A 115,343-nucleotide genomic window follows, 5' to 3' on the forward strand; every position below is an offset into this window, starting at 1 on the left:
GAACTTTGATAACTTCATCATCGGCAATGATAATGATCGAATCCCCGTTAACTGACAACGCTTTCCGGAATGCCTCATCATCAAATGCCACTCCTGCGTTCTCTCCAAGTTCACGATTAATGAAGAATTCCATATCATACAGGAATTCAATATCCTCCGTTTCCAATCTCGCCTGAGCAGACAATGGCATCTCCGGCGCTATCACCTGCTGTTGTGCAGGCTTCTTGATATCCACTTCTGCCGGTGCAGCCGGTTTCAAAGCAGATGCTGCCACGGATGGGGTTACTTCTTTGTTCAGCGAAGTACGATTCACACCGTCACTTTGCAGCAATACTTCCATAAAGCCCTCGTAGATATATACAAGCCCCTGACCACCTGAATCCACAACACCCACCTGTTTCAGTACAGGAAGCAATTCCGGAGTCATGGCCAGTGCTTCTTTTGCTTTTAACAAAACTTCATTCATTAATTCAGTAATATCATTCGTCCGTCTTGCGTAGTAGTTGGCATGTTTCGCCGCTTCCTTGGCTACGGTAAGAATGGTCCCTTCAACGGGTTTTACGACTGCTTTGTAAGCTGCGTCAACACCGTTCTGCAGGGCTGCTGCAAATTGGAGCGTATTCAGTTCCTCATAGGGAGCAGCTGAACGACTAAAACCACGGAACAATTGCGACAGAATAACTCCTGAATTCCCCCGTGCGCCCATAAGCAGGCCTTTCGATAGAATACCGGCAGCTTCGCCGATGGAGGCAGAACTTTTTCTTTTAATCTCTGCGACTCCTGCACTCATTGTCAAATTCATGTTCGTTCCCGTGTCACCATCCGGCACAGGGAAAACATTCAGGGAATTGACGTGCTCTGCATGCTGTCCAAGTTGTTCCGCTCCGGCAAGTACCATAGCGGTGAAATCTGTTCCATTTAAAGAACGTATACTCAAGTGAGAATTCCCCTTCCTAGCTTGATACACGAACACCTTGCACCAAGATGTGTCTGGTCTGTTCATGCGCTAACGCGGACTGCGTTATTCTTCGTCCATACCTTGTCCGGCACAGGCATACAATACAACATGTCAGCCGGATTAACGGTCTGGGCGGCCGGGCTACCAATATCCTGCACTCTCTGCACCCCTAACTTCGGGGCATACGGATATGCACCGGTATCAAGAGCCGGCATGAATGCCGCGTGGAGACTGGTGCCAATGATGGAATGCCGCAGCTCACAGCGTTGCCAAAAAGCAGACCACCGACCTCTAGGTACGGTGTATTCTCCGACTTCCTCGCGGCAACAGCCTGTTCACCACTGTATTATGGACTACTCAACATTGTACTATATTAGGCAGGAGAAATAAATAAAGTTTTTGGATCAGTTGACGAAGCTTTTTTGATTATGATATTATATTCAAGTATTGTTTTATGCAGGTTAAGTAATGGAAATGATCCGGTCATGCCGGCTTAAACAACGCCATTAGCTACTGAAGCCTGATCTTTATGATCAGGAAGAACAATTTAGTCCTTATGGAATGACTTTTCGTTTCTGAAGGCAACTGGTTATTTTAGGATAGGAGGTGTAATCTATGTCTCGCAAATGTTATGTGACAGGTAAGAAACCGGGCACCGGTAACCACGTATCCCACGCTAACAACCGTAACCGTCGTACTTGGGGCGTAAACGTTCAGAAGGTCCGCATTCTCGTTGACGGCAAACCAAAACGTGTATACGTAAGCACCCGTGCACTGAAAGCCGGTAAAGTGACTCGCGTATAATCACGCAAAGCTACTATAAATCGGGTAAGCAAAAAGCACCTTGTTCCTTGCAGGTGCTTTTTTGGTATTCAAAAAAGGGATTCTTGAATACACTCATGAACATGTGAATGGCCGCCGCATGGCGCTTCGCAGGTACGAATTCCAGATTAGCCTGAGCCAAAGCGGCGGTATTCCCTGTTACCTTATCAATCAGATCAGTTCTTTTGAAACGTATTAAGAATCGCCTTTACAAACCCTCCCAAAAACTTCGGCAGTTTGAATGTGTAAAATTTCATAATTCACCCTCCCCATCATGCTCATGCGTCCGCCGTATCCTATGCTTCAGGCCTTCTTTACCTCAAACACGACAAAAAAGGCTACATGAGAAACCTGCTCATGTAACCATATTTATGCGGAACCATCGATCCCTATTCCACAATGACAAGCCCGAAGATCAGGTCATTTACGTTTGGGTAGGAATATATTGATAGGCAGCGATCATGAAAACACTCATTAGATAATACAGTATGCCGAAGATAACAAAAGTAACCCGATGTCCCGTACGATCAAATTTGCGGAAATACATAATAACAACACCCACCCCGATCAATGACGTAATGGCATTATACGGGGACTGAATAACCGCAAACAGAGCAAGCACAAGTCCCGTTACGAGACTCGCAGCCATCGTCCACAGCGTCTCCTTAAGAGTCATCAATTAGCCTCCGTAGCTACGGCGAATTTCAGTAATCGCTGCAGCACGATCTTCACGTCCAAATACGGCACTACCGGCAACGAGTACATCTGCTCCAGCTTCCACCACAAGCGGGGCTGTGTCGGCAGCAATTCCGCCATCCACTTCGATATGTACATCATGACGTCCCTTTTCATTCAACCAGGTACGAATCTGCTTGATTTTGTTCATGGTACCTGAGATGAAAGCCTGTCCGCCAAATCCAGGATTGACCGTCATAACAAGAACCATGTCCACATCATCCAGTACTTCAAGAATAGCAGACGCTGGCGTTCCCGGATTAAGGGCAACTCCTGCTTTCACTCCCTGCTCCTTGATCAGATGAATAACGCGGTGCAGATGCACACAAGCCTCAGCATGCACGGTAATGACTGCTGCACCGGCTTTGGCAAATTCCTCAACATAACGTTCCGGATTCTCAATCATCAAGTGCACATCGAGCGGCAAGCTTGTATGCGGTGCGATCGCCTTTACAATCGCGGGTCCAAGCGTAATATTAGGGACAAAGTGACCGTCCATAACGTCAACATGGATCCAGTCTCCTCCTGCAGCTTGGGCTTCGGCAACTTCCGCACCAAGGCGGGCAAAATCAGCTGATAATATCGATGGGGCAATTTTAATCATGTTAATACCTCCGCTTCTTATCTTTCATTTCGGTAAGGAACTGCACATAGTGCTGATATCGGCTTTCGGAGATTAGACCTTCCTCCTTGGCCGCGAGCACACGACAACCTGGTTCATGGGTATGGGTACACCCCCGGAACTTGCACTGATCTGCAAACTGGGCGAATTCCCGGAAACACGTGGAGAGTTCCTCCACACCAATCTCCAGAAAGTCCAGTTGGCTGAACCCTGGCGTATCCGCCACAAATCCACCATTATCCAAGGGGATAAGTTCTACGTGCCTGGTGGTGTGTTTCCCTCGTCCAAGACGCATGCTGATCGCACTCGTCTCCAGCGTTAGGCCGGGCATCAATGCATTTAACATGGACGACTTGCCTACACCGGATTGACCAGAGAATACGCTAATCTTGCCAGCGAGGCGATCTCTGAGCAGTTCACTGCCTTCACCGGTACGTGAACTTGTGGAAATCACTTCGTAACCAACCTGTTCATACAATGCTTTCACTTCAGCAACAGTGTCTTTGGCTGGATCAGCCAAATCCTGTTTGGTCAGCACAATCAGAGCATCCAGACCAGCCTGCTCGATGTGAACAAGGAACTTGTCCAACAAATTCAGGTTCATATCCGGTTCTTTCACCGAGAATAACAGAACAGCCAAACTTACATTGGCCACTGGAGGACGGATGAGTTCCGTCTCACGCTTCCGGATTTCATCCACCGTTCCTTCACCGTTCTCCGTCAACATGTAGCTGACGCGGTCACCTACAAGCGGTGATGTTCCCCGTTTTCTGAAGATACCTCTGGCTCGACATTGAACGGCGGAACCTTCAACCGAAGGAACCCCGTTGTCTTCCACTGGCATGACATAATAGTAACCGCTTAGCGCTTTAACGATGATACCTTCTGGCATAGCTCCGTCGCCCTCCTTTTGATGGTGGTACATTTAATCCAGACGCCAGCATAAGCCGCCCTTATGGACGGCTTGATGCGTTAATGACTTCCTTTTTCTTCTTCTCTTTTTCCTTGCCGGGCTCCTTACCCTTATTCATGGCAGAAGTGTCTTCATCTACGCTGTCACCTTCACCGTCTGCTGGTGTGGACTCAGGCTCACCTTCCTGATTGGGGTCACCACTGCCCTCATCAACACTGCCTTGGCCTGGATCAGGCTCATTTTCTGGCGGCGTCTGCGTGTTTGGTTCCGGGTCAATGGAAGGTACGTTTACTGTTCCGTTTTTGGCTTCACTGTAGGAGACGAGATACGTATCCAGGAACTGTCCATCACGATATACAGACACAGCCCCATTTTCATTTGGAGCGAGCACAAGCGGAATGGTCAATGTCTGGGTTGAGTTCACGGTGCGTGTTCCCCATTCCTGATTCTTGCCGCGTGCGTCTTCATACGTGATACGAATTTTACTGTTTTTACCATCTTCTTTGGGTGATACATTGATATTAAACGGATATTTCAGCGCTTCAGGCGGATACCCTGTACTGATAAAGATTGTAATCTTATCGCCAGGATTAACCTCTGTGCCCGCTTCCACAGGCCATTGCTGCGTCACTTTCCCCTGATCCACCGTATAACTTGATTCTTCCTGCACCTGAGCAAGCACAAGTCCAGCAGATTTCAGTTTTTCTTCGGCTTCACTGCGGGTTAAATTTTTCAAATCAGGCATTTTGACCGTTTCAGTGCCTTTACTTACGGTTAGCTCAATCTGAACGGCCTCTGGATCGAATTCCTCATTGACACCCGGTGTCTGGGAAATAACAGAACCTGAAGGCACATCATTAGAGAATTCATCTTTCCGCTGAATCTGATCTTCCTTAATGCCAAGCGCAGTCAACTTCTTGACAGCCTCATCATAAGTTTCCTGTTTGACATCAATCATCTTCACCAGTTCTTTTTCTGCACCAACACTGAGTTGGACCTCAGAACCTTCTTTGACGACATCGCCTTCTTTTCTGCTCTGGTCAAAGACAATACCGGGTTCGACACCCTCTTGATAGAGACGGATGACCTCATCACTGACGACGAGTCCTTTCTCCTCAAGCATTTCGCGAGCCTTTTCTTCTGTCTGGGTGATCACGTTAGGCACGGTAACTTCAGGTACAACCAGCATACCCTTGACATACCATACAACGCCCACCATGGCGATTAGAATAAGAACGGTTAATGAAATGAGTAATGCTGGTTTTTTCCAGTTCTTAGCTTTCGCTTTACCCTTGCCAGTTTCTTCGTCAGACTCCATCACTGGCACCGCACCCGTCGACGTAACTCCGCGCGGTTCAGGCTTGATCGCTGGCATAACGCGGGTCTGGTCTATATCATCCTCATCTGGAAAATCAATCTTCGTTTCATTACGTCTCTCCGGCATCAGGCAAGTTTCCAGATCAGTCTGCATTTCCTTGGCCGACTGATAACGTTCCTGCGGATTTTTACGCATGGATTTCAAGATGACATTTTCCACACTTTGCGGAATCAATGGATTAAATTTGCGTGGTTCATCGAACTCTTCCTGCAAATGCTTCAATGCCACACTGATTGGACTTTCACCCAGAAACGGAAGTTGCCCAGTAAGCATTTGGTAAAGTACGATCCCAAGAGAATATAAGTCCGATTTTTCACCAGTAACGATGCCTTTGGCATGTTCCGGTGAGAAGTAATGTACAGAACCAACTACGGAACCCGTCTGCGTAATCGTTGTAGATGTAACTGCACGGGCGATCCCAAAGTCCGTTACCTTCACGCGGCCATTCCGGCCAATTAATATATTATGCGGTTTGATATCCCGATGAATGATTTGATTATGATGTGCATGATCAAGAGCATCTGCAATCTGTGATGCAATGCGGACCGATTCGTCCACTTGCAGAGGCGCACGCTCTTTAATAATTTCATTCAGGTTTTTGCCTTCCACATACTCCATGACAATATAATGAACGTCATCTTCCTGCCCCACGTCATAAATGCTAACTACATTCGGATGAGACAGTGATGCTGCCGATTGTGCTTCTCTGCGGAAACGGCGAATAAACTCTTCGTCATGCACAAACTGTTGTCTTAGAACTTTAATCGCTACATTCCGGTTCAACAGAAGATCCTGGGCTTTGTACACAAGAGCCATGCCGCCACCGCCGACACGCTCAATCACTTCATAGCGTCCGCCTAGCTGGTGCCCAATCATGACTCACACCCCGTTTCCGTATCCACGGAACCATCCTTCTGCAACTCGAACAAGGCAACCGTGATGTTGTCGTCTCCCCCAGCAAGTAAAGCCAACTGAAGCAGTCGGTCTGCACGATCTTCGAGTGCCAGTTCCAGATTGCCGGCAACCTGAATAATCTGCTCATTGCTGACCAGGTTACTGAGACCATCACTGCACAGGAGAAGAACTTCGCCTTCCTCCAGCTTGACGGTATCCAGGTCTACCTTCACCTCGGCATCGGTTCCAAGTGCACGAGTTAACACGTTGCGACGTGGATGATGGGACACATCCTCTTTGCTAATCTGACCGTTTTTGAACAATTCATTCACCAGTGTATGGTCCTCGGTTAGCTGGATCACAGCTTTGTTCGCAATTTTGTAGGCTCTGCTATCCCCGATGTGTCCAATAACACCTTCCGTATCGTTCAATAATGCCGCAACCACGGTTGTTCCCATGTTGTGATACTTGTCATCTGTGGATGCCGTGCGGAAGATAACTTCGTTGGCATGCAAAATAGCATCGCTTAGAGCTGCAGACAGAGACGCATGTGACAGACCTGGTTCCAGTGTTCCCAAATCTTGTACCAACGTCTCCACTGCCAAGCGGCTTGCCGTATCCCCTGCAAGATGTCCACCCATGCCATCGGCAACAATACCCAGAATATATCCTGTATCCAGATTACGAATCCAGGCTGAATCTTCATTCACCGAACGCACTCGTCCGATATGGCTCACATGAACTGTTTTGATCAAAACGTTCTCACCTCAACTCCATATGCTTTGCACGAAGCTGACCGCAAGCGGCAGCAATATCATGTCCCTGTTCACGACGAATGGTTACATTAACACCCTGTTCCGAGAGAATCTTCTGAAAATTGAAAATGTCGCTTCTCGATGTTCTTACGTACTTGCGTTCAGGTACATGGTTAACCGGAATAAGATTCACGTGGCATAACATGTTCTTAAGCACACTTGCCAGTTCCGCTGCATGCTCTGGCTGATCGTTTACGCCACCAATCAGTGCATACTCAAACGTAATTCTCCGACCTGTTTTGGCCAGATAATAACGAAGGGACTCCATTACGTCTTCAAAAGGAAAACGACGGTTAACCGGCATCAATTTCGAACGAAGTGCATCATTCGGTGCATGAATCGAAATGGCGAGGTTAATCTGTGTATCTTCATCTGCAAACTTGTAGATGTTCGGAACAATTCCGCTCGTTGATACCGTGATGTGACGCTGACCAATGTTCAATCCTTTTTCATGAATCATGATGCGCAGGAAAGTCATCGTTGCTTCATAGTTTTCGAAAGGTTCACCCGAACCCATGATTACAATGCTGCTGACACGTTCGCCGCGTTCATCCAGAATTTTCTGAGCCTGCACAACCTGGGCAACAATCTCTCCAGCCGTAAGATTACGCTTGAGTCCACCCAATGTAGATGCACAGAACGTACAACCAATACGACATCCAACCTGCGTGGTTACACAGATGCTGTTCCCGTAGTTATGCTTCATAATTACAGTCTCGATGGCATGATCATCATGAAGACCAAAGAGGAATTTAACCGTTCCATCCTTGGATTCAAACTTTGTAATTTCCTTAAGCGTTACGAATTCAAATTGCTCTGTCAGCTTCTCACGCAATGGCTTGGACAGATTCGTCATTTCACTGAAATCATTCACGCGTTTTACATAAATCCAGTCAAAGATTTGACCACCGCGAAACGCCGGCTCCCCATTCTCCACAGCCCATTGCTGCAATTGTTCCAGAGAATAATCATATATAAAAGGTTTCATTTTGTTGTCAACACCTATTCCTTCTTTTCTTTTCGTTTGGCTTCCTTCTTTTCGTTCCATTCGTCCTATTCTATCACAAAGACCACGTTACATCCATGTATACCCTTGATATCTGTACTTCATGCATTATAACACCTGAATGCCGCCATCGCACCCTGTCATCCCTTTTCTCTAACCATTATGCTGAAGTCCCATCACAAAGAAATCCGCCGAAGTTCCCCTCGGCGGCCGTGCTTCCGTGCTCTATTAAACTGTTATTCCACTGTTTTTGTCAACCGTGCGATGAAAAATCCGTCGCTGTGAGCGTATTGTGGCAAAATCTGAACGCCTCCGTTCACAACCTTCAATTTCGCTGTCTCCGATTCAGTCCAGACAGATGCTTCTGCTGGACGATATTCCAGATGTCGATTCAAGAAGTCTGCAACCATATCTTCATTCTCAGCAGGCTCAATTGTACATGTGCTGTACACCAAAATACCACCTGGTTTTAACAACGGCGCAACACGATCAAGCAGTTCACGCTGCAAGCTTGCGATATCTTCGATGTCTTCTTTCGATTTGGTCCATTTTACATCGGGCTTCCGTCGAATAACACCCAGGCCGGAACATGGCGCATCCAGCAAAATGCGGTCAAACGATGCTTCCGGATACCTCTCGTTCAGATCAAGAGCATCTCCAGTTACAGCATCGATGCAGCTCAGACCGAGACGCTCCGCCTGATCCAGGATCAACTGGCGCTTATGAGCATGTACATCGTTCGCGATAATACGACCACGATCGTGCATTTTCTCCGCCATGTGAGCTGTTTTACCACCCGGAGCTGCGCAGCAATCCAATACAAGCTGTTCTTCTTCAGGCGCAACTGCTTCAGCTACGAGCATGGAACTTTCGTCCTGTACAGAGAACAAGCCGTCCCGATACCAGGACGTTAGTGCCATATTCCCACCACTGCGTACAAGAATTCCATCCGAACTCAACTGAGAAGCTTCAACGACTGCACCTGTGCTTGCCATCTCATGCATCAGTTTCTCCCGTGTGGTCATTGTTGTATTAACTCGGACACTCACTGCTGGAGGCTCATTATTCGCACGGCAGATGGCTTCCGCTGTCTCCGCGCCATAATAGGCGATCCAGCGTTCAACCATCCATAACGGGTGGGAATGTTCCAGTGAAATACGTTCGGCAACCGGCAGATTCTCTGGAATACGAAGTTCATCCCGATTGCGAATCATATTGCGCAGTACACCATTCACCATTCCCGAGATTCCCTGATGGCCCAGTTTCTTCGCCAGATTAACCGCTTCGCTCACCACGGCATGCTCCGGAATACGATCCAGATATATCATCTGATATACGCTGATCCGCAGCAGACTGCGAACCCAAGGTTGCAGTTTGGATACTCCTTTGGCGACGTACCGTTCCAGATAATAATCAAGTGTATTCAATCTGGCGATTGTTCCATACACCAATTCGGTAGCTAGTCCAGCATCCGCAGGGCTCAGTTCAGCCTCTTTCAGACGACGATTCAACTCCAGATTACTGTATGCTCCATCTTGCTCAACAGCACTCAAAACCTTGACTGCCAATGCACGAGCAGATGTTTTGGGTTTCTGGGGGCGAGATGCACCACTTGTAGCTTTATGACCTTTTCCCGACGAACGACCTGGTGTGTTACCACTCATCGTAGCACCGTTCCAGATTTCAATGTACCGCCACGGGCAAAGTCAGCCGCCTTCATCACTTTTTTGCCTGCAGGCTGCACCTCAGTCAACCACAGAGATCCATTACCTGTACGAACTTCAATCCCTGTCTTGTTCAATTGCAGCACTGTTCCTGGCTCTGCTTGTCCAGCATCCGAAGAGGTTTCCAGATCCACCTGATCGGGGTTAGCCGCAGCCCATACTTTGAAGACCTGATCATCCCACATCGTAAATGCACCCGAAAACGGCACAAGGCCGCGGATCTGATTGAACAATTCACGTGAAGTACGACTCCATTTCATCTTCTCGTCATCCCGAGTCAGATTGCGAGCATACGAAGCCTCGGCATCATCCTGAGGGACTGCCGTGGTCTCGCCTGCAATCAATCGCGGCATTTCTGCCTGAAGCAGTTTGGAACCAGCCTCACTTAATTTATCAAACATCGATCCTGATGTATCTTCGTCCGTAATTGGCAGTTCCACACGCGAGATCATATCTCCGGTATCCAGGCCTTCAGCCATATACATCAATGTGACTCCTGTCACGGATTCCCCGTTAATAATGGAACGTTGGATTGGAGCTCCTCCCCGATATTTCGGCAAAAGAGAGCCATGCACGTTCACACAACCGCGAACAGGCATATCCAGCACGGCTTTGGGCAGAATCTGGCCAAAAGCCGCAGTCACGATCAGGTCCGGCTTCCATTCAGCCAAGCGGGCTACCGCTTCCGGATCACGCAGTTTAACGGGTTGAAACACAGGCAGACCGTGGCGTTCTGCCGCGGCCTTAACCGGTGTTGGCGTAAGTACTTTTTTGCGTCCCTGTGGTTTATCAGGCTGAGTCACCACACCCACCACATGGTACCCCTCTGCAATCAGCATATCGAGAGAAGGAACTGCAAATTCAGGTGTTCCCATAAAAACAATATTCAAATCGATCACTCCTTAATTACGACGCGGTCCCGTTTGATCGGCTGCAATTTCGTACACTTTCTCGGCGACATCCGTAAAGAGTACGCCATCCAGATGATCAATTTCATGCTGGAATGCACGGGACAGCAAGCCACTACCCGTAATAATCAACTCTTTGCCTTCACGATCCAGACCTTTAACCGTAACGGTCTCAAAACGGCGAACATCGCCATTAATTCCAGGGATACTCAGACATCCTTCCGGTCCGAACTGTTCTCCCTCACTTGCAATGATCTCCGGGTTAATCATCTTGATCAGTCCTTGCTCATCACCTGCGTCGATAACAATCAGACGTTTCAAAATACCAACTTGCGGCGCAGCTAGACCTACACCCTCCGCATCGTACATGGTATCCGCCATATCATCCAGCAATTTTTGTACATTTGGTGTAATTTTGGTTACTTCTTTAGCTCTCTTGTGGAGCACCTCATCTGGTTCTTGCACGATAATGCGAATCGACATGTTGTAAGCACCTTCCTAATCCTCATCATAATTTCAGGACGATATTCTGTATTTTTGGGGTATTCATTTTAATCTATGTTTATACCGCTTGTTTACATCCGCATTGCTGCAAAATGCTTACATTAACATTTGCGGGTCTACATCCAGACTAATAAGCAATTTTTGCGCCTGAACATCATCGTCCATGCGTCGGGCTGTTGCCAGAGCGAGTCCTATGGCGTCTACATCCCCCCGCCATTTTATCATACATTGGAATCTGTATCTATTCTTGATCCGGGGAATCGGGGACGCTACCGGCCCTAATACATCAAAGGCCTCATTACTGAATCGATCCAGACTGCCGAGCCATCCGGCCGCATTTGCCTTCTCTTTCAGTATCCGCGTGTAGTTCTCGGCAAGACGAATCAACACCGGAAGTTGCTCATGCGAAAAGGTCACCAGAATCAGGCGACAGTATGGCGGATATTGCAAATTACGACGATGCAGCAGTTCCTCACGTACAAACGATACATAGTCATGCTTACTCGCATGGCCAATAGAGTAGTGCTCCGGCGTATAGGACTGAACAAACACCTCACCAGGCAATTGGTGCCGACCAGCTCGGCCAGCTACCTGTGTTAATAACTGAAACGTTTTTTCGGCAGCACGAAAATCAGGCAAATTCAATGCTGAATCCGCTGTTATCACGCCAACCAGAGTCACATCAGGGAAATCGAGCCCCTTCGCAACCATCTGGGTGCCAAGCAATACGTCAGCCTTTTTCTCACGAAACTGTTTCAGTAGCTTCTCGTGAGCCCCTTTTTCCGTTGTTGTATCCACATCCATCCGTATGACCCGAATACCCGGAAAGAGCTTCGCAAGCTCTTCCTCGACCCGTTGTGTACCTGTACCAAAGTATCGAATATGCTCACTTCCACAATCCGGGCACACTTCCGGAGCGGCTTCCGCATACCCACAGTAATGACAACGGAGATTATTGGAGCGCTGATGGTACGTCAGTGAAATATCGCATTCGGGACAACCTGCTACATATCCACAACTGCGGCACATGACAAAGGTCGAATATCCCCGGCGATTCAGCAGAAGCACCGTCTGTTCACCACGCTCCAAGCGCTCCTCCAGCCCTTTGTGCAAAGCCCTGCTGAACATGGAGCGGTTACCATCCTTCAACTCCTCGCGCATGTCAACAATTCGCACCTCGGGCAGCTTGTTACCCAGTGCACGTGTTGGCATCTCCAGCAAGAGTGGTGCAAAATCATCGTTACTCTGCGAGCGTGCCGCATAGTAACTTTCCAGCGAAGGTGTCGCTGAACCCAGAACAACCACGGCCTGATGCTGCTGTGCTCTTTTAACCGCCACATCCCGGGCATGATATTTCGGCGTTTCCTCCTGTTTGTAGGAAGTCTCGTGCTCCTCATCCATAATGATCAACCCAAGCCGACTGAATGGAGCAAATACGGCTGAACGCGCCCCAATCGCAACCTTCACCTGGCCCTCACGAATTTTGCGCCATTCATCATAACGTTCACCGCCGGACAGACGACTGTGCATGACCGCAACCTGGTCGCCGAATCGCCCTTTAAAACGTTCCACCATTTGTGGTGTCAATGCAATCTCGGGTACCAGTACGATGGCCTGCCGATCCTGCTCGATGCATTGTTGAATGGTTTGAAGGTAGACTTCCGTCTTGCCGCTGCCTGTGACACCATGTAGCAAAAATACCCCGTGGCGTTGTTCCTGCAATCGGCCATTGATATTGTTGTAGACATGCTTTTGCTCATCGGTCAGAACCAGCGGCTCCGTTGCTTGGAACTTCCTGCCCTGATAAGGGTCACGAAAGACCTCTACGTCCTCGGTGACGATTAATCCCTTTTCCTCAAGTCCCTTCATCGTCGCCGCCGATACCTGCAGGGTGGATAACACTTCTTTCATCGGCATGGGCAGCAGCTCTTTCATTTCCAGCAAAAAAGCCAGAATCTCCTTCTGCCGCTGTGCTTTCGCCGGGAATGAAGCAAGTGCTTCCTGAGCAGCAGCAATATCTACAGCCAGATCAACGGATTTCATCGTTTTTTTATTCAGCTTATCCTTGATCGCCTGACTCTCCAGCAGCACACCACCAAGTAATAGTTTCTTAATTAGCGCAGCATGATTGGGATATTTTCGACTCAATTGTTGCAGCGGTACCTGACCCCGACTTTTGACAAAACGGATGATATCCTGCTGCACTTTCTCGTTCGTAGACTCTTCTCCCCAAACAAATAACACCTCATCATCCGGTTGTGCACCCGCCATCTGTCCATCAAGTGCATCTCCCAGCGAGATGTATCGCTCTGCTTTTCCTTTCAATGCGGTCGGTACCATGACCTGCAAAGACAGAATCCGGTTACTGGCATAACGCCCACTCATCCATTCAGCCAACTCCACCAAATCCTTTGACAATGGGGGGACAATGTCCAGTAACTCCTGAATCTGCTTGAGCTTGAATGTTTCCTCTCCGGTACGCGGCACAAGATCAATCACGAATCCCTGCACCGTCCGATGTCCAAAAGGTACACCCACCCGGCTGCCAATCTCGATCCATTCCCTCATCGATTCAGGTACCAGGTAATCAAACGGCCGGTCTGTATCCTTCACGGGAACATCGACAATGACCTTGGCAATCTCCATATCCTAATTCCTCCCGGCAATGCGCTCCGCCGCAATCCGGAGCAACCGATGAGCCACATCGTCCTTGGCCATCACTGGTAGCTCCTCCACCAAACCTTCCCGGTCATAGATATGTACCGCGTTGGTGTCTGTTCCAAATCCTGCACCCGTGTGGGTTACGTCATTGGCTACGATCAGATCACAGTTTTTCCGTTCCAATTTCTCACGTGCATACATCTCAACGGACTGAGTCTCCGCAGCAAAACCAATCAAAAACTGATGGGTTTTCTGTTTGCCCAGCGTTTCAAGAATATCTATATTTTTAACAAGTTCGAGCGACAACGTGTCGCCTTTCTTCTTGATCTTCTCGGTGTAAACTTCCTTAGGGCGATAATCGGCAACAGCCGCCGCCTTAACCACGATATCAGCATCGTCCCACTCGCGTGTTACGGCTTCATACATATCCTGTGCTGACTGCACAGGGATCAACTCTACGTTCTCTGGCGGCTTGGCTTGTGTATTGCCCATGACCAATTTCACGTTGGCCCCCAGATCACGCGCAGCTGCAGCGATGGCAAATCCCATTTTGCCAGACGAATCATTCGTAATGTATCGTACGGGGTCAATTCGCTCAATTGTACCTCCAGCCGTAACAACTACCTTCTTGCCTTGTAATAGTGAAGCTTGTTCTTTCCTTGTGCGGTCTGCGAACTCGCGCTGTTCAAAGAAACGTTCCACCACATTCACAATGCTCTCCGGTTCTTCCAGACGGCCCTTGCCTACATAACCACACGCAAGCAGGCCTTCGCCCGGCTCAATCATCATGGCACCCCGTTCAACAAGCAGGTTCATATTATGCTTTACCGCTGGATGATCATACATATGTACATTCATCGCTGGAGCAATCATGACAGGCGCTGTCGTGGCAAGAAGAGTCGTTGAGAGCATATCATCTGCCATCCCATGTGCCATCTTGGCAATCACATTCGCTGTAGCCGGGGCAACCAGAACCAGATCAGCCAGATCAGCCAGATGAATATGAGATACGACTGCTGGCTCACGCTCATCAAATGTATCGGTATATACGGTGTTTCGGGTTAACGTTTGCAGCGTTAATTCGGTAATAAACTGTGTAGCGGAAGCTGTCATAATGACATGAACATCCGCTCCCTTTTGCACCAGTCTGCTGCATAATGTTGCTGCTTTGTAAGCGGCAATGCCGCCTGTTACACCAAGCACGATTTTTTTACCGTTCAACATGTTTATTTCCCCCGATATTTATACGACGTCTAAACAATGAGTTCATTGAAATATACTTATTCGTAAAAAAATAACAACCTCGCGGTTGTCAATTAATCCGGCTTTCGCCGTATGCAGTTGAAGAGCAGCCGCAGGCGGCTTACTCTTCTTCTTCGTCCTGTCCTTTGATGACAACGAGCAGGTCTCCATAGATTTCTTCCAGTGCAACGCCAACTTGTTTATGGGATCTCGCACCTCTTAAATCCGTTTTTTCACCTTCACGTAGCTGTCTAGCCCGGCGGGAAGCAGCAACAACAAGGGAATACTTGCTGTCGACTTTGTTCATCATTTCATCAATAGAAGGATACAGCATATTAACAAACACCTCTTCGCATTAGTATAATCGCAAGTTGCCGCCTAACAGAACGGATGTGGCATGTCTTCTCATCCAGGCATTCCCCGAAGGGAGTGCTTCAGTACATGATATGACAACTGCCCCACTTATATCGCATTCTGCAGCGGCAAAAGGGATTATTTATTGATCTTACAATGTTCGGCGATTATGATGCTTTCTATTCTCTTGCACGCCAAATCAATTTCATCATTAACAACAGCGTAATCATACTGCTCCAGCAGACTGATCTCATCGACCGCCACGGACATCCGGTGATCAATGGTCGCTTGGCTCTCGGTACCACGGCCCTGAATGCGATCTTTCAGCTCGTCCAATGAAGGAGGAAGCAGGAAAACAAAGATGCCTTCCGGGAATTTCTCTTTCACTTTTAACGCGCCTTGAACCTCAATCTCCAGAATGATGTCACGGCCTTCGTTAATCGTTTTCTCTACAAAATCACGCGGTGTTCCGTAATAATTACCGACATACTCCGCATGTTCCAACAATTGATCTTCAGCAATCATGTTCTGGAACTCTTCATGACTTCTGAAGAAATAGTTCACACCATGTTCTTCACCCAGACGAGGCTGACGGGTTGTCGCCGATACGGAATAGATCAATTCCGGCACCCGTTTGCGCAAAGCGCTGCATACCGTACCCTTCCCGACCCCAGATGGGCCGGACAACACTACCAGTAATCCTTTAGACATATTACACTCCATTTTATTCGTCGTTATCATCATCTTTCGAAGAAAGACGATGGGCGACCGTCTCAGGCTGAACTGCAGACAAAATGACATGATCGCTATCCGTAATAATTACGGCACGAGTACGTCTTCCGTACGTTGCATCAATCAGCATGTGACGATCTCTTGCCTCTTGTATAATTCTCTTGATCGGCGCCGATTCCGGACTCACGATGGATATAATCCGGTTCGCCGATACGATGTTACCGAATCCAATGTTAATGAGTTTGATTGCCATAATCAGGTTCTTCCCCCTATACATGCGACTCTTTTGCCGAAATTTGGCTGTTCATTCGATATTCGCAGCTTGCTCACGAATCTTCTCCAGTTCTGCCTTCATTTCGACAACACGATTCACCAGAGCCAAATGGTTGGCTTTTGATCCAATCGTATTGACTTCCCGATTCATCTCTTGAATTAGAAAGTCCAACTTACGACCTACGGGCTCATCACTTTTCAGCAGTTCCCTGCTCTGTCCAAAGTGACTCTGTAGACGCGTAAGCTCCTCTTCTATGTTAGAACGATCGGCAAACATTGCAATTTCCATACCCAATTTATGCTCATCAAAAGGGAAAGAGCCTTCTTCCTGCATTTCCGTAAGCCTCTGTCTTAGCTTGTTGCGATAATCACTTACCACAGTCGGTGCAAGATCAAGCATCTCGGTATGCAGTGACTCCAGACGGGTAATACGCCGTTCCAGATCACTGGCCAGATGAAGACCCTCGCGAGCGCGCATCTGTTCAAGGCTGGACAGTGCCTCTTTCAATCCTTCCTGCAAAACTCGCTCCCATTCGTCCTTCTGCTCTTCGGGAATGGAACTTGTCCCATCCGAATGAACCATAACGTCCGGCAGCCCAAGCATATCCACAATACTTGGTTTGCCCTGCATTCCATATTGGGTCTCCAGTTGCTCTGCAGCCTGCAGATAGGCCCTGACCGTCTGTTCATTCAGAACAGCGGGAAGAGCCTGGTCTTCCTCTTTTTCTTTCATTACATAAACATCAATCCGCCCACGTTTCAAACGACTCTGTACGATTTTCCTCAAACCGTCTTCATAATACGTCCACTCTCTTGGCAGACGCATCATCACTTCGCAATAACGATGATTAACAGATTTGATCTCTAATTGTACCTTATAGCCGCCAAAATGAAAGGCGGATTGACCGTATCCGGTCATACTGAATGACATCGGCATCACATCCGTTTTACTATTGTAATTGATTATTAGGGTTGAAACAAGTAGGACATTGATGCTCCGACTTCTCCCATACGTATTGAGTCAGTTCGGCCGTCATGCCGTAGAACATAAACGGTGTCATAAGATAGATGCCTTTGAAATGTGCTGTTGCTACGTCCAGCAGTTCCTTGGCAATTTTTACCCCCGTCGCACGGCCCTCTTCGCCTTCCAGACCTGCCATACGGGAACGCACTTCATCCGAAAGCTGAATTCCGGGAACTTCGTTGTGCAGATATTCTGCATTCCGTCCACTTGCCAGTGGCATTACACCTACAAAAATAGGCACATCCAGGTGTTTGGTCGCTTCGTGCATTGCCACAATCAACTCCGGATCATAGACAGGCTGAGTCATGATGTAATCTGCACCAGAGGCAATTTTCTTCTCCAGACGTTGTACAGCTTTATCCAAATATTTCACATTGGGATTAAATGCGGCTCCGATAACAAAGCCAGCTTTCTGCTTCAGCGGTTTACCCGAGAAGGCCACCCCGTCGTTCAACTGTTTAATCATGCGTATGATTTCAAAAGAGGTCAGATCGTATACCGAGCTTGAACCCGGCAGATCGCCAAATCTTGCAGGATCACCTGTCACAGCCAGTACGTGATTAATGCCCAGAGCATCAAACCCCATCATGTGGGACTGCGTTCCAATCAGATTCCGGTCACGGCAGGCAATATGCACCAATGGACGGAGACCCGTGCGATCCTGAACGAGGTGACCCAGCGCCATGTTGCTCATTCGTGTAACCGCTAATGAATTATCGGCCAGTGTCAGAGCGTCTGCTCCTGCTGCTTTTAGGGTCTCGGCACCTTTCATGAACTTGGCAATGTCCAAATCACGCGGCGGATCAAGTTCAACAATGACCGTGTGACGCTGCTTGACCAGATCAACAATCGTAGGCTGGCCTCCACGTCCGGAGCGCTCATCCACATGCTCATGCAGTACAATACGCGGTTTGGATTCTGATGGATCAGGCTCCAAAATAGGCGAAGGTACGTAATCTGCGAGCGCCTCTTTCATGGCTGTAATATGATCGGGCGTTGTACCACAGCATCCGCCAATAATTCGGGCACCGAGTTCCGCAAATTGCACTGCAGTCTGACCAAAGTACTCCGGAGTCGCACCATAACGGAACTGACCATCCACATAATCTGCTGCACCCGCGTTCGGATAAACAGACATTGGAATACCAATACGTCCGGAGACGGTTTCCATGGCACGCATAATTCCATTTGGACCTGAGCGACAGTTAAAACCAATCACGTCCGCACCCTGCTCCCGCATGATCCGGAATGCTTCGGGCATTGTGTATCCGTCCAGTGTGTGTCCTACATCCTCTACCGCGAACTGTCCAATCACGGGTAGATCACTTAGCTTGCGCGCTTGCAAAAGGGCAATATCCATTTCCTCGATATCATAGAAGGTCTCAAGCAGAATACCATCCACGCCTTCATCAAGCAGTGCAAAGATCTGTTGTTGATAAAAGCGTTTCAGTTCACTTGTGGAGACGTTTGTCCGTTTGCCTCCGCGAATAGAGCCTACTGCACCAAGAACATAACCGTTAGCTCCAGCCACCTCTTTGGCAATACGAACGCCGGTCCGGTTCACATCCTCCACTTTGGACTCCAAGCCGAACTTGGACAACTTGTCATAGTTGGCAGAGTACGTATTCGTTTCAAATATCTCTGTACCTGCGTCCCGATAACGGCGATGTACTTCTGCCACTACTTCAGGTGAAATCAAGTTTAACTCTTCATATGAAATCCCTACCGGGAATCCCATTTGGTACAGATAGGTTCCCATGGCCCCATCTCCAATGAGAACTCGTTCCTGCATAACTTTGCGCAAATCCGCCTTCATCCCTTTTCCCCCCGCCTAGCTGTGATCATTTTCATACTAATGTAACACAAAAAACGCTAAAAAACGAAGAAAAACACAGGTTTTTGTTGAATATCCAGCTCATATGGACTTTCTTTCCACATAACACCCAATATGTCTCTGTACAGGAGACACGCACTGTCCTTTAACAAAAAAAGAGGCCCGCAGGCCTCTTGGGTTACACCGTTTTCTTATTATGAAGTGATTCCCTTGAAAACAACTTCAGCCGGTCCAGTCATGTACACATGATTGTCAGCTTCATTCCACTCAATGTGGAGATCCCCACCCTTGAGGCTAATGACTGCTGTACGATCTGTATGTCCATTCAGGACAGAGGATACCAGTGTTGCACAAGCTCCGGTTCCACAAGCCAGTGTTGGGCCAGCTCCACGTTCCCATACACGCATGTCCACATATCCACGGTCACGAACTGTTGCGAATTCCACATTGATTTTTTTCGGGAACATGGGATGTACTTCAAGAAGCGGGCCCCACGTCGTGAGATCAAAATTAACAGCATCATCAACATAGATAACGGCATGCGGGTTACCCATGGATACGGCAGTGAATTTGAACGCATGTCCGTTCGCTTCAATGTAGTGATCAACCACCGGATTGGCATCCACTGTTGTAGGCACTTGAAGACCGTTCAGGATCGGCTCACCCATATCCACACGAACCGTTTCCACTTTACCATCACGAATGTTGAGACTCACAGGCTGTACCCCTGCACCAATCGTTTCAATGGTAATTTGCTCCTGGTTAACATGACCATGATCGTATACATATTTGGATACACAGCGAATGGCATTACCGCACTGTTCTGCTTCCGATCCGTCCGAGTTCATGATGCGCATCTGAAAGTCCGCCTTTTCCGAAGGCAGTATATAGACCAGGCCGTCCGCACCGATGCCGAAGAAACGGTTGCACCATTTCACAGCCAATTCTGCAGCATCTGCCGGAAGCTCCTTTTCACCAAATACAACGATAAAATCGTTACCAAGTCCATGCATTTTCGTAAATTCCATCATCTTGCCCACTCCTTTTGGCAGTCTGCTGCCAAAGCTATATTCTTGCTCTTCTACAGGATTACCATAGAAATTCATATTCAACGTTTACACAAAAAAGCTATCCTGCAAAATGCCAAAGCTGCCGCTTCGAATCATTTTGAGGATAGCATAACGAAATGGGTAAGGAAAAGGTATTGATTTTATGCTGAAAACTTTGTACTTTTCGGTACGAAGCGTCCAGAACCACCCATACGGCGGCGGTTACGACGACCACCCCACACGCTGCCCGCGCCCATAAGGAACGTTGGAATGCCAGCAGCAACGATACAAATTGCCCATTCACGCAAACCTAGCGGTACGGTTTTAAAGATCGGCTGCAGCGGTTCAACGTACATGACAACCAGCATCAGTACAACCGATGAAATCACGGCAAGAACGAGATATTTGTTTTGCAGTGGATTTCGATGGAAGATGGAGCGCGAACTGCGGCAATCAAAGACATGAATGAGCTGCGCCAATACGAGTGTAGCGAAAGCCACAGACTGTGCTTTAATCAATTGACCCGGGTTATCCGGCGCAGCCTGAAGGGTAAGCCAGAACGCTCCGAGTGTACATAGTCCAATCAATACACCCCGGCTGACAATTTTCCAACCCAGTCTGCGGGCAAAAATGTTTTCTTTGGCACCACGGGGTTTGTGTTCCATCAGATCTTTTTCCGGCTGATCTACCCCGAGCGCCATTGCAGGCAAACCATCCGTCACCAGGTTAACCCATAGAATCTGAATAGGTACAAGCGGCAGTGGCAAGCCCATCATCATTGCAAAGAACATGGTTAGAATCTCACCCACGTTCGATGCCAGCAAATAACGGATAAACTTACGAATGTTCTCATAAATATTACGACCTTCTTCTATGGCCGCCACAATCGTCGAGAAGTTATCATCACTCAGAATAAGCGCCGAAGCTTCCTTCGTGACATCCGTTCCTGTAATGCCCATCGCGATCCCGATGTCAGCCGCTTTAATCGCCGGAGCGTCGTTCACCCCATCCCCCGTCATGGCAACGACATGTCCTTTGCGCTGCAAAGATTTCACGATGCGAAGCTTATGTTCAGGAGACACTCTTGAGAACACATAGATACCCTCTACCTGTTTATCCAGCTGCTCATCCGTCATGCCTGCCAGCTGCTGACCACTTAGAGAAGCACCGCCGCGTGGAAGAATCCCGAGTTGATGAGCAATGGCTTCTGCCGTTGTACCATGATCACCTGTGATCATGACAGTTCGTATCCCCGCCTTGCGGCATGTTGCAATTGCATCGCGCACTTCACGACGTGGCGGATCAATCATGCCTGTAAGCCCTACGAATATAAGCTGACTCTCGGCGGCGTGTTCGTCGGCCACTTTTTCTTCCGGCCGCACTTCACGATAGGCCATTCCGAGGACACGTAGTGCCGCTCCGGCCATGCTCTCGTTGGCTGCCATCACTTTCTGCCGCAGCGTTCCAGTGAAAGGTACGACTTTACCTTCCCACAAAATATAACTGCAGTGTCCGATCAACACATCCGGTGCACCTTTGGTGTAGATCATTCGGCCTCCCTGATGATGAACCAGGACCGACATGCGTTTGCGCTCCGAATCAAACGGGAACTCCTGCTCCCGGGCATACAGCTCTTTGAGGCCAGCAGGAGTAAGCCCCATTTTGGAGGACAGTGTGACGAGCGCCCCCTCCGTCGGATCTCCCTTCAACTCCCAGAATACATTTTCTCGCTTAACCATTTCTTCTTGGAAATCATCTTTTTTGGTATTTTTCTTGCCGTCTTTTTTGTTATCCTTGCCCTTTTTCTTGCTTCCAGACTCGTTTGCAATGGTCTCCACAATACTTGCATTGTTGCATAGCGCACTAATCTGAAGCATTCTGCGTAGCGACTGGTCACTCTTCAGTTCCACCGTTCGGCCATTCTCCAGCATCTGCCCTTCAGGTGCATAACCATCCCCGGTAACCTTGATGCTGCGTCCCTCCAGCCATACATCCGTTACCGTCATCTTGTTCTGGGTGAGCGTGCCTGTCTTGTCCGAACAGATTACGGATGCGCAGCCAAGGGTTTCGACAGAAGGCAGTTTGCGTACAATGGCTTTACGTTTGATCATACGCTGCACGCCTAGTGCGAGTGCAATGGTTACAATGGCCGGCAGACCCTCCGGTATGGCAGCCACCGCAAGGCTGACCCCTGCCAGGAACATGCCAACGGCTGGTTGTCCGTGCAATATGCCTGCGACGACAACCATAATGGTTAATCCCAATGCGACAAAAATCAGAATTTTGCCCAGTTGTTCCAACCTGTGTTGTAAGGGTGTTTCCTGCTCCTCCGTATTCTGGATCAGATCGGCGATTTTGCCCATCTCCGTCTCCATGCCTGTACGGATAACCACACCTTTGGCCGTACCACGAGTGACCATGGTGCCCATAAAACCAATATTCTTCTGATCACCAAGCGGAACGTCCTCATCGGCAATCGGAAGGCAATGTTTGCTTACGGGAACCGATTCCCCGGTTAGAGCAGACTCCTCCACATCCAGGCTGTTCGTTTGCAGCCAGCGCACATCAGCAGGAATGCGGTCCCCACTCTCTACCATGACGATATCCCCAGGGACAAGTTGTTTGGCTGCAAGGTGTACTTCCTGGCCTGAACGAAGCACTTTGGCGAGAGGTGCAGACAACTGTTTTAATGCACGAAGTGATCGTTCAGCCCGGAATTCCTGTACAAACCCCAGAATGGCATTCAGTACGATAATGGCCACAATCGTTACCGCATCCAGATACTCACCCAGCAATCCGGATACCAACGTTGCTCCCATCAACACCAGCACCATAAAATCCTTGAACTGATTCAAGAGCAATGTAATCGGAGATATACGTTTCCCCTCGCTCAGCTCATTCGAACCGACCACTTTCCTCTTCTCTGCTACAGCTTCATCCGTCAATCCTTCCTGCGGGCTGACGCCAAGAGTGTTACGAAGCTCTTCATCACTAAGTTGATGCCACTTGATATGTTCCATGCTTCATGTTTCCCTCCCAGTCTGTATTTCATCTGCTAAATAAGCTCACATGCTTCACCGGCGTGCTGGTCGACAGGCTGTACACAATGCCGGACAAACTACCTGCTCTATATGTATTCGGACAGGTCTGTGATTAGCACCCGGAAGGTGAATCCTTTCCCTGATGGACAGAATAGGCTAAAATAAAGGTCTGCGATGTTCTGCGCAGTACCATGTTCAGTGTTCAACAGGTAAGCAACGAAGAATCTGCATCCGGTCCTTGTTTTTTTACATATCTGGTTGCACGTTTCAGTTATATAGATGAAGCATTGCGCATGATAAATGCAGGTGCTCGATAGAGAGAGGAAGTGGAAAAAATGGCATTGGACGGCATCGTAACACGGGCCATTGTTCATGAATTGCAAGGCTGCATTGGTGGACGTATCAGCAAAATCCATCAGCCGAATGGTCATGACGTAGTTCTCACACTGCGTGCTCAGCGCGGTAATAGTAAATTGCTTGTTTCGGCAAGCCCAACATATCCCCGTGTGCATTTTACGGAAAAAACATTCCTTAATCCTACGGAAGCACCCATGTTCTGCATGCTGCTCCGCAAGCACTGTGAAGGTGCAATCATAGAGGAGATCCGTCAGATTGGCATGGAACGTATCATCCACATCGATGTGCGCCAACGCGACGAATTGGGGGATGTTTCGGTTAAACGGATCATCATTGAATTAATGGGTCGTCACAGTAACATTATTTTGCTTGATCCCGTTACAGGAACGATTCTGGATGGCATTCATCATGTGACTCCGTCCATCAGCAGCTACCGGGTAATCATGCCAGGTTTCGCGTATACTGCCCCACCTGAGCAACATAAGAGTAATCCGCTCGAAGTGAGTCGTACAGCATTCGAGGACAGCTATCAAGCCGTTGAAGAAGAGGCATCACGCTGGCTTGTGAACTCCTTTAGCGGTCTTAGCCCGTTAATTGCTGGCGAGATTGCTGCCCGTGGGATTGCTGCTGAAGGCAAAGGGAACACCCAGGCTGTGGTTGAGGGTGAGAGCCGAGTTGAGATTGATGCGCTCTGGAACGCTTTTGAAGCCGTGATGGGTCCTGTCAGAGATCATCGCTACACGCCTGTAACCGGAATGAATGCCAAAGGCAAAATGATTTTCTCCGCCGTTCATCTTGAGAGCATTCAAGACTTGGAGAAAACGTATGACACGATGAGCAAGTGCATGGAAGATTATTATGGAGACAAGGCTGAACGGGACACGGTTAAACAGCGAGTAAGTGATCTGCTCCGTTTTCTGCAAAATGAGCGAAGCAAGAATATCAAAAAGCTGGACAACCTGAACAAGGATCTGCTGGAAGCAGACGATGCGGACAAGTTCAGACTATGGGGTGAGTTGCTGTTTGCCTCCCTGCATCAGGTCCACAAAGGGGACAAGAGCGTGGAGCTTGTGAACTTCTACGACGAAGACCAAGCCAACATTACCATTCAGCTTGATCCGCTGCTCACACCGTCTGACAACGCACAACGTTATTTCAAGCGGTATAACAAATACAAAAACAGTCTGGCTGTCATTCATGAGCAGCTTGGCAAAACCAAAGACGAAATTGACTATCTGGATAACCTGTTACAGCAGCTATCCATTGCATCGATGAACGACATTGAGGAAATACGGGACGAGCTTGTGCAGCAAGGATACCTTCGTGACCGCAATAAAAAGGGTAAAAAGAAAAAGAAAAGTGATCGTCCGACCGTACACCAGTTTACGTCCTCAGAGGGAATTGATATTCTTGTGGGCAAAAACAACCTCCAGAACGAGTACGTGACGAATCGCCTCGCTTCTTCCAACGACACCTGGCTGCATACCAAAGACATTCCAGGTTCACATGTCGTCATTCGCAGCACGGACTTTGGTGAAGCTACATTGGAAGAAGCAGCACAGCTTGCTGCCTACTTCAGCCAAGCCAAGGAGTCCAGCAGTGTGCCTGTGGATTATACGTTTATCCGTCATGTACGCAAACCAAGTGGTGCGAAGCCTGGTTTTGTCATTTATGATCATCAAAAGACCTTGTTTGTCACGCCAAATGATGAATTGATCAAGAGTTTGCCATCCACCATTAAAAATGGATAAGGCTATATAAGTTGAACTAAAGATTATTTACACTAACACTACGATGACAGAACAACCTTCCAATCGCTGTTATCCCCAGATTTTTCGATACCCTTTTCAAAGGGGAAAATCCGGGGATAAAGGCGAACGCTTCGCTTTTTCAGGTTTTTTCTGTCCTCTCCGTTATCGTGTAAATGATTAGTTCCACTTATATAGAGATGTAACAGTAAAAAAACAGAATCCCCTGACCATAACGGTTCAGGGGATTCTTGTGGATGCATCAAAATTGTTTCAATACTAATGTGAATTTCATCTTTATCTATCGTTTTTATTGAATATTAATTCTTTAAAATGTATAATAATTCAACTCTCGCGAAAAAAATTATAGTTAAGGAAGTGTACCATGACCATACATATCAGAGAAACTCAACCTGATGATCTAAAATCACTGACTGCATTAATGCATGACTATGTGGTGGGATTCTACAACAACCCCTGGCCTGGTGATCAATCCATCCAGCTTTTGATTAATAACCTGCTTAATCAGCAGATCGGTGCTCAATTCGTGGCAGAAGAGAACGGGAAGCTTATCGGATTTTCCACCCTCTTCTTTACTTACAGCACGATGAAAGCAGAACGTGTCGCCATCATGAATGACCTATTTGTTACGGAAACATTCAGAGAAGGCGAAGCAGAAGCCAAATTATTTGCATACTGTCAGCAATATACACGTGACCATGGATGTGCATATATGTCTTGGATCACAGCAGTGACCAATGAGCGAGCACAGCAATTATTCGAGCGTCTTGGGGCTACACGCGGCGCTTGGGTCAACTATTCGATTACATAAACTCTTTTTGACACAAAAAAGGACATGAATACATGCAGGTTTATGCCTAGCATGATCCATGCCCTTTACTTCTACAATATTAAAATGTACTCAATAAGCAGAAAACCCTCAAAGCCAGATAAAGTGTTAACCTGTCTAAATTATACTCCCCTTTGCCGGGAAGTAGCTGCCTTCAGCCTTTCCAACACATCAACCGTTACGGTCTTGCTACCCAGATCCCCGTGGAAAACGACACCTTGCCGTTCCCCATGATAATCGGATCCGCCAGTCTCGATTAACCCATAACCCTTAGCCATCTCGGCGTATCTGCGCTCATCTTCCGGTTCATGGTCTGAGTGAAACACTTCGAGTCCATCTGGACGGCAATCCTCAATGATACGCCGTACCAATTCATCATCTTCATAGAGGCCCGGATGGGCAATCACGGCGGCTCCACCTGCGGCTCTGATCCATTCGCACGCATCCTTCGGCGCAACGCGGGGTACAGATACGAAGCCAGGCTTGCCTTCAGCAAGGTATCGATCGAATGCATCCCGCAAGTCAACCGCATATCCCTTCTTCACCAGCACATCAGCCATATGAGGTCTGCCGATACTCTCGTCAGGCTCTAGTGGCCGTCCCAGCTCATCCAGCACTTCCTGCCAGCTGATATCAAGCCCAAGTTCCTGAAGCTTCGCGATAATGAGATGATTCCGCTCATCTCGCGCTTCTCGTAATCCGCGCAACCGTTGCAGGAATGGCTCATCCTCCGTATTCACATAATATCCGAGCACATGAATATCTTTTCCGCTAGCCCGAGTGCTGATCTCCACTCCGGCAACAACATCAATATCGTACTCTTTTCCCGCTTGCTGTGCTTCCGCTACACCAGCAACTGTATCATGGTCTGTTAGGGCAACCGCCGATAGCCCTTTTTGTTTGGCAAGCTTCACATTATCAGCAGGTGGCTGCATTCCATCCGATGCCTGACTATGGGTATGCAGATCACAGCGTCCTTTGCTTTGATTCATGTACAACAACTCCTTTCTTTCCAAAAGTGGTTTGTGATTACATCTTATCTATCATTAATGGTGCGAACGATTATGCCTTCCCCGTCTTGGACTCCGGCTCAGGTTGCTCCTGTTGGCGCAGATAATTCAGGAAAGCCACTGCCGACAGGGGCAACAAGGACGATTTTAGATGGATGGCATAGAATTGCCGTTTGAATTCGAGTCCTCGGATATCCACAATATGAACAAGTCCCAGAGCCAGTTCATGCTGCACGGAAGAAGGAGATAACATCGTAATGCCTACCCCTGCCTCCACGGCTGATTTTACCGCTCCTGTACTGCCAAGTTCCATCACAACATTCATTTCCTGTGGATCAATCTTTTTCTTTTGCAATTGGTCTTCCATCACCTGACGAGTACCTGAGCCCTTCTCACGCAGCACAAAGGGATAATTCATGACATCCTCAATATTCACTTTGCTACGCTTAGCTAGATCATGCCCGGCAGGTACAATCAGTTTCAGCTCGTCCTGCATGACAGGCTCTACAATCATGTCCGGATGGTGTACTGGCGCTTCAATCAGACCAAAATTAAGCTGGTGCTTTAAGATATCATCCATAATTTGCGTTGTATTCATCACTTTCATGACGATTGAAATATCCGGATATTGAAGTGCAAAAGGTCCGAGCATGCGTGGAAGTACATATTCCCCGATCGTTAAACTAGCTCCAAGCTGGAGTCGGCCCTGTAACATTTGGGTAAACGCTGACATCGCTTCATCCGTCTGTCTAACCAGTTCTACACTTCGTTTGGCATGAGGTAATAATGTCCGACCCGCCTCGGATAATTCTATTTTTTTGGTGGAACGATGCAATAACTTGGTCCCGAAATAGTCCTCCAATGATTGAATCTGCATCGTCACTGCCGGTTGAGTCATATGTAATGCTTGTGCAGCAGCCGAGAAGCTTCCTTTCTCTGCTACCGTATAAAAAATATGCAATTGGTGAAAATTCATATCTTCGCCCCTCTTCGATTACACTCTCTATATTGTAGCCGATTTCCCGCTTGGCAACAAAAAAAGCATGCAGCTTGTCTGCATGCGATACGACTTGAATCTATGATTTCAACATATTGAATCTCATATTGAATCTAATCAACTTACTTATGCTTACGGCTATTTTTGACCAACGTCATTCTTCTTGAGTGTCTTAACCATGAATAGTATGACTTCAGGTCCCTTAATTCAATGGTCTCCGACATTCGTCCCAGAAACGTAACTACGATCATTTTGTGCAAGGGGTTGCCCGCAATATCATATTCCCCTTCAAGTTCGGAAAATTCGGCGACCACCACCAGATCCTCATCAATCAGGTAGACGTCCTGTTCATTACGGTAGTATGGTGTTATACGGTCCTGCTTCAGACACTCCCATAACCACGCCGCAATATGGTCATCATCACTACGTGCAGGCTCAATACGGTCTGCATACCGCATCTTGGCATGATGGGTAATGACGATGTCGGCCACTTTCTTGTCTCCAAGAGCCACGAAAAACGGCTCGTAGGTGCTCCAACGTTGCATCACCTTATCACGCATGGGAATCACTCTCCACCAGATAGGACTTTCTATCTATTTATTACCAAATATATTACAACATTAGTCCCGCAACCTCAAGGCGTAAGTGTAACTTTTTTTCACTAAAGTTCATTTGTGCATAATTTAAGAAAAGAGCGACCCCAAGGGGCCCCTCCAGTTTCTCGTCTATATTCCGTAAAAGCTCGTTTTGTCCATGGTTTTGCTGGCATACTCAGTTTTGATCTCATTACGATACGATCGTTCGATCTTGCGCACATAGGAAAGTCGCTTCACGTTTTTCATCGTATCTTCTGCCCGTTCTGCATTAACATACATGACCACATAATGCATACGGCGGGAGATATAATGCACGGTGCCATATTTTTCGAGATTACGGGCAGCCTTCAAATCACTGACCCAAATAATGAATCCTGTCCTTTCCGCAAACATCATCGTTCCCCGCCCTTCTATAATGATTACTTAACTGCAACCACACTTGCCGCCACTACCGCAGCCGCCCTTCGGATTCGGATCATTGCTCGGTACCTTAATGGTCGTTGACACTGCGAATGCAATGGTCTCTGACATCTGGAATAACATATCATCCAGGGACTTCTCTGCCTGTTTGAAGCGGACCACCGCCTCGAAATTTTCCAACTCCTGTTCCAGAGCCTTCACCTGGTCTTTCGCTGCATGATAATCCGGGTGAAAATGACCGAAACGCTGTGTTTCTTCAAACAATTCCTTCTTGGCATTCAGCTTCCGAATCCCCATCTGAATCTCAGGGGAAGTCTCGACTTGCTGCTTCCAATATAAATAATCCGATACTTCGGCAGATTGGTTAATCATGTCGCCCAGTTCATATGCGCCCGTTAACACTTGGGCCATATCGACCGTGTTCATTTCCGCTACGCTCATGAAATATTCATCCTATCTATATATAAAGTTCTACTTAACGTAGACTACCCCATCATAGCATATCCATGAATAGTTAAGAAGAGTTTTTCCTGCAATTAGAAATAGCGAGAGCTTTAAAATTCGCCTTTCAACCTGATATTCACGAAAAACAGTCAGGTTGTAACATCATCAGGCAGGATAAGACGCATTGTATCCCACTCCGACGGGGAGAATGTACGCCATTCCGTCTCTGATGTATGTTCATTTGAATCCAGCATGTACCAACCACTTAAAGTCCATTGTTCATGGCCCTCTACCTGGTGTGGAATGAGGTATCGCGTACAATTTTCCTGCTGTATCCCCAGCTTGGTCTGCCACTCAATGGCTTTGGCAGCAATCTGTCGTGCGGTTGAACTATGATATCGACGCCACTCCTTGTACCAGGTCTCCGGTATCTCCTCCAATCCGAGCAGAGAGAACTTCTTCTCAATGACAGAATGATCACGCTCCAACCCATGCAGAAGTTCAGGAACATCAACCAGTCCTTGATTATCGGGTGTGTAGAAAGAAGAAGCATATACATCGGTCAACACATCTTCTTCTAATAATTTCGAAGGCGCTTCGGTACCTGTACTTGCCTCCGTTGCCTCCATCTTCCGTTCTACAGTCAACGGTGCAGCAACCGTCTCCCTTCCCCACCCTTCCAACGCAATACGTACATTCTCCGGTATGCCTGTCAGGGCATATTGATCCAGAAACTCCATCATTTCACGTAATCCACGCCCTTTGGCTAAGGCCCAAACGAATCGTTCTCTTGTCATGCGATAGATGGACATCCGGTCACGCGTTACCCGTTCTGCGCATTGCTCCAGCATCCAGATCACATCAGGCCTTGCTTCCGGTGGCACCAACATTTCGAAATCAGGCTGCATGTAAAATCCACTCGGTTCCGTCTCACTTACCATCTCTCGTTCTCGATATAAAAGGCTCTGCGGGTCGATCAGCCAACGAAATGCCAGATCTCCCGACTGATCCTCTCCAACTTCACCATAACCCCACCCAGCAAGGGCATAGAGCCAGCCCATAATTCGTGGTTTCAGCTCCGAATTCGCTATACGGCACCATATGTTCTTTTCTGGAACAAGCACTGCCAATTGATAACGGAAATGCTGTAACGCGGGTTCAACTTCTCCGTATCTTTCCACACACGCTTGATATATTTCCCGATGCATCTGTGTCCACGATAGCCCCAACCATTTTTTTAATTGATGATCTTGAATCTGGATTCGCCCATCTGACTTCTGAACCAGATTCAGACTAAGAAGTAGATCAAGAAGAATGGCAACGTGGGTCGGATACAACTCCGAATGTTCATATCGGATACCCAAACCATCAAAGTCTGTCGAAGATAACACCGTGATCATACTTAATTTTTGAACACTTTTCTTATGTATAGTGCCTTTACTTGTCAAAGGAAGTCCTTCTCTTCCGATCCAAGCAATCAGATGAAGTAACTCTCCAGCAACATCCGACTTTCCCTCCTGTATTACATGAGCAAGATTTATATCCTGTTTGACGGTTATGCCCACTCTTTGCGCATAAGCAATAGTCAATGTCTCCATCAGTGAAGCAGGAATATAGAATAGTCGCTCCCCCCAACTCTTATGCACAGATTCAATCCATTTTTGCTGCCGAAGGTTGGCGAAGGAAGAATTGGCTTCTGCGACACTTAGTCCTTCGACGGCCCATTGTTCTCGCGGCATGAGAGAGGAAAAAAGCTGACCAGCATGTTTGTGAAAAATTGCACCTAGTACTTTTTGTTCCACCCAAGTAAGCTTTGACCATGAATCAAGGTTCAGTACCACAGGTTCATTTGTTGGTCCAGATGAAGACATTTCCCAATCCCTCCTCTTTTCGCGATTATAAATGGACTATTCGTTCTCATGAACGATAGCATATTCATATCCCTGCTCCACCAAGAACATCTGACGGTTTAATGCAAACTCCTGTTCCTTACTATCCTCTGATACCAGCGCATAGAAATATGCTTTATTTTCCCCCGCTTTCGGTCTCAGAATTCGTCCCAACCGCTGTGCCTCTTCCTGCCTTGAACCGAAACTCCCGGATATTTCAAGCGCAACAGCAGCATCGGGCAGATCTACAGCAAAATTGGCAACCTTCGATACAACAATCGTTTTAATCTCTCCACGTCGAAAAGCGCCAAACCATTTGATTCGCTCCTGCTGTGACATGGTTCCCGAGATTAAAGGTGCTTCAATTTCCCGGGCAATCAACTCTAGTTGGTCTAGATATTGTCCAATTACTAGTGCAGGTAAATCCCGATGACGTTCCAGCAAACGCTTCACCACACGTACCTTCGCCGGATTCTCTGCAGCCAATCGAAATTGATGCTTAACCTCGGCTTGCAGATAATTCGATCTTAATTCCGGGGAGAATGGGATACGTATCTCCTGGCATTGTACATCAGCAATCCACCCTTGCTGCTCCAGTTGTTTCCACGGCATGTCATAGAGCTTCGGACCAATTAACGAAAATACATCCTGTTCACAGCCATCCTCTCGAACCAACGTGGCTGTTAATCCCAGCCTTCGCGTAGCTTGAATATCCGCAGTTGCACGAAACACCGGCGCTGGAAGCAAATGTACTTCATCATATATGATCAGCCCCCATTGCCGCTCACTGAGCAGTTTGATATGGGTAAAATCAGCATCTTTTGATTTCCGGTGTGTAAGAATCTGATATGTAGCTACAGTCACAGGTTTCACCTGTTTTTTCTGACCTGAATACTCACCAATCTGTTCGCTGGTGATCGTGGTTTTGTCTTGAATTTCCTGAATCCACTGTCGCACAGACGTTGTATTGGACGTCAAAATAAGGCATTCACATTGAAGCCGCTCCAGCACGGCCATGCCAATGACCGTTTTGCCTGCCCCACAAGGAAGTACAAGTAGCCCGCTTCCTCCCATGCCCTCACTGCCTTCGAATGCGTCCACAGCCTCTTTCTGGTAAGAACGCAGTGCAAATCGCTCAGAGTGAGCCCCTGAATCATTGGTTCGCCATTCAAATGAAAGCTCGGTTCCCTTCCGATACCCCACGTAATCAAGTACGGGGTAACCCAGTCGTGTTAATTCCCTTTTTAATAACCCTCGCTGTTCTCCCGGGAGCATAAGTTGATGAGCGTCCTTACGTTCCATACGAAAGGCAGCTATCGTTTTCAATCCACTTAATTCATCGAGCAACCGTTCATCCTCACTGTAAAGGCGCATTCTGGTGTGATCTGCTTCGGAATGCAGCTTTAATTTGCCATACTGATCCATAATTCTCCGAACATCCTGTATCAGTGCAGCAGGCACGTTCCAACGCGATACCAGCTCCAGACTTGCGATGACCTGATCTGAATTCCACCCTAGCGCAGCTGCATTCCAGAGCGACAGCGGAGTGATTCGGTAGGTATGAAATGCTGCGGGTGTCTTGACCAGTTCAGCATACATCCCAAGCTGCTCTCTTGCCCTTTCGAATCCGGGGTGGCCGACTTCCAGCAAAACTGTAAAATCTCGCTGAACAATGCAAGCATCCGTTCTACCCATATGTTCTGTTCCTTCCATTCGCGCCTTCCTCCTATCACAAAAAAAGTCCAGTTCCGGCAGCTTCCGAAAATGAACCTGTATAATTGCGAGTTCAACAATTCTTATTTCAGTACCGAAAAGTGGACTTATTGAACAAACTCTAAAAAATCCATAAAAAAACACCCTGCCCATACCTCGGTATGAACAGGATGCCCAACTGCATCTAAAGTCATTCGGCTGTGTAACCCTTAGCCATGGCGATAAATAATCTCACAGCCGTCTGCATCGCATCTTCGTCAAAATCAAACATCGGATGATGATGCGGATAGATCGCATTTTTATCCGGGTTGCCTGCTCCAACAAACATAAAGCACCCTGGAACCTTCTGCAGATAATACGCAAAATCTTCCGCTGGCATCAGCATCGGGGAGGCTTGTACTCGTTCTGCCCCAAATAACTCTGTAGCTTCCCTGAAGAAACGTGCTGTCTCCTGTTCATCGTTCACCACAGGTGGATATCCCATAATATATTTCACTTGCGTCTCTGCTCCATAGGCTGCCCCTGTCTGGTCTACCATGGTAAGCACACGCTCTTTCATCACGTTTCGGGTCTCTTCATCAAACGTTCTAACTGTACCGCTCATTTTACATTGCTCTGCAATTACATTCTGAGCAGATCCCGCCTGCATTGTGCCAATGGTCAGCACCGCCGGTTGTAAGGGGTCCACCGAACGGCTGACAACCGTCTGAAGCTGCATCACAAGCGCAGAACCCGCGATAAGACTATCTATTGTCGATTGCGGCATCCCGCCGTGTCCACCTTTGCCTTTAATCTCAATGTAAAAATCGTCCGCCGCCGCCATCATCGGTCCTGCTTTACTGGCAACCACACCTACAGGGAGCGGGGTCCACAGATGAATTCCGTATATGACATCTACACCTTCAAGCGCACCATCCGCAATAACCTGGACTGCACCGCCTGGAAGAAGTTCTTCTGCTGGTTGGAATAAAAAGCGAATCTCTCCTCGAATCTCCTGCTTGTGACGGCTGAAATACAATGCCGTACCGAGCAAGATGGAGATATGACCATCGTGGCCGCATGCATGCATTGCTCCTGCTTGTTGTGAAGCATACTCGATATTCTTTTCATCCTGAATCGGCAGTGCGTCCATATCAGCTCGCAGCATGACGACAGGACCCGGCTTGTCGCCACGGATTGTACCAATGACCCCGTGACCACCAACATGACGCCTTACTTCAACGCCAAAGCTCTCCAACATATCCGCTACAAAAGAAGATGTCTTCTCCTCATGAAAGGAAACCTCTGGATTGCGATGAAGGTGACGCCGCCATTCCACCATGTGGATCTGCAGATCTTCCCACCATATATTATTAGTCATGTCTCTCCATCCTTTCAATCTTGAACGGGACTTATATCAAGCCCGAACCTGCCTCTTCGAACCTATTGCTGTATATTGTAGCAGAATTGGAAGAAAACCGATACGAAACGCCCTTGGAAAGCTTGCACGGGAAGGGGAAACATACTATCATGAACTAGAGAAATACTCGAGAAATTATACTCGGAAGCTTATGAGGAGGATCAAACGCTTATGATTTTTGAGAATACAGGCTTGGATGGCTTGAAGAGCGACTTGGCATACCTGGATGAGAGCGCCGAGAAAGTCGGATTTGTCCGGTGGCAATGGGAATATTACCGCGCTACATACGACTACAAAATTGAAGATGAACAAACCAACTCAGAATACTTTGTACGCATTAATACCCGCGCCGTGGAAGGCAAATTGGAAAAACCGGATACCGTTCTTGCTGTTGAAGCAGTGTACCTTGGCAAAGCCACCTTCCCTCACGGCCTGGACTATGACTCTTCCGTTCCTCAACCAGTCGTGAAGCTGGCAGCCCAAAAATTACAGCAGCTTAAAGAACTGCTGGAAGCATAGGCTGGGCCAAACGATGAAACAACAAACGGCCCAAACGAAAACGAAGAGAGGCACGCCGGATTTTCAACTGCTAATCCTCACTTTATTGTTGGTGGGCTTTGGACTGGTGATGGTATTCAGCTCCAGTTCCAGCATTGCAATCGCAAGCGACAGATTTAACAATGATGCCCTTTACTTCACGAAAAAACAACTTGTGTGGGCGATTATCGGTCTATTTGGCATGTTCTTTGCCATGAATATCCGCTTTAACAAGTACAAAAAGCTCTATGCACCCTTTTTCCTGCTTACTACGGTCATGCTGGTGATTGTTTTGATCTCAGGCGCAGTATTGAACGGTGCACGAAGCTGGATTCACATTTTCGGCTTCAGTCTTCAGCCTGCAGAGTTCGCAAAAATTGCTATCATTCTCTATCTCTCTGCTCTGATCACCAAAAAAGGTGAGAAATTCAGAGTTTTCAAGACAGGTTATTTTCCCGTCTTGTTCATCGTTGGATTCATCGCAGGACTGATCATGCTGCAACCAGACTTTGGTACCACCTTCATTCTGGTGTCCACTTGTGGTCTCTTGATTTATGCCGGTGGAGCCAGTATGAAACATATCTTAGGTTCGATTCTCTTGGTTGTACTCGGTGGAGCCCTGGCGTTCGGAGCAAATTCCCTATTTTCTTCCATGTCTCCCTCCGACACGACGACCGCTACAACAGCAGTCACTGCGGAGCAGAACTACAAGATCGGACGTATCCAAGCTTTCCTGAATCCATTATCCGATATTAATGGCGGAAGTCTTAACCTCTACCGTTCCCTTGTTGCCATTGGTGATGGCGGCATGACAGGTTCCGGGATTGGACAAGGTACGATGAAGCTTCACTATTTGCCAAATGCGTATAATGACTTTATTTTCTCCGTGATTGGTGAAGAACTCGGGTTCATCGGAAGTACATTATTCCTGCTCGTTTACCTGTACTTCATCTGGCGAGGAATTATTGTCTCTCTCCGCTGTCCCGATCCATTCGGAACATTGGTCGGCATTGGCATTATGGGATTGATCGCGATTCAGGCATTTATCAACATCGGTGGTGTAACTCAAACCATTCCGGTGACGGGTGTCACGCTTCCGTTTATCAGTTATGGGGGTACCTCACTCTTTGTGATGATGGTCGCCATGGGCATTCTGCTCAGTATCTCGCGCACCAACAATCTGGACGTAATCAAGGAAGAAAAAACGAAGTCAGTGACTGTACAGACACAGACTCGTACCTCTCCTGCTCTTCGTTCACGGGAGTCCATTCGTCGGATTCGGTAAAAAACAACATAAAAAAAGGCTGTGCACCTAATGGATGCGCAGCCTTTTTGTGTGTACTCGTTTGACAATTCTGTCTATCAAGATGAAGAACAGGTTGATGTATCCTGTTCTCCATTGCGGATTGCGATGTCTACAGATCGTCGCCTTTGAAAGATACGCCTTCTACCTTTACATTGACTTCAACCACGCGTAATCCGGTCATGGTCTCTACCGCTTCTCTTACGTTCTGCTGAAGCATACGGGAAACTTCATGAATCGGGGTTTCGTACAGGACGATGATGCGCAGGTCAATGGCTGCTTCCAGCTGGCCGACCTCAACGCTCACGCCTTTCTGTACGTTTTTACCGCTGAGTCGCTTCGCCCAGCCCTCTGACAAACCTCCAGACATTGCGGCAATTCCGGGCGTTTCCATTGCAGCCATTCCGGCAATTTTCGCAACCACGTCATCGGCAATCCGGATGTTTCCGCTCTCCAGTTGAAGTTGTTCTGCCATGCCACATCCTCCTTCACTTCGTTACTCGTATTTTAAATCCTTTCCACCCCAAAAAGCAAATTAAACTCAAAAAGATGCGTTTACAACCTACCACCATTTGGTTATATTGAAATATGAAAATAATCTCATAAACGATTTACATGCAATTCAAAACAAAATAATTTTATAACCGAGGTGTTTGTTGTGAGAAACCGGATTTCATCCATTTTGCTGATTGTGTTCTTTGCACTCAGTGCCATCGCCCACTTCTTGAAATGGGATTCGATTCTACAGTTCGTGATATCAGCCATTTCGGTTATTTTTGTGGCCGGTTTTTTAGGCAAAGCCACCGAAAATGTTGCCCACTACGCCGGACAGCGGTTGGGTGGATTCTTGAATGCGACCTTCGGCAATGCCGCCGAATTGATTATTGCCATTTTCCTCGTTAAAGAGGGGCTGTTCGACATGGTTAAAGCAAGTCTGACAGGATCCATCATCGGTAATCTGCTGTTAGTGCTTGGGTTAAGTATTTTTGCCGGGGGACTCAAATTCAAAATTCAGAATTATAATGTTTCACTCGCAGGTCTGAATGGTTCCCTGATGATTGTTGCCATCATTGCCCTGTTTATTCCGGCAGTCTTTCTCAATACACATTCCATTACACAGAAAGACACCAATACACTTAGTCTCATCGTAGCCGGATTGCTCATTCTCGCGTATATTGCCTGGTTATTATTCTCCATGGTGACGCATAAGAACTACCTTGCAGACGTCACTGAGGATCGCGATGAAGAGCTGCCGCATGAACATGCTCCGGCATGGTCCAAGAAAAAGTCTATTCTCTACCTGGTGCTTGCAACGGTCATGGTTGCCTTTGTCAGTGAATGGCTGGTCGGCACGCTTGAAGTCTTCACTTCGGAATTTGGACTTAGCGAACTGTTTGTCGGTGCATTCCTGGTGGCCATCATCGGTAATGCGGCCGAACACAGTGCAGCCATCATGCTTGCCATGAAAAATAAAATTGGAGCCGCCGTCGAGATTGCGGTCGGCAGCAGTTTGCAGATCGCACTTTTCGTAGCTCCTGTACTGATTTTTGTCAGCTACTTCACAGGCAGAACCATGGATATCGTATTTACAACCATTGAACTGGTCGCCATCGGCGTATCCGTATTTATTGCCAAATCCATTACCCAAGATGGTTCAACCAATTGGTACGAAGGCCTACTCCTGCTCGTGGTATATATCATACTCGGCGTATCCTTCTTCCTGGTGTAACCAGGCCTTACGCATCCATCATCATAATAAACAAGCCACAAGAGGCAGCCCAATGTACATTTGGAGCTGTCTCTTTGCTTGTATACGCCTTCTGGCTGGCTTGTATCCCCATCCCGTTCAGACGCACAAAAAAAGCATGCATAAACGCCTGCATGCCTTCTATTCTGACCCGCGCATTTGCAGGCTATTGCTCATTCTTCTTGTTCAAGGCTTCATATAGAATTGCCAAATTCCGCTCAAGCGCGCTAACCAGCTGCTTACCTGCACCTTCTGGAAGGAGCCCTGCACGAACAGCAAAATCAACTTCCTTGGAGAACCCATACATCTGTGTATCCAATACTTCCTCATAGAGAGGGCAGTAGCGGGTAGCCAGATTCTCCATCTGTACTTCAATAAGCTTCTGTATTTTATCTGCATCTTCTTGAAGAAGACTGATCGCTTTCAAATTCAGCTGGTCCTGCAGATCAGATGAAGTCATGCATTTTTCCCCCCTATGTCCCAAAAATCGCGTAAAGACGTTCTACCTCTAATATTAGACGAAATGAAGAGCTAATACAAGAACCTGACCAAAATAAGAACGCAAAGTTAAGCCTGCTGTTGAAGCTTAATCCTCCTGTTCCAGTCCCGTCCAGATGAGTATTCAGATCATTCCATACCAAAAAACACCCCTGCCAAAAAAGGCAAAGGTGCTTCTTGAGAGCTATTACTCAGATGCGATGCTTACATTCAGTCCATGCTTGGCAAATACTTCTGACATGGCTGCTTTTGCTTCAACTGCATCTGGACCATGAACATGCAGTTCATAGCTGTGCGTGCTGATCAGCGTTGTAAACAATCCGAGAATACTTTTTACATCGATATACTTGTTCTCCGAATGAAGCACGATTGAAGAAGTAAACTTGCCTGCTGTTTGAGCAATTTCCACTACAGCCGCGTTATTACTCGACATAGGAATCCCTCCGTCTTTTTACGATTGGTATCATCTATTAATTACCACTACATGATACCGTGAATCCGCTTTCCTAGCAACAGCAAAATCCTGTTCCTATTTCAAACGGTCCGGATTCAGGCATTCCAGCTCAGGAATCACAAAAATACCGTCTTTACGAATCAGCACATCGTCAAAATAAATCTCCCCGCCGCCATAATCCGGACGCTGGATCAACACTAGATCCCAGTGGATGGACGAGCGGTTGCCATTGTCTGTTTCTTCGTAAGCCTGACCTGGTGTAAAGTGCAAGCTGCCTGCAATTTTTTCATCGAACAGAATATCTTTCATCGGATGCAGAATATGCGGGTTAAATCCAATTGCGAACTCACCGATATGACGAGCACCCTCATCCGAATTCAGGATTTCATTCAAACGCTCAGTATCGTTGCTTGTCGCTTCAATGATTTTCCCATTCTCAAATGTGAACTTGATATTTTCAAATGTCACTCCGTTATACAACGTTGGTGTGTTATAACTGATCGTTCCGTTCACGGAATCACGTACAGGGGCGCTGTACACTTCACCATCCGGAATATTTTTTTGCCCGGAACATTTCTCTGCACCGATATCTTTAATGGAGAAGCTCAGATCTGTTTCCGGTCCGGTAATGCGAACTTTATCTGTACGCTTCATCAGGTTAGCGAGTGAGTCCTGCGCTTTGTCCATTTTGGCGTAATCCAGGTTACATACGTCGAAGTAGAAATCTTCAAACGCTTCTGTACTCGTATTGGCGAGTTGCGCCATACTTGCGTTAGGGTAACGAAGTACAACCCATTTCGTATGTTTGACACGTTGTTCACTATGTACCGGGTGGGAGTACAATGAATTGTACATTTTCATTTTTTCTTCCGGCACATCGGACAGATCATTCACATTTTCTCCCGCACGAATACCGATATAACAATCCATCTGCTTCATACGGTTCAGATCAATCTCTGCCCATGTTTTCATCATTTCTTCGGTCGCATTTTTCAGCATAGCACGCTGTACGGTCTTATCAGTCAACTGTACAAAGACGTTACCACCTTTTTTGCCTACCTCTTCAATGATGGCGTTAATCAGATCACGTTCTGATCCAATCATCTCAACCAATACATTTTCACCAGGCTGCACATCTACAGAATAGCCCACCAGGCTTGCTGCAAGCTTTTGAATTCTTGGGTCTTTCATCTTGGTAAAATCCTCCTGTCTTCTGCCATGCTTGAATTGAACAACGGTAAATTACGATACTATTGTAGCACGCGAACAGTCATCCCGTCAGCAGGCAGTCCCTCACTTCGTTTATTGATATGACTTGAAGTTTACATCGGTGACAAGGGCTTCTTTGTTATTTTTACGGTTGTTGTCCGTGTAACTCACCTGACTTTCAGAGGATAAGCGAAGAGGCAGACTGCTCTTCCGATCTACGGTGAGATGATATACCGTCTGTACGCTCGCTTGTTTCATCATCTGTTGCATCGTTATTTCACCCTGTTTCCAAACTTGATCCAGATCCTTCTCAAGCTTCTCTTTACGCGCGCCTTTCACCGTAGAAGCCTTATGCATATATTCTGCCCGAATGGCGTTCATTTCGTCGTTCAGCTGGGCTACAGCCCATGTTTTGGCATCTTCCGGTGCAAGTTCAATCCGTAATGTTCTGGTTCGACGACCGGCCCCATATTCGGATTGAATGGTTTTGTTCATCTTGTCTATCTTCTCCATCTGGGCAATTGGATTAAAGCGGGAAAGAGAACCACGAAGCGGCTCATGTTGCGCTGATAATGCCATCCACTGCCCTTGTTTCCGCTCGAAAGAGGCGCTAAACCCACTGGGCTGTCCATTATTTTTTACGGCAGTCGTATGAATGCCTGTGCCCACAGCAGTTACTTCACCAGGTAATCGGGTCTGAAGGGTCAGACGGTCATGATTCTCCAGCTTTCCTTCGAATTTGAACTGATTCTCGAACAATCCACTGTTCTCCCGTCGAAGTCCTGCTTCTCCTTCAAAACTTAATGTTTCTTTTCCCGCTATCCCCGATAAAGCCAAGGAAAAAACCTCTTCAGGCGTTCTATCTCGCTGGATGAATCCACAACCCGGGACACCAATCATCAAGATGCTCACTAATAACCATAACGTACGTACCGAATGGCGGTTAAGCATGTCTATCTTCACCCTTCCATGAACTTTCTCCATAGATTGCCCCGCCCGTATATGCTTATACTTCCTTCTATACACAACTTGATCACGAATACATAAAAAAAGAGAACGACTCCGCAAATGGAATTGTTCTCTCTTAACGCGTTATATCCTGTTCCTCTACAACAATTCTGTTCCGACCACCATTCTTCGCGCTGTACAAGGCCATATCAGCCCGATAAAACAAAGACTCTACGCTAACCTTCTCATCCATCCAATTCCACTCTGCGATGCCACTGGATACCGTAACGAGTGGTCTGGTCTCTTCTGCAACTCTCTTTCGAATCACTTCCGCATAATCCAGCGCCTGACGTACACTCACCTGTGGCATATAGATCGCGAGTTCTTCTCCACCCCATCTGGCGCATATATCCTCCGTGCGAACCGAACTGGTGACGATCTCACTCACTTGTTTCAGTACTTGATCGCCAGTCTGGTGTCCAAAGGTATCATTCACCTGTTTGAACTGATCAATATCCACCACAATGAGGGAGCCACAGAATTCATGAGCCTGTCGCTCGTGAATGACACTATCCAGATAATGCCTCACGTACAGACCTGTCAACATATCCAGATTAGCCAAGCGCCGAACCTCGGCGTGTAACGTGGCATTTGACAGCGCTAGCCCGATATGGATGGACAACATCTGTAAGAGCCGATAATTGTCATATGAAAAATAATGCTCTCGACTGTGTCCCAGCAAAATGGCTCCCTTCACTTCACCATTAACTCTAATCGGTGAAGCAATCAGTGACATAGATCCCGTATCTTCCATGAAAAAGGAGGAGACTTTATCATATTGCGCATAATTGGTTATAATAAGCGGTTCCTCTGTTCGATACACCAAGCCTGCAATACCGTAGTCCACAGAAAAAGATTGGTGAAATACATCCTTCACATTGGATGACATGACTTCGAAGTCGTTTGTACTATCATTGAGTTGAAGAATGCAACATGTTTCAGCCTGAAATATTTCCTTCAACTCCTGCTCGGATAATTGATAAATCTCCGAAAGGTGCAGGCTCTTGTTTAAACGCTGTGTAAGATCATTGATTAGACGAAGTTCCTGAATCAACATATTGGATTGTTCGTGCAACTTGGCGTTCTCAAAGGCCGTGCCTGCAGTGTCCACCATCATGGTAATCAATTGCAAGTCCGATTCTTCCATGATCTCTTCATTCATTTCAATATGGAACACACCGTATATGCCTTGTTTTCCTTTCAGCGGAATACCTACATCTACAATGCGGTCTTCTCCATCATCGGAACGAGCAACGATCAGTTTGCCTGCCATAAATGAACGTACACAGATATCTTCTCCCCGCTCGTGGACAAGCAACGGTTTAATCCGTGGATTATAGTTGCTCTGATCCTGAGACATATAGAGTTTGATATAGGTGGCCGGGTACAGGTAGTCCATACTGTCAAATACCTCATCCAATATGGCCTCGACATCCATTTTGTCATGCATTCGCTGAACAATCTGAAAGAGGATAGACCTCCGGTGTTCCTCACGCGCTGTTTGTTCATGAGCATGTAACAGGTCCGTCATAAATATGTATTCAAATCTTCGGTAAAAGCAGGTGCGGTAATGCAATGCCTCAGATCGAACCACAGCTTCAGACGTTTCATATCGATTGGATTCATAGATCACAGCAGTGAATACGGCAAACATATCCTTGTTCGTTCTGGAGAATAAGGGGTGTGTTATCAGGAGATATTCTCCATGGTCGCTAGTCCCTCTGAGAGACAGGGCCTGTCTTTTATCCAAACATTCCAATACAAGCCTGCGTGCATCCAACCCTGGATCAGCCTCATGATCACGATCGTACCCTACACAATCGCCTTCCGTGTTCCATACGCTGTAATAGGTTGATCCCTTGTCTAGGCCTGAATCTGCTTTGGAGTTCCAGTCACTGTATGCCTGCTCTAGCAAGCTGCCCAAATATGAAAAATCAAAAGGTGTGATATCCATTTTTTGCATCCACAACACATGCTCTTCATGAGAACGAGGAGCGGAAACAGATGCGGAATCGCCCGAACTTCGTGAATTCAAGCTGGCAGGTAAACTTCTTAGATGTTCTAACATGTCAGGCGCTCCTTTGCACCGTTTTTGCATCCACCAGGATGCATTAATCTGCAGACGTTATCGCAAACCTGCAAATTCGTCACGATCACCTTATTACATAAAGATGATTTAAAGTTAAGATACAATCTATTTTACTCTGTTTAAAGCTTTTTTGCATCCATATTTCAGAAAATTGTCCCATTATTTTAGGCCCAATGACCTATCGACAAATTTAGACGTTTTTTTGCTTTTATTCTACGCTTGACTTTGGTTCTCTTAAACTGTAATATAAATTGTTGATGAAGACTACTAATGGGTCTTTAAATTTGGGCATTACCGGTTGTGTCACCCTCATTCTTTTTGTTGCTTTCAGGACAGCGGCTGAACTTTCCTGATCGTTCTATGCGAGGCCAAGCCCGCATCAACAAATTGGAGCGCAAACAGAGCCCTAATATGAACTTTAACTAAAAAGGAGCTACTTTAAACATGGCACGTTACACTGGTCCTAAATTTAAATTGAGCCGTCGCCTCGGCATTTCCCTTAGCGGAACAGGCAAAGAATTGAAACGTCCTTTCCCTCCAGGTCAGCACGGAGCTAACCAACGCAGAAAAATGAGCAACTACGGTATGCAATTGCAAGAAAAACAAAAATTGCGCCACATGTACGGTTTGGGCGAGAAGCAATTCCGCACACTGTTCTCTAAAGCTCAAAAAATGCAAGGTATTGCCGGTGAGAACTTCATGTTCTTGCTTGAGTGCCGCCTTGACAACCTCGTTTACCGCCTTGGGTTTGCTAACTCCCGCGCTGGAGCGCGTCAGTTGGTAGCACACGGTCACGTAACTGTAAACGGCAAAAAAGTCGATATCGCTTCTTACCAAGTAAGCACTGGCGATGTAATCGGCTTGCGTGAGAAGAGCCGCGCTCTTTCTTCCGTTAAAGAAGCTTTGGAAGGCCGTTCGCATCTTCCAGCTTACGTTGAATACAACGAAGCAGCTGTAGAAGGTAAATTCATCCGCTTGCCTGAGCGTGCTGAATTGTCCCAAGACATCGATGAAAAACAAATCGTCGAGTTCTACAACCGTTAATCGTTGCAATCACATTAAAGTTTCAATCCAAACAGCTGTCGAGATTTTCTCGACAGCTGTTTTTCTATGCTTTTTTCTATTTATCTTCATTAAAAGACCTTAATTAACGATATAAAATATAGACTCCCTTTAGGAGAAGCACACATCCATACAATCATCACAAGAGTTACATCAAGGGGGATTACACATGAATTTTTTTCGCAATCGCAAGCTCGCTGTTAAGCTGGGACTTTTACTCGGGATCGTATTGCTCTGCTGTATTGGAGCCCTGATTGCATTTAACACCAAATCGATTTACGACAAAAGCCTGCAATACGGGGAAACCGTTGCGGGACAAGCAGCGAATCGTGCTACGAACGAGTTCATGACAGACATGAACCAGGTCAAAAACACATTGGACACCATGAGTATCACGTTATTGGATGCCGCTAAGAACGGCTCACTCAATCGCGAGGAAGTCGTTAGACTTCTTGAGCAGTATCTGAAAAAGGATGAGAAAGTTTTTGGCTTTTATACGGGCTGGGAACCGAATGCCTTTGATGGAAACGATGCGAGTCACGTCAATAAAAATGATTATGATGATGCTACGGGTCGATTTGTTCCATACGCCATACGGGACGGCAACTCTCTGCATTTTGAGCCGCTCACGACCTATGAGGGAAACAGTGAAACCAGTACATATTATCAGCTGCCCAAGAAAACCAAATCCATCTATTGGTCAGAGCCTGTTACCTATACGGTTGGCGGGAAAGAAACACTACTCGTTTCGATTGTCCTCCCTCTCTTGGATGAAAACAACACTTTTCTCGGTATTGTTGGGGCCGACTTTACCATTGATCGTTTTCAGCAAAATATAGCATCACTCAATCCGGATCAAGGTTATGCCATGCTGATTACTAGTGAAGGACAGATCGCTGCGCACGGCTCCAAACCGGAACTGGCTAATGCAGACGCCGTCATTCCACCTGATATGAAGACGGTCATTCAGCGTATACAGTCCGGCGAGTCTCAGTTTTATGCCACTGATCCCGAAGTAGGGGAAGAGCTGTTTATTGCTGAACCTGCCAGGTTACAAGGAACAGATTCGAACTGGTATCTTGTATCAGCACTGCCAAAGAGCCACATTCTTCAACCCTTCTATGACAGCTTGAACTGGTCCATACTGATTGCCGCACTGGCTGTACTTCTGCTTGCAGGTGTGGTTACCTACACCATCATCTCTATTGTTAGACAATTAAATCAAGTTAATATCGTCGCTGGGCAGCTGGCTGGCGGAGACTTGACACAAAAGTTACCTGTCCGATCCAAAGATGAATTTGGCGTCATGGCAGGTCATATGAATCAGATGATGGATACCCTGCGACATACCATATCGGTTATATCCGAACATGCTCTATCTGTAGGCTCAACTTCTCAACAGTTGACCGCAGGTGCCGAAGAAACAGGTAAAGCCGCCGAACTGATTGCCTTAACAGGAGTCGAACTTGCAGATAAAGCAGGTAAACAGGTGCAGGAGCTGCAAGAGTCCTCCCGTTCCATGAATGAAATATCTGTCGGGATCGGAAGAATAGCAAAGGCCGCCTCCGATGTATCCGATTCATCGCGAACGGTGGCCGAACGAACAACCGTCGGAAGTGATAAGATTCAGTCCGCCATGCGCATGGTCGATAGTGCCACTTCATCTGTGCAGACATCGATGACCGCACTGGAGAATTTCCGCCAACGTTCCGAAGAGATTGGCCATATTACAGGCATGATCACGGAAGTTAGCCGTCAAACCAACCTACTCGCACTTAATGCTTCCATTGAAGCATCACGAGCAGGGGAACACGGACGCGGGTTTGGCGTTGTTGCTTCCGAGATTCGTAATCTGGCTGAACAATCCAGAGTATCAGCAGCGCAGATTGCAGCGTTAATTCATAGCGTTCAGCAAGAGGTCCTTTCTCTCGTTGAAAATATGGAACATGGAAATTCCGAAGTTATTCATATTGCGGACGTGATTAATGAGAGTGGTGAGCTCTTCCTCTCCATCTCATCACAGATTTCAGATGTTAATGTGCAGATCGAGCATGTCTCAGCCATTGCACAGCAGATGTCAGCTGGATCACAGCAGGTTGATGCCACGTTGGAACAACTCAAAACCATCGGTCATGAAACAGCTGATCATGCAACTCGTGTTGCTTCTGCCTCTGAAGAACAACTCGCATCCATGGAAGAGATTACGGCGGCATCTGCCTCTCTGGCTAATCTTACCCAGGAACTCTTAGAACTGATTCAACGTTTCAAAACCTGATGTAAAAGACCTCCAATACGACACATCATTCAGGCCACCCTATGCACCTCAGCATGGAGGTGGCCTGCTTATATTTTGGCTTACAACTCATGAAATGTGCTTCAATATCGCATGATATATAGCATAATGCATGGCAGAATGGCAAATTTCGACCATTACTTGTATTTCTCAGGCATGCAAACCCGCCTTTTTATGCTATAATAAGTGCTGTTAAAAGGAGGAAGACACTGAATGGTTGATGTTAATAAGAAAAAGCCCGATGAACAGCCTGTACGCAAGCGCAGCTTTGCCCGCAGACTGGGAAGTTTCGTCAAATGGATGGTTGTCCTTGGATTTATGGGGGTACTATTTGTAGGCGGTGCTTTGATGGGATACGTCAGTTCCATTGTGAAAGACGAGCCTGTCCGTTCAAGGGCCCTGATTGAACAAAAAGTCAGCGAAAACTCCATCACAGGCTTTGCTTACTTTGCCGACGGCAGTCCGATCGGTCAATTACGTACGGAAGAAGACAGGCGTCCGGTCACTACGGACCAGATCCCACAAAAGGTTATTGATGCAGTCATTGCGATTGAAGACAATCATTTTTACGAACATAAAGGTGTAGACATGAGCGGAACACTACGTGCCGTGAAGCAAAAAGTGCTGAAAGAATCAGTACAAACCGGTGGTAGTACACTGACTCAGCAATTGGCGCGTCGTGTATTTTTGAATCTGGATCGCACGGAAGATCGAAAAGTGAAAGAAATCTTGCTCTCACTTCGACTCGAACGTTTCCTGACCAAAGACGAGATCATGACAGCCTATCTGAACAAAGTTCCTTTTGGTAATGGTTCCAGCGGATACAACGTTTATGGAATCAAAGCGGCCGCCAAAGGATTGTTTAATATTAACGATCTAGAAAAAATCAACATTGCTCAAGCTGCTTATCTTGCTGGATTGCCACAACTCCCCTCCTCTTACTCCGCTTTTAACGGTAAAGGTGATTTTGTAGAGGAAAATTTTGACCGCGCAATCAATCGTCAGCATCTGGTATTACGTCGTATGCTTGAACTGGGCAAGATCAATCAGTCCGAGTATGACGAAGCTCTTGCTTTTGATATCAAAAGTTCACTCGCTCCGAAGACCATCAAGGCTTACAATACTTATCCATATCTTATGATGGAAACGGAACGACAAGCTGCACAGATTTTGATGAAACAATTAAATTCCGACACAGCTGAATCTACAGACAAAGGTACGGATGCCGACACACCTCAGAAGGAAAGCAGTGCATTATTAGAGGAAGCTCAGACGCAACTGCGGACAGGTGGATATCGCATCTACACGACCATCAACAAAAGTATCTACAAAACGATGCGTACCATTGCGGAAGATGACAGCAACTTCTCAGCAGATGATCCTGTCAAAGGAAAAGAACAAACTGCTGCCATGCTGATTAATCACAAAACAGGTGCTATTCTCGGCATGATTGAAGGACGGGATTTCCAGGATGAACAGATGAACTACGCAACGCAGATGATACGTCAGCCAGGTTCAACGATGAAACCAATAGCCGCTTATCTTCCTGCGTTAGATGAAGGTCTTGTTCAGCCAGCTTCAATTATTGATGACTCACCGATCATTTTGAAAAGCGGTCCGAGCGGGTACCACATTGCAAAGAACGCTAACAACCGGTACCAAGGACTTGTTACGGCCCGCAGAGCACTGAATTACTCACTTAATATACCGGCTTTGAAATTGTTCAATGAAGAAGTCGGAATCGACAAAGCGTGGGCTTTCGCCAAGAAATTAGGAATCACCACGATTCAGAAGGAAGACTATCAGGCTCAAACTGGTGTTCTCGGAGGTCTCCAATACGGTGTAACCGTTGAAGAGCTGACCAGTGCCTATGGTGCCATCGCCAATAATGGTGTATATAATGATTCCTACATGATTAGCAAAATTGTAGATTCCAAAGGCAACATCGTCTACAAACACGATACGGAACCAGTTCAGGCCTTCTCGGAGCAGACAGCATACCTGATGACCGATATGCTGCGGACTGTTATTACAGAGGGAACGGCAGATAAAGTACGTGAAAATTACAAATACTCGAAAAGTGTACCGATTGTAGGTAAAACAGGTTCCACTCAAAACTATGCAGATGTTTGGTTTGAAGGCTATACACCTGATGTCACACTTGGCGTATGGGTTGGATACAAACAGCCGGTGAATACGCTGGAAAGCAAATCACAGCGGAAACGTGCGCAGCAACTGTGGTCGAAAATCCTGAATGAAGTGATCGATACGCAAAAAGATCTGTTCGTCACGGATTCGTTCAAAAAACCATCTGGGATCGAAACGCGTACGGTATCGGCTTACAGCGGCAAGTTGCCAACATCCATGACTGACAAGTTTGTTACGGATATTTTCAACAGCAAGTTTGTTCCGAAGGATAGCGATGACGGTGTCGCCAAAGCCAAATACATTACTTACAATGGTGTAAACTATATTCCGCGTGATGGAACACCTTCGGACATGTTGAAGGAAAAAACAGTAATCAAGCGTAAAAAACCAATCTCGGATCTCATCAAAGAATTGCAAAATGCTTTCTCACGTATGAGTCGACATGAGTCACTTGCTTATTACCTTCCTGAAGATGCGGATGCAGACATGCCGACACAGATTGATCCAAGAACAGATAACGGCAAAACTCCTGATGCACCAGGTAACGTACGAATCTCAACCTCGGGTGACACAGCTGTCATTACATTTAATGGCACTCCTGAGAACGATGTCGTGGGTTATCGTCTGTATCGATCTGTGAACGGTGGAGGATTCCAGAACCAAGGTCAGGTCGTCCTGACCGGTGAATCCAGATCATTCTCTGCTTATGCAGCGCAAGGCGGCAACTTCGCCTTCTATGTAACCGCAGTGGATGTTGCTGGCAGAGAATCTTCTCCTAGCGCAACCGTAAATAGTGCCGGAAGTGTAGCTCCTCCAGTGGAAGAAGAGATTAATGAGCCGATTGAAGTTCCAGGTACAATTGTTACTCCAGGAGAAACGCAGACCGATAATACAACAACGACAGCCCCAGGCACACCTGGTCAAGTCAGCGTATCTGCTCTATCTCAAGGGCTGCGCATTCAATGGGCGTCCACGCCAAACGCAGATAGTTATACTGTATTTTACAGTGAAACAGGCTCGGCCTACACCAAAATTGGAACGACAGCGGGCAATACCATGGATTATGGCGTACCCGCATCGACCAGTGGATGGTTCAAGGTATCTGCCAGCAACAGTGCAGGTGAATCCGAACCTTCCGCGGCTGTACATTTTCAGCCCTGATTTAGGCAAAGTTACCCCAAAAAAAGCCGCACCCTCAGATCGTATCTGAGGGTGCGGCTTTTTATTTGTACTTGCATCAGCTAAAAAAGCCTGCTTTATGCCACTGGCATAAAGCAGGCTTCTACAACCACAACCGATTCCTCATTGATAGAGTCACCGGAATTTGGCTTCGTAGAGTATCAACGTTAGTCTTCAATGGTGGATAGATCTCCTGCCGGAAGATCTAGCTCCCAGGCTTTCAGCACACGGCGCATGATTTTGCCAGAACGTGTCTTAGGCAGTTTATCCTTGAACTCGATCTCACGCGGAGCAGCATGGGCAGACAGGCCCTCTTTGACAAAACGGTAAATCTCTTCTTTCAGCTCCGGTGTCGCCTCATATCCTTCACGAAGCGCCACAAAGGCTTTGATGATCTCCCCACGTGTCACATCCGGCTTACCGATTACACCCGCCTCTGCCACCGCAGGATGCTCTACGAGCTTGCTCTCCACCTCAAAGGGGCCGATGCGCTCTCCTGACGAATTAATCACATCATCAATCCGTCCCTGGAACCAGAAGTATCCTTCTTCATCCATATAAGCAGAGTCACCGGATACATACCAGCCCGTAAGCCTGAAATACTCCTCGTATTTCGCAGGGTTATTCCAGATCTTGGCCATCATGGATGGCCAAGGTGCCCTTATGGCCAGATTACCCATACTGTACGGCGGCAATTCCTGTCCGCGATCATCAATAATGGCTGCTTGGATGCCAGGCAACGGACGTCCCATGGAGCCAGGCTTGATCGGCATTCCGGGATAGTTACAGATCAGCTGTGCACCTGTTTCCGTCATCCACCATGTATCATGAATTCGCTGACCATAGGCTTTCCATCCCCAACGAACAACCTCCGGATTGAGCGGTTCACCGACAGACATGACATGACGCAGACTGCTCAGATCAAACTGGGCGATGGTCTCTTCTCCAGCTCCCATCAGCATACGGAAGGCCGTTGGTGCACTGTACCAGATCGTGACTTTATTCTTCTGGATGGTGTTGTACCAATCTTGAGGACTGAAACGACCGCCACGTATTACATTGGTCACTCCGTTGAGCCATGGAGCAAAGATACCGTAAGAAGTCCCTGTGACCCAACCCGGGTCTGCCGTGCACCAGTACACATCATCCTCACGCAAATCCAGAACAACCTTACCTGTATAATAGTGCTGAATCATGGCATTTTGAACATGGTACACCCCTTTGGGTTTACCCGTAGAGCCTGAGGTATAATGAATGAGCAAACCATCCTCACGATTCAACCACTCTACTTCCATCTCATCCGAAGCGGCAGACATCTCTGCATCAAAATCGATGAGTCCTTCTTCCGTCTGCTCGCCTCCACCCACAATAAAGATATGTTTGAGTTCAGGCAACTCGGAACGTTTGATGCGTTTCAATAATTCCGGAGTTGTGACGAGCGCTACTGCTCCGCTATCCTCCAGCCGATCCTTCACTGCCGTTTCCATAAATGCTTCGAACAACGGGCCCGCGATGGCTCCAGCTTTCAATATTCCCAGCAGACTAAAATACAGTTCAGGACTTCGAGGCATAAAAATAAATACCCGCTCTCCTTTGGCTATGCCATATTTGCGGAGAACGTTCCCGAACCGACTCGACTGTTCACTCAGATCAGCAAAAGTATAGGCCTCTTCACGTGAAGCATCGCTATACAATAAAGCGGTTTTGCCGCCCCTTCCTTCCAGTACATGACGATCAATCGCTTCATGCGCCATGTTTACTTTTCCGCTGGCGTGCCACGTAAAATGCTGTTCCACCGATTCCCAATCGAACCGGCTTCTCGCCTCCGTGTAATCGCCCAGATTAGATTCAGACACAACCGTTTGCAGCATCTCACCATGTGCTTGACTCATGCTTGCCAGCCTCCTTCAACTCGACATTTCGATTCCCGTTAGGGCTCAATTCTCATTGCCTTTGTGTTGACTGAACTTCCAGTTAGCGCTTACATTAGTAGAGAGAACTTCTCATCATGTACTTGCTCGGCCAAACAGATGTTAACCATACTGTATTGAATTGTGAACATTTTTTGTCTACGCAATTATAGCAAATCTTTTCAATTGTCGTCTATGGCTTTTCAATTTTTTGGATTTTTGCTATAGCTGACACTTTGAACAACCTCTATAAGTAGGGAGAGAGAGGAGCATGAACCATGGAACATATCAAAGAACATCATATGCGTTCCATCTTCAAGTCCGGGCACCACATTACTGTTGAAGGCCCCGTGCAGGCCGAGGAGATTACCCGTCTTGCCTTCCATCCGGATCTGGATGCCTTTCGGCGACCAACGGAGCAGCAGGAAGCTCTGGCCGAGATCGCAGCATTACCTGAAGGGCGAATTATCATTGCACATGAAAATGAAACGATTATCGGTTATGTAACCTTTCACTATGCGGATGATTGTGAACGCTGGTCCGAGGGCAATATGACTGATCTGATAGAGCTTGGGGCAATCGAGGTTGCGGACGACTATCGCTCGCTTGGCATTGGACGTGAGATGTTGCTTACGGCTCTGGAAGATAAATACATGGAGAACTATATTATTTTCACCACAGAATATTATTGGCATTGGGATCTGAAGGGCAGCGGACTGAATGTATGGGATTATCGCAAGATGATGGAGAAGCTGATGCAAACGATCGATATGACTTGGTATGCAACAGACGACCCTGAAATATGTTCACATCCTGCAAACTGTTTGATGGTACGTATCGGAAGTCAGGTGCCGATCACATCGGAAGAACAGTTTGATCGTGTACGCTTCCGCCATCGGTTCATGTATTAATTCGATGATCTGTTCGAAAAAACGATATACATAACCAAAACCGCCTCTCGAAGCTTGATCCATCCTTCATGGAACAGCTAATCGATAAGCGGTTTTTCTTGATGCGCCTTTACATATTTTCTAACATATGCTCCACAATACGATGCGAACGCTGGGAAGATTCCACGGTAAATTCAGCAAAGTTGACATGCGCCGAGCCATCCGCTTTATCTGACATTCCACGCAGGACAACAAATGGTACACGATTCATGTAACAAACCTGAGCGACTGCTGCCCCTTCCATTTCGGCACATGCACCGTCCATTTCGGTATATAACATGTTAACGGTATCTTTATTGGCAATAAACTGGTCTCCCGATAATACTTTACCAATCAAATAATGGGCCCCCAGCGCTTTACATGCCTCTTCAGCCAGTGTAATAAGCGAAGCCTCGGCAGGGAATGCAGATGTCTCCTGGTAAGGAATAACCCCGCGTTTGAACCCCAATGGCGTTACATCCATGTCGTGCTGAACACATACGGATGATATAACCATATCTCCAATATTCAGCTCCGGGTTAACCGCCCCCGCAACACCTGTGAAGATAATGCGATTCACCTGAAAACGATCAATCAAAATCTGTGTCGTAACCGCTGCATTTACTTTACCTACGCCGGATTTGCACACGACAATTTGCTTGCCCAGCCATTCGCCTGCAACGTATGTAATCCCGGTCTGTTTGACCGTCTCAAGCTGTTTCATACCTGCAAGCAAAAGCGCTACTTCCTCATCCATCGCTCCGATAATGCCAATCGTTTCACGCATCTTCTGATACCTCCTGTTTTCACTTTCAACCTCATTCAGCACAAAAGCTCCGTCTCCGGAGCTTTCGCATATCCACTATGTAGAGAGAGAGGTTTCTCTCTTTCCTGTATATAATCCCGATTACACTACATCTGCATGACTTACAGACAGACGAAGAATCGTTTCATGCGGCAAAATAACCCGTGGATTCTCCACATTTTCCTTCTTCATCAGCTTGGTCAGCAAACGCATCGCAACTGCGCCAAGATCGTACATTGGCTGTGCCACTGTCGTCAACTGAGGACGCACCATGGAAGCCATACGGATGTTATCCACACTAATAATGGAGAAGTCATCCGGTACTTTCAGGCCGTCATCCTGAATGCTGTGAATGGCACCAATAGCCATTTCATCTGTTGCAGCAAAGATAGCTGATGGTTTTTTCTTGAGTCCAAGGAAATATTTCATCGCTTCAACACCGGATTCATACCGATAGTTACCGATTCGAACAAGATCCTCCTGGTATTCGATCCCGGCTGCTTCCAGTGCTTTTTTGTATCCTTGGAAACGGGCATAACCATTCGCTGGATCTTGCAGTGTACCACTGATCATCGCAATTTCCTTGTGTCCATGACGAATCAGGGTGTTTACCGCATCAAATGCAGCTGCTTCGTGGTCAATATCCACGGATGGGAATGTACCCTTCTCATCACTCGTTGCACAAAGTACGATTGGCACAGCGGCAGACTGGAACGCCTGAATGTGTTCGTCTGTTACTGTTCCGCCCATGAAGAGCAATCCGTCCACTTGTTTTTCGAGCAACGTGTTAATAACACGAATTTCTTTTTCTTTTTTCTTATCTGCATTACACAAAATAATGTTGTAGTGATACATATTCGCAATATCTTCAATTCCGCGGGCAATCTCCGCGAAGGTTGAGTTCGAAATATCCGGAATAACAACCCCGACCGTGGTTGTCTTCTTGCTTGCCAGACCTCTGGCTACCGCATTCGGACGATATCCCAATCGTTCGATGGCTTCATATACTTTTTTCCGCGTTTGCGGTTTGACATTAGGGTTATTATTAACTACCCGTGATACCGTTGCCATAGACACTCCAGCTTCACGTGCCACATCATAAATGGTTACCGTCACAGTACTTCTCTCCATTACCAGTAAATTTTCATACCATTTTCATTAAGATTTATATTACGACAAATTTTTGCATTAATCAATTAAAATAGGCTTTAGGACTCACTCAAAACATTCGTAAGTGTAGCTCTAGTAATATCTGAATGGGAAGTATGCCATACAGGAATTCCCTTTTTAATCAGGATCGCCTGTGGAGATTCATGCTTAACACCCAGTTTCTCTGCTGCTTCATTCGATACCGGGCTATCTTCCACAACATAGATGATACCGTATTTCACATTTTCATTGGCATTATTATGCAAATAGTCGTTCATCTCCTGATAAGCGTTCGAGCTGATCGGACAGCGCGTACTGTGCTTAAACAGAAGCAAGGGTTGATCCTCGGTAGCCTCTACTGCGGAGTTTAGCTGTTCAATACTTGTCATTTTAGTCATGTCAGCCATTAGATATACATCCCCCTTTACCAGGAATACCGCTATGTTGAGCGTTTTCACTCTTCGATATCTTAACAAAAAGCGCGCGAAAAAGCCAATTTTCATGAAAACAAACATTTTGCACGTCAAAATTAGACAGCATTCGAGAAGTACTCCTGCCACACAAATCCGGATAATTGACTTAACCTGCGCTCCGTGGTCTCTATCCAAACAGTATCTCCAGACTTCGTTGCGTAACCCATGATGTCCAGCAACAGATTGATACGTTCCTCTACCGCTTGCTGCATCCGATATTGCATCTCCCGATCGGTCGCATCCGGCCAGGCCAGCAGTTGCTCATGAAACAGGTCTGCCAATTCATTACGTTCACCAAAAGATACGTCCTGCTTCACGGGCTGTTCACCCAATGTACTAATGCATTCTGTTAAGTCCGGCTTGACCGGAGGAAGCACTTCGTATGATACACAGTCTGTACACGCAAATACGGGTACGTTTCGAATCTCCACTTTTTTGGCGTATACTACGGTTCTTAATTCCAACTCCATTACATGTCCACATCTGCACGACTTGCGCACACCCTCACCTCATTCGTTCTATACTCTATATAAGTACCATTCGACCTATTTCGGCTCAAATCCTGCTGCAAAAGAAAGGTTGCACAAATTACCACTCCCTCCAGATGAAGGTTGTCGAATGCAGGTAATTACTGACTTGTAATCGCTTCCTCCACACTGCATATGCACAACCATGAAGTCCCTTGTAGAATCTGTTACAATTAGAGACGCGACATACCTAATCACAGCAAAAGGAGAGATGAACATGAGATTAACCGGTAAAAAAGTCATCGCTCTGGTCGATGAAGAATTCGAGGATTTGGAATTATGGTACCCTGTGCATCGTGTTCGTGAAGAAGGTGCAGAAGTGCATCTTGCTGGAGAGAAAAAAGGAAAAACCTATATCGGCAAATACGGTGTGCCTGCTGAAGCTGAATATAGTTTCGATGAACTGGACAGTTCAGAGTACGATGGCATTCTTGTACCAGGCGGCTGGGCGCCAGATAAGCTGCGTCGTTATCCCAAAGTTCTGGACCTCGTGAAGGAAATGAATGCAGACCGGAAACCGATTGGACAGATCTGTCATGCAGGATGGGTACTAATCTCTGCCAAAATTCTGGACGGAGTTACGGTAACCTCTACACCAGGCATTCGGGATGACATGGAAAATGCAGGTGCGATCTGGAAAGATGAAGCGGTTGTTGTTGATGGACATATCATCTCGGCACGTCGACCACCGGACCTTCCACCTTACGGTAAGGCATTCTGTGATGCCCTCGCTGACAAGTAAAAATAACCCCACTGTGCTCTCATACACAGTGGGGTTATTTTATATAACAAGCTTTCCAACAAATAATTATCACTAATGTAAATATATTAACTTAAAGGTATTTATATCCAATCATCCCAATCACGATGCATTCGAACCACTTTGTTCATCCGGGCTTCCTGTGGAGTCATTAAAGACTTGCAATCGCTCCTCAATATCTCCGCTGGTCCGCAGGGCGAAGCACTTTCGAGCTTCTTCTTTGGCGTCCGATGCTGTTGTGTTCAGCACTCTGTGCTTCACACGCAACAGAGATTGCGGAGACATACTCAAGTGGCGAATACCAAGCTCCAGCCAAAGCGGAATGGCACGCTCGTCCCCTGCCATCTCTCCGCATACACTAACATCAATTCCTGCCGTATGCGCCGCATCCGCTGTGGCACGAAGCATCCGCAGAACAGCCGGATGATAAGGATGATACATATGAGCGATCTGCTCATTCATTCGATCTACTGCCAGTACATATTGAACCAGATCGTTCGTTCCTATACTGAAGAAATCCGCCTCCTCCGCCAGCAGATCAGCAATCATCACCGCTGCAGGAACTTCAATCATGATCCCCACCTGAATATGAGGGTCGTATGATAATCCCCGCTCGTCCAGATCGGACATCGCCTCACGAAGAATCTCATTGGCTTGTTGCAGCTCTTCCACCGAAGAGATCATCGGGTACATGATTTTCACATTGCCAGCAGCGCTGGCACGCAGAATGGCTGTAAGCTGTGTTTTGAACAGGTCCTTACGGTCCAGACTAATTCGTATTGCACGGTAACCCAGAAACGGATTGTCTTCTTCCGGCAATTCGAAGTAATCCAGTTGCTTGTCACCACCGATATCCAGAGTACGAATGACAACGGATTGTCCTGCCGTCTTCTCTGCCACAAGGCGGTACACCTCATACTGCTCCTGCTCACCCGGAAATGTAGCCCGATCCATATATAGAAACTCTGTCCGGAACAAGCCTACGCCCTTGGCTCCATGTTTCAAAGCCAGATCCAGTTCCTTCACCGAACTGATATTGGAAGCGAGGTGTAATATAGCCCCGTCTTTGGTTACAGCATCCACCGTAGCAAGCACCTGAAGTTGTTCTTTTTTCTTCAGCTGTTTGCTGCGAAGCATGGTATACCGTTCAATTGTCTTGCGATCCGGGTCGGTAAATACCAAGCCATTATCACCATCCACCACAAGCATATCACCAGTCTCAACCGGCATGCCAAGACTCGCTTCCAGACCGGAAACGAGAGGAATGCCAAGCGCACGAGCCATTATTGCAGAATGTGATGTCTTCCCGCCAATCAAGGTTACAATGCCCAGGACATGACTGGGATTCAGATGTGCTAATTGAGATGGCGATAGTTCTTTGGCAACAAGTACATACGGCTGTGTATCCGAAGGGAGTGTAATCTCCGGTGCACCAAGCAGATGCTTGAGCAGACGATTACCTACATCCTTGATGTCAATGGCCCGCTCCTTCATATACTCGTCTTCCAGCAAGTCAAACATCGTGACAAAATGGTCTATGGCTTCTTTGACTGCCACTTCTGCCGCCTTGTACTGACGCTCGATAATGCCCCGAATTTCGTTCATGAATACTGGATCCTCGAGGATGGCCAGATGTGCATCAAAAATACTGGACTCCTCCGGCCCCACGACTTCCTTGAACTCATTCTTGATATATTCAATCTCATCCTTAGATGTCCGTATGCCCTCATACAGCCGTTCGAACTCTTGGGCGAGATCTACCGAATCCATCTTCTGATCCGGCAGATCCCATTCCCAACTGGGCAGGACAAATGCTTTGCCGATGGCTATGCCTGCAGCTCCGTTGATGCCTTGTATCTTCATTCTACCCCTCCAACGTTCCTGTCATAGAGCACCACGGACATGACGGATGCCTGACCTTTCTTCACTTGCTTAAATGGAGCAAAGCTCCATGATTTTACTCGATCGGGATTCGTAATTACCATTGGGGTTGTCAGTGACGCCGCTTGCTCGCGAAGTACCGCAAGATCAAACTTGATCAACAACTGCCCTGGCTCCACCGTATCGCCCTCCTGAACAAAAGCTTCAAAATGGCCTTTTAACTGAGAGGTATCAATGCCGATATGCAGTAACACCTCAAGCCCCTCTCGGGTGGAAATCCCCAAGGCATGCATGGTCGGATACAAGTGCATAATCGTTCCATACACCGGTGATACCAGCTCTCCGCGTTCTGGAACAAAGGCTACTCCATCCCCAACAAGCTTGGCTGCAAAAATCTGATCCGGCACCTCTTCAATGGGTAACATTTTTCCCTGAACGGGAGCACAGAACAGAACCTGTTGCAGATCTCTTTCCAATAGCTTCGCGATCTCTTCCCGAATCAATTCCGAATAGGTACCAAATACCACCTGTACGTTACCGCCACCCAGCTTGATTAATCCAGCGGACCCCATACTCTTCATGGCACCCGTGTCGATCAGGCGGTCATCATGCACGGTCAGGCGAAGACGTGTAATACATGCCTCAACCTGTACAATATTACTCTTCCCACCCAATGCTTCGAGGATTAGAGGTGCCTGATAAGGAATGTTGCCTACCCAATCTTCCAGCATGGAGCCCTCTTCACGTCCTGGTGTTGGAATCTTGAACGTACGAATCGCCCATCGGAACAGGAAGTAATAAACCAGCCCATATAGTATGCCAATCGGAATGAGCTTCCAAGCATTCTCCGATAGATGGAAATTGAGTATGTAATCAATAATACCTGCGGAGTACGAAAATCCATGCCGGATATCGAGCCAGTAACTGATCCACATCGCAACACCGGACATGACTGCATGCACGATGAACAGATAAGGTGCGGCGAACAAAAAAGCAAACTCAATCTGTTCCGATACCCCGGTTAGAAAACAAACGAGTGCCGATGTCAGAAAAGTTTTCTTGATTTTCGGTTTCAGATCTTCCCTAGCTTCCTGAATTATAGCAAAGGCTATTGCCGGAATGGCAAACATCATGATGGGAAACAAACCCGCCATAAAGAATCCTGCGGTGGGGTCTCCTGCAAAAAATCGGGGCAAATCCCCTTGTACAATGTTACCATCAGGTGTTTCGAATGTTCCTAACTGGAACCAAAATACATTGTTAAGCAGATGATGAAGTCCAAAAGCGACCAGCACCCTGTATAACACCCCGTAGATGAACAATCCAAAACCGCCGAGACTGTATTCCCATGTGGCAATGGCGTTCAATCCATGCTGTAAAATTGGAGCGAGCCATAACATAAAGCAGGAGAACAATGCCGAACAGAGTCCGACGATGAGCAAAACAAACCTTGAACCTCCGAAAAATTGTAAAATTTCGGGCAGTTTAATGCTTTTAAACCGATTATGCATCCCACCGGCAAGCGCGCCGAGTATGATTCCGATTAAGGAAGCGGGCTGAACGGTGCCGTCACCAAAGTTCCGAGTCACCTGATCATATATCACGATACCAGCCAGAGCAGCAAGTCCCGCTTGTCCGGCCTGGTTGGAGAGTCCCAGTGCTACACCGACAGCGAACAAATACGGCAAAAAATAAAAAATGCCGTGTCCGGCCACGGTAGACACTTCACCGACAACACTTAATCCCCAGGCGTCCCAAGGCAGACTGCCAACACTGAGCAAAATTGCGGCGGCGGGCAGGACCATTGTAGGCAGCATTACCGCTCGTCCGAGCTGCTGCAAGGATCCGAGCCAATTCATGGCGACCTCTCCTTTCTATCCTAGATGGTAAGCTTTGCGCAACGTTTTGTCAAAGCAAAACAGTAACCCATTGGTCTTTTATATAGCAAAAATAGAACAGAAAAAATCCCGTCAACTTCAAAGTTAACGGGATCTATCCTGCAATCATTCAATTGGGTCAGATCAGGATATTAACCGATCCGAGATGAACAGGCCTCTCAGCCACGTCCAGCGCCGCGCAGAACGATGGAATCCTCTACCTTGATACAACGATTCGTTACTGCTGTCATGCCGTTCTCCGCCGCAATCTGAACCGCCTCATCACTATGGATGCCAAGTTGAAGCCACAGGACATTGGCTTTGATGGCAGCAGCTTCACGAGCTACATTGGCACAGAACTCATCGCGACGAAACACATTGACGATGTCTACTGGCTCCGGAATATCCGCAAGCGTAGCATATACCGTCTCTCCAAGAATTTCACCTTGTACCTGTGGGTTAACCGGGATAATGCGGTAGCCTCTGCTCTGCATGGCTTCAGCCACCATATAGGAAGTGCGATCTGATTTGTCTGACAAGCCGACGACTGCGATGTTGCCTGCTTTGCGCAAAAGTTGTCCAATTTCTTCACGAGTAGGGTTGTTAAATTCCATGTTCAAGCACCATCCTTTTCTGATTAAAGTGCGTGTTCAAAAGACTGATTCTCAGCTATTTACTCTTTTACCCATTGAACCGAGGCGCCAAGCGCCTGCAAATGATCGAAATATTGCGGATAAGACTTGGCTACATGGTGTGCATCCCGAATACGAAGCGGCTCCTTGGAACGCAGACCGACAACAGTGAGCGCCATAATTACGCGATGATCGAAGTGAGCGTTAATCTCAACGCCGCCTTCAACACCTTCCGGACGTCCGTGTACGATAATCTCAGCTTGACGCTCTTCAACGTTCGCTCCTGCCTTCCGCAGTTCGTTCAAGTAATCGGTGATTCGGTCACATTCCTTGTAACGCAGGTTCTCTACATTATAGAACCGAGAAGTGCCTTCCGCAAACACAGCTGCGGCTACCATAGCCAAAACCGCGTCCGTTGCGGCATCCCCGTCGAATTCGATAGCTTTCAGTCTGCCATTTCCTTGAACGTGTACGACATCGTTCTCATGTGTCAATGGCACTTCCATCATGCGCAGCACGTCAACGATGGCACGTTCGCCCTGTTTGCTCTGCTCCATCAGGCGCAGAATTTTCACATCAGACTGTGTAACCGCTGCTGCAGCAAGAACTGCTGCTGATCCAGGGTAATCCCCTTGTACGGTATAAGTCGTTGGCTGGTATGCCTGTCCACCTGGTACACGGAAGGACATGTAATCATCACTTGCATGGATAACGATGCCTGCTTGCTCCAGCACTTCCAGCGTCTGTCCAATAACGACCTTGGACTTCAGGTCATTCAGCACTTCAATGGTGCTGTCTTCTGCAAGCAAAGGCGTAACAAACAGCAATGCGCTCAGATACTGGGAGCTGACGGAGCCGGATACACGGATGTGTCCACCCTTGGCATTGCCACCTTTGATTGTAATCGGCAGGCGTCCTTGTTCGTGCTGTACTTCTACACCCAGTTGACCAAGCGCATCGATAAGGTCATCATGCGGACGTTTACCCAGCGAATCCGGGTACGTATTTACAAATGTAACGTCTGGACAGAGCGCTGTAACTCCCATGAGGAAACGAAGTACAGCACCCGCATTCCCCACATTCAACTCACGCACATCACGGGGATGACTGCCGAAGCCCTTGATCACAATCTTGCTGTCGTCTTCTTCAAGTTCAGCCCCAAGATCACGAATACATCTGCGCATGGCGTCACTGTCTTCACTGTGTGCCGGGAAATGAATGGTACTTGTGCCTTCTGCCAGCGCAGCAGCCAGCAAATAGCGGGTAGTGTAGTTTTTGGAGGACAGAGCCCCGATTTCCCCGTTCAGAGTGGGGGTTGGTTTAACAATAACGTCCATGGATGAAATTCTCCTTCATTGATTATATTGTCGCCAAATTGACATTCCGTGCATCGCTTGGGTATCATTATAGGCGTTAAGTCCATACAGAAAAGAGGACCTGAATATGACACAAATAGCTGAAATTGAAACGTCTGAGCTGCGCCGCCGTTTACAGGCGGGAGAGAAGCTGCAGATGATAGACGTCCGCGAGGACGATGAAGTGGCGCAAGGCATGATCGAAGGAGCCAAGCATATCCCGCTTGGACAGATTCCGGACCGATTGTCTGAGATTGAAAAATCAGGCGAGATCGTAATCATCTGTCGTAGCGGTTACCGCAGTGAGCGTGCCTGTGAATATCTGCAGCAACTGGGATACGAAGGCTGTACAAACATGGTCGGCGGTATGCTTCAGTGGCAACAGGAAGACTAGAGTAATGTGGAGCGGATCGAAGTCATAGTAACTTTAGACCTCTAACCTACTCTGCTCCTAGAAACGAACGGGCCAATATGGCCCGTTTTGTTATATCTGCCAACATCTATCAACCATCAACTTCGATGATAACAAGCTTAGACGCGGTAATGCGCTAAAATTAAACGAGTCACTTCAGCAGCGGATAACTCGGTTGTATCCACCGTATAATGTGCGAACCGGTATGCGTCTTTCCGCTCTTCCATTATCGTCTTGATGCGTTCCTCCGCATTTCCTGCAAGAAGTGGACGATTGTCGCAGCCGCTAACACGCTCCACAATCACTGCCGGATCAGCAGTCAGAGCAACAACCCAACCATTTTCCAACATCACGTCACAATTATCCGAACGCAGCACCACGCCACCTCCGGTCGCTATGACCTGTGACTTTTTCTCCAGTACCGAACACAGCATGCGGCTCTCGGCATCACGGAAATATGTCTCTCCCTTGCTGGTGAACAGTTCCGGAATCGCACAGCCTTCTTCTTTTTCCACCGCGGCGTCCACATCAATCAATCGGTAACCAAGCTCGCGGGCGAGCATGTCAGCGACGGTTGATTTGCCGGTTCCCATCATGCCGATGAGAATAATATTGTTAGACTTGCTCAAGGTGTACACTCCTTTAATTCAAGCAATTCGTGAGCACTTTTGTCCTATCATAACACAGCCCTGCGGACTGGGAAAGACCAAAAGAGGCCTGGCGTTAACCGGCAATCACCGGAACGCCAAACCTCTTTTAAGCCTCTTAGCAGGCCAAATCTGCCACTTTAAGACGCTCAACCCAAATCTCATCGATTCGTATAGGTGGTACTACTCCATCCAGTTGTGGTGGAAGCTGCCTTCTTTGTCCACACGTTTGAACGTGTGAGCACCAAAGTAGTCACGTTGTGCTTGCAGCAAGTTTGCTGGCAAACGCTCTGTACGGTAGCTGTCGTAGTAAGACAATGCACTGGAGAAACCAGGTACGGGAACACCCTGTTTTACAGCAGCCGCTACAACTTCACGCCATGCGCCTTGATATGACTCAACGATGTTTTGGAAGTAAGGATCCAAGAGCAAGTTTTTCAGAGCTGCGTCTTTATCATAAGCTTCCTTGATGTTTTGCAGGAACTGCGAACGGATGATACATCCACCGCGGAAGATCATGGCAATGTTGCCGTATTTCAGATCCCAGCCATACTCATCGGAAGCTGCACGCATTTGTGCAAATCCTTGTGCATAGGATACGATTTTACTTGCAAACAATGCTTTACGAACGTTCTCGATGAACGCTTTTTTGTCGCCAGAGAATGCTTCAGTTGCTGGTCCACTCAGGATTTTGCTAGCTGCTACACGCTCGTCCTTCATGGCAGACAGGAAACGGGAGAATACGGATTCTGTAATCATGGACAATGGAACGCCGAGATCCAGCGCACTTTGGCTTGTCCATTTACCAGTTCCTTTTTGTCCTGCCGCGTCCAGAATAACGTCAACCATTGGTTTGCCTGTTTCTGGATCATATTTGGAGAAGATATCTGCTGTGATTTCGATCAGATAACTATCCAGCTCTCCTTGATTCCATTCCGTAAAGATCGCATGAAGCTCTTCAACGGAAACGTTCAATACGGATTTGAGCAAGTGGTACGCTTCACCGATCAACTGCATATCTCCGTACTCAATACCGTTATGCACCATTTTCACATAGTGTCCGGCACCATCAGGTCCAATATATGTACAACATGGATCGTCACCGACATGGGCTGAAATCGCCGTCAGGATCGGTTCAACCAGTTTATAGGCACTTTCCTGTCCACCAGGCATGATGGAAGGGCCTTTCAGTGCGCCTTCTTCACCACCGGATACACCTGTACCGATGAAGCGAATGCCTTTGTCTTCCAACTCTTTACTGCGACGTTGCGTGTCAGGGAAGTATGCGTTTCCTCCATCGATGATGATATCACCCTCATCCAGGTGAGGAAGCAGTTGTTCAATGGTAGCGTCGGTCGCTTTGCCTGCTTGTACCATGATCAAAATTTTGCGCGGGGATTCCAGGGATGCTACGAACTCTTCAATGGAGAATGAACCTGTCAGGTTTTTACCTTCAGCTTCTTTCAGAAGATCATTGGTTTTCTCGGGGGAACGGTTATATACCGATACTGAGAAACCTTTGCTTTCAATGTTAAGGGCCAAATTTTTGCCCATGACAGCCAGGCCAATCACGCCAATTTGTTGTTTTGTCATCTGGTCCTCCATCCTTTGCTCCAATTAATTTTATTGAAATAAATTCTCAACAATACTCCCATTTTAACGGTTTTATGTATAGAAGTGAACCCCGTGACACAGCTACGCAACGAGAAAACACCCCAATCTGCTGAGGTGTTCATCGTATTTTCATAAATACAGTGGGGATCACTCTGTCTCATACCAAAGTAATCCAATATTGTACATCTGATGGTATAATCATACCCATTGAACCTGGACTCAAGAAGGAGGAACATAACACATGGCGTGGGAACAGCTTTCAAAGCAAGAACAATTTTTAATGGATATTCGCAGAACCTTTTTGCTGGGGTCTTATATCCATGAATGGGGTATGCCAGAGCTCAGAACCGTTCTTTCGAAGCCGAACCGAGGCATTTATATCGAAATTTATTATTTCCCTCCCACCGCGCATGCAGACATCGCCAGATTCGCAACAGTCGGATTGTCTCAGGCATGTCGTCCATCAGGAGAGAAGGTCGCGTCGGAGTGGATGCTCGCGCTGCAATCCAATCTCGGTGGTGAGACTGTGGAGCGTGTAAATACCTATATGGCCGATCTGATCTCCCATCATATCGAAAATGTACAGGATTCAACGGTTCCGCGTGTGATGACACCGAGCGAATTAGCACCAGCCCGATGGAATGCGACCGCCTTTCTTCTCGATGAATTGCGAGGTGAAAGCGAATCCCTGGAACAGATATACGTTGGCCATGAAACGATTCCGTTACTATGGGCCATCCCCATCACCTCATATGAAGCCAATCTCTTGTTATCCGTAGGATTGGATGAATTCGATGCCTTCATTGAAAGCTCGGAACACTCTATCATTGACCCTTGTCGTCCCTAATGCCCTCTACATACAAATAAAACCCTGGCTTGCGCCAGGGTTTGGATATGAGTTGATGTTTTTTTCGAGAGCAGTTTTCATTCACCTTGCAGCGTTAACCGTTCCTCAACCTTCCAACATTAATAGATGTCCGGACAGTTGTTTTAAGACTTCACGGCAAGCATTTGCTTTGTCTACATTATCCGTCTGTATGGCAGTGTGGAGGCGCTCCAGTTCATCGTCCACTTCCATGCGCAACAACATGAGCCTTTCCTCGCCCTCGCGCGAGAGGAACATTTCTTCCATCTCTTCCGCCGTCGGCGCAGGTTCTTTTTGAAAGATTACACGTTGCTTGAACCCGGAAACCTCCACGAGGCGAATCACTTCACCGAATAAAATGTTCTCCACCGTCATCTGCTGATCCTTAAACCGCTTCACAACTGCATGCCCGCGTGTATCTCCAATCAGCTTCTCCAGCCATTCTGCAAGCTTTGCGTCCTTAATGATGTAATCCCCAGTCATCTTATAGTTCCCCGTGCGTGTCTGTTGAAAGCGGAGCTTTACCAGCTTGCGGCCGGTCCGGACTGACAGTATAAAAAAGGATTCGTCCTCGCTCCAATATAGTGAATATCCCTCACGAATAAGGTCTCTGATCAAATTTTGGATATGCCGACGGTTGAACCGCAGCTCCAGATTGCAATATTCAACTTCATAACTCTTATTCACGGCACTCCCTCCATCTGTACCGGATCTGCTCCGGCCCTCGTCTTCAATCGCTTCTACTCAATCGGCTTACCCTATTTTATACTTCATTTTATGTAAGGGTACTTGGTTATTTGACTATTTTTCACCGAAAGGACGGCAGCACTACAGCTTTCCGCAAGCGCACAGGGGCAAGCCCCCGATTTTCATGTTATAACAGACATCAAAAAGGGAGCTCCACAACCATGAAGGTTGACGGAACTCCCTTTTTTCTATTTTATTTGGCTGGAGCGGTGCGAAACGGATTGCGGGATAGTACAAAATGTACTACGGCAAGTCCTGCCATGACGACGGCACTGCCAATGAATGGTGCCGGATGGCTAACGTGGTCCCACAACAATCCGGAAACAATAGGACCTACAACCATACCCGATCCCTGCAAAGTGAGGAAGAATCCCCAGATCGCTCCCCGCTCCCCTTTGGGAATCAGTGTGGCTACAAACGCATTCCAGGCGGGCAGAATCATGGCATAACTGACGCCCACCAACATAACAACACCAAAGACTACCGGAATGGATGTTATGGAGGAAAATGCGAACAGACTTGCTGACGCCATCAAAAAACCAACGTTCAGAAACGGTTTCGTACCAAACCTGTCTACCATTTTACCTACAGGCAGTAACGCAATAACAGTTATTCCCCCCCCCGCAATCAACAACAAACTATACAGATTGGGTGAGATATGCAGGTCTGTACGTGTATATAGCGTAATTACTGGACTGAGCAGCCCAATGACAAACGACTGCATAAACAAGGCAGGATACACTAACGGATTAACATTAAGCGTGCTGCGAACCCGCTGCAGTGTGCCCTTCACACTCTTTTGCAGTCGGATGAACGGCGTGAGCAAGTTTGGTTTGGCTGGATATTTCACATCTCGATTCTTCGCCGCTTGCTCGGCATGCTCCTCTCCTTCGACAATGACACGTCCAGGAAGAATCATGGCCACCAGAATAACGAGAATGGCACAACCCATCAACACAAGAAATATGGTGCGATAATCATGGTGCGTACGCTCCAGCAGCCAGTTCATGCCAATTGGTCCAAGGCCTGTACCGCCCAGAGCGGCCATCTCCAGCGCTCCCATTGCTGTACCATTCTTGTTCTGTGGGCCTGACATCGCAGTCACCCCTGTCATGGCGCAAGGCCAGAGCGGTGACGTACCAATGCCAAGAATCAGACAGGCCATAGCCAGTCCAAAGGCACTTTTGAGAAAAAGGATCATAATAACAGCGATTAAGGTACAGATTAGTGCTGTGACCATCGTTGCGCGGAATCCGATCCGTTCTGCTGCCCAGCCGGAAGGCGCCCGGAACAGATTATCTCCCAGATATTGAAGAGCAAATGCCACACCAATGACGCCTGCGGACAGACCCAGAATATTATCCATATACACGGGCAAAACGGCTACCAACAGCGCTCCTTTGATAATTTCAACTAGAAAAAGTGTCAGCCACATCGCGATAAAAAATGGAGATCGCAAAATTTTGGCTGGTTTTGTATCAGTTTGCATTCTTTTTCCCCTTTCGGCGTTCATTTACCTATTCCCTGTCCTTAGTGTAACCGGGGGGAATGTGCCCAAATCTCGGCAATTTAAAAAATTGTCGATTATACCTGTTGCATTCGGGTCTTAATTTGCTATACTCATCTTTGTTTACCAATTTTATTAGGAAGGGTTGTGACAGCAATAATGAATCACCACCGTACGCCGCTGTTTACCGCTTTAAAAAATCATGCGGCACTCAATCCGGTACAGTTTCATATTCCGGGCCATAAAAAAGGATTGGGAGCGGATACCGAATTCCGTGAATTTATTGGCGATAATGCCTTCTCCATAGATTTGATTAACATCGCACCGCTGGATGACCTGCATCAGCCAACCGGAGTCATTCAGGAAGCACAGATTTTGGCAGCAGATGCCTTCGGAGCCGATTATACCTATTTTAGTGTACAAGGCACAAGCAGTGCCATTATGACCATGATTCTGTCTGTATGCTCACCGGGTGACAAAATTATTGTGCCCCGTAATGTGCATAAATCGGTTCTGTCCGCCATTATTTTCTCAGGCGCCAAACCCGTATTTGTTTCTCCATCGCAAGATGCCAATCTGGGTATTGACCATGGAGTGACCACACAATCTATCCGCCGTGCACTTGAGCGTCATCCGGATGCCAAGGCATTGCTTGTCATTAACCCGACCTATTACGGTGTGGTTACCGATCTGAAAGAGATTGTTGAGCTGGCACACAGCTACCAAGTCCCTGTACTTGTTGATGAAGCACATGGCGTACTCATTCATTTCCATGAGGATCTGCCGTTGTCTGCGATGGCAGCAGGTGCCGATATGGCGGCAACCAGTGTTCACAAGCTTGGTGGCTCCATGACACAGAGTTCCGTACTCAACCTGAACACGAAGAATGGATTCGTGAATCCACAGCGTGTACAGACGATCCTGAGTCTGCTCACCTCAACATCAACTTCATACATTTTGCTTGCTTCGCTCGACACATCCAGACGTAACCTGGCACTCCACGGTCGTGAGATTGCACAGAAGGCGATTGAACTAGCCGAGTTTGCCAGACGTTCGATTAACGATATGGATGGACTGTATTGCTTCGGTAAAGAGCTGCTGGGTACGGAAGCGACCTTCAATTACGATCCAACCAAAGTTACGGTCCATGTTCGCCATCTAGGTATTACAGGGTATGAGACCGAGAACTGGCTGCGTGAGCATTACAACATCGAGGTCGAACTTAGTGATATGTACAATATTCTGTGTCTCATCACGCCAGGAGATACGGACGACAGCGTGGATATCTTGCTGAACGCTCTGCAGGATCTCTCCCGTACCTATTATCAAGTGAACCCGGCTCATGAACTGGTGGTCAAAGTTCCGGATATTCCACAGTTGATGCTAACGCCACGTGATGCATTCTACGGTGATACCGAAGTGATTCCGTTTAAAGAATCCGCAGGACGTATTATCTCAGAATTCATCTATGTCTATCCTCCAGGAATTCCGATCCTGTTACCGGGTGAAGTTATCACCCAAGAGAACATCGACTACATCATCGACCATGTCGAAGTTGGATTGCCTGTCAAAGGACCCGAAGATCGCAGTGTAACCAACGTTAAAGTGATCGTGGAAGCCGACGCTATTTTCTAAAACACCCCCAGCGCTGAGCAGGGATAAACTTGAAGGGCCAAGCCTTACGCTTGGTCTTTTTTTTATTTTGTCGGACAATTCATTTTATCGGACAAGTGAGTTTGCATTTTCCCGTCTATTTCGTCGTTCAATCAGGTCATAAACAGCTCGTCCACCTCTTTAAAAGCAAACAAAAGGCCCCCTGAAATCAAGGAGCCTTCATGTTATGTTCCAAAAGAATGACTATTCTTGTGATGCAACGAGTTCGTTGTAAGCCGCTTCAACGCGGTTCCACTCTTCTTCGTCTTCAATATTGTAGAGCACCATTTCCTCGTCTTCTTCTTCCATACGCAGGATGATGCCGTCAGCTTCAGGATTGTTACGTTCCAGCAGGAGCGCATAAACATGCTTCTCCACGTCAAACGTCTCCACCAAAACCATCTCCACGTCTTGGCCGTTCTCGTCTGTTAATGTGAGAAGGACTTCTTCATGCTCGTGGTCGTGGTCGTGGTCTTGCCCGCATCCGCAGCCATCGCCGTGTTCATGTGTGTGATCGCTCATTGAAATACCTCGCTTTATAAATAGAAATTGTGTAACCTTGCATATCGTAACATGTTCAATGACCCAGGTCAATTTAACTCACAGGGTTATTTCCGCTTCAATCGTTCAACGCTGTAATGATTTTCTCCGCTACCAGGACGTAACTGCTGTTTGCATTTTCTTTAATATGAAAGCCGACTTGATACTTGCCGGCACGACTGAAATCGTACGTAAAATCGTAAGTGCGGAACCAGAAGTTATCCTTCTGCGTTGTAAGCTCCTGTGACTGGATATCCTTCACCTGACCGCTTGGATTGGTAATCGTTACTTTCACCGCAGCTACATCTGCTGTCAGACTGTCCACTTGGGAAAATACATTGAATTTCAGCTTCCCTACGTTAACGTTGCCAAATACAGTGTCTCCCTTGAAGAGAAAAATATGTACATTCGGTTTGATCACCGTTACTCTCTTGTTACTGCTATCCCATTTGACGACGCCTCCAGCTTCCCTTACAGGTACATAGGTCGTTCCATCAATGAGATAACCTCCATCAGCTGCTTCCTTGCCGTTAATGAGAACACGAATCTTTTCGTTCACCGAATCTGCAAACAATAAAGACCCGCCGAGCAAGGAGAATACCGTGACACAAAGCAATACTCGTTTCCATTTCATCCCGTCAATATTCCCTCCCCTGCTGCTAGCTGTTGTACATTTATACTGTACATTCATCCACAAAGTTGCGCTGTTTTTCATCATTTTTCATTTTTTATCCAGAATTTTTTCCACCCCTTGGAATGCACAAATAGAGGCTCTCCTCATTAAAGGATGCCTCTGTTCTATTCATGTTATAACTACGGAATTAGACGAAGGGTTATGATGAAGTATGGCGGGTCAGGATACAGGGAACACCCTTGCCTATAGCCCCTTCGATTCGCATCCGCGCAGCGTAATCCATGCCTCTTGTACATGGTGTTTTACATCTCTCGCATACATCGGAAGTGACCAACTTCATGGATACACGGATTTTGTCACTCTTTAATGCGGGAGCTTTCTTTCCCTTTGCTTTTGCCATCCCGGATTCCCCATTTCCCCAAGTGCTTACTGATGTAATGCATCATATGGGGATTCGCCCGGTTGTGTGTCTATTTAAAATACGTATTTAAATAATAAAAATATGACAAGGAGGATGCCCCCGAGAATGAGCCAGTTGCTGATTTCATACCAAATGCTCTTGCCTCCGGACAGGTATTTCTGTTCATTCTCCTGATGACGCTGACGGTGTGTATCCGTCTCAGAGCCATGGGGTGGTTTGCTAAAATCCATCATAGGTACATTCCCCTTTCAGCAGTTTTGTATAATCTTAATACCATTATAACCCATAATTGAGTATGAATTTGATTTTTCTGTATAAAAGAGCTTTTTCATGCAATTGGTTCTATTGGATCGCAGATAGTTCTTCTTCTGTGACCCATTTGTGGTTTTTTATCAAATCTCCCCCTGTTGTCGGGGTGTAATCAACCATATATACCGTTGTTTGTTCAGCGGACTCAATTGTGGCCTTGGCACCCTTCATTCCTTTCATGTGATCAGCGCTTAACAGCACCTCAGAACCTACCTTATACGATTGATCGGTATGGTCCTGTATTTCCTCATGAATAACCCATTTATGATTCTGCACGGGATCTCCGCCTGTGGTTGGGGTATACGTCACTGCATATACCGTAGTCTCATAAGCTCCAACAATCTTTGCTGTTGCCCCCTTCATGCCCGACATGTGATCGGCACTCATCATTGCCTGGCTTCCTACTGGAAAGGTGGGATTGCTTTTCTCCCGCAATCCTTCCGGTAGCTCTCCCGATTCAGAATGGTGCATCTCACCTGCGGTGGCTGTATGACTGTCATCTTTACTCTCTATAGTCTGCTGAGTCTCCTTTCCACATCCACCCAAAATCAAACTGCTTACGATCAAGATAGTCGATATGTTCATTAAGTACTTTTTCATGTGTCAGCACTCCTTTAATTGTATTTATATCCTTTATTATACCCCCTATAGGTATATCGCAATCATAATTATTGTTTTTTCCGGATAAGGCGCATCTTACAACGGAGCAAAATAAATCAAAAAAGCCTCCGATTTCTCGGAGGCTTCTTATCAAGAACAATTCATTTCAGTGATTACACCTTACGCCAGTTCCACATTAACATTCACGTTCCCTTTGATTCCTTTGGAATATGGGCAGTAGTCATGAGCAAGTTTCACAAATTTCTGTGCTGTCTCCTCATCCAGACCGAGAATTTTAACTTCCAAATCAACTTGAAGTTTCACGCCGTTATCCTCAGAGTCCGTCACCAACATCACGGTTGCAGCAACAGTACTTCTTTCAATTTCAACTTTGTGTTTTTTCAATTGAAACTCCAGTGCGGAGTTAAAACAAGCGCTATACCCTGCTGCAAACAACTGCTCCGGATTGGTAGCTGTCGTCACTTGTCCTCCCAGTTCAGGTGGTGCAGCAACATCCAACATAAACACGTTATCTGGAGATTGTACGATTCCTTGACGTCCACCTGTATTGATGACTGTTGTTTCATATAATGTTTTCATTTGTAAAACTCCTTTAGTTGATTGGATTTATGTTGACTAAAATTCGGCTTTTCTTGTATCGCTAACAATTACATTGTACACAATTTAATTGTGTATGTAAATAGTTGATGTAAAAAAATAATACAGTTTAATGCTGAGTTTAAATGAATAGCGATAATGAGGTTTATCATTGTAGTCATCAGATAACCTAAGTTGAACTTAAGGAGGAATAACACGTTTGGAGAATAATTCATTTCTAACCCCGGACAAGCCCAAACATAAATCCAGGGCTCTCTATGAGGTGCTAGCTGTATCAACCAAACTCGGCCTGACTTCATTTGGAGGACCGATCGCTCATCTTGGTTACTTTCATGAAGAATATGTTCGCCGTAGAAAATGGATGGATGAACGTAGCTATGCAGATTTAGTTGCGCTATGTCAATTTTTGCCAGGACCTGCCAGCAGTCAAGTCGGGATTGGAATTGGCATTATCCGCGGCGGATATCTGGGGGGACTGATGGCTTGGCTTGGTTTTACACTTCCATCTGTCATTGCGTTAGTCTTGTTCGCTTTTCTTCTGCAAGGATTTGATATTAGCAGTACTGGCTGGATTCACGGTCTGAAAATTGTTGCTGTAGCTATTGTCGCTCAGGCGATATGGGGCATGGGGCAAAAACTAACTCCTGACCGCTATAGGGCAACCATCGCTATCTTTACTGCAGTGGCGACTCTTGTGTGGCAGACTGCATACACTCCAATCCTTTTTATTGTGATAGCAGGCGTGATAGGTATGATCCTTTTTAGTAAAATGACCGAGTTTAAAACAGTAGACTTGTCTCTCCCTGTGAATCGTAACTTGGCAATCGTCTGTTTGGCTACGTTCTTTGGAATTCTGATTTTTCTCCCGTTACTCACTCCCTTTGATCGTTCGGGGTGGCTGTTATTCTTTGATAGCTTCTACCGTTCAGGATCACTCGTATTTGGCGGAGGGCATGTTGTGCTTCCGTTACTGGAACGTGAATTCGTTCCTGCAGAGATGATCAATAAGTCCAACTTTCTGGCGGGATATGGAGCAGCACAAGCTGTACCCGGACCATTGTTCACTTTTGCCAGTTATTTAGGAGCGATGATGCGTGGGGTTTCAGGAGCTTTGGTTGCAACGATCGCTATCTTTTTGCCAGCTTTCCTTCTGATCGTAGGCGCATTGCCCTTCTGGAGTGCTTTATGCAAAAGCTCAAAAACCCAAGGAGCATTACGCGGAATTAATGCAGCTGTTGTAGGTATTTTGTTGGCGTCGTTGTACGATCCACTCTGGACAACTGCGATCCTGACGCCTGTTGATTTTGCACTTGTATGCATGTTGTTTCTAATGCTCGTTTTTTGGAAAGTACCACCCTGGATCGTCGTCGTTGCTGGTGCAGCAGGCGGTACAATGATGAACCTTTTCTAAATAAAAAAGGTACCCCTACACTGCACTTTTTTTTCAAAGCGTCCGTGTTTAGGTACCCTATTACTGCCAGTAAGTTATTGACCGATCCATGCAGATCATCTGTTTATTTTCTTCAGCATCCCAATTCAAGTTTCTCAAATCCGAGCTGGCCTAGCAGGTCTACACTCTTTCTTCAAATCAGGTTCCTTGTTCGTCTTCAGACTTCTCCCCAGTTTGATTAGTTACTCCAGATATCCACTTTCATCTGCGCACATTTGAAATACTTGGCCTCAGCCTTGCTTGTGGTGAGTTTCAACAGACATTGCAATTCTCCATGTTGGAACAACCCACCACTCAGGTCAGCAGCAACACCTCCATACTGATCATCCGCACCAAGCCACACGGAAGGTCTTTCGAACCCCGCCGAGAACTGTAACCCTGTGCAGAGCAGCACGGTCAGGTTCTTTCGATTCTGCGCTTCATCTCCCGCCACACCTTGCGTAGTGAAGAAAACCATGTTTTGCTTAAAATCCGTGTACGTTCCATCTGCTTTATAGGCTCGGACCATCCCATACTTCTGATTAACGTTATGAAAAAAGGTGATACCAGCCTTGCTATCCTTCGATTTGATGCCAACCTGAACCGATATTCCAATATTGCCGTTGAATTGTAGCGCTTCCAAAGTGACTGCAATTGCTGTTACTTTCGAGCTGTCAATCAGATGTTTCATTTTCAACTCTGCCGTCGCTCCTACTGTGGTCGGTGTTGTAACTGTTATGGTTCCTCTATCGGGCAAAGGCTCAAACGTAGGGGTGCCCACCACCTCCACCCAATCCGGTAACGTTCCATATAGAAAATCGGCCACAAGCTGTTTGTGGACCTTTCCAAAGGGCACGATCTGACCCGCTGCATCACGTATAACCATCTCTACACCCCCACCGAATAGGCTACACCGATATTATGATCGGTATTGTAATACACGTACACTACCCCGTCCATAACGGACACCATCAAGGATTGCATATTGGTCGTTTCCCAATTCAATGCCGGAAAATATATATCTGAAGGTTTGTCCAGCAGTTGACGGAAGTCTGCGCTGATCTTGGCAATAGCAGGCCGAGCTAAAGTCGTAACCCCACCTGAAGCATAAGCCGATAACATGCCCAGCCACCACATGCTCCCTTTGTACATAAATACACCTGCATTGGGTCTCGAAATATTTTCTTCCGCTGATAAAGTCGCATCATTGCCACCCATTAATGGTCTTGGATCAGCTAACCATCTACGTCCGTCATGAGAATGCCAGATACATTTACGGCCAAAGTCACCGCCGCCCATTACCGAAAAACCGATCCATTTGCCACCATTTCTAAAACAGGAGAAATAACCGGTATGACCATCACCTGGGAAACCTGGAGGTTTGTCCAATATCAAACCTACTCTTGTCCAGTTAATCATGTCTACAGAGGTTGCAAGTGCCGTCGATTGATTGATCCCAAGTCCGTTTTGTTGATAATACATAAAGAATAATTGTTCTTCATCGTTCCAGATCACAAATGGCGTTTCCGTCGAATTCCCAACCACAGTATCGAGATATACCTGTCCGTGTTTGGTCCATGGTCCTGTCGGACTGTTGGAATACGCAAGTCCAATTCCACCGATACGATTATGGTTGGTAGAATACGTAGCATAATAATCTGCTTTTGCACCAGGGATAAGCCCCTTCACTTTGATCGCCCGAAACCAATAGATCGATTGAAGACCCGCCATTGCAGCGGTATATATAGGATTGTCCATTTTTTTATCAAATTGAGGCGTGTACATCCGTCTGGATTCTGCATCGCAATAATCATATGGCGCAATGGCCCTGTTGGCCTTCATCGCTGCGCCCAGTGCTGCCTGAGCAATATTTTCAGTCATGGACATGGGAGCTCAACTCCTTCGTGAACGGGGTATTACCCGTTACCGGTCGCGAATATAAAACATCCGAAGCGTTCATTAATAGGATTGAAAAATCAACAACATTACCCTCATTCGCAGCTGACTCCCGAGAAATACGAATGATAGAGCGAATTCTAGCACTATATGAATACGCTTTCATTTTAGTCATTCCTTTAATGCCTTTACAGTTGTACTCAGCAATTGTGCCTTTCATTGGTACGCCCGGATAATGTTGATCCTTCATATTAATCCCTCCTATTGTTTTCTCCCGATAAGTATATTCATGAAGTTACCTTTATGTTAAAGCATTATGCCCATCTTGCAGCCTATTATTCTAAGTCTGGTTTTTCATATAACCAAACATTTGCTTATGTTAACAAGACGAAACAGGCTAACCCATAAATAATAGGCTAACCTGTTTAAATGAAGAAACTGCAAAACTAACTACTTATTCCTCCGCAAAAAGTGAAGATAAGGGATTGGCTACTTTTTTATCGGATTGCTCCTTGCCTTGGTTATTCAATACATAGAACTGGTAAAAGTCGTTACTGAATCCAATAGACTCCTGCATTTTCAGCTTAAAAGCTTCAAATACCGCATTGCTCAGATGATCCTCATTCCAGAAATAATGAAGCATTAATCGATTCTGGTTATAGGGATGTTTGATCACGTATGCACCAGCGGCAAGAGGTTGATTCATGGTATTCTTCCAAGGAAAACCTGTCTGTTTGGTCCGATCAATAATGTTGAATTTTAAAGCTTGTACCAATCCGTTTGACTTGGCATTGCCAATGACAATAAGGTTGCTGTTGCCGATCGCTTTTTTCATCTTTTGCTTCAGCTCCTTGCGACCCCGTACAACGTCGTACCGTATACCGCTCATATCAAGGAATCCGGTCAACTGATGAACGATATCTTCCTGCTGTTTGGCTGCAAGCTTACTCACCTGATCGCTGAGCACAATGGTTAATTCCTCGCCTTGAAGGACTTTGTCCATCAATCGATTCATCACTTCATAAGGCAGATTAGGGATCATACCCATGACAGCCTGATATTGCGCTTGTAAGATATCATGCACATATGCAGCGGTCTCTTCTTTGGATAATTGGTATTCAGGCTTTAAGACAAAATCAGGCTGATATAGGGCTGTTTGCATTTCTGCGCGCACTTCCTTACCAAGCACATCTTCAATGGTTTGAAGAAGCCCCTCTATTGTTGCATTTTGATACACGTAGCGTTGGAAATATGTTCTCATCAACTCGTCAAATTTCTCTTCACCAACGGAACGGTAAAGTTGATAGATCGCTTGTCGCCCCTTCTGATAATACACCAGACCGGCTAACTCCCCAGCTTCATCGTTTGTTGACGCAATCGCCATATCTACGGGCGCAGTGTCAAACTGTATGGATCTGAAACCATTTAGCTTAACTCCCTGTTTCTCGGCAAAATACACCATGGAGAAATCGGCAAAGCCTTCGTCCAGGAAGGATTCGGTCTCTGAGTTATTACCAATCAATGCATGGAACCACTGATGTGCTATCTCATGAACAAATGTTGTATCTTCTTCTGGAACCTTACCCGTTTGAATCTGGCCCATCTGAATGAGTCTCGCATACTCCACGGCAACGCCTTGTACATACGTCTCGACAATTCGGAACTCTGGGTAGGGATACTTGCCGTATTTCTCACTATAGAAATCAATGACCTTGAATGCCTGATTAATGTATCGGTCAACGATCTCTTTCTTGGATGGATCATCGTTGAAATAATAGTATTCCACCGTCAGACCGTTACGAGTAGCGCGCTCCACTTGAAGATTAGGACTGGCAAAGAAAACAAACTCACTCGTATTCTCGGCTACGGCAGACACAATCTTACGCCCATGTTCTGTACTGTTTTGAGTGGAGATCATGCCAGGCATGGCTACCTGATACTCCTCAGGCACATTAAATTGGACTTCAAAGTCGGACGAGGTGTAATAATCGCTCTCGAATGTTCGACTATACGGTGCCTTATTCCACTGCTGCTTGACCTCATCGTATACAGACATCACCGGGAACCAGTGTGCACCATTAATTATATCCTTGTAATAGGATATTCGCTGTGAGCCATAAGGTATATTCAGATGGAATTCCAATTGTAATGTTATCGATTCGCCTGGTTGAACGGACTTTTTCAACTGTACAGTCAGCGCTTGATTTTCCTTATGGAAGTCCAGTGACTGGCTATCTGCTGTTACAGCCTGAATATCAATGCCACCCAGAAAGTCCTCCGCTGTCTTCTCGGGATGATCTTCACTAATCTGTTCATTGTTCTGTTGGAACATTGAAGCCTGTGTGGACTTGGAAAGGTTCGCATCAGCATATGTATGCAGGACCAGTTGCTGGAGTGTATCCTTGCTTGTGTTGCGATACGTTACCTTCTCGCTCCCCTGGATCGTCATGTCTTTCTCATTCAGCCGAGCCTGGATCTGGTATTGAATCGGGGACTGCTTTAGGGAGTCTTTCTGTGTGTTAGGTATGTTCGTAGATACAGGTGGGACCGCTTCCGCTGCCACAACCCCCATGTTGGCAAGTGGACTTATTGCCAGTATTAAAGCCAGTGTACCCGCGATCCCTACTCTGGCTAACTTTAATGTAAATGGATTTGAATAATTCATAAGTTCTCTCCTTCTCCTGTTCTATGTTGACCTCAGAACCAAGTATAGAAGAGGAACCTTATGATGAATTTATGTTTTATTTAAGTTTTGTTTAAAAAAGAGGAAGAGAAACTGAAGTTTTCTTCAATCACATGGTTGTATGTAGAAAAAGAAAAGAAGCCTTACATCGCAAGGCTCCTCGTGTATGATCTGTAGTGGGCTCGAACCACTGACCCCTACCCTGTCAAATAAGTGAGATCTTGGTATCCTTTCTCTCTCTGTATAGATGACCGAGTAATTCTTTTATTCCAGCCTTGATTTCGACCGATATTTTATCTTTACTAATGTAGACCACTTCTAGCAATGTGCATAACATCATTTTCTTCTTTTCTGTAGAAGCTTTTGTAAACACATCCCGCCAAACTGGGAGATCATCTTTTAGAGTCTCCATCTCTGATATCTCCATTTTTTTGGAGAGTAACAATTTCTCTATTCCCTTAATATCTTCAGAAGTTTTCAGAATTTCGTTTTCTTTTTTATCGATAAGAGCATTGAGCATTTCTGGCTTGAATGCACTCTTACCCATTATAGCTTTTGGAACCTCAGCGTTTAATACCACAAGCTCCTCATAGTGCTCTTCCAGTAAATTTTGCATTGTTTTAATTCTTTCCTCTTCTTGATTAAAAACTTTCTTTTTTATCAATTCAATTTCCGATTGAAAATCTATTGTTCTGAGTTCACTTAAGTATACTTCCACGCTTTCTAAGACTTGTCTCTCTACCTTCTTTGAAGAAAATGTTGCCTGTCCATCACAATCCGTCTTTCCTTGCAATTTTCCACTACAGCGATAACTTTTATTTTGATTGTATCGAACAATTTCTCCATTAGCTGCTTTGTATTTATTTACAAATGTAGTCGTAGTCAATCTAGAGTTACAACAACCGCATCTAGCTAATCCAGTTAAAAGTAAACTTCCCTTAGTGCTCATGGGAATGGAATTTTCATTTCTGTTTGGATTCTTAGGGTTCTTTTTATCCCTTATATCCTGTACAGTATTCCAATCCTCTTCTGAAACTATCATTAATTCAGGGATTGGTTTTGAAAATATATCGTCCCCTTTTTCTTTTCTATACCTCATCACTCCTTTGTAGATTGGATTCTTAAGTATAACGTTTACTGTTGGAGCACCCCATTGTTTTGCTTTTCTTGTCGGAACATTTTTTTCGTTTAGAAGTTTAGCTATTCTTAATTGCCCGTATCCTTCTTCAAGCACTAGTCGGAATATTTCTTTTACAATCTTTGACTCTTCTTCGTGCTTGCCCAGTTTTTGCATTACTTTTCCTTTTTTATTTACATTACCGGAATCAACACTTTTATACCCGTAGGGAATACCTCCTCCCCTGAAAATACCATCTTCGACCATCTGTTTATGTTTTTCATTGACACGGTCAGAGATTTTCCTACTTTCATCGCTTGACTGCCAGAATCTTAAGTAGTTGACCATCCGATCGGTGTTTGCTTCAATTTTTTGCTGTCCTTCTATTACAGACCACATTTCAACCCCTTTGTTTACAAACCACTCAAGTACGAAGGGGGTCTCATCATCTTTTCTTCCAAGCCTGTCAAACATAAATACCAACAAAACATCGAATAAGCCATTCTCTGCATCTTCTTTAGCCTGTTGAATAACATCACGCTTCGAGGCAGGTACTTTGAAACCTGATACCCCTTTTTCGGTATATTCCTTAACTAGCTTCCATTCATCTTGTTTCTCTACCATCTTCCTGCATGCTCGTTGTTGCATTGGAATATCGTTTCCATCCATCTGTCCTTTTGTGGACACTCGATATAGTGCTGCAACACGTTTTGTTTGTCCCATTCCATCAACCACCATATCTTTTTTCTGTATTATTTTTATTGATGTCCGTAACTACTTTAACTGCTTAATTTAATCCAAATTATACCATTAAGTATATTTATTATCAACAAAAACCACCTACATATATTATCAGAGGTGGCCATAATGTTATATAAAAAAACAACTCCTCTTGAGATATAATTCTCAAAAGAAGTTGCCCTTTTTTTCATATAGGACGAGTGGGGATCGAACCCACGACCCTTACCCTGTCAAGATAATGCTCTCCCGCTGAGCTATCGCCCTGTAATAAATAGGATGTATCCATCACGATCATAATGCTATCTTTAGCTGAGCTAACAGATCATGATATATAATTATTTCCCAATCAAGTAACAGTATCATATCAAGTAACCGTGTTCATTGTCAATGATTTATTTGGTTATAATTCACCCAAAATGGTGCACAATAAAGGAAGATTACCATATCTACAACGAGGTGAATTCTCTATGAGAAACTTAACAAAACGGTCAAAATCCAATACACATACATTTACCAAATGCTTCTTTTTTTTCGTTGGGCTTATGATTGTCATGACAACCCTTACCGGTTGCGGCTTGGAACGGGATGAACATACGGTTCAATTCCAACAGTTAAAACAACCCAATGAAAATGATGAATCTCTACCCGTCTGGCTGGACGTATACTCCAAATCGGTAGTTCAAGATGTATATTCTCCGCGAGGAAGCAGTGAAGTTTTGCCGTGAAGGTAAGAGGTAAATTACTCTTCTTCATCCCACTTACGTGAGTATGCTTTCTTGGTCACATAATACAACAGAATAATCATTCCCGCCGACATTAACAATGTAATGACCATGATGCCTGCCATGCCCATCACTACCCCCTCCTCTCCCAATATGTCCCAGACTTCACTATACAGGAAAAACATTTTTTTGTATAATTCAGTCTGATATGTCGCGCAAGAGCAGAAAGAAGGAATGGAATTGGCAGCTGAGATTAGTTATGTAACGACGCAAGAACAACTGGAACAAGCCCTGGGTATTCGCAATCACGTTTTTGTGATCGAGCAACAGGTTCCTGCCGAGATTGAGATTGATCAATACGATGTCATTAGTCCGGATGTGCATCACGTATTGTTAAGTACGGATGGGCAAGCTGTAGCTACAGGACGTCTGATCTATTACAGCAAGGATACGGCCAAAATGCAGCGGATCGCGGTGCTTGAGTCTCATCGTTCATTCGGTTATGGACGCGTGCTTCTGCTCGCGATGGAGGAACTGGCACGTGAACTCGGCTTATCCTATTCCGTACTGGATGCTCAATGTCAGGCGCAGAAATTCTATGAGAAACTGGGCTATGAAGTGATTTCGGAAGAACCTTTTTATGATGCAGAAATTCTGCATGTTCGTATGAAAAAGAGTCTGTAAAACTTCGGCATTGGCGGTCTTATGAGCATATAGTGCATACTTCCCAGGAATTCGGATAGGCTAATCAGGTAAACAGATTCCTATCTCGTCATATAAGGAGAGTGTGACATCATGGATCAAACAACACGCGAGAGTTTCACAGCCGTACAGAAAAATGGCGACGGTGACCTGACAGCCTTTCAGACTTCAGCAGGACGTATACTGGATTACCAACAAGCACTTGCAGAAGTAAAGGCTGGCGCTATTGCCGGCGTGAATGTATTTAAAGGCAAAGATGGCGAAATGTATATTCGCGGCGATGCCGACGGTGACCCAACCAACAACCTGGACCAACTTCCCCAATTCTAAAATAGATGCACAGATCGTTACGTGTTACACAGAAGCGCCAATTCGGTTATCCGGGTTGGCGTTTTCTTATTATGATTAATAGTCCGTAAAATATTTTACGGAGTCCCCGGAAGGCTGGCTTTTGCGAATTGGCTGTTGTACCTGTTCCCATGCCTGCAAGATCTGTATCCCTTCGAGAGTAGACCGATTCTCCCAGGCGATGTGCCCGGTTCGTTCAAGCTCCAGCAAAGACTCATGAATGTAAGCTCTGCTTCGTCCCGTCTTGGTCTCCAGTTCATCCATACGCGGCAGCCTGCGCCGTTGTCCTGCATAGTTCACCATAATCCGCAAAATCTTACGTTCAAAGTCGTTCAGCATACTTTACCTCCCCATTCATATCCGTAACAGGACGCCATGCCAGAATACCTTGCTCCAGAAATGTTCGAGGTGAGCCTTCTTTTCCCGCTGATGCTCTAATCATCCCGCCACGTACACTATTAATTCGAATCTGTCGCTGCGTAATCTGCCCTGCACGATCCATGTAGACCAGCTCCACCATCTGGCCAATATATTTCCCTAGCATAATCATCCCTCCGATAAGAACATTTGTTTGTATTTCATATTATATGCGAACATAAGTTCTTTATTCAATAGTAAAAAAAGGATTTTGCAAAATAAAAAAAACCAGACTTTCCCCTTTGATCAAGGGAGTCTGGTTCCTCTGATAATGCTGCTGATATAACAACATTTCTTGTAATAATCCGGTTCAGTAACGGATCAGTGTCGATCGGATTCCGAAAATTGCACTTTCTTTAATTGCTGTGTAGATGGATTAAAATCAACATTTACATAGACCGCGAATTGCTTGCCGTCTTTGGCACGAACCCATAGCTTGAACTGTTCCCGTGACTGATCTGCTGTTAGAGAGGTACGGCCGATGTGCTTATAGTCCAAAATATCCACATTGTACTTTGTCTGTGTTTCTTTGACCGCAATAATTCCCCACTTCGCATAATCTGGGATGGCGGCGCCCGTAGCCGAGGCAGGTGTGAATCCCGCTAAACTAAGCATAACCGTAAGTATTGTAACGATGAGCATTCTCATTTCACTCACTCCTTAGGACAATATGTTTCTGTTATATTGCCCGTCCGGGTTTCATTTTACACGAATAAACGAAAGATCCAAGCCAGTGGCCGTAGGGAAAAAGGAACCACATGAACAAGCCGGTCCAACGAATCAGGAGGCTCCGTCCGGAAACTCATTCCCCAGTCACCCGAGAAAACGTGTTGTTGTGTCTTCGGCTCCTCAGGACGATCCAACCCGTATTTCTTTTCAAGCCTTTGCCTCGTTTGTTCATCCACCTGAACCTCGTTCGTAACGTCATATGCTGTGACAGGCTCGCTGCTTATGTACATCAGCATCATCAGAAGGATCGGAATCCACACTATTTTTACCCAACGTTTGTTCATCTTTAACTCCTTTATGTACCTTAATTCTCTTGTATCTGGCAGACCCATTTAAAGGTTAGATTATACATAAAATTCACCGTATTGGAAATAACAACAGGGAGAAGATATGCAGCATTTGATATGCAATACTTAAGTCCCATTTGGTTGATTTTATGTTTAAAAAAGGGAATAACCGTGTAATAGGCCATGACAGCCTGACTTCATGATCTAACATTTCTACAGGATCTGCAATACCACTTTGAGGAGGTTACACCCCAATGTTCAAACGCTTGGATGAAATCCTGATTGAGATTCCCAATGTCGAGAAGCCCGATCCGAATGCAGCAGCAGCCATACAAGAGTTGCTCGGCGGCAAATTCGGAGAAATGTCAACGTTGAACAATTACCTCTATCAATCGTTTAATTTTCGATCCAAAGAAAAGCTGAAGCCCTTCTATGACCTCGTCATGAGCATTACGGCTGAAGAATTGGGCCATGTTGAACTCGTGTCTCATGGCATTAACAAATGTCTTAGAGGATCAACCGAGTACAAAGAACCCGACGATACGCCGCTAGGTTCGGTGAAAGATGCTCGTCTGTCGTATCACTATCTGGCAGGTGCACAAGGTGCAATGCCTTTTGACTCTATGGGTAATCCATGGACGGGAGCAAATGTCTTCAACAGTGGTAATCTGGTCGAAGATCTGTTGCACAACTTTTTCCTCGAATGTGGAGCGCGTACGCATAAAATGAAGGTATATGAGATGACAGATCACCCGGCAGCCCGGGAAGTGGTTGGTTTCCTGTTGGTACGTGGCGGAGTTCATGTCGTGGCATATGCAAAAGCCCTTGAGATTGCAACTGGCGTCAATGTAACCAAACTCGTTCCTATCCCTTCACTGAACAACAAAGCTTTCAATGAGGCTCGTAAATATGAAGAAAAAGGGGTACACACCAAGCTGTACACCTATAGTGATAAAGATTTCAATGCGATCGGTCAGATCTGGAAAGGAACTCACCCCGAAGATGGACAACCTCTGGAAGTAATTCAGGGTATACCAGAAGGTTTCCCGATTCCAGAAGCTCCTGCGGTCGAGGAGGAGTTCGCACCAGGTATTTCGCAAGAAGACTTTAAGGAAATTGCTCGCCGTCTCAAGATGGCGGGAAATATTGCGGATTAAAGAACCATTTGTTTGACAGGTTCTTTCCCTATATATAAATTGTTAACTCCATGCTTAAGTGAAGCCCTCAACCCCTGCTGCTGAATGCAGAAAGGATTTGAGGGCTTTGTTATAATAAATGTATGATACAATTTTATGATGCTAAATGAGTATGTTCTATGCACGTCATTTTCTGAGGATTTGGCTGTAAAAGTAAACCGGATCCCTGCTCACATCGTTAAACTTAATTAAACTCCAACACTGATTCCTCACGCTGACTCATGACTTCAATTAACAAGTTGGCACCCAGACGAAAACCTTGTGCAAACGCTGCTTCCGTATGCATGCCCTCACATCTGCCACACAAGTCAAATAATTGTTCAAGCTCACGGAATTCATTCTCGCTCAAACGATTCTTCCATTGCTCTGTCAGAGCTGCAATCTGCCGCCCTAACGCTTGGTATTCAGGATGTGTCGGCATCATCATCTCATCCGGTCGAAGTCGTCCATTATATAATGCTTCTAATATCGAATTCATGTGCATCCTCCTGTATATCAATTCGCATCTCACTTGAATGAACGTTCTGCACATGGTAGGATATTTATGCAGTCGCTCATTCAAGTGATTGCGGGGTAGGAAGCAGCGTGTTCTTCGTGGGACTAGCGCTGCTTCATTTTTTATTTTTGGAGCTCGTCGTAAATCTTCTCAATCCCTTTGCGAACGATGTCTGATCGATTCGTATTCAGCTTTTCTGCCGAAATATCGAGCTTGTTCATAATGTCCTCGTCAACACGTATCTCAATCGTTCTGCTTTTGGGTTTGTCAGATTTAGGCCGCCCCATCTTTTTGGCGGACATTTGCTTCACCTCTTTTTTTGTCCTGACAACAATATATTATTGCCCGGACAAAAAGTCAATGTATTTGTAAAACATACGTTCGTTTTTGTGACAGCAGATTCATAGATAAATGTATAGTCTGTAATCCGTTTGAATGAATGATAAAAAAACCTTGAACGACTAGGCGCTCAAGGTTGTTAGAGTACTATTATTGAGTAACAATTTAAAATTCAGGAGACACGCAAACAAGTAGGAAACAGAAATTGGTGCCTTTAGCATTGTTATCACTACGTATTTAATGTTTTTAATTTCGAAAAATGTTTTCACTTCTCCATTGGCATCCCATATCTCACCAAAACATGCCAGAGTAATTTTAATTCTTGTAGAACTTCTTTGTAGGTTCCTCGATCGCTCCAATGACTTGGATTTCGTTTCAAGTCCATAGCTGCAGAACCAATGATATTTGCATCAATCAAATCACTTTTGGCAATTCTTTTGGCCAGTGAAGGCATCGAAGGACCTCGAAAATCCATTGGAACGTCATCAACTAATAGTGTAAAGCCCATGTGCCAGTGGAGATCAATGGAATACTTTAAACATATCTGCTCTAAGATTTGTCCTGTATGTGTGCCTTTAAATGATGGGTCGGCAACAAGCATCTTGACATCTTTTTCAAGGGAAATATCACCATGAACCTGAGCTTCGATATAATGGTCCAGATTTCGGTTTGGCTCTTGATTTGATGGATTTTGAAACGGTTTCTCAACATTAACGAGCATATGGTCGATCAACTTTTGAACGGTTAGATTTCTTTCACCAATGGCAAAATTACTATAAAATACATCCCTCAAGAGAGCAGCCAAAATGAGGTCAAATTCCTCATACGTTCCCTTTTCCTCAGGTTCTTGGTGAGAATCCAAATATGTATACGTGCAACGATGAGAGACCTCAGCGGATAAAAGGAAATAACATGATCCAAAACGCGGAGCAGGTCCATCGGGATGTAACATGACATGGAGTGCCCCATACTTGGGACGTTCGCTATTGGTTGAGCCATTAATTTGGTACGCTCCGCCAAACATTTTATTCTCCCAAACGTCACGTTCACCGCCTGAAAATGCGGATACACTTCCATTCGATAAGAAAGTCTCAAACTGACTTTTATAAAACCCCTGCTCAAGTAGTGCCTCAGCCACGCTTTTCATATTCGGATCTAATCGATCTGGGTGAAAGTGTAGCGCGATACTTGCATGAGATTTTAGTTTAGTGATAGCATATTCAAATGTCTTCAGCTCGATGTTGGACATACGAAGGATTTCCCTAATGGTTTGCTCCGCCTCATTTTTGCGGCTTCTTGCATAATTGGTTACATGTTCTTGAGCTAATTGCTGAGACCTTGATAGTTCCATGGGCAGAGGAGTCCTTTCCCTTTTTTATAAAATCATAATGGCGGTTTCCTTGCTTATCAAATCAATCTATTTTTCTTGGGATTAGTTCGTTCTCGGGGAAATTCCACCAATTCGATTTCTCATAATAAATTGTTTTTGCCCAATATTCAGGGAGCTCATGAAAAATCAGGTCGTCTTCTGATGTAAAATCATTGCCTTCCCAAAAGGAATTAATCCTGAGAAAGGCTTCCTTCTCTGAAATATCAAATAAGCCAATTAACTCTTGTACAATCTCCAAACAGTATATTTCCGAACTCAAACAAGTCGGGAAAAGAAGTTGGTATTTCAGCATGTTTATCACTCCATATTCAATATTTCAGTCTTTCTTAGAAAGTAAATTACCTATTGCTATGTATGCAAACTCCCATCTCCACTTACCTCTCGTTGGTCTCCCTTCATCTTTTCCAAAAGCTCCACGATAACCTCATCCAACTCCTCTAGTATCTCGTCATGTGTAGGGGACTCCAATATCCTTACCAGATCCGTCTGTAGCATACTGAGATGAGATACAGGCAATCGATCAATTAGTCCGACCAAAATGAAATATTCCCAAGTAGCATCTTGGGTTTGCAACACATCCTTAATATGAGGAATTATGTCCTTCCCCAATCTCAATAATAGGTCCTCTACCGGCTTAGAGATTGGCCAATTCCCGTCTTGTAACCACTGCATAAGATCTGGAATAATGCCTCTCAACTCTTCATTACTAAATTCATTTAACTCGCTAACTGCTTCAAAATCAAACTTGTCGCGGGGAAGACGCGCCCTCATATCCATTTAATTTTCCTTTCTCATCTATATTACATAATGATATACTCCCTCTTGTTACTCCTCTGGCTCTACATCCTCTACTCTGATATCAATCCGATCTTGATTCTTCGTCGTTGACATCGCATCTATCATGCGAATCGTCCACGTTCCTGCATCCTGATCAAATTGTACATCCTCAATCACAGGAACACGTAATTTTTCTCCATCTGGTGAGTATAGTCCACCCCGAATGGCGTCTGCCTCACTTAGATGGGCACCGTCTGGCGTATTTGGACAAGATACCGCTATCTTTTCTGCTCTGGCCTGTCCGGGATAGGGCTGATTTTCCGGGCCTCCATCCGTCCAGACTTCAACATAGGAGCCGATCTGTGGATCAGGTGAATTGGAGAACCATTTTGCGGGATAATATCGACTTTCTTCTCCATCCGAACCATGATCTTGATAAGCAGGATCAACCACAAGAACGGAATCGTCTTTACGATCAACCACATAACCAGTAAATCCATCTTCACTCGGTGCATTGGCTTGAGCCTGCTCGGAGTTGCACTCAATATGTCCTGAACATCCCGTAAGGCATACGATTAGGGTTGAGAGCAACATAACGACTTGACGAAGATTGATCATATGTAATCCCCCTTTTAACAACACCTCTTCCTAAATTTAACGTTCCATATCAGTTCATTGTTGCAAATACAGCCTTTGGCTCACCCTTAAATTTTTGACGCGCCTAGCACGATCAACCCAAATATTCACTTCCTTATATCCCTTTTGTACACATACCTGCCCCAGACCACCAATGTTGCGCATAACAAGACAGCACAGTAGGCCCAGACAAATAACATGGCAAGCCCTAACCCGATGTTGGCATCCAGGCGTTCATCAAAGATCTCTGTGTATAGCGAAAAACCGAGTGGCACAGCGCCAACAATGAAAAGTCCAATGGACCATCCACCCCAGCGTCGTAAACCGGACCCCGCACGAGTACTGGAAAGTTTGCGAATCCCTTGAATCAGAAGCCACCAGATCAGAATAAATAATAGACAGGTTATAAGAATTTTCAACATATCGTTCATCTGCATCTCGTTCGCCTCCTACGCTATAAATAATGATGAGTATATTAGCCAAGCAAAGTTTGAGACTTGATGATTATTACCCGTTTCCATGTTCCTGATCACAGATGATCACAGGCAGACACAATTCAGCACCCCAGACCTACATCCTATTCACATTACAGAAAAAAATGCCATCGTCTTGACTCCTTCCAAGTCATGAACGATGGCATTACATCTCATATTGGCATTGTTAAATCTACATCGAACAGGTTACGCGCCAAACTGCGCATAGTGAAGGCGGCTGTAGACCCCACCTGCTGCGAGTAATTCTTCATGACGTCCTTGCTCCGTAATGCCTTGTTCGGCTACTACAATAATGCGGTCCGCATTTTTGATCGTTGCCAGCCTGTGAGCGATGACCAGTGTAGTCCGGCCTTCGGACAGCTCAGCCAGCGATTGCTGAATGGCTGCTTCCGTTTCTGTATCCAGCGCGGATGTGGCTTCGTCCAGAATTAGAATCGGTGGGTTTTTCAGGAACATGCGAGCAATGGACAAACGCTGTTTCTGTCCACCGGACAACTTCACGCCGCGTTCACCAATCAACGTATCCAACCCTTCCGGCATCGATTGAATCAAAGACTCCATCTGTGCTCGTCTGGCAGCCATCCAGATTTCTTCTTCGGATGCATCCAGCTTGCCGTAGGCAATGTTCTCCCGGATGGTTCCATCGAAGAGGAATACGTCCTGTTGTACAATTCCGATATGACTACGCAAGGAATCCAGCGTCATATTCTGAATCTCCTGCCCATCAATCGTGATGCGACCTTCCAGCACATCATAGAATCGCGGCAGCAGACTGCACAACGTTGTTTTACCCGCCCCGGATGGACCGACAAGAGCGACCGTTTCGCCAGCTTGCACGCTCAGATCGATACCTTTGAGCACAGGCTCCTGATCCGAATAACCAAAGGTCACTTGCTCATAACGAATATCTCCACGTAAATGGGATACCGATACAGCCCCTGGACGATCTTCCACATCCGGTTCCATATCAAGCAGCTCTGTATATCGTTTGAAGCCTGCAATCCCCTTCGGATACGTCTCAATAACCGAGTTGATCTTCTGAATGGGTGTCAGGAACACATTGGACAACATGATAAATGCTATGAACTGACCGTAAGTCATGCTGCCGTTAATGACAAACCATGTTCCGCATACCAGAACAAAGAGGGATACCAGCTTCATCAGCATGTAACTGACAGAGGAGTTCCAGGCCATGATTTTGTATGCAATCAGTTTGGTTTGACGGAAACGACCGTTGTTTACTGCAAATTGTGCTTTTTCATGCTCTTCATTGGCAAAAGCCTGAACAACACGGATACCTGTAATATTATTCTCTACACGAGCGTTGAAGTCGGCAATATCTCCGAACATTCGGCTGAATGCCTTGGACATCTTGCTGCCAAAGTAGAGCGAGAGATAAATAATCAGTGGCACGATGATAAAGGTTAACACCGCCAAATTTCCGTTAATGCTCATCATGATGCTGAATGCACCGATCAGTGTCATCACCGCGATAAATACATCCTCTGGACCATGATGGGCAATCTCACCGATATCCATCAGATCGTTAGTCATGCGGGACACGAGGTGTCCTGTTTTCGTATTATCGAAGAAACGGAACGATAACTTCTGCACATGATTAAACAGACTTTTACGCATATCCGTCTCGATGTTAATCCCCAGCTTGTGTCCCCAATAGGTAACTACGAAGTTCAGAAAGGAATTCAGGAAGTAGATGCCGAGCAATGCCAGACACGCCCATAGAATCCAGTCCCAGCGTCCTCCTGGCAGCAGATCATCAACTACCCGGTTGACCGCCAGTGGAAAAGCCAGTTCAAGCAGCGCGACCAGAATCGCACAGCTAAAGTCAAGAATAAAGAGCTTTTTGTAAGGCCTGTAATAGGCAAAGAAACGGCGAAGCATGGACTCAAGTCCTCCTTATGCAATCACACAACAATGATTACGTTCTATTTCGTCTTGCTTAAGAGATACAGGAAGTATGGCGCACCAATAATGGCAACCAGGATACCCGCAGGAATCTCAGAAGGCTGCAGGATGACACGACCCAGGGTATCTGCAACCAGTACGAGCAATGAACCGATCAGGGCCGATGCAGGTAACAGGAATTGATGTTTTGGACCCACCAGACGACGCGCCAAATGCGGCCCGATCAGCCCCACAAAACCGATTCCCCCACTCACAGATACACATGAGCCGGCAAGTCCTACAGCAGCGGCAAGCAAAATAAGTCGCTCACGCTCAACCGGGGTCCCGAGTCCGCTGGCAGTCTGGTCACCCAGATTCAGCACATTCAATACACGTGCCTTATACAGAACAAGCGGTACAAGAATGATAAGAAACGGTAGTAGAGCCGTTACAAACTTCCAGTTCGAACCCCAGATGCTGCCTGCCATCCAGGTTGCTACAAATTGATACTTTTCCGGACTAAGCCGTAAGGTAAGCACGATCATGGCAGAACTGATTCCCGCCGCTACCCCGATTCCCGTAAGCAACATACGCGTAGGCAGGATGCCCTCTCCTTTTTTGTAAGAGAGAACGTAGATCAGAAATGCAGCAAAACCGGAACCGATCAGGGCCAGAATAGGCAAAAGAAATACCGGCGCTGCTGTCGTTGTCGGGAAAAAGGAAACAAATAACATAACGACCAGACCCGCACCTGCATTAATCCCGAGGATCCCTGGATCTGCCAGCGCATTCCGAGATACCCCCTGCAAAATACTACCTGATAACGCAAGTCCTGCTCCGACCAACACCGAAATCACAATACGTGGCAAACGGAATTCAAACAGGATCAATTCCTGTTTCGCCGTGCCTCCACCAAACAGGGTACGCATCACTTCAAGCGGCGACAGCTTGGTAAAACCCGTATTCATGCTCACTACAAAAGCCGTAATAATTAATAGGGCAAGTACAATGAGAACAATCGTACTTTTGGTTCTCTTCTTGCGCTCTGCTCCAACTATTGTTGAGGATTCCATCTTTACAGAGTCCTCCTTTCTTTACGTGCCAGATATAGGAAGAATGGTACCCCGATGAGGGCAACCAATGCGCCAATTGGTGTCTCGTACGGCGGGTTAATCATACGTGCAGCCAGATCCGCAAATACGAGCAGCAAACTACCCATTACAGCGGAACATGGGATAATCCAGCGATAATCGACTCCAACCAGCTTCCGCGTAAGATGGGGAATAATAAGTCCTACAAAACCAACCGCACCCACCACCGACACAGCCGTACCCGCAAGAATCAGTACAACAATCAGACCTATGAGCTTGATCAGCCCCGTACGTTGCCCCAAGCCCACCGCAATATCTTCTCCGAGACTAAGCAGAGTAATAGAACGGGAGATGAGAAGACCTGCGATTAGTGCCGCGAGTACCCATGGGAACATGATTTCAAGTTGAGACCATTTCGTTCCGGCTACACCACCGGCTGTCCAGAATGCCAGATCTTGTCCAATTCTGAAATACAATGCAATCCCTTCACTGAGTGCCGACAACATCGCTGATACTGCTGCACCTGCAAGCACAAGGCGTAGTGGTGTTAGACCCGATTTGGAAGCTGCACCAAAACCATACACCAACAGGACACCAAGCCCTGCCCCAAGGAAGGAATACATGATGATGTACATAAATGGCAAGCCTGGGAAGAAAGCAAAACAAACTGCAAGCGCAAATCCAGCTCCCGCATTTAGCCCAAGCAGACCTGAATCGGCCAGCGGGTTACGAGTCATGCCCTGCATGATTGCACCAGCCACAGCGAAACATGCACCCACCATGGCTCCTCCAAGAATACGTGGTAACCGAATCTCCCATATGATCTGGTGAGGGGTCAACTCCGGATTGAAATCAAAGATGGCCTTCCAGACTACACTAAGCTTAATATCAGCAGCGCCAAAAGAAATGGACAACGCCATACCCAGAGCGAGTAGCAAAATTCCCCCTGTAAGAATAAGTGTGGCTGCCCACGGACGAGTGTGAATCTTCGCTGTGGGTGAATCCGGATTATGTTTTTCTGGTGAAGCTTGTGAACTCATACGCGCCCACCCTCGTTATGAGTGGAGCTCTTCAAACCTATGTACATAACAATCACCTCTCTATAAATACCAAACTTTAATGATATTGATTCTCATTCCCATAGACCATTGTAAGTGAATCTATAGGCTCTGGCAATGGACAAATAGGACATGTTTAATGCATATATGAAGATTTGCACACAATTTTACACGCAAAAAGGCCATGCAGGAGCCAAAAAGCTCGAACACAGCCTTGTCATTACATATGTAGAACAGATAAAAAAACAGGCTCGTTTAACGGGCTGGTACCTTAATTAAGGAGGCCAGGACATCCGGAGCATCGGTAATAATTCCTTGCACACCCATGTCAATCATGGCCTGCATCTCGGCAGGATCATTCACTGTAAATGGATAGGTAACAATGCCATGGGCCAGTGCAGCAGAAACATCTTGTTGTGTGACTGCCAGCTTGTAGGGATGAAGGCCGGAAGCTTCGAGTTTGGCTGCATAATCATAGGGACGGTACAACTTTTCCATATATAGAAGTGCTGTACGGATCTCCGGGGCAAGACGTTTACATCTCACGAGCGAAGCATGATTGAAACTGGACAGCACGACCTGTTGCTCCAGATTCCAGTCCCGGATCGCCTGTATAACCTTCTCTTCCATCCCCTTATAACTCACAATACCATTTTTCAATTCCAGATTAAGCAGCGTTCCTTTCCCCTGTACGAGCTTGAATAACTCCTCCAGCGAAGGAATACGCTCCCCGGCAAAAACGGCATGGAACCAGGATCCGGCATCCCGGGTGCGCAATTGATCGTAAGTTGTATCCTTAACCCAGCCTTCTGCGCCGCCTGTTCGGCTTAACGTCTCATCATGAATCAGTACCAGTCTGCCATCACTCGTCATCTGCACATCAGTTTCAATCCCTGTTGCTCCAAGCTCCAGACTCCGTTCAAAAGCACTCATCGTGTTCTCCGGGCATACGGCAGATGCACCGCGATGGGCAATTATCTCCACGTTCCTCATTCCAGCGCCTCCTGTGTTCAAGCTTCACTCTATGATCATCACTATAAACACAGTTTGTTAGACCTGTATTAACGGAGCGTATAATGGGTTGCCTGCTTCGCTAACACTAGCGGCCAAGTTGATTATCTAACGGGCTGGGGATTCACTCATTTTTGCGAACTCAATCTGAAAATCGACATAACATAGTATGAACGATGGAAGCACCGAACTCCGCTATAAGGAGGTTGACTATTGAATCCCTCAAAGAAAAAATCGATACCTACGCGTGCTCACACATCCCAGTTACAGTCGGCTTCCAGGCTTTCCAGATCATCTGTCCATATCAAAAACAAATCCGGCAAGACGGCTAATCAGCGTTCTTTTAACTCCACTTCATCAAGCACACTGGATCAGCTGGCTATTGTTGCAGCAATACTATCCTTAATTGCAGCTGCCATCGGGCTATATATCGCCTGGAAATCGTTAAGTGTTCCGGATCAAACTGCTGTGGTAGTGTAGACTGCTTGTTGCGCAGCTATTGGCTCAGGAGGCTTTCTCCTGCTTCTGAACTTATTCAGGGGCAGGTTTTTGCTTTTTCAATTACTCAACGTATTCTGGAAATGTCAAAAAACCGTTCCCCTGAAACGCCGGCATATACCGGCGTCTCTATGGAAAGGTCATTTTTATTCGGGCGCTGCCTCTGCAACGTCATTCCCGTCCCGGGATACTGACCGAATTACAGAATGAATGTGCGTGAGATAATAACCAACAGAATGAACAATACAAGAATTGCACCTGTCGATGTCCATGCTCCACCACCGAAGCCTCCGCAATACCCGTAACCTGTACCTTTGAGTTCGCTCATCAGTGACACTCCCCTCTTCATCAAAGTACACTATAGACTATGTCCGATAGCGCAACTTGCTTGGGCAGATCGAAAATTCTCCCGAGGAATGATTGGGTACAGGCATTCTTCTTATGCACTCATTTCCCGTTAAGTTGTGACCACTTCTGAGTCAACTCTGCAGGAATATAGGATGACATTTGCTTGATCAGTTCAGCCGGATCCGATTCCAGACTCCACAGACTGAGATGCGAGGTGTTAGAGAATCCCTCCTGTACACTATGTTCTACCATCTTCATCAGCGGTCCATAATATCCGTTGACATTCAATAAGCCAACAGGCTTACGATGAATGCCGATCTGTGCCCAGCACAGTACCTCGAATAGTTCTTCAAATGTACCCATACCTCCGGGAAGCGCAATGAAGCCATCGGATAATTCAGCCATCGTAGCCTTGCGTTCATGCATGGTTCCCACTTCAATCAGTTGTGTGAGCCCTCCATGAACAACCTCACCCCGGAATAATCCCGTAGGCATAACCCCGATTACTTCTCCCCCTTGCTCAAGAGCAGCATCGGCTACTGCACCCATCAGACCCATGCAAGAACCACCATAAACCAGCGCATACCCACTATTGGCAATCTGTTTGCCCAGTTGAACAGCCTTCTCTGTATAATCGGGGTGATTTCCCGGATTGGAGCCTGCAAAAACAGCTATACGTTTCAATGGATTTCACTCCTTCTCGTGATCTATCTTAATAGTATACAACATGAATGTTATGGGTATGTACAACAGGTTGACAGAACCCATGGACAAAAAAATACCCGACCGTTTGCAGCCGGCCGGGCTCCCATTTCAGTACACATCAATTTAGAAGGGGTTGTTACTACCTAATATACAGAACAAACATTAAATCCGTATGATTTTTGCATGAAATGAGTATTAAATCTTCGTATATCTAACGTATGCCACGGCGTGAACGTACGACAAACATATGCTTGTCTTTACGAAGAACCCGACCATCTGCAAGTTCAACCTGATCCTCGTCATGACGCAGAATCGTCGTGCATAACGCTACAATTTTGGCCCGGCGCCAGATCATAACCTGTGACTTGAAATAGATTGCATTTTCGAACTGAATCGCCTTTTTCATCACATATCCAACCTTGTGCACTTCAGAACGTGCTTTCTTTAAGGGAAGACTCTCTTCGGGAAGAGGTCTGATCATTGCGATATTGTCAAACGACACCTTAATTCGTTTCGGTCCGATCCGCACACATTCCGCTTCTTCATCCCACTCGACCAGCGTTCCCTTCAATGGCTCCCGTATGCCTGTTGCACGATATACCGCTACTTTTCGTCCTATCCAATGTCGCAATGTTCTCACCTCCATCTGTCTAGTTTTCAGGTATCTTCCAATCGATCGGTTCAATACCTTTGGAGGTCAAGAATTCATTGGCTTTGGAAAAGGGACGACTGCCGAGGAATCCGCGATGCGCAGCCAGTGGACTGGGATGTGTAGACTCCAGTACCAGGTGTTTGTCCCTGTTAATAAATGCACCTTTCTTCTGGGCATGACTGCCCCACAGCATAAAGACCATTGGCTCTGAACGTTCATTCAGCGCGCGAATGACAGCATCCGTAAACGTCTGCCAGCCCAATGCCTGATGCGAGTTCGGCTGACCTTCACGGACCGTGAGAACAGCATTTAATAACAGAACCCCCTGCTGAGCCCAGTGGACCAGAGATCCGTGATTCGGAATTGGCAGGCCCAGATCGGCCTGAAGTTCCTTGTATATATTTTTCAGAGAAGGAGGTACTCGTACCCCCGGTCTAACCGAAAAGCTTAATCCATGAGCCTGACCCGCACCGTGATAAGGGTCCTGACCAATAATAACGGCCTTAACCTGATGATATGGCGTCAGCTTCAGTGCGGAGAACAAGTCTTCTTTCGGCGGAAAGACCGTCTGCGTCTTGTACTCGGCGGCGAGGGTATAACGAATTTTGTTAAAATATTCGGCTTCCGTCTCTTCCTGTAGCACCTTGTCCCAATCGTTTCCAAACATATGTATAGGCTCCTTTCCCCTGATGAATGCAATTACGTGCAGCCCAACTACCGGGCTCTTCCTTCTGAGAGCCGCATGTCATGCAACTCATAGACTATCCACCATTTTAACATAACCGGGGACAGCAGACCAGAATCGTGCATCAGGGTATACGTTCACCTCAAATTAAACCTTGTTCTTGCTGCGTTCAGTATAATCATCCGAAAAAGTCACCTCGTTGTTGCAAGATGACTTTTTCGGATGACTTGATGACGTTACACTTGAACGGGCACCTCTTCAACTTCTTTTACAAGCACACTACTTATTCTCCGTAATCCTTCCTGAAGGACAGAACGCGGACAAGCCAGATTCAACCGAATACAGCCCTCACCATTCGCTACAAACATGTGACCATCTTCGAGCAATACACCCGCTTGCTCTGCGAAGAATAACGGTAAACTTACATTTTGGGGAGCATATGCCGAGATATCAATCCAGGCCAGATATGTGGCTTCCGGGATGTGAAAGACAGCCTGTGGCAGATGCTGCTTCACATACTCTTCCACGCAGGTGAAATTGGCGTCGAGATAACTTTTTAACTGTTTCAGCCATTCATCACCCGTTTCGTAAGCCGCTTGCGTAGCAGCAATGCTCAGTGGGTTTTTGAAACCATAATGGCGTGCCTGCCAGATGTCTCGAAGTGCCTTATTCGGAATGATGACGTTGGAGAACATCAGACCAGCCATGTTAAATGTTTTGCTCGGAGACATGCATGTAATGATTCGATCCGTATCCGGGAACAGCTTCGCAAGTGGCGTATGTCTTTTGCCAGTCCGCAGCAGATCACAGTGAATTTCATCCGAAATAATCCATACATTGTTCCTCAGACAGATCTCACCCACACGTTGTAACTCTTCCGTTGTCCAGACGCGTCCAGACGGATTATGGGGGTTGCAGAAAATACATACCCTTACCTTCTCATCCTTGGCCTTGGCTTCAAAATCCTCAAAATCAATCGAGTAACGCCCCTGCTCATTGTGCATATCTGAACATACCAGTTCAAGATCATTATGCTCCGCAGCTGACTTGAAGAAACCATAAGACGGGGTAACAATCAGTACTTTCTCATCCGATTGACAGATATACTCCACCAGTTCATACAAAGCGGGGATGATCCCGTTTGAGGTCTCCAAATGCTCCTTCGGGAAGGACCAGTCATAGTACCGTTTCATCCAATTCGAGACAGCTTCATAGTATGCCGGATCAAACACCTGGGAGTAACCCATAATTCTGCGGTCCAAACGTTCCTTCACTGCATCCAGAATCTCGGGAGGTGTGGCGAACTCCATATCTGCAATCCACATGCGAATGAAATCTTCGTCCTTAAATGGAAATGTCATATCTTCTGAAGCGTTAAAAATATATTGACGGAATCCATCCGTATTCATGGCATTTGTTCCTGTGCGATCTATAATCTCATCAAAGTCATATTTCATAGCTTCTGCTCCTCTGTCTGCTCAACTTTTCATTGTCGGTTCATGTCGTATGAGATCTATTATTCCATGACGTAGAAATTGCATCAAATGCAATACAATCTATCCTAACGAAACAAATAAAGTTTATTGTTTCCTCAGAATAGGTTTTTCGTCGAGAAAGTGATATATTTCTCATATAACATCATTTTTATGAATGACTTTCATCATTTTCACGTACTCTCAAGAAACATTGCCTAAGGAGAACCGGTTATGAACAATATCAATCAGGAAGTTGGCAAGAAAATACGAAACTTTCGGAAGTGGCGGGGACTGACCATCCAACAGCTGGCGGATCAGATCTTTAAGAGCAAGGGCACCCTGTCCAAATATGAGAGCGGAGATATTACACTTGATCTGGTGACGTTACATCATATTGCGAACGCGCTCAACATTCAGGTGGAGCAACTCTTGTACCAAGAGCCAAGACACGCTTCTCCCTTGATGAATGCGGTTCCGTCCAGCTTTTTCAAGAACTCCACCCGTTTCTATTCCTACTTCTATGACGGGCGTAACAACAGTCTCATTCGTTGCGTCATTGACATGATGGCTCAATCGGATGCCAACCGTTATCGCACCGTGATGTATATGAATGTGAAGGATTTTGAGAACTATCAAGAATGCGAGAATATGTACTGGGGCCACACCGAGCATTATGATACACTCACCACGCTAATTTTGAAAAATCAGGCCACGCCGCTGGAGAATCTATATATTAATATTCTGGCATCTTTTCAGGAATCGGAAAAAAAGTGGGGACTGATGGCTGGTGTCTCCTTCAGACCTTTCATGCCGATCGCGCTCAAAATGTTATTCTCCAGAACCCCGCTGCCTGAGAATCAGGAGTTGTATAATGAATTAAAAATCTCAAAGGAAGATCTGCGGACTTTAAAAATATACAACATGCTCGCTGTCACTTGAACAACGCAGCGCGTCACCCATTCTCATTATGGGTCGGCGACAGTTGCTCCACATTCCTCCTCATTAAAAAAGGCACTTCTATAAGCTGTTGAAACCAGCTCATAAAAGTGCCTTTCGCTTTGATGCCTATTGGTTCGGGGATAAGCGAGACTAACGTTTAGTTTTTGATTAAATCCAACGTTTCGTCAAACATTTGCTTCTGTTCCTCAATCTTGTTCTCATTACCGATCACGCAGCGCTGTTGCTGTTCAAGAATGGCCGATAAGAGCGCAGCAAAACCGATAATGTCGCTTTCCTTCGTGCTTAATACTTCGTCCCGCTCCTGTTGCAGATCCGCTTCAGTCACATTCGACAGATAACACTCCAGAGAGAATGCCCCTTCGCCATAAGGGGTTCTCGGCGTATCCAGATCCTGGATCGCACCAATAATATAACGTGTCATTTCCCGCTCGTCTGCCCGGAAATCGGTTAAATATTGCGGTATCTCTTCATATACTTTGTACGTTTTAGCGAGGTTCGGATCACGATACGATGCAACGTAGCTGTCTCCGTTCCGTCTGAAGCCTGACATACAGCCATAAGCTCCGCCTTTGGCGCGGATATTGGTCCACAAGTAATCCAAGGACAGGATGCCCTGTAAGACCCGTAACGAACCCGTGTATTGATATCCTTTGTCGATATAATTGCCCGTTTGCACCACGTACTGCACCTCTGACGGGGAACGGAATCCTTCCTTATGAGTAGCAGGTAGGAACGTAAACTCTTCCTTGCCAACCTCATGTGTGAACAGCTTCGCTTTCAGATCGGATACCTGTTGCTCCAGTCCTTCATATCCCTGCTCATCTGCAGTGTAACTAACAAGCAAGTTCTCCGGTCTGAAAATATATCCCGTCAACTCTTGCAGGCTGGAAGATAACTCTTCTTTTCTAGCCTCAAAGTTCGCCTGAAGATCCTCCAACCACTGGTAAAAGGCAATGCCACTTACCGCTTCTCTGAAATCCGCAACCGCTGAATGTTTGGACGAAGACCGTCCAATTCCCGCAGAATGTCCGCTGTTGATCAGATTACGTTGCAGATTACCTTTCATCTGAGAGATGATCTCATATAACCGCTTCGAATTATTGAATCGGGATGTGAAGACAATTTCCTGGATCATGTCAAAGGCAAATCCAAGCTTGTCATACAACACTTTTGCGTTGAACTCATAGGTAGCCTTGAATTCATTGTGCTTATGCGCGTTGGCATACGATCCAATCCCGCTATGAATACCGCCCGAATGGATATGAATCTCATTGGACAGTTCATTGAAGGAGTAGTTTTGAGTATCCACGTAACCCAGTACATTTTTCAGCAATCCTGCATACGGCAGCAGATGACGTGGCACTTCTTTGATATCGAACAGCAGTCTCAGATAACCAATCCCGTTCGTGTAGAGGTTATGATGCAGAATGGTTGTGCCGTCGACCTGATTCACCGTTTGATGCAACGTAGAAGCTTTGGGATCAATATCTTCAATCGATAACGTCGGAATAACCTGCTGCTGCTCTTTGGTTGAAGGTGTATTCTGATATTCGGCGAGTGCTTCCGTTTTCTGAATCAGTGTCTGAACTTCTTCCTCGCTAAGTCCGGCCTGAATGGTTTTCAGACGTGCTTTCAGCGCTTCTTCTTTACGTGAATTCAACCCTTTGTCCGGTGTCAGGGCTACGAAGGAAGTATGTGTGTTTTGCAATAAATACTTCTCAATTAGTTGCTCAAAGTAACCTTCGTTCATTTTTGTCCGCAGCTCAGCAAATACGTCATTGGCCTCCAGATGGGTGAAAGGTGCCTCTTCATCGTACAGCCAGCTTTGCAGGGAGGAGAATCCGTAGATCAGGCCCTTCGGCATTCTGCCATAGTCTGCTTCTCTGTGATTGAACTCATACGAGTTAATGCCTGCAAGGAGCGCCTTAGGATCGAAGCCTTCTTTCACCACACGCTCAAGCACTTCTTGGACCGTTCCCAGGAAATCCTCTTTGCTCTCCAGATTGCTCTTCTTCAGTCCCACCGTGAACACAGGCTGATACAGGCTGTCATCATACGAACCATAGACGTCCTTGGCAATTCCTTTATCCAGCAAAGCCTGTTTCAATACCGCTCCCGGGGCGTTCAGCAAGGCGTATAACAAAATCTGGAACGAAATGTTCAGTTCCTTGTCCAGACTTGTGCCAATCACCGCATTATAGGTCAAAAAGCTGTTATCCACTTCGGATTCCGTACTTCCCGCAGAGTAAGTCTTAACTGTGTCTACCCGTTCTGCAAAGGCAGGTTGAAGTTGAATGGCCGAATCAATCTCGATTCGATCATATGCACTCAGATAGTTCTCATCAAGCCATTGCAACTTCTCTTCCATATCCATATCCCCGTAGAGATAGATGTAACTGTTGGAAGGATGATAGTATCTCGTGTGGAAATCCAGCAGCCCCTGATAAGTTAAATCCAGAATCGCTTCCGGGAATCCGCCAGACTCGGAGGAATATGTAGTATCCGGGAAAAGGGAGTTCAGCACTTCTCTGCGCACCATACGTTCCGGTGAAGAAAAGGCACCCTTCATCTCGTTATATACAACTCCGTTGTAAGTTAACTCATCATCGGCCGAGGTCAGGTTATAGTTCCAGCCCTCTTGCAAAAATATCTTTTCATTCTCATAAATATTTGTATTCAATACCGCGTCCAGATAAATATCCATCAGATTATGGAAGTCATGATCATTACGACTCGCGATCGGGTAGATCGTCTTATCGGGATACGTCATGGCGTTAAGGAATGTATTCAATGAACCTTTCAGCAACTCAACAAAAGAATCCTTGGCCGGAAATTTCTTGGACCCACAGAGCACGGAGTGTTCGAGGATATGGGCTACCCCTGTATCATCTTCCGGGGGTGTGCGGAAACCGATACTGAATACTTTGTTATCGTCCTGATTGGACAAAAGTACGATTTTGGCTCCGGATTTCTGGTGCTCCAACAGATACGCATCCGATTTCAGTTCTTCAATTCTGCGCTCCTGTAACACCTTGTATGGCTTAAGCTGTTTCAACATAAACTTGAGTCCTCCGTCCATAAGATTGTTTTATTGGTTTTGTGACTCTACATAAGTTCAACTATGGTTATTTACACAGGCACTCCGATGACAGAACAACCTTCCGTCCTCTCCGTTACCGTGTAAATGTGTAGTTGAACTTATATCGTTCAGCAAGGTAAAGGTAATATATGCCTATGGATAGTATACACCATTGTTCCGTCTCTTCATAAAAGTCAGATAAATGTACCTTCTGATATGTATTATGCAGTGTTTATGTTTATGAACTGCATGGTGAAGTGGTCAGCTATGATATCACATTCATATTAAAGAACACAAAAAAAAAGCTCGCATGCAGCTTGGTTAACAAGCGTCATGCGAGCTTTCTTTTTAAGATGCCGAGGACCGGGATCGAACCGGTACGGTAGTCACCTACCGCAGGATTTTAAGTCCTGTGCGTCTGCCAATTCCGCCACCCCGGCAGGATTATGTATTTCTTGGCGACAAGAAATATCTTACCATGAACTAATTAACTTTGCAACACCTTTTTATAAAATAATCTAACTATATAAGTTTAACTAAGGGTTTACACGATAACGGAGAGGACAGAAAAAACTGAAAAAGCGAAGCGTTCGCCTTTATCACCGGATTTCCCCTTTCAAAAGGGAATCGAAAAAATCTGGGGATAACAGCGATTAGAAGGTAATTCTGTCATCGTAGTGTCAGTGTAAATAATCTTTAGTTCAACTTATAAAAAATGAAACAGGCACTGTAAGCGTCAGCTCACAGTGCCTAGAAAGTCCGAGTTGCGGTCCCGGACTTCCGGTAAACCAATCTATATTAAGGGAGGTGTGAGATAAGAATACCTCCCCAACATTAAAGAAACCTAAAATCAGCCTTAAATTAAACTAAAAAAGTAAAATCGGTCGAACACGGGCCGCCTCTTCCTCACTGCACTCCACAATAACCAAGATATGGTCCTTTAACAGCCAATCTTCATAATACCGTGCGTCTTCTTCCGAGATCCCCGCTTCAGTCAGTGTAAGCACCAAATCATCGGTCTCACTCCCAATCTCATTACCAGCGAGCCTGCGTACTGCTTTTCCGATCGACATCGTCTGATCCATCCGTTTCCCCAGACCAGCCAATATCCCTTTTAGCGCGCCAAAGGCACCATCCGTTCCTGCACCTTTTAATGGCTTGGGCAGCCCCGTCTTCTCGCTCACCAGCTCGAGATTAAGCTGTTCCTTCGCCACGGCTCCCAGATATTTATCCTTAATACCTTGCTCTTTAGCCTTATTCAGCATAATTATAGCCTCGTTCTCGGTACGGGCCAGCCCAATAATCAATTGTGTCATTCCGTTCCCCTCCTTTTACCCTAATATAACCCCGTAATGACCATTCAAAAACGGATAATCCACAGCTAAGACAAATCACCTATGAGATTACTTATTTCTCTTCTGGAAATCTATACCTAGTTCTGATAGACTAGATAAAGAAGACAAATTAACCATTGAAAACATTGACATATGGATTTAACATCTCATAATCAGGAGCAATGACTTATGAAAAAAGAGGTAGAAATTGCCATCCGGCGCAAACAACAGATCACGGTTCGTAATACAAGCGGTCAGACGGTAACCGGTTATCCCGAGCGAACCGCTGATACATCCATTCTCTCCTTACGTACCGTTCACGGAAGTCTGTGGATACCGTTTGATGAGGTTGAACATGTTACACGTCTGTTAAGCATCCGGTCTCATCATTTAAGTGGAATGCAACTCGTATAGTCGGATCTGTAATCCTAGAAACTCAGTTCCCGTATAGATACGTTAATTAAATCTATTTATGCCAGCACATCATACCAAAAAACCAGACGCATGCACGTCTGGTTTTTCTCTTTTTGTTACTTCACTACAAACTTCACTCGCGTTCCATCCGGATATGTACTTAACTGATTCCCTACCCATGAACCTGCACCACGATTATCCTTCGGGGTAATGTATTGGATATCTGCACCTGTGCCACCCTCAGCGCACATCGCCATAGGCCACTCGTCACGATCCTTACCTTTTTTGACCGGAACACCCTTGAGTGATAGATCCCGATTGGCCTCAGCTCCACTACGATCAATGGTGCATACATCCGAATGCCCTGCCTTAATGGCAGCTTTAATATGATTGGCTGTTTCGGGATAGCGCTCAGAAGGAAACGTAATGGTATGGTCTACACTCTTATTAACCCCTCCGAATGGATTAGGTATCTCCTCCGGCCATTCTCCCCCCGCCCAGGCGTAGAGGGCTACCAGCAGCATCGCTACCAGTGTCAGTAACTGCTTTTTGAAGCCTTGTTTACCTTTTCGTTTTCGTCCAGTGCGTCTCTTACTCATGCTGTGTCTCCCCCATTCAACATTAGCATTATAACAGAACGCCCGTTCGCAAAACAATAAAACAAATAAAAAAACAGCCGAGACCACCCGGCTGTCCTGCTTGTTTGATTATCCTACATTGGGAATGGCCTGTTGGCGCAGTAAAGGCAGTGTCACCTCAAACTGTGTACCTATTCCCTCGGTACTCTCTACTGTAATCTGGCCATTCATCAGTTCCAGCAGTTCTTTGCAGATGGTCAGCCCCAGCCCACTTCCGCCAAATCGACGCGCATGGGAGATGTCCGTCTGGGTAAATGCATCAAACAATTGTTCAATCTGATGCTGAGGAATGCCAATTCCCGTATCACGCACAGAGAATACCAAAACTATGGTATCCATGATTTGTTTCCTCACATCCACCTGTAACTGCACTTCACCTTGTTCCGTGAACTTGATCGCATTACTCAGCAAATTATCCAGTACCTGCCGAAGTCTTAGCGGGTCACCGATAAGCACATCGGGAACATTCAGATCAGCATGACAGAGCAAACGTATGTGTTTATTCCGCGCTGCAGGCTCATGTGTCTTTACAATCTGTTGAATCAGCTTCAACGGTTGAAACTCAATGTTTTCGACATCCATTTTGCCTCTGCCCAGTTTCGCCATATCCAGGCTATTGTTAACGATGTTAAGCAACGCCTCACTCGATTGACGTGCAAGCTCCAGATATTCTCTCTGCTCATCCGTAATTTCACCCATACTGGCAAGTTCGATCATTCCCATAATGCCGTTGAGCGGGGTACGAAGCTCGTGATTCAGCTTTCCGATGAATTCCAATTGCCCTCTGCTGTTCATCTCAGCCATGGAAGTTGCGAATTTTAACTGTTGTTCGGCATACTTCCGTTCTGAGATATCATATTGAATGCCTACAAAATATAAACACTCTCCAGATTCATTAAAGATCGGATCAATATTCAGTTCGTTCCAGAACTTCTGGCCACTTTTTGTATAATTTAAGATATCAATCTTAATGGACTGTTGTTTCTTTAATGCATCACGAATCTGCATTACTGTTTCGGGGTCTGTGTCCTGTCCTTGCAAGAATCGGCAATTCTGTCCTACAGACTCTTCATACGTGTATCCTGTCAGCCGGGTAAAGTGTTCGTTTACATACATGAGCGGAAGCTCAGGCAAGGTAGCATCGACCACGGTCACGGAGGATTTCACTTTCGAGATGATAAATTCCCACTGTAATGGGAGTTGATTATGTTGGCTCATGCCTTCCTCCTTCATCTCACACACGTTAATGTTTATATAGTCTGTATTCGTACATTATATGGAGATACAACTAACCAAATGGTATGTGTTGATATTGGAACAATATATTTTAATTGTAACACAGTTATTCAAGTCGTGTGGTTTATGGGTAATAGTTGATAACTAACATTCGACATTAACCTATCTGTCATCAGGAGGAATACGCATGAAATTTCTGTTAATCATCATCATTATTATTTTGATCGTAGTCTTTTTTACCAGACGTAAACGTTAAGATGAGATTGTTATGTAAGTAAGAAAGGAAGATGGGTATGAGAACCCTCTTTTTTATATTCATGGTACTCTGTATCATCAATTTCTGTTTCCCAAAATTCGGATGGTATCTGCGCTATGGCTGGATTTTCCGCGGTGAGGCCGAACCCAGCAGGCCTTATATGACGATGGTAAGAACGACCAGCCTGCTGATGTTACTTATCGCCTTCACACTCACTATGGCATGAACGTTAACCATTAGAAGATGACTGCCCTGTTGGGCAGTTTCTTTTTTTGTGCTGAAATGACGGGAAAATGATAAATTTGTTTGTGGTGTAATGATGACAATGCCCGTAATATAGATATATCGTTTCGGAAAGGACATCACTGGCATGAACATCGCATTTTATCCGTATTGGGCCGCCAAAACGCTGCTCTCGCTTATTAATGTCATATATATCATGGTCATTACTACGTTGATTTACAGTCACACTGGATCGGTACTCTATGCTGCAATGTTTCCACTAATTCAGATCATTACACATATAACAGCAGGTTTCACTTTGCCATTACTTGTGAACCATTTCCCATTCTCCAAACTATTGATCCGCATTTCCATAGCCAAAACATTCATCATGACCTGTGTAGCCATTTCATTGAGTCACTTAATTTCACAGCTACCGCTTCTATTGATCGGCATGGCCGTACTATCCTTTTTGAATGGATGGGAATCCCTGTTACTGAATGCTTTGACACCACAATTGGTTCAGGGAGAAGATCTTGCAAAAGCCAATAGCCTCCTCACTTTCTCCAACCAGACTGTAACCATTGTCGGTTACGCCATGACGGGATTCGCCGTGATGAACTGGGGGGCGTCACAGACTTTCTGGGCAGCTACAAGCCTGTCCTGGGCCGTTCTAATTTTCCTAATTACCCTTGGCTCGCTCACACGCGGTATAGAACAATCCCAGGAATCTGATGTACCGCGTCACGAATGGAGGGAAGGCTGGAGTATGCTCCGGAAGAATCCAACATTACGACTGATCACGCTTATGGACATTGCCCAGGCACTTGCGGGTTCGATCTGGATTGGAGCTATAACGCTGGCCTTTGCAAAAGAAGTTCTGGCACGAGGAGAAGGCTGGTGGGGACTTATGAACTCGAGTTACGCTGTTGGAACCATGCTTGGAGGTATGCTGGCTCTTGCACTGGCCAAACGGATTCGGAAGCATTTAATCGCTAGCATGACCATGGGTTCTCTTCTCTTGAGCATGCTGACCATCGTTTATGGTATAAACAACCTGCCATGGCTCGCTCTGGTGTTATGCATTATCATGGGTCCAGTTCATCAGATTCGTAATCTGGCTCAGCAGACAGCGCTTCAGAACAGTGTACCTGTCGAATCTCTAACCCAGGGATACGCCACACATGGCGTCCTGATCTCCACGGTTACGAGTGTGTCCATAGTCATCTTTGGTCTAGCCGCTGATCAGCTGGGCGTTCAATGGGTGTACCTCATTGGTGGAGCCTTATTTCTCGCGTCTGCAATATGCTCATTATTACTCGGCACGGTTCACAGGAGCCAGCCCATTGCTAAACATACGAAAAATATGTAAATCAAAAAGACGAGCATCCTCTGCTCGTCCCATACAATCTCAATCCAATCGATAATCTGTCAGCGGCTTGCCTTGTTTATAGTACAAGGTGGGTGACAATATGTTGAAGAAAATATGTACATCCGGCATGTACGCTTCCTCCAGAATAGCCTGCAACGACGATGCAATCCGGTTATGAACCTCCTGATCACGTTGAAACATCAAAATCTCTATAGAAGCCGGAGAAGGTGTTAGCGCTTGTACATCATGACGCTCTGCCTTCATTCTCTCCCGTGGAATATGAGTAATAAGGGCCATCTGCTCTGTAATTTGCGGTACAACTTCCTCTAGTTGAGGACCTGTAAATCCTTTAAAGCGAATAAACGGCATTGCTATCCCTTCAATCTCTGTTAATAGTCTCTTATGTGATTTTAAGCACATTGTTTTCAGTTGTCAAATGTCATCGATGACATATGTTGTTTCTTATTTATAGGAAAAGCCCCGCTGAAGTCTCAGCGGAGCCACTCTTTGCACGTTACTATACGTGACTTACAGCCAGAAAGATTTTGTGATGATCACGAGCAGGATGAAAAGCACGAGAATCGCACTTGTAGAAGTCCATCCACCGAATCCACCAACATTGCCACAACCGTATCCAACTTGACTCATTTGATTGGCCTCCTTTGAATTTCAAGGTATGCCATAACATATGCGTATTCTGTGCAAGTGACCGGGCGAATCGGCAAGTTCAACAGCCCATTCATCTTGGATTCATACCCTTTATTTTAACTGGATGGGGCGATGGAGATTTTCAATTGTTTTTCTTCTGATTCCTTAGATGAAGGCTCCGTAATTCCTCTGTCTAGAAGGATTGTACGAGTACGTGTATCACTTCGGGATGCCAGAGCAACCTCGCCATCAGGTGTTATACAATAGGAAATTGGAATGGAGATCTCGCTGTCGCGGTAGGAACCATCCGCATGGCTTGTCCCCATGACAATACAATGCTGCTGCATGGCGATCTTACTCGCCTCTTCAACCCACTCACTGTACTGCTCTTCACTGAACATCCCCACACCAATGGAATGCATCACAATATACACATTTCCTATACTCTCGTTGGAAAATCCTTGCAGGACAAGCTCATCACACAACAACGTGCTTATTTTCCACCCCTGTTCCACGATCGTCTCAGCAGGTGTATATTTAGCTTTCTCCAATACAATCTCTCCAGCTTTACTGATGATGATCGATCGGTCCTTCGGACGTTCTTGCAACCTGCGATGACCTGATACAATCATGGTTCCGTATTCAGCCGCCAAGCGGCAAGCGTCTTCGACATTCTGGTTGAGATAACCTTCAGGATAGAATATTATATCCGCATCTGGGTGTTGCTTAAGTTCGGCTTCAAGCTGCAGCAGATGCTGTTCCAGCCTGGGTTGTCCAATGATAATTTTCATTCGGTATCCCCCGTTCAATAATAAAAACCGGTTCATACCTGAATAAGGTACGAAACCGGCTTAAAGGTTGTACGAGCAGTATTCATGCGCATCGTATTTGCTTCAAGAGTAATTGATTCTCATGTTATTGTTCGATAAACCAATTACCTTTACAGTTCAGTGCTATGTAGTTAGGCATTTCTACGTTCAATACTATCATATATAGCCTGCCCATCATAGCTTCGATCTGTACCGATGTCTTTCACAAAGAGGGCGCTGCCTGCGGCACTATTCGCATTAACAGACAGCACGCTAAACGCACCCACAATCCACATTAATGGATATAATGCAACGGATAAGGCTTTTTTCATACTTTTGTCTCCTTTTCTGTTGAAATAGTTAATTGGTTGAATATCCCATTAATACGATTACAACCCAATTAGGTTTCAATTTTATATACAACCATCCCTATTTCTATACATATAGGAGACAAGACTACAATGCTCCGTTCAGATTAACTCAAAACTCTGGAGCAACGCTGCCGCCTCTTCATGTTCCGGTTCCAGAGCGAGCACTTGATGGGTATAGGAAAGTGTTTCTTCTTCCAGTTCAAGTTCATAACAGCACACGGCCAAGTCGTACAAGACGGCTGGATTATGGTTACTTGGATCTGCAACCAATGATATCTCCAGAAACCGTTTCGCATCCTCATACATATACATTTCATATAATAGCTGCCCTGCCAGAAATGCAAGCCCCCCTTGCTGTTCCATCACATAATAGGACGACCACATCGTATGAATACCTGACTGAATATCGAGCATTTCCTCATCACTTGCATCAGGAAGAAGACTGGAGATGTGCGTCGCACTATGGATTAAGAACTCAGCGTCATATCCACCCAAACGCCAGAACGGCAATATATGTTTCAACTCCATAGTCTCTATTTGAGAGTCTACCCATTGTTTCATGCTAAAAAAGTCATCCGGTCCGAAACGTTCCACAAATCGATGATAGGCCAGACGTGTGTTCACGAAACTGATTGGTTCATCCACCATCAACATGCACCCGACATTCAGATCTTTATAATGATGTGTTGTGAATCGAGTATGTGCTCCCTGTTGTTCCAAAACATATTGAATCGCATGGTAGTTGGCTGTCAAAGAAAAACTTCCATGAAGAACGAATTCAGGTGGCTCTGCGAACTTCCAGTTATCCAGACGATGATCCCCTTTATCAGCAGTAATCAACACATAACCTGACTGCGACAACTTGTTTAACCGTTCAAGACAGGACAAGCCAATTGCGGGAAAAAGGATGTGCGAGTCCTCCAGCTCCTCTTTGTACAATGTGATAAGGCTCTTGTATGGATAGTTATCTGCACTGTATTCAGGCGCCCGGCGATACTCATAACTGAGTGTCATGTTCTTCAACATCTCAGCGGGATCCAGATCATGACGACGATCAGGAGACTGAACGAGCAGATCACACTCATATATCTCGCCAGACCCAATATAGATTAGTTCCTGCGGAATGCTGTCAAAAAAGTAATTGGCAATCAGCAACAACGGTTGTTTCAGATCACCGGGCCGTATAACCGTGCCTGCGACGACCAGATTTAATTCTGTATCCTTTACAGCGTCAAAACGTGCAAAATCCACTATGCCTTGTTGAATAAAGGATTGCATGGATGGATGCTCTTGCCAACCGAGCACATTCTCCGCTACAAGATCGGTCATTACATATCTGAAAGGTGGTAACTGTATTCCCGCAAATTGTTTGAGTTCCAGCAGCTTCAAGAGAATTTGATGCGCCAAACGCCCGACTCCTGCCCCAAGTTCCAGAATGGTGACGGTCTCGGTGATCTGTCCCTTGTTCGCGAGATCCTGAAGAAATCCAAAAATCATCTCTGCATACGCCGTGGCAATCATCGGATTACTGGTAATATATTGTGGGACTTGATTCTCTGTCCAAGCTTGCAAGCCCTTCTGTTCATAATAGGCTCTCTGCCAATCCCAGACCGGAGCTTCACTGTAACGAAAACGTTGACTTTCATTTGACGTCATTAAAATGGAAACCTGCTTTCTATCACTAATTTCATAAAATTCTCGGATGTTCTAGACACTACTTATTTTCAATGCCAATCAATCTCTGTACATGCATTATATCATAGAACCCTGCCTACTCGATGAAGATCAGTTTCCCCTCTTAAACACGAAAAAAACCTGCTTTTGAGGGCAGGTCTGTGAGTCTTTTCATTAAGAAGACTATTAATTTATTTTTAAAGCAAGGATGGTAACATTAGTCCGAATACAAAGCTCCCTCAAAGTTTTCAGGTCCTACACGGATCGTACCAAGCAAGTTGGAGCTGATAAATGCCGTGTACGTCAATTGAGGGGTTACTGGCGGATCGAAGTCACTTGCCGAGAACGTAATTACCTGAGGTGCCAATACACTTAAATTGAAAGTTGAAGTTGCCGAATATATAACTGGGTCTGTTGACAAAGTTCCTCTGACAATCGTAATCGTTATACCCACGAGTGCCAGTGGCAGTTGCACAGATACCGTTCCCGTAAATTGCACCCGCGGGTTAGCTCCAATACTGCCTCCTGTGATTAGACCGATCTGGCCAAATAATTGTGGCGTGTTAATAACAAGGATTGGTATTGCGATCGAGTTCGCCAAGCTCGCATTCTGCGAAGTTCTTGCATCAATAAATTGACTCATGAAATCTACCTCCTATGGGTTGGGATAAGGTAGTATATGCGAGATTTGAGATATGGCATGGACATACATTGACTTTCACAAAAAAGGGCATATTAGAAAGATACCAACAACAAAGTTACGCATTTGCTCTAGCAGCTGATTGCAGACAGAAAAAAACCCTTGCTAGGCAAGGGTTTCAAGAGTATGGGCCCTACAGGACTCGAACCTGTGACCAATCGGTTATGAGCCGACCGCTCTAACCAACTGAGCTAAGGGCCCTAGACATAATGTATAACGTGCAGATGATGGCTGTAAATCATCCAAGTGAAACTAAATTGCGGGGGCAGGATTTGAACCTGCGGCCTTCGGGTTATGAGCCCGACGAGCTACCGGGCTGCTCCACCCCGCGTCAGTAAGAAATATTAAAACAGCGACTTAGTTAATATACACTATTGTTACCCTATAAGTCAAGGGGTAATGTCAGGGAATAAATCGCACACCGTAACGACCCTTGCGTGATCGATAAACTTCCACTTCCGCCGGTTCATTATGACCATATATCCATCCATCCTGTTCCATACGCTTGGCCAGACATCCTGCCTGAAATTTGGTTGCATACAACTTGCTGAAATATACCCAGTGCATACCGCTCGTCCTTTCCGGAGTCGTCATTTATTCCTGCTTTTTGTAGAATACCCCATTTTCATAAAAATAGCCGCCCAAGATTAAAATCTTCAGCGGCTATCCTTATAATAAAACTACTCAATCAACTCTCATTTCTCATTGAAACGTGGCTTTAGGATCCTTTTTCAATTTTTCCAGCATCTCGTTTCCTTTAGCTGCCCACTCACCAAGTGCTTCTTTTGGTGTCTTTTTGTTCTCGAGAACCTGATTGAAATATTCCATGCCTTTTTCGTTCACTTGCCATAGACCTGGGGATTTTTGATACATTTTATCCAGGTTGGTATTCGTTGGCGGAATCGGCTTCAAAGAATAGAAAGCTTGTATGTTGTAATCCAAGCCATCTTTTGGCTTGATGAAGCTCTTACGGGACACCATCTCATAGCTGCTACGCGCCTTAATTTTAGCCCAATCTTCACTGTTCATGTACTTGATCAGTTCCCACGCATCATCCGGGTTCTGAGCCGCACTATTGATCGCCATGAGATTGCTCAGGTAGATGCTACCTCCAATTTCAGGAGCTTCCGGGTGAACTGGAGGTGTAACTACATCCCAATCCACTTTCGTAAAGTCTTTCATTTTATCTGCATTTTTATTGGCATCAATTAATTGATTAATATAGCTGTAATCGCCAATAGCCATGGCTGCCTTGCCGCTCAGGAACAGGTCACCCTGTATTGGATCATAACGTCCGCTCGGATTCTGATCCTGCGGTTCGTCTCCTTTAGGGATGACTTTGTCAATGGCAAGTTTGCTGATGGTACTCCACACTTTCTCCCATTGAGGAGAATTTACGGTCATCTTCTCTGCTTTGTCATCGAACGTCTTCAGTTGCAACGCGCTATAGTACTGCTGCATGGAGTAGTAAGGCGAACCACCCTGATATGTCGTGAAGGTGAAACCAAATACGTGATCTTTACCCTCGCCTTTTGTAAGTCGGGTACCCAGATTGAAGATATCGTCCCAAGTCATATTGTCCGTTGGCGGTTCCACGCCTGCTTTTTCAAACATGCCCTTGTTATAGAACAAAGCGGAAGAGGAGAACGTTGGTGTCAATGCATAAATGCTCTGATCCCCCAGATCTTTGATACCCTCCAGCACACTAGGAACAATGTCTGTCGTATCAAACTTGTCTTCTTGCATTAATGGATCCAGCTGTTTCACCAGATTCTCCTGAATTAATGATTTGACTGTAGAGGTATCTGCCACGATGACGTCAACCGGATTATCGCCAGTCATTATCTTCTTCAGACTTTCCATCGTATCCGGAACTTCCTGCTGTTCTTCGGTGTTGCCATACCCATACATGCTGCTCTGATCAACGGCAGCTACAATCTCAATGGTTACATTGGGATGGGTCAACTCAAAAGCATCGGTAAATTGTTGACGGAAATAACTGTCGTCTTGTCCTCCCCACATAGTAGCCACACGTAATACACGTTGCTCTGTATCCTTGGCCTCACTTGCCGTACATCCTGCAATCAGCGGCAATGCAAGCGTCGCAGTAGCCATGACAGCCAGCACACGTTTTCCCCACAACCTGTTCTTCATCTCCCAATTCCCCCTCATTAATTATCTTGGCGGTGTAATGACAATGCGTTCACCGTCAAATTCCAATGTAGCCCGGTTATCGATGGCTAAGGCCTCCAGATACTCTTTTGGCACCTGAAGCCGCCCAGCACGGTCAATAATGACAAATGCTTCATGAATGTCCGGCATACCCGTCTCGGATAAGCTATGCTCATCGTCCAAATTCGGGTTGCGCTTCACAAACTCGGTACTGGTCAAGCCGTCCCGGATCGCAACGATCCGGTCTACCTTGCCAGCTAACGTCAAGTCATGGGTAACGATGACAATCGTAACGCCGAGTTCCTTGTTCATTTTTCGGAAAATGCC

At 46.1% G+C, this 115,343-nt stretch carries 115 protein-coding genes and 4 tRNA genes (2 of these 119 cut by a window edge); 24 read left to right on the plus strand and 95 right to left on the minus strand.

What is annotated here, in order from left to right; all coding sequences use genetic code 11:
• Positions 1-937 carry the 5' portion of a DAK2 domain-containing protein gene (locus tag NLBNIHML_RS07395; protein WP_494354100.1) on the minus strand. 875 nt of this gene lie to the left of the window's left edge, so only the first 937 of its 1,812 coding nucleotides appear in the window; it begins with the start codon at positions 935-937; its stop codon lies off the left edge, out of view.
• Positions 938-1,573: 636 nt separating this feature from the next.
• On the opposite strand from NLBNIHML_RS07395, the gene rpmB reads away from it, so the two are divergent.
• On the plus strand, positions 1,574-1,762 hold the full coding sequence (gene rpmB / locus NLBNIHML_RS07400) for a 50S ribosomal protein L28 (RefSeq protein ID WP_017687459.1): 189 nt from the start codon (positions 1,574-1,576) through the stop codon (positions 1,760-1,762).
• Between the two features lie 194 nt (positions 1,763-1,956).
• On the opposite strand, the gene spoVM is transcribed toward rpmB, so the two are convergent.
• The 19 genes from spoVM to NLBNIHML_RS07495 form a co-directional block, all read right to left on the minus strand.
• Positions 1,957-2,037, minus strand: a complete 81-nt coding sequence (spoVM, locus tag NLBNIHML_RS07405; RefSeq protein WP_019424875.1) for a stage V sporulation protein SpoVM — start codon at positions 2,035-2,037, stop codon at positions 1,957-1,959.
• A 167-nt stretch (positions 2,038-2,204) separates the two neighbouring features.
• A complete protein-coding gene (locus tag NLBNIHML_RS07410; RefSeq protein WP_105410212.1) occupies positions 2,205-2,456 on the minus strand; it encodes a hypothetical protein in 252 nt (83 codons plus the stop codon).
• Between the two features lie 3 nt (positions 2,457-2,459).
• Entirely contained in the window at positions 2,460-3,119 is a 660-nt protein-coding gene (gene rpe, locus NLBNIHML_RS07415) for a ribulose-phosphate 3-epimerase (RefSeq protein ID WP_017687456.1), read from the minus strand.
• Between the two features lies 1 nt (position 3,120).
• Complete coding sequence (gene rsgA / locus NLBNIHML_RS07420) at positions 3,121-4,029, minus strand: ribosome small subunit-dependent GTPase A (protein ID WP_339235672.1); 909 nt, start codon at positions 4,027-4,029, stop codon at positions 3,121-3,123.
• A 61-nt stretch (positions 4,030-4,090) separates the two neighbouring features.
• Positions 4,091-6,304: a Stk1 family PASTA domain-containing Ser/Thr kinase gene (pknB, locus tag NLBNIHML_RS07425; RefSeq protein ID WP_472477053.1), complete on the minus strand. Its 2,214-nt coding sequence runs from the start codon at positions 6,302-6,304 to the stop codon at positions 4,091-4,093.
• The gene (locus NLBNIHML_RS07430; protein ID WP_339235676.1) at positions 6,301-7,077 is read right to left on the minus strand and encodes a Stp1/IreP family PP2C-type Ser/Thr phosphatase; all 777 of its coding nucleotides are present in this window, start codon (positions 7,075-7,077) and stop codon (positions 6,301-6,303) included. The genes pknB and NLBNIHML_RS07430 overlap by 4 nt, the downstream gene beginning before the upstream one ends.
• Positions 7,078-7,084: 7 nt before the next feature.
• Positions 7,085-8,125, minus strand: coding sequence for a dual-specificity RNA methyltransferase RlmN (gene rlmN / locus NLBNIHML_RS07435; RefSeq protein ID WP_036614609.1), 1,041 nt, complete (start codon positions 8,123-8,125; stop codon positions 7,085-7,087).
• A gap of 254 nt (positions 8,126-8,379) precedes the next feature.
• The gene (rsmB, locus tag NLBNIHML_RS07440) at positions 8,380-9,807 is read right to left on the minus strand and encodes a 16S rRNA (cytosine(967)-C(5))-methyltransferase RsmB (protein ID WP_494354101.1); all 1,428 of its coding nucleotides are present in this window, start codon (positions 9,805-9,807) and stop codon (positions 8,380-8,382) included.
• A complete protein-coding gene (fmt, locus tag NLBNIHML_RS07445; protein ID WP_494354102.1) occupies positions 9,804-10,757 on the minus strand; it encodes a methionyl-tRNA formyltransferase in 954 nt (317 codons plus the stop codon). Before fmt ends, rsmB begins: the two co-directional genes overlap by 4 nt.
• A gap of 12 nt (positions 10,758-10,769) precedes the next feature.
• Positions 10,770-11,258 carry a peptide deformylase gene (def, locus tag NLBNIHML_RS07450; RefSeq protein WP_017687449.1) on the minus strand — a complete coding sequence of 163 codons (489 nt, stop codon included), beginning with the start codon at positions 11,256-11,258 and terminating at the stop codon, positions 10,770-10,772.
• A 117-nt stretch (positions 11,259-11,375) separates the two neighbouring features.
• Positions 11,376-13,925, minus strand: coding sequence for a primosomal protein N' (priA, locus tag NLBNIHML_RS07455; protein ID WP_339235682.1), 2,550 nt, complete (start codon positions 13,923-13,925; stop codon positions 11,376-11,378).
• Positions 13,926-13,928: 3 nt separating this feature from the next.
• Complete coding sequence (coaBC, locus tag NLBNIHML_RS07460) at positions 13,929-15,164, minus strand: bifunctional phosphopantothenoylcysteine decarboxylase/phosphopantothenate--cysteine ligase CoaBC (RefSeq protein ID WP_494354103.1); 1,236 nt, start codon at positions 15,162-15,164, stop codon at positions 13,929-13,931.
• A 139-nt stretch (positions 15,165-15,303) separates the two neighbouring features.
• Complete coding sequence (gene rpoZ, locus NLBNIHML_RS07465) at positions 15,304-15,516, minus strand: DNA-directed RNA polymerase subunit omega (protein ID WP_036614619.1); 213 nt, start codon at positions 15,514-15,516, stop codon at positions 15,304-15,306.
• A gap of 158 nt (positions 15,517-15,674) precedes the next feature.
• Entirely contained in the window at positions 15,675-16,247 is a 573-nt protein-coding gene (gmk, locus tag NLBNIHML_RS07470; RefSeq protein ID WP_017687445.1) for a guanylate kinase, read from the minus strand.
• A 13-nt stretch (positions 16,248-16,260) separates the two neighbouring features.
• On the minus strand, positions 16,261-16,521 hold the full coding sequence (remA, locus tag NLBNIHML_RS07475; protein ID WP_006209218.1) for an extracellular matrix/biofilm regulator RemA: 261 nt from the start codon (positions 16,519-16,521) through the stop codon (positions 16,261-16,263).
• 51 nt (positions 16,522-16,572) lie between these two features.
• On the minus strand, positions 16,573-17,472 hold the full coding sequence (locus tag NLBNIHML_RS07480; protein WP_076211386.1) for a YicC/YloC family endoribonuclease: 900 nt from the start codon (positions 17,470-17,472) through the stop codon (positions 16,573-16,575).
• Between the two features lie 19 nt (positions 17,473-17,491).
• Entirely contained in the window at positions 17,492-19,381 is a 1,890-nt protein-coding gene (locus tag NLBNIHML_RS07485; RefSeq protein ID WP_472477044.1) for a bifunctional homocysteine S-methyltransferase/methylenetetrahydrofolate reductase, read from the minus strand.
• Positions 19,382-19,593: 212 nt separating this feature from the next.
• A complete protein-coding gene (gene dapF, locus NLBNIHML_RS07490) occupies positions 19,594-20,427 on the minus strand; it encodes a diaminopimelate epimerase (protein ID WP_036614947.1) in 834 nt (277 codons plus the stop codon).
• A 182-nt stretch (positions 20,428-20,609) separates the two neighbouring features.
• Positions 20,610-23,468, minus strand: a complete 2,859-nt coding sequence (locus NLBNIHML_RS07495) for a cation-translocating P-type ATPase (RefSeq protein ID WP_494354104.1) — start codon at positions 23,466-23,468, stop codon at positions 20,610-20,612.
• Positions 23,469-23,824: 356 nt separating this feature from the next.
• On the opposite strand from NLBNIHML_RS07495, the gene NLBNIHML_RS07500 reads away from it, so the two are divergent.
• Positions 23,825-25,597 (plus strand): Rqc2 family fibronectin-binding protein, encoded by a 1,773-nt coding sequence (locus tag NLBNIHML_RS07500; RefSeq protein WP_339235691.1) that lies wholly within the window; start codon positions 23,825-23,827, stop codon positions 25,595-25,597.
• 382 nt (positions 25,598-25,979) lie between these two features.
• A complete protein-coding gene (locus NLBNIHML_RS07505) occupies positions 25,980-26,426 on the plus strand; it encodes a GNAT family N-acetyltransferase (RefSeq protein WP_494354105.1) in 447 nt (148 codons plus the stop codon).
• Between the two features lie 140 nt (positions 26,427-26,566).
• Here NLBNIHML_RS07505 and NLBNIHML_RS07510 read toward each other — a convergent pair whose 3' ends face one another.
• The 8 genes from NLBNIHML_RS07510 to NLBNIHML_RS07545 form a co-directional block, all read right to left on the minus strand.
• Entirely contained in the window at positions 26,567-27,436 is an 870-nt protein-coding gene (locus NLBNIHML_RS07510; protein ID WP_494354106.1) for a PHP domain-containing protein, read from the minus strand.
• A gap of 70 nt (positions 27,437-27,506) precedes the next feature.
• A complete protein-coding gene (locus tag NLBNIHML_RS07515) occupies positions 27,507-28,430 on the minus strand; it encodes a selenium metabolism-associated LysR family transcriptional regulator (protein ID WP_339256325.1) in 924 nt (307 codons plus the stop codon).
• 143 nt (positions 28,431-28,573) lie between these two features.
• Positions 28,574-29,011 carry a hypothetical protein gene (locus tag NLBNIHML_RS07520; protein WP_017687436.1) on the minus strand — a complete coding sequence of 146 codons (438 nt, stop codon included), beginning with the start codon at positions 29,009-29,011 and terminating at the stop codon, positions 28,574-28,576.
• A gap of 165 nt (positions 29,012-29,176) precedes the next feature.
• Entirely contained in the window at positions 29,177-29,440 is a 264-nt protein-coding gene (locus NLBNIHML_RS07525; protein ID WP_095290540.1) for a YlbG family protein, read from the minus strand.
• A 30-nt stretch (positions 29,441-29,470) separates the two neighbouring features.
• Positions 29,471-29,908 (minus strand): YlbF/YmcA family competence regulator, encoded by a 438-nt coding sequence (locus NLBNIHML_RS07530; RefSeq protein ID WP_339235702.1) that lies wholly within the window; start codon positions 29,906-29,908, stop codon positions 29,471-29,473.
• 152 nt (positions 29,909-30,060) lie between these two features.
• On the minus strand, positions 30,061-31,782 hold the full coding sequence (locus NLBNIHML_RS07535) for a helicase-associated domain-containing protein (protein ID WP_494354107.1): 1,722 nt from the start codon (positions 31,780-31,782) through the stop codon (positions 30,061-30,063).
• Positions 31,783-31,818: 36 nt separating this feature from the next.
• The gene (locus NLBNIHML_RS07540; protein ID WP_494354108.1) at positions 31,819-33,513 is read right to left on the minus strand and encodes a DNA repair helicase XPB; all 1,695 of its coding nucleotides are present in this window, start codon (positions 33,511-33,513) and stop codon (positions 31,819-31,821) included.
• A 190-nt stretch (positions 33,514-33,703) separates the two neighbouring features.
• Positions 33,704-34,873: a M20 family metallopeptidase gene (locus tag NLBNIHML_RS07545; RefSeq protein ID WP_339307023.1), complete on the minus strand. Its 1,170-nt coding sequence runs from the start codon at positions 34,871-34,873 to the stop codon at positions 33,704-33,706.
• A 210-nt stretch (positions 34,874-35,083) separates the two neighbouring features.
• Between NLBNIHML_RS07545 and NLBNIHML_RS07550 the strand changes: the two genes are divergently transcribed.
• On the plus strand, positions 35,084-35,431 hold the full coding sequence (locus NLBNIHML_RS07550; protein ID WP_017687430.1) for a YugN family protein: 348 nt from the start codon (positions 35,084-35,086) through the stop codon (positions 35,429-35,431).
• A gap of 13 nt (positions 35,432-35,444) precedes the next feature.
• Positions 35,445-36,734 (plus strand): putative lipid II flippase FtsW, encoded by a 1,290-nt coding sequence (ftsW, locus tag NLBNIHML_RS07555; protein ID WP_494354109.1) that lies wholly within the window; start codon positions 35,445-35,447, stop codon positions 36,732-36,734.
• Positions 36,735-36,864: 130 nt separating this feature from the next.
• Here the strand turns inward: ftsW and NLBNIHML_RS07560 are convergent, their stop codons facing one another.
• On the minus strand, positions 36,865-37,227 hold the full coding sequence (locus NLBNIHML_RS07560; RefSeq protein ID WP_017687428.1) for an Asp23/Gls24 family envelope stress response protein: 363 nt from the start codon (positions 37,225-37,227) through the stop codon (positions 36,865-36,867).
• Positions 37,228-37,410: 183 nt separating this feature from the next.
• Between NLBNIHML_RS07560 and cax the strand changes: the two genes are divergently transcribed.
• Positions 37,411-38,481, plus strand: coding sequence for a calcium/proton exchanger (gene cax / locus NLBNIHML_RS07565; protein WP_339235714.1), 1,071 nt, complete (start codon positions 37,411-37,413; stop codon positions 38,479-38,481).
• A gap of 184 nt (positions 38,482-38,665) precedes the next feature.
• Here the strand turns inward: cax and NLBNIHML_RS07570 are convergent, their stop codons facing one another.
• From NLBNIHML_RS07570 to NLBNIHML_RS07590, 5 genes are all read right to left on the minus strand, one after another.
• The gene (locus NLBNIHML_RS07570) at positions 38,666-38,959 is read right to left on the minus strand and encodes an Fpa/YlaN family protein (RefSeq protein ID WP_017687426.1); all 294 of its coding nucleotides are present in this window, start codon (positions 38,957-38,959) and stop codon (positions 38,666-38,668) included.
• Between the two features lie 225 nt (positions 38,960-39,184).
• Positions 39,185-39,430 (minus strand): HPr family phosphocarrier protein, encoded by a 246-nt coding sequence (locus tag NLBNIHML_RS07575; RefSeq protein WP_036614658.1) that lies wholly within the window; start codon positions 39,428-39,430, stop codon positions 39,185-39,187.
• 96 nt (positions 39,431-39,526) lie between these two features.
• Complete coding sequence (locus tag NLBNIHML_RS07580) at positions 39,527-40,642, minus strand: aminopeptidase (protein ID WP_253439101.1); 1,116 nt, start codon at positions 40,640-40,642, stop codon at positions 39,527-39,529.
• Positions 40,643-40,753: 111 nt separating this feature from the next.
• Entirely contained in the window at positions 40,754-41,644 is an 891-nt protein-coding gene (locus NLBNIHML_RS07585) for a hypothetical protein (RefSeq protein WP_339235716.1), read from the minus strand.
• 100 nt (positions 41,645-41,744) lie between these two features.
• Positions 41,745-43,736, minus strand: a complete 1,992-nt coding sequence (locus tag NLBNIHML_RS07590; protein ID WP_339256335.1) for a sensor domain-containing diguanylate cyclase — start codon at positions 43,734-43,736, stop codon at positions 41,745-41,747.
• Positions 43,737-44,201: 465 nt separating this feature from the next.
• On the opposite strand from NLBNIHML_RS07590, the gene rpsD reads away from it, so the two are divergent.
• The 3 genes from rpsD (at position 44,202) to NLBNIHML_RS07605 (ending at position 50,421) form a co-directional block, all read left to right on the plus strand.
• Positions 44,202-44,801 carry a 30S ribosomal protein S4 gene (gene rpsD / locus NLBNIHML_RS07595; protein WP_062835377.1) on the plus strand — a complete coding sequence of 200 codons (600 nt, stop codon included), beginning with the start codon at positions 44,202-44,204 and terminating at the stop codon, positions 44,799-44,801.
• Between the two features lie 187 nt (positions 44,802-44,988).
• Positions 44,989-47,094, plus strand: a complete 2,106-nt coding sequence (locus tag NLBNIHML_RS07600; protein ID WP_494354110.1) for a methyl-accepting chemotaxis protein — start codon at positions 44,989-44,991, stop codon at positions 47,092-47,094.
• 231 nt (positions 47,095-47,325) lie between these two features.
• On the plus strand, positions 47,326-50,421 hold the full coding sequence (locus NLBNIHML_RS07605) for a transglycosylase domain-containing protein (RefSeq protein ID WP_339235724.1): 3,096 nt from the start codon (positions 47,326-47,328) through the stop codon (positions 50,419-50,421).
• 185 nt (positions 50,422-50,606) lie between these two features.
• Here NLBNIHML_RS07605 and acsA read toward each other — a convergent pair whose 3' ends face one another.
• Positions 50,607-52,331: an acetate--CoA ligase gene (acsA, locus tag NLBNIHML_RS07610; RefSeq protein WP_339235726.1), complete on the minus strand. Its 1,725-nt coding sequence runs from the start codon at positions 52,329-52,331 to the stop codon at positions 50,607-50,609.
• 296 nt (positions 52,332-52,627) lie between these two features.
• On the opposite strand from acsA, the gene NLBNIHML_RS07615 reads away from it, so the two are divergent.
• Complete coding sequence (locus NLBNIHML_RS07615; protein ID WP_339256341.1) at positions 52,628-53,260, plus strand: GNAT family N-acetyltransferase; 633 nt, start codon at positions 52,628-52,630, stop codon at positions 53,258-53,260.
• Between the two features lie 109 nt (positions 53,261-53,369).
• Here the strand turns inward: NLBNIHML_RS07615 and NLBNIHML_RS07620 are convergent, their stop codons facing one another.
• The 4 genes from NLBNIHML_RS07620 to NLBNIHML_RS07635 form a co-directional block, all read right to left on the minus strand.
• Entirely contained in the window at positions 53,370-54,065 is a 696-nt protein-coding gene (locus tag NLBNIHML_RS07620) for a 5'-methylthioadenosine/adenosylhomocysteine nucleosidase (RefSeq protein WP_339235730.1), read from the minus strand.
• Positions 54,066-54,185: 120 nt separating this feature from the next.
• Complete coding sequence (gene ccpA / locus NLBNIHML_RS07625; RefSeq protein ID WP_036614690.1) at positions 54,186-55,199, minus strand: catabolite control protein A; 1,014 nt, start codon at positions 55,197-55,199, stop codon at positions 54,186-54,188.
• A gap of 92 nt (positions 55,200-55,291) precedes the next feature.
• Positions 55,292-55,639: a bacillithiol system redox-active protein YtxJ gene (ytxJ, locus tag NLBNIHML_RS07630; RefSeq protein ID WP_494354111.1), complete on the minus strand. Its 348-nt coding sequence runs from the start codon at positions 55,637-55,639 to the stop codon at positions 55,292-55,294.
• Between the two features lie 122 nt (positions 55,640-55,761).
• The gene (locus NLBNIHML_RS07635; RefSeq protein ID WP_339235734.1) at positions 55,762-56,175 is read right to left on the minus strand and encodes a hypothetical protein; all 414 of its coding nucleotides are present in this window, start codon (positions 56,173-56,175) and stop codon (positions 55,762-55,764) included.
• Between the two features lie 274 nt (positions 56,176-56,449).
• Between NLBNIHML_RS07635 and NLBNIHML_RS07640 the strand changes: the two genes are divergently transcribed.
• Positions 56,450-56,974, plus strand: coding sequence for a type 1 glutamine amidotransferase domain-containing protein (locus NLBNIHML_RS07640; protein WP_494354112.1), 525 nt, complete (start codon positions 56,450-56,452; stop codon positions 56,972-56,974).
• Positions 56,975-57,094: 120 nt separating this feature from the next.
• Here NLBNIHML_RS07640 and ptsP read toward each other — a convergent pair whose 3' ends face one another.
• From ptsP to aroA, 4 genes are all read right to left on the minus strand, one after another.
• Complete coding sequence (ptsP, locus tag NLBNIHML_RS07645) at positions 57,095-58,855, minus strand: phosphoenolpyruvate--protein phosphotransferase (RefSeq protein WP_339235739.1); 1,761 nt, start codon at positions 58,853-58,855, stop codon at positions 57,095-57,097.
• The gene (locus tag NLBNIHML_RS07650; RefSeq protein ID WP_339256344.1) at positions 58,852-60,732 is read right to left on the minus strand and encodes a glucose PTS transporter subunit IIA; all 1,881 of its coding nucleotides are present in this window, start codon (positions 60,730-60,732) and stop codon (positions 58,852-58,854) included. The genes ptsP and NLBNIHML_RS07650 overlap by 4 nt, the downstream gene beginning before the upstream one ends.
• Before the next feature lie 197 nt (positions 60,733-60,929).
• Entirely contained in the window at positions 60,930-61,364 is a 435-nt protein-coding gene (locus tag NLBNIHML_RS07655; RefSeq protein ID WP_494354113.1) for a CoA-binding protein, read from the minus strand.
• Between the two features lie 59 nt (positions 61,365-61,423).
• Entirely contained in the window at positions 61,424-62,719 is a 1,296-nt protein-coding gene (aroA, locus tag NLBNIHML_RS07660; RefSeq protein WP_494354114.1) for a 3-phosphoshikimate 1-carboxyvinyltransferase, read from the minus strand.
• 106 nt (positions 62,720-62,825) lie between these two features.
• On the opposite strand from aroA, the gene NLBNIHML_RS07665 reads away from it, so the two are divergent.
• A complete protein-coding gene (locus NLBNIHML_RS07665; RefSeq protein WP_017687407.1) occupies positions 62,826-63,131 on the plus strand; it encodes a rhodanese-like domain-containing protein in 306 nt (101 codons plus the stop codon).
• A 137-nt stretch (positions 63,132-63,268) separates the two neighbouring features.
• On the opposite strand, the gene NLBNIHML_RS07670 is transcribed toward NLBNIHML_RS07665, so the two are convergent.
• Positions 63,269-63,778, minus strand: coding sequence for a shikimate kinase (locus tag NLBNIHML_RS07670; RefSeq protein WP_339235747.1), 510 nt, complete (start codon positions 63,776-63,778; stop codon positions 63,269-63,271).
• Positions 63,779-63,979: 201 nt separating this feature from the next.
• Positions 63,980-65,389 (minus strand): NADP-dependent phosphogluconate dehydrogenase, encoded by a 1,410-nt coding sequence (gene gnd, locus NLBNIHML_RS07675; RefSeq protein WP_339256345.1) that lies wholly within the window; start codon positions 65,387-65,389, stop codon positions 63,980-63,982.
• Between the two features lie 262 nt (positions 65,390-65,651).
• Here gnd and NLBNIHML_RS07680 point away from each other — a divergent pair, with 262 nt between their 5' ends.
• Positions 65,652-66,257 (plus strand): suppressor of fused domain protein, encoded by a 606-nt coding sequence (locus NLBNIHML_RS07680; protein ID WP_494354115.1) that lies wholly within the window; start codon positions 65,652-65,654, stop codon positions 66,255-66,257.
• 105 nt (positions 66,258-66,362) lie between these two features.
• Here NLBNIHML_RS07680 and NLBNIHML_RS07685 read toward each other — a convergent pair whose 3' ends face one another.
• Complete coding sequence (locus tag NLBNIHML_RS07685; RefSeq protein ID WP_339235755.1) at positions 66,363-66,962, minus strand: YkzI domain-containing protein; 600 nt, start codon at positions 66,960-66,962, stop codon at positions 66,363-66,365.
• Between the two features lie 253 nt (positions 66,963-67,215).
• On the minus strand, positions 67,216-68,511 hold the full coding sequence (locus tag NLBNIHML_RS07690; RefSeq protein WP_339235758.1) for an MFS transporter: 1,296 nt from the start codon (positions 68,509-68,511) through the stop codon (positions 67,216-67,218).
• Between the two features lie 177 nt (positions 68,512-68,688).
• Between NLBNIHML_RS07690 and NLBNIHML_RS07695 the strand changes: the two genes are divergently transcribed.
• Positions 68,689-70,164, plus strand: a complete 1,476-nt coding sequence (locus tag NLBNIHML_RS07695) for an aminotransferase class I/II-fold pyridoxal phosphate-dependent enzyme (protein ID WP_278299186.1) — start codon at positions 68,689-68,691, stop codon at positions 70,162-70,164.
• Positions 70,165-70,386: 222 nt separating this feature from the next.
• Here NLBNIHML_RS07695 and NLBNIHML_RS07700 read toward each other — a convergent pair whose 3' ends face one another.
• From NLBNIHML_RS07700 to NLBNIHML_RS07725, 6 genes are all read right to left on the minus strand, one after another.
• On the minus strand, positions 70,387-70,704 hold the full coding sequence (locus NLBNIHML_RS07700; protein ID WP_036614722.1) for a DUF1292 domain-containing protein: 318 nt from the start codon (positions 70,702-70,704) through the stop codon (positions 70,387-70,389).
• A gap of 97 nt (positions 70,705-70,801) precedes the next feature.
• A complete protein-coding gene (locus NLBNIHML_RS07705) occupies positions 70,802-71,356 on the minus strand; it encodes a copper amine oxidase N-terminal domain-containing protein (RefSeq protein ID WP_253439155.1) in 555 nt (184 codons plus the stop codon).
• Between the two features lie 199 nt (positions 71,357-71,555).
• Positions 71,556-71,756, minus strand: coding sequence for a hypothetical protein (locus NLBNIHML_RS07710; RefSeq protein WP_133385501.1), 201 nt, complete (start codon positions 71,754-71,756; stop codon positions 71,556-71,558).
• Between the two features lie 74 nt (positions 71,757-71,830).
• The gene (locus NLBNIHML_RS07715) at positions 71,831-72,010 is read right to left on the minus strand and encodes a hypothetical protein (protein ID WP_017687398.1); all 180 of its coding nucleotides are present in this window, start codon (positions 72,008-72,010) and stop codon (positions 71,831-71,833) included.
• A gap of 109 nt (positions 72,011-72,119) precedes the next feature.
• On the minus strand, positions 72,120-72,686 hold the full coding sequence (locus NLBNIHML_RS07720; RefSeq protein ID WP_494354116.1) for a YdhK family protein: 567 nt from the start codon (positions 72,684-72,686) through the stop codon (positions 72,120-72,122).
• A gap of 180 nt (positions 72,687-72,866) precedes the next feature.
• The gene (locus NLBNIHML_RS07725; RefSeq protein WP_017687397.1) at positions 72,867-73,286 is read right to left on the minus strand and encodes an organic hydroperoxide resistance protein; all 420 of its coding nucleotides are present in this window, start codon (positions 73,284-73,286) and stop codon (positions 72,867-72,869) included.
• Positions 73,287-73,503: 217 nt separating this feature from the next.
• Here NLBNIHML_RS07725 and NLBNIHML_RS07730 point away from each other — a divergent pair, with 217 nt between their 5' ends.
• Positions 73,504-74,715, plus strand: coding sequence for a chromate transporter (locus NLBNIHML_RS07730; protein WP_494354117.1), 1,212 nt, complete (start codon positions 73,504-73,506; stop codon positions 74,713-74,715).
• 217 nt (positions 74,716-74,932) lie between these two features.
• Here the strand turns inward: NLBNIHML_RS07730 and NLBNIHML_RS07735 are convergent, their stop codons facing one another.
• From NLBNIHML_RS07735 to NLBNIHML_RS07760, 6 genes are all read right to left on the minus strand, one after another.
• Positions 74,933-75,619 carry a hypothetical protein gene (locus NLBNIHML_RS07735; protein ID WP_494354118.1) on the minus strand — a complete coding sequence of 229 codons (687 nt, stop codon included), beginning with the start codon at positions 75,617-75,619 and terminating at the stop codon, positions 74,933-74,935.
• Positions 75,620-75,621: 2 nt separating this feature from the next.
• Complete coding sequence (locus NLBNIHML_RS07740) at positions 75,622-76,620, minus strand: hypothetical protein (RefSeq protein ID WP_494354119.1); 999 nt, start codon at positions 76,618-76,620, stop codon at positions 75,622-75,624.
• Positions 76,607-76,879 (minus strand): hypothetical protein, encoded by a 273-nt coding sequence (locus tag NLBNIHML_RS07745; protein ID WP_339235771.1) that lies wholly within the window; start codon positions 76,877-76,879, stop codon positions 76,607-76,609. Before NLBNIHML_RS07745 ends, NLBNIHML_RS07740 begins: the two co-directional genes overlap by 14 nt.
• A gap of 204 nt (positions 76,880-77,083) precedes the next feature.
• Positions 77,084-79,294, minus strand: coding sequence for a M1 family metallopeptidase (locus NLBNIHML_RS07750; RefSeq protein ID WP_494354120.1), 2,211 nt, complete (start codon positions 79,292-79,294; stop codon positions 77,084-77,086).
• A gap of 223 nt (positions 79,295-79,517) precedes the next feature.
• Positions 79,518-81,152 carry a recombinase family protein gene (locus NLBNIHML_RS07755; RefSeq protein ID WP_494354121.1) on the minus strand — a complete coding sequence of 545 codons (1,635 nt, stop codon included), beginning with the start codon at positions 81,150-81,152 and terminating at the stop codon, positions 79,518-79,520.
• Positions 81,153-81,362: 210 nt separating this feature from the next.
• Positions 81,363-81,434: transfer RNA gene (locus NLBNIHML_RS07760), tRNA-Val, on the minus strand.
• 203 nt (positions 81,435-81,637) lie between these two features.
• Between NLBNIHML_RS07760 and NLBNIHML_RS07765 the strand changes: the two genes are divergently transcribed.
• From NLBNIHML_RS07765 to NLBNIHML_RS07775, 3 genes are all read left to right on the plus strand, one after another.
• A complete protein-coding gene (locus NLBNIHML_RS07765; RefSeq protein WP_339235781.1) occupies positions 81,638-81,895 on the plus strand; it encodes a hypothetical protein in 258 nt (85 codons plus the stop codon).
• A 237-nt stretch (positions 81,896-82,132) separates the two neighbouring features.
• The gene (locus tag NLBNIHML_RS07770) at positions 82,133-82,576 is read left to right on the plus strand and encodes a GNAT family N-acetyltransferase (RefSeq protein WP_339261478.1); all 444 of its coding nucleotides are present in this window, start codon (positions 82,133-82,135) and stop codon (positions 82,574-82,576) included.
• A gap of 111 nt (positions 82,577-82,687) precedes the next feature.
• On the plus strand, positions 82,688-82,924 hold the full coding sequence (locus NLBNIHML_RS07775) for a DUF3892 domain-containing protein (protein ID WP_339235783.1): 237 nt from the start codon (positions 82,688-82,690) through the stop codon (positions 82,922-82,924).
• Between the two features lie 75 nt (positions 82,925-82,999).
• Here NLBNIHML_RS07775 and NLBNIHML_RS07780 read toward each other — a convergent pair whose 3' ends face one another.
• The 4 genes from NLBNIHML_RS07780 to NLBNIHML_RS07795 form a co-directional block, all read right to left on the minus strand.
• Positions 83,000-83,281, minus strand: a complete 282-nt coding sequence (locus NLBNIHML_RS07780; RefSeq protein WP_339235785.1) for a hypothetical protein — start codon at positions 83,279-83,281, stop codon at positions 83,000-83,002.
• Complete coding sequence (locus NLBNIHML_RS07785; protein ID WP_145322936.1) at positions 83,265-83,486, minus strand: hypothetical protein; 222 nt, start codon at positions 83,484-83,486, stop codon at positions 83,265-83,267. The genes NLBNIHML_RS07780 and NLBNIHML_RS07785 overlap by 17 nt, the downstream gene beginning before the upstream one ends.
• 194 nt (positions 83,487-83,680) lie before the next feature.
• Entirely contained in the window at positions 83,681-84,007 is a 327-nt protein-coding gene (locus NLBNIHML_RS07790; protein ID WP_339256360.1) for a DUF3889 domain-containing protein, read from the minus strand.
• Positions 84,008-84,063: 56 nt separating this feature from the next.
• On the minus strand, positions 84,064-84,372 hold the full coding sequence (locus NLBNIHML_RS07795) for a hypothetical protein (protein ID WP_339235790.1): 309 nt from the start codon (positions 84,370-84,372) through the stop codon (positions 84,064-84,066).
• A gap of 257 nt (positions 84,373-84,629) precedes the next feature.
• On the opposite strand from NLBNIHML_RS07795, the gene NLBNIHML_RS07800 reads away from it, so the two are divergent.
• Positions 84,630-85,532 (plus strand): manganese catalase family protein, encoded by a 903-nt coding sequence (locus NLBNIHML_RS07800; protein WP_091014199.1) that lies wholly within the window; start codon positions 84,630-84,632, stop codon positions 85,530-85,532.
• 223 nt (positions 85,533-85,755) lie between these two features.
• On the opposite strand, the gene NLBNIHML_RS07805 is transcribed toward NLBNIHML_RS07800, so the two are convergent.
• The 11 genes from NLBNIHML_RS07805 to NLBNIHML_RS07855 form a co-directional block, all read right to left on the minus strand.
• The gene (locus NLBNIHML_RS07805; RefSeq protein ID WP_342570642.1) at positions 85,756-86,049 is read right to left on the minus strand and encodes a DUF6809 family protein; all 294 of its coding nucleotides are present in this window, start codon (positions 86,047-86,049) and stop codon (positions 85,756-85,758) included.
• Between the two features lie 140 nt (positions 86,050-86,189).
• On the minus strand, positions 86,190-86,369 hold the full coding sequence (locus NLBNIHML_RS07810; protein ID WP_307534400.1) for a ribbon-helix-helix domain-containing protein: 180 nt from the start codon (positions 86,367-86,369) through the stop codon (positions 86,190-86,192).
• 302 nt (positions 86,370-86,671) lie between these two features.
• The gene (locus NLBNIHML_RS07815) at positions 86,672-87,757 is read right to left on the minus strand and encodes a DUF3626 domain-containing protein (protein WP_494354122.1); all 1,086 of its coding nucleotides are present in this window, start codon (positions 87,755-87,757) and stop codon (positions 86,672-86,674) included.
• A 61-nt stretch (positions 87,758-87,818) separates the two neighbouring features.
• A complete protein-coding gene (locus NLBNIHML_RS07820; protein ID WP_342570644.1) occupies positions 87,819-88,088 on the minus strand; it encodes a hypothetical protein in 270 nt (89 codons plus the stop codon).
• Positions 88,089-88,144: 56 nt separating this feature from the next.
• On the minus strand, positions 88,145-88,573 hold the full coding sequence (locus NLBNIHML_RS07825; protein WP_494354123.1) for a DUF5071 domain-containing protein: 429 nt from the start codon (positions 88,571-88,573) through the stop codon (positions 88,145-88,147).
• Positions 88,574-88,621: 48 nt separating this feature from the next.
• Positions 88,622-89,191: a DUF3221 domain-containing protein gene (locus tag NLBNIHML_RS07830; protein WP_494354124.1), complete on the minus strand. Its 570-nt coding sequence runs from the start codon at positions 89,189-89,191 to the stop codon at positions 88,622-88,624.
• A 125-nt stretch (positions 89,192-89,316) separates the two neighbouring features.
• On the minus strand, positions 89,317-89,646 hold the full coding sequence (locus NLBNIHML_RS07835; protein WP_472477005.1) for a hypothetical protein: 330 nt from the start codon (positions 89,644-89,646) through the stop codon (positions 89,317-89,319).
• Positions 89,647-89,889: 243 nt separating this feature from the next.
• A complete protein-coding gene (locus NLBNIHML_RS07840; RefSeq protein ID WP_339235803.1) occupies positions 89,890-91,605 on the minus strand; it encodes an ABC transporter ATP-binding protein in 1,716 nt (571 codons plus the stop codon).
• A 44-nt stretch (positions 91,606-91,649) separates the two neighbouring features.
• Positions 91,650-92,681: a FecCD family ABC transporter permease gene (locus NLBNIHML_RS07845; RefSeq protein WP_339235805.1), complete on the minus strand. Its 1,032-nt coding sequence runs from the start codon at positions 92,679-92,681 to the stop codon at positions 91,650-91,652.
• 2 nt (positions 92,682-92,683) lie between these two features.
• Positions 92,684-93,739 carry a FecCD family ABC transporter permease gene (locus NLBNIHML_RS07850; RefSeq protein ID WP_339235807.1) on the minus strand — a complete coding sequence of 352 codons (1,056 nt, stop codon included), beginning with the start codon at positions 93,737-93,739 and terminating at the stop codon, positions 92,684-92,686.
• 273 nt (positions 93,740-94,012) lie between these two features.
• Entirely contained in the window at positions 94,013-94,750 is a 738-nt protein-coding gene (locus NLBNIHML_RS07855; RefSeq protein ID WP_494354125.1) for a glycerophosphodiester phosphodiesterase, read from the minus strand.
• 231 nt (positions 94,751-94,981) lie between these two features.
• Between NLBNIHML_RS07855 and NLBNIHML_RS07860 the strand changes: the two genes are divergently transcribed.
• Positions 94,982-95,248, plus strand: a complete 267-nt coding sequence (locus NLBNIHML_RS07860) for a hypothetical protein (protein ID WP_091014158.1) — start codon at positions 94,982-94,984, stop codon at positions 95,246-95,248.
• Between the two features lie 217 nt (positions 95,249-95,465).
• Here the strand turns inward: NLBNIHML_RS07860 and NLBNIHML_RS07865 are convergent, their stop codons facing one another.
• The 5 genes from NLBNIHML_RS07865 to NLBNIHML_RS07885 all read right to left on the minus strand — a co-directional run bounded on the left by NLBNIHML_RS07865 (position 95,466) and on the right by NLBNIHML_RS07885 (position 99,113).
• Entirely contained in the window at positions 95,466-95,594 is a 129-nt protein-coding gene (locus tag NLBNIHML_RS07865) for a hypothetical protein (protein ID WP_255319930.1), read from the minus strand.
• 119 nt (positions 95,595-95,713) lie between these two features.
• Positions 95,714-96,298 (minus strand): LOG family protein, encoded by a 585-nt coding sequence (locus NLBNIHML_RS07870; protein WP_339256375.1) that lies wholly within the window; start codon positions 96,296-96,298, stop codon positions 95,714-95,716.
• Positions 96,299-96,530: 232 nt separating this feature from the next.
• Positions 96,531-96,950, minus strand: a complete 420-nt coding sequence (locus NLBNIHML_RS07875; protein WP_315937091.1) for a hypothetical protein — start codon at positions 96,948-96,950, stop codon at positions 96,531-96,533.
• Between the two features lie 19 nt (positions 96,951-96,969).
• Positions 96,970-97,638 (minus strand): uracil-DNA glycosylase, encoded by a 669-nt coding sequence (gene ung / locus NLBNIHML_RS07880; RefSeq protein WP_339235817.1) that lies wholly within the window; start codon positions 97,636-97,638, stop codon positions 96,970-96,972.
• 254 nt (positions 97,639-97,892) lie between these two features.
• Complete coding sequence (locus NLBNIHML_RS07885) at positions 97,893-99,113, minus strand: MalY/PatB family protein (protein WP_494354126.1); 1,221 nt, start codon at positions 99,111-99,113, stop codon at positions 97,893-97,895.
• Positions 99,114-99,362: 249 nt separating this feature from the next.
• Between NLBNIHML_RS07885 and NLBNIHML_RS07890 the strand changes: the two genes are divergently transcribed.
• Positions 99,363-100,070 carry a helix-turn-helix domain-containing protein gene (locus NLBNIHML_RS07890; protein WP_017687366.1) on the plus strand — a complete coding sequence of 236 codons (708 nt, stop codon included), beginning with the start codon at positions 99,363-99,365 and terminating at the stop codon, positions 100,068-100,070.
• Positions 100,071-100,227: 157 nt separating this feature from the next.
• Here the strand turns inward: NLBNIHML_RS07890 and NLBNIHML_RS07895 are convergent, their stop codons facing one another.
• The 3 genes from NLBNIHML_RS07895 to NLBNIHML_RS07905 all read right to left on the minus strand — a co-directional run bounded on the left by NLBNIHML_RS07895 (position 100,228) and on the right by NLBNIHML_RS07905 (position 104,486).
• Positions 100,228-103,149 (minus strand): insulinase family protein, encoded by a 2,922-nt coding sequence (locus NLBNIHML_RS07895; RefSeq protein WP_494354127.1) that lies wholly within the window; start codon positions 103,147-103,149, stop codon positions 100,228-100,230.
• Between the two features lie 375 nt (positions 103,150-103,524).
• Positions 103,525-103,610: transfer RNA gene (locus NLBNIHML_RS07900), tRNA-Leu, on the minus strand.
• 426 nt (positions 103,611-104,036) lie between these two features.
• Entirely contained in the window at positions 104,037-104,486 is a 450-nt protein-coding gene (locus NLBNIHML_RS07905; RefSeq protein ID WP_339235826.1) for a hypothetical protein, read from the minus strand.
• A gap of 207 nt (positions 104,487-104,693) precedes the next feature.
• Between NLBNIHML_RS07905 and NLBNIHML_RS07910 the strand changes: the two genes are divergently transcribed.
• On the plus strand, positions 104,694-104,918 hold the full coding sequence (locus NLBNIHML_RS07910) for a hypothetical protein (protein ID WP_339235828.1): 225 nt from the start codon (positions 104,694-104,696) through the stop codon (positions 104,916-104,918).
• A gap of 116 nt (positions 104,919-105,034) precedes the next feature.
• Here the strand turns inward: NLBNIHML_RS07910 and NLBNIHML_RS07915 are convergent, their stop codons facing one another.
• Positions 105,035-105,517: a NucA/NucB deoxyribonuclease domain-containing protein gene (locus tag NLBNIHML_RS07915; RefSeq protein ID WP_494354128.1), complete on the minus strand. Its 483-nt coding sequence runs from the start codon at positions 105,515-105,517 to the stop codon at positions 105,035-105,037.
• Positions 105,518-105,625: 108 nt separating this feature from the next.
• Positions 105,626-106,774, minus strand: coding sequence for a sensor histidine kinase (locus NLBNIHML_RS07920; RefSeq protein WP_339235832.1), 1,149 nt, complete (start codon positions 106,772-106,774; stop codon positions 105,626-105,628).
• 335 nt (positions 106,775-107,109) lie between these two features.
• On the opposite strand from NLBNIHML_RS07920, the gene NLBNIHML_RS07925 reads away from it, so the two are divergent.
• Both NLBNIHML_RS07925 and NLBNIHML_RS07930 read left to right on the plus strand, forming a co-directional pair.
• Positions 107,110-107,274: a DUF6199 family natural product biosynthesis protein gene (locus NLBNIHML_RS07925; RefSeq protein ID WP_494354681.1), complete on the plus strand. Its 165-nt coding sequence runs from the start codon at positions 107,110-107,112 to the stop codon at positions 107,272-107,274.
• Positions 107,275-107,418: 144 nt separating this feature from the next.
• Positions 107,419-108,642, plus strand: coding sequence for an MFS transporter (locus NLBNIHML_RS07930; protein WP_494354129.1), 1,224 nt, complete (start codon positions 107,419-107,421; stop codon positions 108,640-108,642).
• Positions 108,643-108,681: 39 nt separating this feature from the next.
• On the opposite strand, the gene NLBNIHML_RS07935 is transcribed toward NLBNIHML_RS07930, so the two are convergent.
• The 11 genes from NLBNIHML_RS07935 to NLBNIHML_RS07985 form a co-directional block, all read right to left on the minus strand.
• The gene (locus NLBNIHML_RS07935; RefSeq protein ID WP_339235837.1) at positions 108,682-109,011 is read right to left on the minus strand and encodes a DUF1904 family protein; all 330 of its coding nucleotides are present in this window, start codon (positions 109,009-109,011) and stop codon (positions 108,682-108,684) included.
• Between the two features lie 159 nt (positions 109,012-109,170).
• Positions 109,171-109,290, minus strand: coding sequence for a YjcZ family sporulation protein (locus NLBNIHML_RS07940; RefSeq protein WP_253439256.1), 120 nt, complete (start codon positions 109,288-109,290; stop codon positions 109,171-109,173).
• Positions 109,291-109,406: 116 nt separating this feature from the next.
• Positions 109,407-110,081, minus strand: coding sequence for a hypothetical protein (locus tag NLBNIHML_RS07945; RefSeq protein ID WP_494354130.1), 675 nt, complete (start codon positions 110,079-110,081; stop codon positions 109,407-109,409).
• Positions 110,082-110,251: 170 nt separating this feature from the next.
• Positions 110,252-110,431: a hypothetical protein gene (locus NLBNIHML_RS07950; RefSeq protein ID WP_339235841.1), complete on the minus strand. Its 180-nt coding sequence runs from the start codon at positions 110,429-110,431 to the stop codon at positions 110,252-110,254.
• Positions 110,432-110,569: 138 nt separating this feature from the next.
• On the minus strand, positions 110,570-112,126 hold the full coding sequence (locus NLBNIHML_RS07955; protein WP_494354131.1) for a tetratricopeptide repeat protein: 1,557 nt from the start codon (positions 112,124-112,126) through the stop codon (positions 110,570-110,572).
• Positions 112,127-112,361: 235 nt separating this feature from the next.
• Positions 112,362-112,787 (minus strand): hypothetical protein, encoded by a 426-nt coding sequence (locus NLBNIHML_RS07960; RefSeq protein ID WP_339235847.1) that lies wholly within the window; start codon positions 112,785-112,787, stop codon positions 112,362-112,364.
• Positions 112,788-112,971: 184 nt separating this feature from the next.
• A tRNA-Ile gene (locus NLBNIHML_RS07965) sits at positions 112,972-113,045 on the minus strand.
• A 56-nt stretch (positions 113,046-113,101) separates the two neighbouring features.
• A tRNA-Met gene (locus NLBNIHML_RS07970) sits at positions 113,102-113,175 on the minus strand.
• A 71-nt stretch (positions 113,176-113,246) separates the two neighbouring features.
• Positions 113,247-113,438, minus strand: coding sequence for a hypothetical protein (locus tag NLBNIHML_RS07975; RefSeq protein WP_047843730.1), 192 nt, complete (start codon positions 113,436-113,438; stop codon positions 113,247-113,249).
• Positions 113,439-113,546: 108 nt separating this feature from the next.
• Positions 113,547-114,998: an ABC transporter substrate-binding protein gene (locus NLBNIHML_RS07980; protein WP_494354132.1), complete on the minus strand. Its 1,452-nt coding sequence runs from the start codon at positions 114,996-114,998 to the stop codon at positions 113,547-113,549.
• A gap of 21 nt (positions 114,999-115,019) precedes the next feature.
• A protein-coding gene (locus NLBNIHML_RS07985) for an ABC transporter ATP-binding protein (protein WP_339235853.1) crosses the window boundary here: on the minus strand, positions 115,020-115,343 show its final stretch. The gene runs 540 nt beyond the window's last position; the window shows 324 of its 864 coding nt (coding positions 541-864); its start codon lies beyond the right edge, outside the window; the stop codon is at positions 115,020-115,022.

This window comes from Paenibacillus sp. JNU01 (assembly GCF_059130585.1).

Bases quoted from the DNA above. Each gene is read 5' to 3' on its own strand.
- gnd (WP_339256345.1), bottom strand. From the start codon at position 65,389: ATGACAAAACAACAAATTGGCGTGATTGGCCTGGCTGTCATGGGCAAA.
- NLBNIHML_RS07680 (WP_494354115.1), top strand. From the start codon at position 65,652: ATGGCGTGGGAACAGCTTTCAAAGCAAGAACAATTTTTAATGGATATT.
- NLBNIHML_RS07515 (WP_339256325.1), bottom strand. From the start codon at position 28,430: ATGAATTTTCACCAATTGCATATTTTTTATACGGTAGCAGAGAAAGGA.
- rpsD (WP_062835377.1), top strand. From the start codon at position 44,202: ATGGCACGTTACACTGGTCCTAAATTTAAATTGAGCCGTCGCCTCGGC.
- NLBNIHML_RS07750 (WP_494354120.1), bottom strand. From the start codon at position 79,294: ATGAATTATTCAAATCCATTTACATTAAAGTTAGCCAGAGTAGGGATC.
- NLBNIHML_RS07905 (WP_339235826.1), bottom strand. From the start codon at position 104,486: ATGACACAATTGATTATTGGGCTGGCCCGTACCGAGAACGAGGCTATA.
- rsmB (WP_494354101.1), bottom strand. From the start codon at position 9,807: ATGAGTGGTAACACACCAGGTCGTTCGTCGGGAAAAGGTCATAAAGCT.
- NLBNIHML_RS07890 (WP_017687366.1), top strand. From the start codon at position 99,363: ATGAACAATATCAATCAGGAAGTTGGCAAGAAAATACGAAACTTTCGG.
- NLBNIHML_RS07785 (WP_145322936.1), bottom strand. From the start codon at position 83,486: ATGCTAGGGAAATATATTGGCCAGATGGTGGAGCTGGTCTACATGGAT.
- NLBNIHML_RS07735 (WP_494354118.1), bottom strand. From the start codon at position 75,619: ATGGTTATACGTGATGCAGCGGGTCAGATCGTGCCCTTTGGAAAGGTC.
- NLBNIHML_RS07545 (WP_339307023.1), bottom strand. From the start codon at position 34,873: ATGACTAATAATATATGGTGGGAAGATCTGCAGATCCACATGGTGGAA.
- NLBNIHML_RS07640 (WP_494354112.1), top strand. From the start codon at position 56,450: ATGAGATTAACCGGTAAAAAAGTCATCGCTCTGGTCGATGAAGAATTC.
- NLBNIHML_RS07505 (WP_494354105.1), top strand. From the start codon at position 25,980: ATGACCATACATATCAGAGAAACTCAACCTGATGATCTAAAATCACTG.
- rpoZ (WP_036614619.1), bottom strand. From the start codon at position 15,516: ATGCTGTATCCTTCTATTGATGAAATGATGAACAAAGTCGACAGCAAG.
- NLBNIHML_RS07575 (WP_036614658.1), bottom strand. From the start codon at position 39,430: ATGTCGAGTAATAACGCGGCTGTAGTGGAAATTGCTCAAACAGCAGGC.
- NLBNIHML_RS07600 (WP_494354110.1), top strand. From the start codon at position 44,989: ATGAATTTTTTTCGCAATCGCAAGCTCGCTGTTAAGCTGGGACTTTTA.
- NLBNIHML_RS07975 (WP_047843730.1), bottom strand. From the start codon at position 113,438: ATGACGACTCCGGAAAGGACGAGCGGTATGCACTGGGTATATTTCAGC.
- NLBNIHML_RS07650 (WP_339256344.1), bottom strand. From the start codon at position 60,732: ATGAATTGGCTCGGATCCTTGCAGCAGCTCGGACGAGCGGTAATGCTG.
- NLBNIHML_RS07570 (WP_017687426.1), bottom strand. From the start codon at position 38,959: ATGACTTCATCTGATCTGCAGGACCAGCTGAATTTGAAAGCGATCAGT.
- NLBNIHML_RS07695 (WP_278299186.1), top strand. From the start codon at position 68,689: ATGAATCACCACCGTACGCCGCTGTTTACCGCTTTAAAAAATCATGCG.
- NLBNIHML_RS07710 (WP_133385501.1), bottom strand. From the start codon at position 71,756: ATGGCAAAAGCAAAGGGAAAGAAAGCTCCCGCATTAAAGAGTGACAAA.
- NLBNIHML_RS07815 (WP_494354122.1), bottom strand. From the start codon at position 87,757: ATGGAACTATCAAGGTCTCAGCAATTAGCTCAAGAACATGTAACCAAT.
- NLBNIHML_RS07525 (WP_095290540.1), bottom strand. From the start codon at position 29,440: ATGTTTGCGGAAAGGACAGGATTCATTATTTGGGTCAGTGATTTGAAG.
- NLBNIHML_RS07725 (WP_017687397.1), bottom strand. From the start codon at position 73,286: ATGAAAACATTATATGAAACAACAGTCATCAATACAGGTGGACGTCAA.
- ytxJ (WP_494354111.1), bottom strand. From the start codon at position 55,639: ATGGCTGACATGACTAAAATGACAAGTATTGAACAGCTAAACTCCGCA.
- NLBNIHML_RS07550 (WP_017687430.1), top strand. From the start codon at position 35,084: ATGATTTTTGAGAATACAGGCTTGGATGGCTTGAAGAGCGACTTGGCA.
- NLBNIHML_RS07510 (WP_494354106.1), bottom strand. From the start codon at position 27,436: ATGAATCAAAGCAAAGGACGCTGTGATCTGCATACCCATAGTCAGGCA.
- NLBNIHML_RS07485 (WP_472477044.1), bottom strand. From the start codon at position 19,381: ATGAAGGCGGATTTGCGCAAAGTTATGCAGGAACGAGTTCTCATTGGA.
- remA (WP_006209218.1), bottom strand. From the start codon at position 16,521: ATGGCAATCAAACTCATTAACATTGGATTCGGTAACATCGTATCGGCG.
- ung (WP_339235817.1), bottom strand. From the start codon at position 97,638: ATGTTTGGAAACGATTGGGACAAGGTGCTACAGGAAGAGACGGAAGCC.
- NLBNIHML_RS07700 (WP_036614722.1), bottom strand. From the start codon at position 70,704: ATGAGCGATCACACACATGAACACGGCGATGGCTGCGGATGCGGGCAA.
- NLBNIHML_RS07615 (WP_339256341.1), top strand. From the start codon at position 52,628: ATGGAACATATCAAAGAACATCATATGCGTTCCATCTTCAAGTCCGGG.
- NLBNIHML_RS07830 (WP_494354124.1), bottom strand. From the start codon at position 89,191: ATGATCAATCTTCGTCAAGTCGTTATGTTGCTCTCAACCCTAATCGTA.
- NLBNIHML_RS07920 (WP_339235832.1), bottom strand. From the start codon at position 106,774: ATGAGCCAACATAATCAACTCCCATTACAGTGGGAATTTATCATCTCG.
- NLBNIHML_RS07850 (WP_339235807.1), bottom strand. From the start codon at position 93,739: ATGAGTTCACAAGCTTCACCAGAAAAACATAATCCGGATTCACCCACA.
- NLBNIHML_RS07945 (WP_494354130.1), bottom strand. From the start codon at position 110,081: ATGAAAATTATCATTGGACAACCCAGGCTGGAACAGCATCTGCTGCAG.
- NLBNIHML_RS07500 (WP_339235691.1), top strand. From the start codon at position 23,825: ATGGCATTGGACGGCATCGTAACACGGGCCATTGTTCATGAATTGCAA.
- rsgA (WP_339235672.1), bottom strand. From the start codon at position 4,029: ATGCCAGAAGGTATCATCGTTAAAGCGCTAAGCGGTTACTATTATGTC.
- pknB (WP_472477053.1), bottom strand. From the start codon at position 6,304: ATGATTGGGCACCAGCTAGGCGGACGCTATGAAGTGATTGAGCGTGTC.
- NLBNIHML_RS07530 (WP_339235702.1), bottom strand. From the start codon at position 29,908: ATGAGCGTAGCGGAAATGAACACGGTCGATATGGCCCAAGTGTTAACG.
- NLBNIHML_RS07795 (WP_339235790.1), bottom strand. From the start codon at position 84,372: ATGAACAAACGTTGGGTAAAAATAGTGTGGATTCCGATCCTTCTGATG.
- NLBNIHML_RS07810 (WP_307534400.1), bottom strand. From the start codon at position 86,369: ATGTCCGCCAAAAAGATGGGGCGGCCTAAATCTGACAAACCCAAAAGC.
- priA (WP_339235682.1), bottom strand. From the start codon at position 13,925: ATGGAGATTGCCAAGGTCATTGTCGATGTTCCCGTGAAGGATACAGAC.
- coaBC (WP_494354103.1), bottom strand. From the start codon at position 15,164: ATGTTGAACGGTAAAAAAATCGTGCTTGGTGTAACAGGCGGCATTGCC.
- NLBNIHML_RS07495 (WP_494354104.1), bottom strand. From the start codon at position 23,468: ATGGAACATATCAAGTGGCATCAACTTAGTGATGAAGAGCTTCGTAAC.
- NLBNIHML_RS07955 (WP_494354131.1), bottom strand. From the start codon at position 112,126: ATGACGTCAAATGAAAGTCAACGTTTTCGTTACAGTGAAGCTCCGGTC.
- NLBNIHML_RS07865 (WP_255319930.1), bottom strand. From the start codon at position 95,594: ATGAGCGAACTCAAAGGTACAGGTTACGGGTATTGCGGAGGCTTCGGT.
- NLBNIHML_RS07590 (WP_339256335.1), bottom strand. From the start codon at position 43,736: ATGTTAGAACATCTAAGAAGTTTACCTGCCAGCTTGAATTCACGAAGT.
- NLBNIHML_RS07620 (WP_339235730.1), bottom strand. From the start codon at position 54,065: ATGCGTGAAACGATTGGCATTATCGGAGCGATGGATGAGGAAGTAGCG.
- NLBNIHML_RS07635 (WP_339235734.1), bottom strand. From the start codon at position 56,175: ATGGAGTTGGAATTAAGAACCGTAGTATACGCCAAAAAAGTGGAGATT.
- NLBNIHML_RS07690 (WP_339235758.1), bottom strand. From the start codon at position 68,511: ATGCAAACTGATACAAAACCAGCCAAAATTTTGCGATCTCCATTTTTT.
- NLBNIHML_RS07940 (WP_253439256.1), bottom strand. From the start codon at position 109,290: ATGAGTCAAGTTGGATACGGTTGTGGCAATGTTGGTGGATTCGGTGGA.
- NLBNIHML_RS07740 (WP_494354119.1), bottom strand. From the start codon at position 76,620: ATGTCCATGACTGAAAATATTGCTCAGGCAGCACTGGGCGCAGCGATG.
- NLBNIHML_RS07480 (WP_076211386.1), bottom strand. From the start codon at position 17,472: ATGTCATTCAGTATGACCGGATACGGTCAATCCGCCTTTCATTTTGGC.
- NLBNIHML_RS07950 (WP_339235841.1), bottom strand. From the start codon at position 110,431: ATGAAAAAAGCCTTATCCGTTGCATTATATCCATTAATGTGGATTGTG.
- NLBNIHML_RS07605 (WP_339235724.1), top strand. From the start codon at position 47,326: ATGGTTGATGTTAATAAGAAAAAGCCCGATGAACAGCCTGTACGCAAG.
- dapF (WP_036614947.1), bottom strand. From the start codon at position 20,427: ATGGAATTTACGAAAATGCATGGACTTGGTAACGATTTTATCGTTGTA.
- NLBNIHML_RS07655 (WP_494354113.1), bottom strand. From the start codon at position 61,364: ATGGAATTTAACAACCCTACTCGTGAAGAAATTGGACAACTTTTGCGC.
- NLBNIHML_RS07535 (WP_494354107.1), bottom strand. From the start codon at position 31,782: ATGTCTTCATCTGGACCAACAAATGAACCTGTGGTACTGAACCTTGAT.
- NLBNIHML_RS07825 (WP_494354123.1), bottom strand. From the start codon at position 88,573: ATGGATATGAGGGCGCGTCTTCCCCGCGACAAGTTTGATTTTGAAGCA.
- rpe (WP_017687456.1), bottom strand. From the start codon at position 3,119: ATGATTAAAATTGCCCCATCGATATTATCAGCTGATTTTGCCCGCCTT.
- NLBNIHML_RS07895 (WP_494354127.1), bottom strand. From the start codon at position 103,149: ATGTTGAAACAGCTTAAGCCATACAAGGTGTTACAGGAGCGCAGAATT.
- NLBNIHML_RS07715 (WP_017687398.1), bottom strand. From the start codon at position 72,010: ATGATGGATTTTAGCAAACCACCCCATGGCTCTGAGACGGATACACAC.
- NLBNIHML_RS07935 (WP_339235837.1), bottom strand. From the start codon at position 109,011: ATGCCGTTTATTCGCTTTAAAGGATTTACAGGTCCTCAACTAGAGGAA.
- NLBNIHML_RS07800 (WP_091014199.1), top strand. From the start codon at position 84,630: ATGTTCAAACGCTTGGATGAAATCCTGATTGAGATTCCCAATGTCGAG.
- NLBNIHML_RS07765 (WP_339235781.1), top strand. From the start codon at position 81,638: ATGAGAAACTTAACAAAACGGTCAAAATCCAATACACATACATTTACC.
- def (WP_017687449.1), bottom strand. From the start codon at position 11,258: ATGTCGATTCGCATTATCGTGCAAGAACCAGATGAGGTGCTCCACAAG.
- NLBNIHML_RS07930 (WP_494354129.1), top strand. From the start codon at position 107,419: ATGAACATCGCATTTTATCCGTATTGGGCCGCCAAAACGCTGCTCTCG.
- NLBNIHML_RS07925 (WP_494354681.1), top strand. From the start codon at position 107,110: ATGGTACTCTGTATCATCAATTTCTGTTTCCCAAAATTCGGATGGTAT.
- NLBNIHML_RS07805 (WP_342570642.1), bottom strand. From the start codon at position 86,049: ATGAATTCGATATTAGAAGCATTATATAATGGACGACTTCGACCGGAT.
- NLBNIHML_RS07845 (WP_339235805.1), bottom strand. From the start codon at position 92,681: ATGGAATCCTCAACAATAGTTGGAGCAGAGCGCAAGAAGAGAACCAAA.
- NLBNIHML_RS07560 (WP_017687428.1), bottom strand. From the start codon at position 37,227: ATGGCAGAACAACTTCAACTGGAGAGCGGAAACATCCGGATTGCCGAT.
- NLBNIHML_RS07580 (WP_253439101.1), bottom strand. From the start codon at position 40,642: ATGAAAGACCCAAGAATTCAAAAGCTTGCAGCAAGCCTGGTGGGCTAT.
- NLBNIHML_RS07835 (WP_472477005.1), bottom strand. From the start codon at position 89,646: ATGCAGATGAACGATATGTTGAAAATTCTTATAACCTGTCTATTATTT.
- NLBNIHML_RS07910 (WP_339235828.1), top strand. From the start codon at position 104,694: ATGAAAAAAGAGGTAGAAATTGCCATCCGGCGCAAACAACAGATCACG.
- NLBNIHML_RS07665 (WP_017687407.1), top strand. From the start codon at position 62,826: ATGACACAAATAGCTGAAATTGAAACGTCTGAGCTGCGCCGCCGTTTA.
- NLBNIHML_RS07520 (WP_017687436.1), bottom strand. From the start codon at position 29,011: ATGCGTGATAAGGTGATGCAACGTTGGAGCACCTACGAGCCGTTTTTC.
- ptsP (WP_339235739.1), bottom strand. From the start codon at position 58,855: ATGAAGATACAAGGCATCAACGGAGCTGCAGGCATAGCCATCGGCAAA.
- NLBNIHML_RS07885 (WP_494354126.1), bottom strand. From the start codon at position 99,113: ATGAAATATGACTTTGATGAGATTATAGATCGCACAGGAACAAATGCC.
- rlmN (WP_036614609.1), bottom strand. From the start codon at position 8,125: ATGAAACCTTTTATATATGATTATTCTCTGGAACAATTGCAGCAATGG.
- gmk (WP_017687445.1), bottom strand. From the start codon at position 16,247: ATGTCTAAAGGATTACTGGTAGTGTTGTCCGGCCCATCTGGGGTCGGG.
- NLBNIHML_RS07410 (WP_105410212.1), bottom strand. From the start codon at position 2,456: ATGACTCTTAAGGAGACGCTGTGGACGATGGCTGCGAGTCTCGTAACG.
- NLBNIHML_RS07540 (WP_494354108.1), bottom strand. From the start codon at position 33,513: ATGGAAGGAACAGAACATATGGGTAGAACGGATGCTTGCATTGTTCAG.
- spoVM (WP_019424875.1), bottom strand. From the start codon at position 2,037: ATGAAATTTTACACATTCAAACTGCCGAAGTTTTTGGGAGGGTTTGTA.
- NLBNIHML_RS07960 (WP_339235847.1), bottom strand. From the start codon at position 112,787: ATGAGTCAATTTATTGATGCAAGAACTTCGCAGAATGCGAGCTTGGCG.
- NLBNIHML_RS07780 (WP_339235785.1), bottom strand. From the start codon at position 83,281: ATGCTGAACGACTTTGAACGTAAGATTTTGCGGATTATGGTGAACTAT.
- NLBNIHML_RS07980 (WP_494354132.1), bottom strand. From the start codon at position 114,998: ATGAAGAACAGGTTGTGGGGAAAACGTGTGCTGGCTGTCATGGCTACT.
- NLBNIHML_RS07775 (WP_339235783.1), top strand. From the start codon at position 82,688: ATGGATCAAACAACACGCGAGAGTTTCACAGCCGTACAGAAAAATGGC.
- NLBNIHML_RS07705 (WP_253439155.1), bottom strand. From the start codon at position 71,356: ATGAAATGGAAACGAGTATTGCTTTGTGTCACGGTATTCTCCTTGCTC.
- acsA (WP_339235726.1), bottom strand. From the start codon at position 52,331: ATGAGTCAAGCACATGGTGAGATGCTGCAAACGGTTGTGTCTGAATCT.
- NLBNIHML_RS07915 (WP_494354128.1), bottom strand. From the start codon at position 105,517: ATGAGTAAGAGACGCACTGGACGAAAACGAAAAGGTAAACAAGGCTTC.
- NLBNIHML_RS07820 (WP_342570644.1), bottom strand. From the start codon at position 88,088: ATGCTGAAATACCAACTTCTTTTCCCGACTTGTTTGAGTTCGGAAATA.
- NLBNIHML_RS07855 (WP_494354125.1), bottom strand. From the start codon at position 94,750: ATGAGGAACGTGGAGATAATTGCCCATCGCGGTGCATCTGCCGTATGC.
- NLBNIHML_RS07745 (WP_339235771.1), bottom strand. From the start codon at position 76,879: ATGAAGGATCAACATTATCCGGGCGTACCAATGAAAGGCACAATTGCT.
- ftsW (WP_494354109.1), top strand. From the start codon at position 35,445: ATGAAACAACAAACGGCCCAAACGAAAACGAAGAGAGGCACGCCGGAT.
- NLBNIHML_RS07585 (WP_339235716.1), bottom strand. From the start codon at position 41,644: ATGGAGAAAGTTCATGGAAGGGTGAAGATAGACATGCTTAACCGCCAT.
- NLBNIHML_RS07755 (WP_494354121.1), bottom strand. From the start codon at position 81,152: ATGGGACAAACAAAACGTGTTGCAGCACTATATCGAGTGTCCACAAAA.
- aroA (WP_494354114.1), bottom strand. From the start codon at position 62,719: ATGGACGTTATTGTTAAACCAACCCCCACTCTGAACGGGGAAATCGGG.
- rpmB (WP_017687459.1), top strand. From the start codon at position 1,574: ATGTCTCGCAAATGTTATGTGACAGGTAAGAAACCGGGCACCGGTAAC.
- NLBNIHML_RS07790 (WP_339256360.1), bottom strand. From the start codon at position 84,007: ATGAGAATGCTCATCGTTACAATACTTACGGTTATGCTTAGTTTAGCG.
- NLBNIHML_RS07720 (WP_494354116.1), bottom strand. From the start codon at position 72,686: ATGAAAAAGTACTTAATGAACATATCGACTATCTTGATCGTAAGCAGT.
- NLBNIHML_RS07840 (WP_339235803.1), bottom strand. From the start codon at position 91,605: ATGCTTCGCCGTTTCTTTGCCTATTACAGGCCTTACAAAAAGCTCTTT.